The organism is Ochrobactrum chromiisoli (assembly GCF_026241335.1).
GTDB lineage: Bacteria > Pseudomonadota > Alphaproteobacteria > Rhizobiales > Rhizobiaceae > Brucella > Brucella chromiisoli.
The window spans coordinates 1-115,343 of sequence record NZ_JAPHAV010000011.1; the positions used below are offsets into that span (position 1 = coordinate 1).

Sequence of the window (115,343 nt, forward strand, 5' to 3'; positions counted from 1 at the left end):
CAACAAGATTAGTTCAAAATCGTACGTTTAGGTCGAACGAATAAGGAACGCGCTATTCTGCTGACTTCAAACGTTGCCGCCACATATGATCACCCAAAGCCTGCGATACTGCCTCGGAAGTTCACCTTCAGAAATTGCAGCTAACGCCAACGCGCCGCTTGGCTCCGCCTTTATGCCTGTTTCACGGGCCATAAGCGCTTGCGCTTCGATGACGCCTGCGTCCGATGCTGCAAGTGTACGGACCCCGATTTTCTGAAGAATGCTAAAAGCAAGCGAGCCTATTTCGGTAACTCTCAGAGCATCACAAATCGTCTGCTCTTGAGCAACGATCTCAACGGGATGCGACACGTTAAGAGCTGCATACAGGCGTGGAAAATGCTCAGGCTCAGCTACATAAATATCATTTTCGAGTCCACTGATCCGTAGTCCCAGGGAGGTTCCTGCCGCTAAACCACCGCCGCCGCAAGCAACGACAATGGCATCGTCGGGTGAACCTTCAACTTTCATTGCGCGGGCGAGTTCCACACCAAGGGAACAGCCACCGACAAGCATCGAAGCATCCCTAAACGGATGAAGCAATGGTAATCCCCGCGCTTTTGCTTCCAGTTCCGCACAGTCAACAAAGTCAGATCGTGGTACGAGTAGGACTTCCGAACCAGAATTCAGGGCCATTTCTCGTTTTGCAGCAGGTGCGTCGTCAGGCATTACCACCGTCGCAGGAATGCTAAGCTTTGATGCAGCCAGCCCCACAGCTATTGGGAAGTTTCCGGAACCGCAAGCAACAACGCCTTCCGGATGTTTGCTAACTCCGAGTATGGCTCCCCTATATTTGAAGGATCCTGCATGTTGTCGGGATTCATCTACCAGCCGGACTTCCTTGGAGTTCTTTGCTACGGGAGTCAGATCGGCAAACTGGACGGGCGCGCTGTGGCTTAGAACAAACTCGATATCGGTTTCCAAGTTTTCCGAGAGCTTTTGTGCGCTTAGCGAGAAGTGATCCATTTGCTGCTAACTCTAATGTTTGTGGAAGATAAATCAATGATCGGCGAGATGGCCCAAAAATTAGGTTTTTGACCTTTCCATTTCGAAAAAGGTGCACAATTCATCTCGGTCACGAGCAGGCGCAAAGACAAGCTGCTCGCCAGTCCTGTGCATTCCCAGTTTCATCAGGAGATTATGAGAAACGGTATTTTCGGTTTGGGCGCCTGCTCGCATAGAGTGAGTTTTCAATTCTTCAAAACAGACCGCAATCAGGCCTTGGGCGGCTTCATACCCCAATCCCATGCCGTGAACTTCCTCAGAAAGCCAGTAGCCGATTTCGCCAGTTCGTTTTCCGTCACATTCTTCAAAATCGACCTTGATCCAACCTATAACCTGATTATCGGCTTGGTTCACGATTACCAGTGGAAGCGTGCGTTGTTCTGTATGTCCAACAAGCGCTTTATCAATAATCCTGTCTGCTGCTTGTTGCGTAAGCGGGAATGGCCAAACTGCTACCCATCGGCTGATCGCAGGTGTCATTAATTTTCGAAGTGCAGCGCTATCTGACATCTTTACCAGACGCAGTTCTAAGCGCTCGGTTAGCATTTTGAACGATTCCAACGGTTCACCTGTCATTCATTTTGAGGGCGTCGCGCTGCTTTCCCGCCAAACAACGCTATGGGTGAACAAATCGAGACTTCTGAAGCAACTCGCCCTGAATTTTGACTTTGACGTGAAGTTTGGACCCGCTTAAGTTCAGGCGTGCGCAACTGGCGATTTGAGGTGGAAGACCACCGGGGAGCGCGCGAAACATGCGCCGTTCGCCTGGGCCTCGGATAATCCGATCACTTTCTTAAGAGAGAGCCCACATGCGCGCGAAAATCATTGATGGAACAGCCTACGCTGACGACCTGGCATACCGAATAACTGCTGCTGTCCCAGCTTTTACGGAAAAGACCGGACGCGTGCCGGGTCTGGCGGTGATACTTGTTGGTAGTGATCCGGCCAGCGAGATTTATGTCCGAAGCAAGGGTCGGAAGACCCAGGAGCTTGGCATGGCCAGCTTCCAGCACATTCTCAGCGCCGAGACAGGCCAGGACGAGCTTTTGGGCCTCATCCAAGAATTAAATGCCGATGATAAAGTCGACGGCATACTCGTACAGTTGCCGCTTCCTGCTCACATTGATGAGCTGGCGGTTATTCAGGCAATCGATCCGAATAAAGATGTTGATGGTCTCCACCCCGAAAGCGCCGGTCGTCTGGTCTCCGGGCTACCTGGCCTGGTCTCCTGTACACCGCTCGGGTGCCTGATGCTTCTTCGCGATCAACTGGGTGATCTGACCGGCCTCGATGCGATCGTCATCGGTCGCTCTATTCTGGTCGGCAAGCCGATGGGACAATTATTGTTGGGAGCGAACTGCACGGTAACGATGGCGCATTCTCGAACGCGAAACTTGGCTGACAAAGTGCGTCAGGCGGATATCGTGGTAGCAGCAGCGGGCCAAGCTGGAATGATCAAGGGCGATTGGATCAAGCCGGGAGCAACTGTGATCGATGTGGGAACCACGAAAGCAGTTTTGGATGGCAAAAAGCGGCTGCTGGGCGATGTAGATTTCCCAGCCGCTCTCGAGCGCGCCAGTGCCATTACACCAGTACCCGGAGGCGTTGGGCCGATGACGATCATGGTTCTAATGCACAACACTGTCTTGGCAGCATACAATCGCGAAGGACTGCCGCCTTTGCAACTCTGGTAGAGCGAAAGACATATCGTTTTACGACGGAGACGGATAGAAACGACGTTTATGCAGGGCGACTAAGACCTAGTCGGCGCATTTCCCTGTATACAGTTGATCGCCCGAGCCCGAGTTGCCGTGCAGCTTCTGTTGGCGATGTTCTTGCTTCGATGAGTTTAATGGCAGCTTCGACTTTCTTCAGGTCCAGTGGTTGGCGGCCGGGCTTCTTTCCCTTAGCCCTTGCTGCGGCGATACCGTCCTTAGTCCTTTCCGAGATCAGCCGTCGCTCAAAATGAGCGATGGCGCCGAATACGTGGAAGATAAGCTCGCCCGCCGCCGATGAAGTATCAATCTTCTCCTCAAGGCTCAGCAGGTCGATTTGGCGCTCTCGTAGCATCTTCACGGTTTCGAGCAATTCGGCCAGTGACCGGCCGAGACGGTCGAGCCGAACAATCGCGAGCGTATCGCCAGCACGAGCATAGGCAATCAGGGGTTACGCATGAAAATTCCCCGTTAGGATTTGAAGCATGTAGGCGTTGTTCCAGCCCGCCTTTTTACGCCGTGCCTTGATGCTGATGCGCGTATTTTGATGCCGTGTAACGAGATTGATGGCGATTTTGCGCAGGAGTGCAAAATTGCGAACAGCTACCTTGTCGCGAATTCGGCAATCATCCTCCCGGAAAGCAACATCGAGCACCCAGTGCAAACTGTTCTCAATGGCCCAATGCTGGCGGACTGCTTTTGCCAGAACCTCTGGAGGAGCGCTGCAACTCGACAGAAAGTAGCGGATTTCGCATTTGGTTTCAGCGACGCCGTTAATGCTGCGAATGCTTTCGACCGCCACAACCGTCTGTAATCCAGGCCATTCGCGTAAGGGCTCCAGTTGCGTGGCCTGGTGGCAAACAAAAACCCTGCGGCGGACCAGACGGCCATGACTTTCATCAAAAGCATCGCAGGCCGGTCGGTTGGTTGCTCCGCGCTCAAAGCACGTCTCGGCACAATACTCCTGCACGGCCTTAAACATGCGGCCCTGATTGGCCTTGAGGGTGATGAGATAGTCGGCACCCTTTTGCAGTATCTTGCTGACAATCGTTTTCTGACAGCCCATCGCATCCAGCGTTACAATGGTATCCTTGATGTCGAGCGTATCGAGTAATTCTGGAATGGCAGTGATTTCATTCGACTTTTCAGCAACTTGCCGCTGCCCAAGTACCAATCGTCGATCACAGGACCAAGCGCTGACGATATGCAGTGGGCCCTGATTGCGGCTGCGATCAAAGGAACGGCGAACGGTCTTGCCATCAATCGCAACCACCTCTTGATTGCCTTGTGCAGCAGAAAAATCTTGTGCCCAGGCCGTGAAGCGCTGCTCGAAAGTCTCCGGATCGATCAGCATGAATACACGCCGGAAAGTGTCATGAGAGGGAATGCCATTTGGCAACCCTAGAAAACGCGATAGCCAATCTGATTTATCCTGGCCGTAAAGCTCCATATCTTGCCAACTCTCGGCGCCGGCGATGACGGCACAGACGGCTATCACCATGATGTCGATCAGATGGTGTTCAATTTTGCCCAAACAACGTGGGTCTTCAAGATCAGAGAAATGCCCGACCAAGCTTTCTGCTGTCATAAACGCCTCCAAAAATTGTGGAGACCCCTTGAATCACATAAAATTCCTAAACGTCAAAGAACTTCTCAAATTTCATGCGTAACCCCTGGGTGGTTCTGCGGCTTGATCGGCTCGGCCGTTCCACACGCGACGTTCTCAATCTCGTTCATGAGCTTGACGAAAAGGGCGCGTCACTCCGCATTCTTGAGCCCGAAGTCACGACAGCCGGAAGCATGGGTCGAATGGTCATCACCATCCTCGGCATGGTCGCCGACATGGAACTCAAGTTCATCAAAGACAGGCAACGAGCGGGCATCGAAGCGGCAAAAGCTGACGGCATCTACACGGGCAGGAAGAAGAATGTCGATGACGCGGAAATCCGCAGGCGGATCGCGGCTGGCGCAACGAAAGCCGCCGTTGCTCGTGAGCTGAACATTTCCAGGATGACTGTCTACCGCGCTTTGCAGGGCCAAGGTTCACCGTTAGACTCTATGTGATCACGAGTTCTCTACCTGTTCTTTGAGTTGGCCAAAATCGCAGCTTCGGGCCGACTGGGCCAAACCCGCCGCAACACCAAGGCAGCAAAGCGTTTGCTGGTTCGGCTTTTGAAGAAACAAGGTTGTGCGCCTAAACGTATCGTCACCGATAAGCTGCGATCCTATGGTGCTGCTAAGCGTCAGCTCATGACTAACGTCGAGCATAGCTCGCATAAGGGACTGAACAATCGAGCTGAGAATTCGCACTTGCCGTTTCGGAAGAGAGAGCGGACCCGACAGGGCTTTCGATCAATTGGATCATTGCAGCATTTCGTATCTATCTTTTCAGCCACCCGAAACCATTTTGTTCAATCTGCCTGCAACCTTTCAGCATGCTTAACTCGAGCGCATCGCATAAACGCGATCATTGAATGGAACGCCGTCGCGCATCAGCTTGCATAACCCCCCTGGCCCGCTTCAGCACGCGCATACTGTGAACAATGTGACAGCACCCGCGGAGCCACAGGAAAAAAGGGGACGCTGACGATGGTTGCTTGGGACGTTCCCGTGCCGACCTCACAACCAAAATCCACGCGATTGTTGATGCAGACGGCCTTCCGATCAATATTTGCCTGACAGGTGGACAGGTCGCTGGCTTCTTCGGGATATTGATTAGCTGACACTTGGTGATCTAGATATTGCCTTTATTTGCAATCGGCTCAATAACACGCCGCGAAAATGTTTAGAGTACAAAACGCCTGCAGAAGTCTTTGATAACAGAGATCGTTATGCATAAACTCAAATCGCAAAAGCCGCGCTTCAGCATGACCTCAAAGAGCGTTTCCGGTTTTGATTGAATCATACAAAACGCTTAAATCTCTGCTCTTATGCACATCCCGAAAACCGTTTCACACTTTTCGGGATGTGCTTTAACTTGCGTCCCGTAATATTAAATCAGCACCTTTTTCCGCGACCATCATTGTCGGCGCGTTAATGTTGCCTGCCGTGATGTTGGGAAAAATAGATGCGTCAACGACACGCAAACCCTTGATGCGATGCACCTTGAGTGAAGCGTCAACCACTGTATCTTCTTTCTGCGGCCCCATCGCGCATGTTCCGCAAAGGTGATAGATAGATCCTGAATTTTCACGGAAATAATCGATCAGAGCTTCGTCAGTTTCGAACTGGCTACCGGGGGATACTTCCTCTGCGGTAACGCTGGAGATAGCGGATGCAGCGGCAATCCGGCGTACCAGTCGGCTTCCCTGAAGAACTTCTTCGACATCTTTTTGCGCCGACAGATAGTTTGGCCGAATAGCGGGTGCCGCCAGCGGGTCGGACGAGGAAAGCGTAACACTTCCACGGCTTGCAGGCCGACACGAATTAAAGCAGATCAGGTAGCCGGGATATGGTTCCGGCTTCAGCCCGGCGTTCGGGTTGTTTGGAATCCGATAGGATAGCGGGTTGAAATAAAGCTGTATGTTCGGCTTTTCTTCGCTCACATCTCCACGGAAAAATCCGCCAGCCTGATTGACGCTCATGGCGAACGGGCCCTTGCCGGTGAGCAGATATTGTAGGCCAAGCCTTGCTTGGCCGAAAAGACTACCAAATGCTCCGTTGAGCGTTGGTATGGTTGCACGATAGTAGTAGCTGGCGCAGAGATGATCCTGCATATTGCGGCCGACAGCAGGCAAATGGTGTCGCACGTCGATGCCGACGGCCTTCAACGCCTCGCCATCACCGATACCTGAAAGCTGGAGAATTTTTGGGCTTCCAATCGCGCCCGCCGCAAGGATGACTTCTCTCTTGGCGGTAAAAACCCGGCTCTCACCATTCAGAAGTGCCGATACACCGGTGACATGCCCGTCTTCGGAGAAGATAAGGCGTTCAACCTGAGTATTTCTTTCTATAGAGAGATTTGGCCGGTTGAGCGCACGGCGCAGATATTCAGCGCTGGAATGCGAACGTTGTCCGCGTCTGGTATTGACGTCATAGACGCCCGCGCCTTCAATACCCGCGCCGTTGAAATCTTCGTTCATCGGCAGTCCGAGTGAGCGGCAGCTTTCCAGAAATGCGTCAGTGATACGATGTGTCATCCCACGCATCGGCGTGACATGGATCGGTCCGTCACCGCCGTGCCATTGCGACGCGCCGTTCGCATGCGTTTCAAGCTTGCGAAAATAAGGCAGGACATCGGCATAGCCCCAGCCCGGATTACCCGCACGTGCCCAATCATTAAAGTCGGTGCGAGCACCACGCACGAATATCATTGCGTTGATCGAACCCGATCCACCCTGCACCTTGCCACGGGGAACGTATATATTGCGGTCATGCAGCGCCGCTTCGGGTTCGCTATAATACATCCAGTTGACGTCTGGATTATAATAGCTTCGCGAATAGCCGACCGGAATTTTGAACCAGAAGGAGTTGTCATTTCCGCCTGCCTCAATAAGAAGCACATTATGCTTCCTGCTTTCGCTCAGTCGGTTGGCAAGAATGCAGCCTGCTGAGCCTGCACCGACGATAATATAGTCGTAGGACATTGTGTTTCCTTCAACCGCGTGCCGGAGCAAACGCCTTTACATCGGCGGGCTGGCTGTCCATCTGAAGATGCAGACGCTTGCCCGTATATGGAGAATGTTGCTCGATAACGTCGAGGTTAAGTTCGATACCAAGTCCGGGTTCACGCGAAGGAATGATGTAGCCGTCTTCAACGCGCAGTTTGGTCTTAAGCACATCCGCATGGAAACCAGAGAAGTTGATGATGGCTTCGTGAATGAGGAAGTTCGGAGTAGCCGCCGAAAGCTGAATACTGGCTGCGGCACCAACCGGACCGTTATAAAGATGCGGCGCGATCTGCGCATAATACGCTTCGGCCATTCCAGTGATTTTCTTGGCTTCGAGAAGCCCACCAACACGCGCAACGTTCATCTGTAGAATAGATGCAGCCTTAGATTCCAGCACCCTCTGGAATTCGTATTTCGTCGTTAGCCGCTCTCCCGTGGAAATGGGAATGGAGGTGGAGCGGGCGACATCTGCCATGGCAGCTTCCTGACCTGGAGGAACCGGCTCTTCGAACCACAGCGGATCATATTTTTCAAGACGCTTAGCGAGCCGGATTGCTGAAGCCGGGACCATCTGTCCATGCGTGCCGAACAGAAGATCGGCGCTTGAGCCGACTGCCTCACGGATTTTTCGGCAAAATTCATCGCAACGATCCATCACACCAAGAGAGAGATGATGGCCTGAATAGTTGGTGTATGGTCCGGCGGGATCGAATTTGACGGCAGTAAAGCCCATATCGATCATCTTCACAGCGCATTTAGCGGCAAGGTCTGGATCGTTATAATCGTATTCACCAGCCGCATTAACAGGATAGAGATAGGTATATGCACGCAATTTCTCATGCACTGTTCCGCCCAGAAGATCACTGACTGGCCTGTCTGCTGCCTTGCCGATGATATCCCAACAAGCGATTTCAAGCCCGGAAACTATACCCATCATGGTTGGATCGGGGCGCTGCGTGAAACCACTTGAGTAGGCGGAACGCCAGAAGCGTTCGATCTGATGTGGATCATGTCCCATCAGATGTCGTTCGAAAACATCATCGATCAGCGCCGTCATCGCGCTTGGATGAAACGAAGTCGCGTAGATTTCGCCCACACCTTCTATGCCGCACTCTGTCTGGAGGCGAACAAAAATCCAATACATTCCGCCGAGATGCGGCGGAGGGACGGCAACCACATGGGTCTTGAGAGAAGCAATTTTCATGAGATTTATCCCTTCTTTTTGAGGCGGGCAAACAGGACAGCGGTCATACCAGCACCAATCAGGCAGATGATCGCGATGTAGCCGAAATAAAACTGGAAGCCAGGTAGCCCCGGATAATGATCCGAGAGATAGCCATTCACCAACGGCAAATATGTATCCGGTGCGTAGCCGACGAGTGAGATCACGCCAATTGCAAGACCAGTGATCTCTGGCGGCACATTACAATCATCAAGGATCGCCCAATAAAGCCCCCGGATCGCGTAAGTCAGAAGTCCAACGAGCAGGATGATAACGATCAGCGCGAATGTCGAGCCGATACCCGGTAGCAGCACGATTCCTGCAAGACCGGCAGCAGTGAGTAGGAATGTGGCGAACAGAACTCCGCTTTTGGAATAGCGATCGCCGAGAAAACCACCGCCAATACCGCCAATTGGCCTCAGCCATAATTTTAACATGACGATGAAACCGGCCATGGATGCCGAGATACCGAAGCCACTCTCCTCCAGATAAGCCGAAAAACTGTAGGTAGCGAGAAACACAGGATAGCCGCAGAAAATAATAGCTGAAACAAGCCATACTTCAGGAATTGAAATCAGTGTTTTCAAATCTCTGAGCAGATTTGTCTCACGCTGCTTGGATTCGCGTGTCAGCGACGCCGGTTTGGAAACTGCGAAATAGGCAATTCCGACGACAATGCAGGTTATGGCGTAGAAGAGAACGACGTTGCGAAAACCAGCGGCATGACCTGCGCCGCGTGTTTCCGAAACGAAGACGAAAAGGGCGATTGCGGCGCTGGCTAGCAATGCTTCGACAAGACCACGTCCACCGTCAAGAAAGCCAAAAAAGCGCCCCTGTTCGTCTGCATGCGCAATGTGATTTACCTGTTTTAAAATAGCAGCCCAAAAAGTCAGGCCCGTGGTGATGCCGAAGCCGCAATAAATCGCCAACAGAGCATTATATCCTGGAAGCGTCGCGTACCAAAGACCTAGCACCCCGGTGCCGATCAGCGAAAACAGGATCAGCAGACGTGGCTGTACACGGTCAGCCAACCAGCCACTGGGCAGATAACTCAACAGGAAGGTTGTTCCCAGAATAGAATAAAGAATGCCCAGCTCGATATTGGTCAGATGCAGCACTTCCAGCATTGTTGTCTGGTAAGACTGACGCAAATAAAGAATGGGGTAGATTGCGCCGGCGGCAATAACGATCAGGGCAAGCTGCAGATAGCGTCCGCGCTCACCTGCTGCCGAGACTGCCGCAGGGTTTATGGTCGTGGTCAAGATTTTCCTCCTCCGGTGTGACTTATAGCCTATTCAGTGCTTGAGAATGACGAGCCTGGTCTGGGTAAATTCCAGCATGCCGTGCTTTCCGTCATCGCCGCCAAGACCGGACTTCTTCCAGCCTGAGTGGAAGCCTTGATAGGGATCAGCCGGGAAGCGATTGACGTAAAGTTCGCCGGCTTCAATAGTGGCAGCAGCACGCATCGCTTTTCTGTAATTTTCTGTAAACAGCACGGAGCTGAGACCAAATTGGTGATCGCTTGCGAGAGCGAGTGCCTCTTCAAAATCGGAGTAGGTGAGGACTGCGAGAACCGGTCCAAAGACTTCTTCACGCACGATCTCCATATCCTGACGGCAGCCCGAAAGAAGCGTTGGAGGATAGAAGAAGCCGTCACCTTCCGGCAAATATCCGCCAGCCTCAACAGTCGCTCCCTGCGTGCGGGCAAGTTCCACCATTGCATGAATACGCTGTTGAGCTGCTTTGTTGGCAAGCGGTCCCATGAGGACTGCATCTTTTGAGCGATCACCGAATGCGCGTACGACGAATGCGCTTTTTAGCGCCAGCAGCAGACGATCATGCACGCTTTCATGCACGTAGACGCGCTCAGCGCTCGTGCATACCTGGCCACAATGGGTTGTCTTTGCCGAAACAATCGCTTGAGCAACGGCTTCGATATCAGCATCGGGCTCGACGATAACCGGCGTCTTACCGCCAAGTTCAAGCGATGGTTTGGCGATATTCGCCTTGCAATAGTCAAGCACAATCTGGCCTGCACCAACGCTCCCGGTCAAAGTGATCATGCTGATGGCAGGATGTGTGCACAGGGTGCCAGCGGTTGAATGGCTCATCGTCAGGATATTGACGAGACCTGCAGGCAGTTGTGCCGCTTCCACGGCTTGTGCGAAGACAAGCGCGGAAGTGGGCGTATTATTGCTGGGACGAACGACAACCGCGTTGCCCGCAATAAGCGCAGGCGCAATCTTGCGAATTAACGTGTAAATTGGATAATTAAAAGGGATCAGACAGGCGACCACGCCAATTGGCTCGCGACGCAGAATAAGCATTTCATCTGCGTTGTCGCTTTCGATGACCTCGCCTTCGATGCGGCGTGCCCATTCGGCGTGATAACGCACCAGTTCGACGCCGTACACGACTTCACTCGTGGCATCATCAAGGCTCTTGCCCGATTCAAGAGCAAGTGCTTTGCCGATATCGGTGGCGCGTGCGATCAGCGCGTCTGCCAAACGACGCAAGGCATCGCCGCGTTGAATGGCGGGAAGAGCGCGCCAGTCTTTCTGCGCAATTTTGGCGGCATCCACAGCGGCGCGGGCATCAGCCTCGCTTGCCGCTGGTACAGTCGTGAAAACCATTCCAGTCGCAGGATTGCATACGTCGATCCGCTGTAAAGATGTCGCTTCAACGAAACGGCCCGCGTAAAAATTGCGATACTCGCTCATGGTCTCTCACCTCTCTGATCACCTTGCCGTGAAAGCAAGTCGACCGATGGAGAGATTATGACTGTGCTAGAGACCGCCTCTCTCCCTAGCCGCGTCCACTAGCGCTCCTCAATGCGCTTCTGGTTGACGAACCGCAAATGACGATTTTTCGGGAAGGCCATTCCATGGAGGAATACTTATTAGCTCTTCGTCATGATCTCGGACAGGAGCCAGTTGCGAAACGCCTGCACTGTCGGAGTGAGCGAGGCGTGCGGCCGGGTCACGAACCAATACGACTCGTGCCCCTCTATCTGGATGTCGAACAGTTGCTGCAAAGTGCCGTTACGAAGATCGTCCTGCACCATGGATCTGTCGGCGATCGTCACCCCAAGTCCGCAGCGTGCGGCCTCAATGGCGAGATCCAGAACGTCGAATTCCAGGCCCCGGCTGATATCCAAATCAGGATAACCTGCGGCGTCAAGCCAGTGGCGCCAGGTGCGGTAACGCTGTTCTGGCGAAGCGAGAATATGCAGAAAAGTGAACTGTGAAAGATCGGTCGGCGTCGCAAGCGACTTTCCGTTGATAAGAGAAGGCGCGGCAACGACGATGTGTTTTTCGCTGATAAGCAAACTTGAATCGAGTGTCGGCCATTCGCCGTTGCCGAAGCGAATTGCGCAATCGAGATATCCGCGGTCGGCTAGACTATCTGATAGCTCCGTGCTGATGCTTATATCGATGTTTGGAAGGCTTTCTCGCAAGCTGCCTAGCCTCGGCACAAGCCAACGTTTGGCGAATGTAGGTGGAACATTGATGCGAATTCGGTTGAGGTTATGCTTGGCGCTGATGTCGCGCAGCGACATCTCGATATTGTGAAAAGCCTGTTGGACGGTTTCGAGCAGGGAAACCCCAGCCGGTGTCAATTCGAGACGATGATGGTGGCGAACGATCAGCGTTTCGTTGATTTCGTCTTCAAGGTTCCTGATCTGCTTGCTGACGGCGCTTTGAGTGAGGTTCAGCCGCGCGGCGGCCCGCGTAAAGCTTCGGGTTTGTCCTACGGCCTCAAACACCTTCATTGCAGATAAACCAGGAAGCCTGCGCATATTTTTCTCAAACCATCACGGTGCTGCCGTCGTAAGACGAAGATATCAGTCTCATATATGGCAATTTGCATTCGATGTTGTCAAACACGACAGCCTCTGAAGCCGATAAAGCGCACTGTAGAAAGCGGACTTTATCGCTACCAAGACAAAAGACTATGAGATTTATGAATGACCCCTGCGCGATTGTCGTTTGTCTAGGCGCAGCAAATGTCGAATTATTTCCTCGGTGAGGAGAAAAGCAATGAACCAGGATCGTTATGCGACCCGGCAGGAAATTGACGCTATTGGTGCGCATGACGTGCCAGAAGCGGCTTTGTTCGGCATTCAGACGCAACGAGCGGTCGAACTCTATCCGCTCGCAGGCGCAGCCCGTTTTTCCGATTACAGCCCTCTTTTGATTGCGATGTTGCATATAAAAAAGGCTGCCGCGCGCACAAATATCGAAACTGGCGCTATTGATCGCGACCTTGGTGAGGCAATCATCAGAGCCGTTGATGATCTTCTTGAAAGCCCGCGCGCAGAAGCCTTCCCTGTCCATGCATTTCATGGCGGCGGCGGCATTTCTTTCAATATGAATTTGAACGAGGTTCTGGCCAATCTGGCCAATGCCAATAGCTTTGGTGCTGCCTATGGCACCTACACGCCAATTCATCCCAACGACCACGTCAACCTTAATCATTCCACGGCTGATTGCTTTTCCAGCGGATGCCATATCGCTGCGCTAACCGCACTTGGCGGTTTTTGTGATGAGCTTGAAGGGCTTTCATGCGATCTGGACAGGTTGGGCACAGAATGGGCACCGCTGCGCAAGCTCGCACGCACCTGTCTGCAAGATGCGGTGGACATCGGCTTTGAGGATTATTTCGGCGGCGTCTCATCATCACTGCGTTTTAATCTCGCCCGTGTTGAACGCGACGGATATGCTCTGCACCAGATCAGCATCGGCGGGAACATCATTGGCCGCTCTACGGATTGTGAACCGGCATTCTTCGCCCGAATTATCGACGTTCTCAATCAGCAGTTGGCGCAGGCGGGTCTCCCAGCCGGTTTGTCCCGGACCGACAATCTTTTCGCCGCGTCACAGGCCCATGATCCGTTGCTGGCTCTGGCGGGGTCACTCGAGCAGACGGCACGCGCTCTGATCCGTTTTGCGAAGGATTTAAGGTTGATGTCGTCCGGGCCACACGGCGGTCTGGGTGAAGTTCAACTGCCCGCGGTTCAGCCCGGCTCGTCGGCTATTCCGGGTAAGGTCAATCCGACAATTCCAGAATTTATGGTTCAGTGCGGCATGAAGGCTTGTGGACATGCCGCAGCGATAGCGATGACAGCTGATCATGGCGAAATGGATTATAGTCCGTGGGAAGCTGTTGTGATCGTTGGCCTTCTGGACATGATCGCAGTGCTCAATTGCGGAGTTTCCACGCTGCGGCGTAATTGCATTCAGGGAATGCGCCCGAATGTGGAGCGCAATATCGATAACGCCACCAGTCTTTTGCCGTCGCTGGTTCGTCTCAAACAGCTCAAGGGCTACAGCTACGCCTCCGCCGTTGCCAAGGCCGCAGCGGGTGACGTCGCTTTAGTTCGCCAAAAGGTCGCCGAAGCGGAATCCGGTTAGACGACCTCCATGCAAATTCAGATTTAACTTCTATCAAATCAAGGCATGACGCATGTTACAGGAAACCGAACTCGTCTGGGCTCAGCGCTGGCTCGCATCGGAAAAGAAGCAGTATATCGACGGACAGTGGGTACGTGGTTCCGGTGCGGACTGGAACGTTATCAACCCGGCAACGGGCGAAACATTGTGTAAAATCGCACTTGCCGATAAAGCGCAAGTTGAAACGGCCGCTGTCGCAGCCAATCGCTGCCATCGCAGCGAAGTCTGGAGCCGCAACACGTCCCGTAAGGCGCGCGCTGACGTGCTGAACGCCATTGCGCGACTGATCCGCGACAATGTCGAAAAACTCTCACTGCTTGAATCGCTTGCCAACGGAAAAACCTACGCCGAGGCTCTGGTGGATGACATTCCCACCTGTGCTGATATCTTCGAATATTATGCTGGCTGGACAGACAAATATTACGGTGAGGTTTCCCCGGTCGAAGACGGTTTCCTGAACTTCACGTCGAAAGATCCGGTCGGTGTTTGCGGTTTGATCGCGCCATGGAATTTTCCGCTGTATCAAGCCAGCCTTAAAATCGCACCGGCGCTTGCAATGGGCAACACGGTCATCATGAAGCCTTCGGAATTCACTCCGCTCGCAACACTGTATCTGTTCGAACTGATTGACCAGCATCTTGATCTGCCGAAGGGGCTTCTCAACATTGTCCTAACGGATGGCGAAGCTGCCAACCAGCTAAGCTTGTCCAGCAATGTGCACAAGGTATCCTTCACCGGTTCGACGGTCGTTGGGCGCAAGATCGTGCAGAATTCAGGTGTTTCCAATCTCAAGGCAGTGACACTGGAACTTGGTGGAAAATCGCCGTGCATTTTCTTTGACGACACACCGAACCTTGATGCAGCAATCGACCGTGCCTTTACGGTTATGTTCTCTCACAAGGGAGAGAAATGCTCGGAGCCGACGCGTTTTCTGATCCAGAAAGGTATTTATGATTACGTTCTGAAACGTCTGATCGCCAAGGCTGAGGCAGTGCGTTGTGGTGATCCGCTGTCGGCGGGCACCCATCAGGGCCCACAGTGTAATGCTGCGCAGTTCCGCCGAATTATGGACTATATCGAGATTGGCAAGACCGAGGCAGAGCTTGTAGCAGGCGGACAAGATGACCGCAGCGGTGAGAATGCCAACGGCTTTTTCATCCGCCCGACGATCTTCTCTAATGTGCCGCCGAAAGCCCGCATCGCACAGGAAGAAATTTTTGGCCCTGTTCTGTCATGCACGCCATTTTCAACGGCTGAAGAAGCAGTAACGCTCGCTAATGATAGCGCTTATGGGCTGGCAGCCGGTGTTTATACCGGAGATGTCACGCGGGCGCACCGGATGGCGGAGCGGCTCGACGCTGGCATGGTCTTTGTTAATCGTTATGGCTGCTATGGGCTTTCGAGCCCATTTGGTGGGTTCAAGGAAAGCGGATGGGGTAAGGAAATGGCCATCCACTCTTTGTCCTCCTATACCCGCACCAAGGGTATCTGGGTCTATTTCGGCGATTAAAGCGGTTCCATTTGTTCCGGGGAAAGTCCCGGTCGTGCATCCTCGTAATGCTCAATTTGAGAGTTTGAACAATGCAATATATCCGTCTTGGCCAATCTGGCCTCAAAGTTTCCCGGCTTTGCCTCGGTACCATGAACATGGGCTCCAAGAACTGGAAACCATGGATTTTTGAGGAGAGCGAAAGTGAACCTATTATCGGCCACGCGCTGGATAATGGCGTTAACTTTATCGACCTGGCCGATTTCTATTCGGCGGGCGAGGGTGAAGAAGTTGTATGTAACGTTCTCCGCCGTCTGGCGCGCCGTGATGATCTTATCATCACCACCAAACTTGGCTACCCGATTGGTACAGGTGTCAACAACGCCGGGCTTTCACGCAAACACGTATTCGATGCCATAAATGGCTCGCTTAGTCGCATGAAAAGTGACTATGTCGATATCTACATGCTGCATTACTTCGATACCGAAACTCCTATCGAAGAAACAATGGAAGCGATGAACGATCTCGTGCGGACTGGCAAAGCGCGTTATATCGGTGTTTCGACGATGTTTACGTGGCAATTCGCGAAAATTCTGAAGGTTTGTGAAAAGAACGGCTGGTCACGTCCGATCAACATGCAGCTGCAGCTCAACTGCGCCTATCGTGAAGAAGAACGTGAAATGATCCCCTTCTGTGTGGATCAGGGTGTTGGCGTTTCTGTGTTCAGCCCATTGGCGCGCGGAATTTTGACGAACGACATGAATTCGATCCGCAACAAAACGGATTTCTTCACGGCTGAAATGTATAGCGATGGGGCTTCGCGCGATATTGCAACATCAGTTGCCCGCGTGGCCGAGGCGCGTGGCTTCTCCCCGGCTCAGATTGCGCAGGCCTGGGTGCTTCGCAAACCGGAAATTTCCTCCATGCTGGTCGGTGCCGACACAAAAGCCCAATTTGACAGCGCTTTAGCCGCCTTGTCGACGGAGCTTGACGCAGACGAAATTTTTGAGATCGAGCGTAACTACACGCCGTGCGACCTGATAAATGACTATACGTCTGGCAAGCGCGTTCCGCGTGATCCGCGTCCGGCAAGTGGTCGTTTTGCAGATCAAATGTCAGCGGTTGCCTGAGGTCTGACGGAGGACGGCTGGATTTATAACAATCCAGCTTAGAAGATATAATGGGGAGAGGACTAATGACAAAATACAAGACACTGAGCGGTGCACCGCTTCATCCTGAAGTAAAAGCATTGGAAAAGCGCTTTGCCGCTCACGAAATCGATCGCCGCGGATTCCTGCGCGCGATGGCATGGCTCGGCGTTGCCGTGGGCAGTATAAGCGTGCTTGGCGACAAAGCCTTTGCGCAGGAAACACCTAAGGATGGTGGCAAGCTGCGGTTCTCCTGCCAAATACAGGAAATCACCGATCCAATGATGACGAACTGGATCGAAGCCTCGAACCTGTTTCGAAACAGTCTCGAATTCCTGACCTATGTAGATGAACACAATATCACGCACCCATATCTGGCAAAAAGCTGGACACCGTCCGCAGATCTGACTGTATGGGATTTCGAGCTTGACGAACGCGCTAAGTGGTCGAACGGCGACGCTTTCCTGCCAGAAGATGTGATATTCAATATTGAGCGCTGGATCGCACCGGATTCGCAAAGTTCCAACAAGACAGCCTTTGGTGCGATTTCGAAAGTCGAAAAAACCGGCGATCATAATGTGCGTATTACGCTGTCGCGACCTATGGCATCTCTGCCTGAGCAACTGTATTCCTACACCTGCCCCATCGTCCACCGCGATTTTAAGGGCAACTGGCCAGCTGATCCGGTCGGAACGGGACCATTCTCTCTCGTAAGCCATGAAGTCGGTCGTCAGTCAATCTTCCACAAGCGCCCGGATTACTGGGGCACCCCAGCGCATCTGGACGAAATCCAGTATATCGACCTTGGTCCCGATGTGACGACCCATCTCGCAGCGCTTTCCAGCGGACAGGTGGATATTATTTATCGTGCCACCATTGCTGAATACGATCTGATGAAATCACTCCCTAACATTCAGATTCTATCGGTTAAGGGCGCTAACACCATTGTCATGCGCATGCAGGTAGACCAGAAACCGTTCGACGACATTCGGGTTCGTAAGGCTGTTCTTCTTGCAGCAAATAACCAGCAAATGTTGGATGTTGCTTATCGTGGACAAGGCGATGTCGGTGGAAACTTTCACGTTTCGCCCACGCAGGCAGATTTTTTCGATTTGCCGCCAACGCCGCGCGACGTCGAAAAAGCGAAGGCTCTGCTGGCCGAAGCGGGTCATGCCGACGGTCTGGACCTTGAACTCACTCTTGGCAACACGCAAGGTAAATGGGAGCAGGACACTGCTCAGGTATTGCAGCAGAATCTCGCGGAAGCTGGCATTCGTTTGAAGCTCAATGTACTCCCGGCTTCTCAATACTGGCCGATCTGGAACAAGGTGCCTTTTGGCCTGACTTTCTGGGCGCATCGTCCGCTTGGAACGATGACATTGGACCTTGCCTATCGTTCCGGAGGTTCATGGAACGAGAGCCATTTTACCAGCGCCGAATTTGATACAGCACTCGACAAGGCTATGGCACAGGTCGATCCCGCAACACGCAAGGCGTCCATGCAAAGTGTCGAAAAGATCCTTCAGGATAACGCCGTGATAGTGCAGGCCTACTGGGCCGATCGTATGAGCGCTGCGTCTGAGAAGGTGCATGGCTTCGTCCTGCATCCGTCCGACTATTTCCGTATGGACGGCGTCTGGATCGCTTAACAAAAGCATTGGATCGTTGTGTTGCACTTTGACGATTAACGGGTGAGCGGACTGCTCACCTCGTCCGCGATACAATGCCGTGAAAAGCCGGGCGCCCAACGCCCGGCCTCCTACCCGGGTGGGAAACAACAAGTCCAAAACCCATCTGCAAGAAAAGGGGAGACACCGTGTTTCTGGGAATATTCCTGTTGAGAAAGGTCGCTGTCGCGATAGCAACGATGCTAGCTGTCTCGTTTCTGATCTTTCTGGCACTAGAGGTCAATGTCGCAGATGTGGCAGTCAAAGTTCTGGGACAATATTCTACCGCGGAACAGCGCACAGCATGGTTGGCACAGAACGGCTATGATGATCCGTTTTTATTGCGTTATGTGCGCTGGCTCGGCCATTTTATTACCGGAGACTGGGGCATATCCACGTTTTTCCGCGCACCCGTCATAGACATGGTCCTGCCACGTCTCGCAGCATCGGCAATCCTTGCCGGCTGTGCTCTGTTGGTCATCATTATTTTCGGCCTGGGTTTTGGCATACTTGCGGGCATGAAACCGGGATCGCTTCTTGATCGGATCATATCGGTTTTCTCTGTAATAACGACATCCATCCCGGACTTCGCTTCCGCCGTTTTTCTGTCGGGCATTTTCGTATTCTGGCTCGGACTTCTCCCCGGCGCGAGCACCATGATTTCAGGATTATCTTTGTCTGAATTGATTTTGCCGGTCACTGTTCTTGGTCTTTACTCAATGGGATATCTGGCACGTGTCACACGCGCTTCCATGGTTGACGTCATGAACACGCATTATATCCGTACCGCTCGCCTGAAAGGCGCGAGCATGCGTGTGATCGTCCTGCGCCATGCTTTGCGCAACGCTCTCATCACGCCCGTTACGGTGATCATGCTTCAATTGCCTTGGCTTTTGTCCGGTGTCATCGTTGTCGAGGTTTTCTATGCTTACAAAGGTTTTGGAACACTTCTCTACGATGCTGCACTTAATCAGGATATCTATCTCATTGAGGCCTGCGCGATGATTTCTGTTCTCGTCGTGGTCCTAAGTCAGATTTTGTCAGACGTGATATACGATCGGCTCAATCCACGTATTTCATCAGGAGCAAAGGCATGAATGCTCTTGTTCCCTATCTAAAAAAGCCTCTCGTTCTAATCGGCGGTACGCTGACAATAGGCTGGCTGCTTGTCGCTATTTTCGCACCGTGGATAGCACCCTATGACCCTCTTCAGACGCTACAGCCTTTGGCAAAGCCGCTGACCTATGGATCGAATGGACAATTCTTCCTGCTCGGGACAGACATGCTGGGTCGAGATATTTTCTCACGGCTTATTTGGGGTGCGCGGACTGTCGTCATCTACTCAACGCTTGCGACATTAACGGCTTATTTCTTCGGACTGCTTCTGGGCCTGATTGCCGGTTACACCGGCGGTAAAACTGATGCGATCCTTTCATTCCTAGCCAATGTCGTGCTCAGTTTTCCGGTTCTGGTACTCTACATCGTCATTATCGTGGTGATTGGTGCATCGCCGATCAACATCGTGATTGCAGTGACATTTAGCAGTGCGCCTGCGATTTTTCGGATCGTGCGAGGCATTACCATCGATGTCGCGAGCCGCGATTTCGTCAAAGCGGCAATTACGCAGGGTGAAAGCACATGGCGCATCCTGCTCGTGGAAATCCTGCCCAATACGACCGGGCCGCTTTCTGTCGATTTATGCTTACGTCTTGGATATACAGCGATCACTATTGGTACGCTCGGGTTTCTAGGCCTCGGACTGCCACCGCCAACGCCGGATTGGGGTGGTATGGTCAATGACGGCCGTGCAATGGCCATCGTGTTTCCTCACCTCGTCATCTTCCCTTGTATCGCAATATCGTCTCTGACACTTGGGCTCAGCCTGCTTGCAGACGGTCTTCGCGAAGTCAACGATGTGAAGGAGCGTCAAGCTTGACCCAACCACTTTTGCAAATACGAAACTTTTCGGTTGCATTACCAAAAGGGGCCGACCGGCCCTTTGCGGTGCACAACATCACGCTCGATGTAAAGCCAGCAGAGATTCTGTGCGTCGTTGGTGAATCCGGTTCGGGCAAATCCGTTCTGACCTCAGCGTTGATGGGAGCTGCGCCACAGGGCTTACGTGTCAGCGGTGGTGAAGTTTTTATGGGTGATCGCAATCTGCTGACGCTCTCAGAGCGTCAGTGGCGCAGCATTCGTGGCAAAGACATAGGCATGATTTTTCAAGAGCCTATGGCCTCGCTCAATCCAGCGCTTACGGCTGGGCAGCAAATTGAGGAGGTTTTCGAACTGCATTCTGATCTGAAGCGAGCGGAGCGTGTTGAAAAAACGCGTAAACTCGTGGAGGAAATGCATCTTCCCGAGCCAGACCGCATTCTTCGCAGTTATCCGCACCAGCTTTCCGGTGGTCAATGTCAGCGTGTGGTCATCGCGATGGCGCTTGCCATGAATCCCAAGCTGCTTATCGCAGACGAGCCGACCACTGCTCTCGACGTGACGACACAGGCGCAGGTTTTAAAACTCATCCGCGAGCTTCGTGACGGACATGGCCACGGAATCATATTCATCACGCACGATCTTGGTGTCGTGGCTGATATTGCCGACCGCATCGCGGTTATGCGTCACGGCGAACTTGTCGAAATAGGGGCTGCGGAACAAATCCTGAAAACGCCACAACATGATTACACGAAATCACTGATTGCGGCGGTTCCTAGCCTGAAGCCAGCCGAGCGTCCGCAGATGACAAAAGATCTGAGCCCAGTCTTGTCGGTTGATGTACTGAACCACAGTTACGGCAACAAGCAGGTGCTGTACGATATTTCACTTTCAGTCGCACCGGGTCAGGTCTTGTCGATTGTCGGTGAATCCGGTTCAGGAAAATCGACAGTTGCTCGTAATCTCATCCGTCTTATCGACCCGACATCGGGCAGAATAGCCATTGCCGGGCAAAACATTCTCGAACTGGATAAAACCTCGCTGCGTGGTATGCGTCGGCATATTCAGATGATCTTTCAGGATCCGTTTGGTTCTTTAAACCCACGGCGAAAGGTAGGATCGGTTATTGCGAGAGCCGCAATTCTGTCGGGATGCAGTCGCACCGAAGCGGTGGCGCGCGCCAAGGAACTCCTCGAACTCGTCGGGCTTCCGCGCAGCGCATATAATCGACGTCCGGTCGCCTTTTCAGGTGGGCAGCGTCAGCGCATTGGTATTGCGAGAGCTCTGGCGATGCGGCCAGACGTTCTCATTGCCGACGAGAGCGTGTCTGCACTTGACGTATCGGTGCAAGCGCAGGTTCTGGAATTGTTGGCGAGTCTTCAGAAACGCTTTTCGCTTGCGGTGGTCTTCATCACGCACGATCTTCGCGTGGCGGCGCAAATTAGTGATGAAATCGTGGTCATGAGTAAAGGACGGATCGTCGAACGAGGCCCCGCCTGCCAGGTCTTGACGCAACCACAACATCATTATACGCGTGAACTTATTGAAGCGGCGCCCGGGCGAGGAGCGTTTTAAGGTGATTGACGGGCGGAGCTCGTAATCCCGGTGGCTCCGCTTATTTTTATGCCTCATGCTATTGATCCGGGTCTGCCACCATGACAGTTTCGCCGTCGCTTACCTCATTGCGGGCATTCGCCGTAGTCGGCCAGTGTCTCAGCTTCACTCAGGCCGCGCGAAGGCTTGGTGTGACCCAAAGTGCTGTCAGCCGTCAGGTTCGACAATTGGAACTCACTATTGATGTGATGCTGTTGCGGCGTGTCGGTAATAGCGTCACGCTTACGAGTGCAGGGGCCGTTCTGCATGAACGTTTGATGATATCCTTTAATCTGATCGATGAAGCTGTGCGCGAGGTTTGTTCCACAGTTCCGCGACAGACACTCAAAGTATTGGCACCGCCTACCTTCGCTGCGCGCTGGCTTGCCCGCAGGCTCGGACTTTTCCGTGACCGCTTTCCAGACCTGGATTTGTCATTGCATATGAGAGCGGATGACAATGTTCGCTTTGATTGCGTTATCCGGTTCGGTGAAGGACCAAAAGAGCGATGGTCGAGCGTTCTTCTCATGAACGAACAGCACATTGCTGTTTGTGCACCTCGGATACACGCGAACCCGGAATTATTTAAGCGCGGATGCCTTTTATATGTGCTGGATCAATCGCTGCGTTTGCCAACATGGGAAAACTGGTTTTCAGCGACACTTCGTGATCGCAGTGAGCTTCCGGACACCGCTATGGAGTTCGCCACGCTTGATATGGTGATACAGGCTGCCGTTGCTGGTGCAGGTTTAGCGGTCGTGGATCGTAACATGATCGAAGATGAATTACGGGTTGGAACCCTTATCCAGTTTGATCCAGTCGTGGTAACGGGGCCGATTGGTTACTGGCTTGATTTTTCTGGAGAAAACCTTTCGAGATCGCGTGTTGTACATTTTACGCGATGGCTTCAGCAGATGGCAGGCGGCAATGATGAATTACTTCTGTCGCGGATCAGCTCTCTTGATACAAAACTGGTCTAATTTAGAAACGAGGATTGCCCGCTTGATTGACGGTAATCGCAATCATGTGCAGCACATCCTCTGCGCTGCTTCCAGGGGTCGCAACAAGATTAGTTCAAAATCGTACGTTTAGGTCGAACGAATAAGGAACGCGCTATTCTGCTGACTTCAAACGTTGCCGCCACATATGATCACCCAAAGCCTGCGATACTGCCTCGGAAGTTCACCTTCAGAAATTGCAGCTAACGCCAACGCGCCGCTTGGCTCCGCCTTTATGCCTGTTTCACGGGCCATAAGCGCTTGCGCTTCGATGACGCCTGCGTCCGATGCTGCAAGTGTACGGACCCCGATTTTCTGAAGAATGCTAAAAGCAAGCGAGCCTATTTCGGTAACTCTCAGAGCATCACAAATCGTCTGCTCTTGAGCAACGATCTCAACGGGATGCGACACGTTAAGAGCTGCATACAGGCGTGGAAAATGCTCAGGCTCAGCTACATAAATATCATTTTCGAGTCCACTGATCCGTAGTCCCAGGGAGGTTCCTGCCGCTAAACCACCGCCGCCGCAAGCAACGACAATGGCATCGTCGGGTGAACCTTCAACTTTCATTGCGCGGGCGAGTTCCACACCAAGGGAACAGCCACCGACAAGCATCGAAGCATCCCTAAACGGATGAAGCAATGGTAATCCCCGCGCTTTTGCTTCCAGTTCCGCACAGTCAACAAAGTCAGATCGTGGTACGAGTAGGACTTCCGAACCAGAATTCAGGGCCATTTCTCGTTTTGCAGCAGGTGCGTCGTCAGGCATTACCACCGTCGCAGGAATGCTAAGCTTTGATGCAGCCAGCCCCACAGCTATTGGGAAGTTTCCGGAACCGCAAGCAACAACGCCTTCCGGATGTTTGCTAACTCCGAGTATGGCTCCCCTATATTTGAAGGATCCTGCATGTTGTCGGGATTCATCTACCAGCCGGACTTCCTTGGAGTTCTTTGCTACGGGAGTCAGATCGGCAAACTGGACGGGCGCGCTGTGGCTTAGAACAAACTCGATATCGGTTTCCAAGTTTTCCGAGAGCTTTTGTGCGCTTAGCGAGAAGTGATCCATTTGCTGCTAACTCTAATGTTTGTGGAAGATAAATCAATGATCGGCGAGATGGCCCAAAAATTAGGTTTTTGACCTTTCCATTTCGAAAAAGGTGCACAATTCATCTCGGTCACGAGCAGGCGCAAAGACAAGCTGCTCGCCAGTCCTGTGCATTCCCAGTTTCATCAGGAGATTATGAGAAACGGTATTTTCGGTTTGGGCGCCTGCTCGCATAGAGTGAGTTTTCAATTCTTCAAAACAGACCGCAATCAGGCCTTGGGCGGCTTCATACCCCAATCCCATGCCGTGAACTTCCTCAGAAAGCCAGTAGCCGATTTCGCCAGTTCGTTTTCCGTCACATTCTTCAAAATCGACCTTGATCCAACCTATAACCTGATTATCGGCTTGGTTCACGATTACCAGTGGAAGCGTGCGTTGTTCTGTATGTCCAACAAGCGCTTTATCAATAATCCTGTCTGCTGCTTGTTGCGTAAGCGGGAATGGCCAAACTGCTACCCATCGGCTGATCGCAGGTGTCATTAATTTTCGAAGTGCAGCGCTATCTGACATCTTTACCAGACGCAGTTCTAAGCGCTCGGTTAGCATTTTGAACGATTCCAACGGTTCACCTGTCATTCATTTTCCCAACGTTTTTGGCAGCCTGATCCCGAATGCGCATGATCGTTTGCCGACTGGTGGCAAATTTTCGAGCAATAGCTGAAATACTTATTCCTGCTACCAGCTCGGCGTGCACGTCCAATTTTTGTTTATCGCTAAGTGTCGATGGGCGCCCCAGAGATTTCCCCTCTGACTTGGCTCGCTTGAGGCCAGACTGCGTGCGCTCAATCAGCAGATCGCGCTCGAATTGCGCCACAGCATTCAGCACATTCATGGTCATCGTACCGGCTGAACTGGTTAGATCAGCGCCGCCCAATGCGAGGCAGTAAACCCTGACGCCCATTTCTGCGAGCGCTTTGACAGTGCTGCTGACATCGATAGCATCACGACCGAGGCGGTCGAGCTTGGTAACGATCAAAATGTCACCGGCCTCCATCTTATCCAACAGCTTTGAGAAGCCACGGCGCTGCGCAATGGCCGTACTGCCGGAAACCGTCTCGGTGACGATCCGGCGGGGCTCCACATGAAAGCCGGCGGCTTTTATTTCCTGAATCTGGTTTTCAGTTGTCTGTCCGGTCGTCGAGACGCGGACATAGGCAAAGGTGCGTGGCATGAGCTCGATTTCGTCCGAATAGGATGTCCGAAATATCTCTGCTGTTCGAAACTGTGTCAAGATAATTTGTGGACAGGGTGTTTTGCCCCTGTACGCAATCGGACGATTCCGTACAGGGGTGAGCAAGTAGTGCAGAGTTGCGAGAGTAAAGAATGGCCAAGCGGACGCTTCTAAAAATCCAGGATCGACATGAGCTTTTCGACATTCCTACCGATGAAGATAGTTTGATCAGACATTATTCGCTTTCACCGGCGGATCGCCTGGAAATAGAGCTTCGTCGGCGCAAGCAAAATCAGCTTGGCTTTGCGGTGCAACTTTGTCTGATGCGTTACCCTGGAAGAGCGCTTCTGCCGAACGAAGTTCCCCCACCGATGCTGCTCAACTATATTGCCGAGCAGATCAACGTCGATCCACGGTTATTTAATTTATATGCAACGCGTGAGGAAACCCGACGCGAACATATCGGACACTTGCAGCGTTATCTCGAGCTGCGGAGTGCAACCGCTGAAGACCGTCGCGCCGCTTTGCGTGCGGGCATTGAAGCAGCCTCCCAAACAGATAAAGGCTTGCCGATAGCAAAAGCGATTATCGCCACATTCCGCGAACGATGCGTTCTCCTACCGGTAGTGAATATGATCGAGCGTATGGGGCTGGCAGCACGTTCCATCGCTCGCCGTCGCGCAGAGGGTGTGCTCATTGCTGATCTCAGTGATAAAAAACTGGAAACCCTGGATAGCCTATTGGACGTTGACCCGGCGATCCGTCAGACGCGGTTCAATTGGTTGCGGTCCGCTCCTGACGCCCCGGGAGCAGGAAATCTGATTGGAATGACGGAGCGCATAGCGTTCCTACGCCATCTTGAGATCGATCCCCAGCTGCAACTTCGCATTCCCGCCGGTCGGTGGGATCAGATGATCCGCGAGGGCGATGCCACTCCGGCCTGGCTTGCCAGTGACTTCAGTTCCAGTCGTCGTCGCGCTACAATTGTGGCTCAGCTTATCAAGCTCGGCCAGAAGCTCACCGACGATGCTGTAACAATGTTCATCAAGCTGATCGGTCGGCTGTTCTCAAAAGCCAATAACAGGAAAAAGCAGCGGCATATGAATGCTCGGATGGAAACATCCAGAGCGCTCAAATTATTCCTCGACACAATTGTCGCCTTGCAGAACGCCAACGATGCCGATGAAGATGTTATGAGCGTAGTGAATAGGCAAGTCGGCTGGCATAAGCTGCTCCAGATCAAGCCTAACCTTGAAGCTATGGTCGAGAACGCGGACACATCGCCTTTGGTGATGGCGGCAGAACAGTACGCCAATGTTCGAAAGTTTGCGGGCGGTTTCATCCAGACATTCATGTTTCACTCACATCGAAGGTATGATCCGCTGCTGGCAGCGATCTCAACCCTGAAAGGGCTTTATGCGGAAGGGAAGCGCATTCTGCCTGATCGTGTGCCGGTCGGTCATCTCGGATCGTCGGAGAAAAAGCTCATCTTTGATGGCGGAAAGCCGGATCGGCGACTTTATGAGATTGCAACCCTGGCCCATTTGCGCGATCGGCTACGCTCGGGGGATGTCTGGGTTGATGGCAGCCGATCATTCCGACCGATTGACGAACATCTCTTACCTAAGCCTGCTTTCGTCGCCATGAAAGATGAAGGCAAACTCGGTCTTGGAGTTCATGGCGATGGGGCTGCATGGCTCGCGGAAGTCCGGCAGATGATGGACTTTAATCTCAAGCGCCTGGCTTATCGCGCTCGCAATAGAAAGCTCGATCACGTCAGGCTGGAAGCCGGAACCCTGATTGTGACGCCGCGTGCGAGCGATATTCCCGCAGCAGCGGATGGACTGAACGTCGAAATCAGCGAAATGTATCCGTTGATCGAAGTGCCGGACCTTCTCAGGGAAGTGCATGACTGGACCAGATTTGCCGATCAGTTCACGCATGTCCGAACAGGAGATGCGCCGCAAAACATCTCCGCTATGCTCGCCGGCGTTCTGGCGGACGGTACAAATCTCGGACCAAAGCGTATGGCAGGAGCGTCAAAGGGGATCAGCGCCCACCAGATCGGATGGATGCGCACCTTTCACGCCCGATCCGAAACCTACAGGGCGGCGCAAGCTTGTGTAACAGACGCTCATACGCGCCATCCACATTCGCTGCTGTGGGGAGATGGATCGACCGCATCATCCGATGGGCAATTCTTCCGTGCCAGCGACCGGGCCGCCAAGCGCGGTGACATCAATCTGCATTATGGCAGTGAACCCGGTTCGAAATTCTACAGCCATCTCTCCGATCAGTACGGATACTTTGGCATATTGCCAATCAGCCCGACTGAAAGCGAGGCCGTCTATGTCCTCGACGGTCTGTTCGATCACGACACGAGTCTGGAGATCGAGGAGCATTTTACCGATACCGGTGGCGCGAGCGATCATGTCTTTGCGCTCTTCGCCCTGATCGGCAAGCGTTTTGCGCCGCGACTTCGAAACATCAAGGACCGGAAATTCCACACATTCGAGAAAGCCGACGCCTATCCGGCGCTGGACAGCCAATTCGGCGCACAGATCAACACCGCGCTCATTCTCGAACATTGGGATGACCTTCTACGTCTGGCAGCATCGATCACAACAGGCACAGTTGCGCCATCAACAATCCTGAAAAGGTTCTCTGCTTCCTCGAAATCCAGCGAACTCGCAAAAGCTTTGCGTGAACTTGGCCGTATCGAGCGCACACTGTTCATGATCGAGTGGTATTCCAGCTCGGCGCTGCGCCGACGTTGTCAGGCTGGTCTCAACAAGGGCGAAGCCGCCCACAAGCTGAAACGCGCCGTCTTCTTCCACGAGCGCGGTGAAATCCGTGATCGCTCCTACGACAGCCAGGCATTCCGGGCTTCCGGCCTCAATCTGGTCGTCAGTGCTATTGTTTACTGGAATACCGTCTATCTCAGTCGCGCCACTGCACATTTGCGGCAACAAGGCCGGAATATTCCAGACGAGTTATTGAAACATGTCTCGCCACTCAGTTGGGAACACATAAACCTCACCGGGATCTATTCCTGGGATGCAGAACAGCAAATGACAGACGGCTTCAGGCCGTTGCGGCGCACCGGTCGATTGTTGCATGCTGCATGATTTTGGAGTTAACTCCGGCTAGGGGGGAATGACAACGTAAGTGATCAGGGTCGTGCCCGTGCGGATGTTGCCGTAGTATCGGACAGGCAGTAAGAAGTGTGCAAACTCCTGTTTGCACGAAGGGGTGCAGTTTGAAGGCTTTATCAATTGTCGCGCCAAGCGGATCGAAAATCGTAAGCGGTCTCAAAACGCTTGAGGTGAGGCGGTGGTCTCCAAGCCTTCGGCCCGACGAAGATCTACTAATCGTTGAGAATGATCGTTTCCTACGAGCAGATGGCGAAGAGGATCAAGACGGTAGAGCTGTTGCCATCGTGAGGATCGCATCTGTCAGGCCGTTTCTGCATTCGGATATGGCCGCAGCTTGCGCGAACTATTTTGAAGAGGGATGGTTAGCGTGGGAACTTACGAACATACGGCAGATTACTTATTCAAAGCCGGTGCTCGCTGCACGAGGCATTTATGAATTCTCTATAGATATTTAGTATCCATCATAACCCGCGTGGTCAGCGCACCTGCAAAGCAAGCCATGAGGGTCAATTCGGACAGTGTAAGTAGCCTTATTGTGTCGTTTCAATCCGAACCGGAACTGACCGCAAGTTCATCGTTTGTTCGCGCTTAGCGTACGATTTTTGACTGCTCTTGTTCTGACCCCTTTTACTAAGGTCGGAAAAGAGCAAAGCACTAAGGTCGGTAAGACTATCCGTATGGAAGTCGGAGAACTGTTTGACCTATGGACGCATAAACAGTTTCTCGGGCGTTCCAAGACATGGCTGATCAATGCTAATGATAAGATCGTGCTGACAGCTCCGGGTGGAAAGATTGAAATCAATCAGCGTGGTATCCTAATCAAGGGGCTGCGGGTTGATATACAGGGCAACCAGATCAACTTCTCGCGCGGTGGACCTGGAAAGAAGACCAACAAGGGCTTTGCGGAAGATTGTTCTGCATCGTCAAAGAAGGGCTGAAATCCATGCATGACAAGCTCAAGCAGACTGCGCTCATGATGATTGATCAAGCAGTGGAAGAAGCGCGTGAGATGAAGTCCGGTGCAAGGCTTTTCATTGTCTTTGATCCATCCCGCGATACGAAGATCGAAACAATCGTGCAAGGTTTGGCCGCTAGGGCCGAATGCCTCTATGTAGGGCATGCGCGCGTAGAATTCGGCGAGGATGCCCCTTGGCTTGCTGAAGCCGCCGACCATGATGGGCTAAAAGAATTCTTTATCAACGAAGGGCTGGGTGCGCGCTGGGGAATTATGGCAGTCAGCGATGCTTCCTTCGAGGAGGTGTACCGGCACTTCAAGAAACTGGTCAAAGTGAGGCGCGTTAACGGTGAAGCATTATTTTTCCGTTTCTTCGATCCAGATGTTTTGGGGTCTACGCTTCCTTTTATGACCGGGGAGCAGAGAGAATTCGTATTTGGTCCGCTGCAAGCACTTCTCATGGAAATTGCCGCCGGTTCCAAGCTCGGGTTCGGGCGTATGGACAAGCCGCAAACGCAGGACATACCGGTTCGTGTGGCGATGGAAAGTCCCGACGATAGTGCAATCGTGCATGAAGATCAGGCGTCCATCGGCGATGCGGCGACCTCCGTCTCGGCCTTGATGGATTTTGATCTTTCCGGCGCTGCCACCAAGCCGGGATTGACCTTGACCCAGGCGCAGATGGATGCTCCGATCCTGTTCAACCGGGCAAAGCTCATTGCTTCGACAGTGGAACATCTTGAGCAAGATTTTAGTTCCGCGATGAAAGTTATGCCGCCAGCACTCTTGGCGCAGAATATCAACCACGGCATCGATCTTGCCATGTCCTACCGGATATTCGACGTCGCTTATATCCACCTCTTCGTTGAGTTGATGATGCGGATCTCGCCAGGTTGGCATAGGGAGCCGAGGCTTGCAAGCGTGCTTACCATGGATGCGTCAGCTGACGTACGGTTCGAGAAAATCATCGGACCAGAGTACGATGCGGCTTGGGAAAACGCCGTCTCCTATAATGATGTCGATGAGTGGATTGAGGATCGCGAAGAGGAGAAAAAGCGTGTCCACTGAATATAATTCCGCTCTGCGCGACGAAATGTGGAGTTCGCTACAGAAGCAGGCGAAGGAAATTGATCCGCAGTTGGTTCTCGATATTGCCGGTATTTTTGATCCCACGCCAATATCAGATGGTGCAAGCGTTGCGGTGTCGCTTTGGAAGGGCGAATTTGTCGATGCCCTACTTGGCGGCGCATCGATGATTCCGTATCTGGGCGATGCGGCAGCGAAACCGATTAAAATCGCGCGCCGTTACGGCGACGAGGCGATGCAGGTTCTCGATGGGCTGAATACGTTGCGGCGTGCAAAAACTGAGGAGATGATGGATGCCCTGCAGGCGGTGGATCCCACGGCAGTGCACCGTGCGCGGGAAAAGGCGGCGGAAGCGGTGCGCAACGCCCAGCAGCGTAAGCGCCTCGGCTGTAACACCGAGGAGTGCAAGAAACTCCGTCGATCCAATATGCCGAAGAATGGTGGGACGTGGGATCCGCCGAATGCGCGCGAAACCGGAAACGGCAAGTGGACTTTTACGGATGAAGATGGTGTCCAACGTTCTGTTGACTTCGTCGATGGCTACCCAAATTTCAAGCCATTTGTGAAGGGAGGCGGCCCTTATCATCTCGATAACGTGACTGGAAACGTATCAACCGATACCAACGCACTGTTCCGTCAATACCCTGATGCGTTTCCGGGTGGGGTTCAGCCTCCCAATACCACGCTTCACCATCTCGAAGATGGTTCAGTGGCTTTTGTCGATTCCGACATTCATGACAATGTCTCTCATACGGGTTTCAGATCCGTGCAAAACACTGACTTGTTCTAGGAGATAATATATGGACCTGAAAGAGTTAAACCCTAAACTTTACGAAGCGTGGGTTGCCCAGAAAAAACTCGGTCCCGATTTTTTTCAGGAGAGTACTGATGAGGACATCGAAGCGATCGAAGCTGAGGTGAAGGCTGAGCTGCCGCAAGACTACAAGAAGTTCCTGCGGAAATACTCCTCCATCCTAACAAATCGTCAAATTGGTGCCAATTACTTTACGATGAAATTTCAAGACGCTGATGTCATCGCGATGGATTCGACGCTGATCCCGTGGGCACAGTTGACCCTGAAGGCAACGCGTCGATTGGGTCGGACGATGACGACTGACCCGGATATTGGTCCGCGCGTTCCGGCGGGCGTGGTCCCACTGACCATAGATAACCAGTCAACCCTGTTGATCGACGTGCGATCGGACCATTTCGGCACGATCTGGTATCTGCCTGAAATCAAGCGACAGACATTTGGAACCGATACCTACAATTGGAAGGATATTGGCTTCGTGGCTTCCTCATTTACCGAATTTCTGCGTGAGCTAGACACCGAAGAAGCTTTGAAAGCAAAACATCCGACGTTTAAGGTCCTGAATTAGTAGGTTTGCAACAGTTCGATGAACCAATTCGCCCGTATCGAACCGTGGTCGGCAGATATCGTAGGATCGTCTTTCGAGAACTGGCCGGAAGAATTGCAAACACTTGCGCTTGCAAGGCCAATCTCGTCATTGCAATTATCCGGTCTGATGCTGGGGGCTGTCCTTAGCCAGAACGGAGCCTACCGCGCGCATAGGCGTTTGCCGAAGCCAGTAGAGTTGCCCGGTCTGAGAACTAGTACAAAGATGTGTGCTGGGGATGTCTTCCTCAAGCTGGGGCCAGTAAGCTGGAAGGAGCATGCTGGCTTTGTACGTGTATCATCGGAGCTTTTGGATACAATGCTGCCTATAATGCTGCGATCGATAACAGAGCGAATGGCGACGGTTGCCTATGCGTTTCAAGTCGAGCAGGCGCCAATTTCGATTCATGTCTTCCCATATATTGACCTGAGCAACGCCTGGGAAGCCCGCTTCACCATTGAGGATGGCGCACTTGTTTCGGCGCGCTGGACTGTGCCTGCGCAGAATGGAAAGCCACCAGCAGGCATGGGAAGCAAGCTCTCGGGTGCTGCAGCTAGGATTGCTTCTGCATCAGGTCTGGAGAATGCCTTGCTCGACCTCGCTTATCAGTCCGACACCGAGGATGGAAAAATCCGGGTCGTTGAGATCAATCCGCTCGTGCTTGATGCTGGTTACAAGCGCCTGCTACGTTTTTGAGTGTGGTGATTAAATGGTTGCGATGCCCGTTATAATGAAAGGCCACATGCATGTCTGCCCAAAGGTGGAACCCGGCCCGAAACCTCATATTGGGGGACCGGTCATCTCCACCCAGCAGAATTTCGTCTGTGTTGATGGTATTCCCATCGCCACTGTAGGCGATACCTGCCTATGCACTGGAGTACCTACGACGGATAAAATTACCGGGGGGTCATCTATTGCGACAATCAATGGTAAAAAAGTAGCGCGGCTAGGCGATAGCTGTGCTCACGGTGGCAAGCTAGTGCAAGGTAAAAGCTGGCTGACATTTGATTAATTTTTCTGGTAGCTGAAGCATGCAGATCAGAGTAATTTCTCGTTTTTCAAGCACCTTTGTATCATACTTTTGACCGGTTCGTTGCAAAAAACTCCTTGCGGACGGAGCCGGACGTGGCTGGATGAGATGAAGGTTGATACTCTCACGCGTCCGGAAATTGTCGCAGGCGCGGTGATCATCCGTCTGGAAGCTGGCGCTTCGGCAGATCGGATCGCGTCGGTCGTGCGCGCTTTGGCTGCCTGCCCATGATGTTTCCTTCCAACTGGGTGCGGATCATGGGTGCGACGAAGCCCATAGACTTCCGCAATTATGTGGAGCGTCGGATTATGCAGAGTCCGCAGCGGCAATCCCTTGTCGCTTGCGGTATTTGGGAGGCGATCACTCGACATAATTTCCCGATTGGCTGACGGACTTCAGCATGGCCAGCAGCTTATCGGGAGCATGGAAGCGGCCCGGCTTGAGTGTTGGCGGCACCTTCGCGGCGAGCGCCTCGGAGGCTAAGCTACGCAGAGCTACGTTCCGTAGCCGACTATCTTTTTTCTTGCGGGTTCCATGGTCTAACTTGAAATGGTGTGTTCCAGTTTCAAGAAACGGGAGCTGCGGGCAAATCCGTTATCTTGAGCGTTTCTAGAACAACGTCAATCTGGACGACGGAGCTGGGAGATGCGTTGCCAGCCTGAACGTTATAACGCTCGCCGATCGTTGAATTATAGCTGCCTTTGATCTCCACCTTGTTATATTCAGCATCATCCGTGTAATCAGCATCGTCTGGCGCGGTTTGTTGTAACTGGGACGGGTCGCCTTTGAATTCATCAATCGTGTGGTGGAGATTGTCGCGCAACGTCGCGAGTTGCTCCGGCGACATCGCGTTGATCCAGTCAATAACAGCTGTTCTGTGATCGGCATTTGCCATATCGTAGCCCTTCGCCTCGGCATATTCGAGGAGGATCGGTACCGGGCTATAACCTTCGCCGCTCTGATCGACGAGCGCGTCGGCGGCTTCCGCATCCAGACCGGAACGTTCCAGGAAATTCTGGGAGAGTTCATTGTCGTATTTGTTGCTCTCCTGAACATCGGTAACCATCATGGTTGCGATCGTGCCGATGATAACCACGCCGACGCCGATCGGTCCCAGTATTGTTCCGGGCGCGAGCGCGGCCGTGACGCCGCCTACCGCAGTCAATCCATGGGTAATGCCCAGTTCCGGATTGCCGTCGGCAAAGGCCTGATAGGAATTGACGCCATCGAATACGGCGCCAATCACACCAAGGATTTTTGTGCCGGGCTTCAGGCTGCCGTCAAAATTCTGAACCGCAAAAGAATCCGCATCCATCATGCCTAGGCCGTTGCGAATTTCGACGGAGCGTTGCCAGAGGCCCGCAGCATCGTAGCTCGTTTTCAGGATGTTTTCGATATTGGGTTCGTTACCGGCTGTCCGCGCCGAATTATAGAGGGTCATGGCGGCGCCTGTCGCACCGATCATGCGCAGGACTTGGCCCGGCACAGTGGACGTCGAGAAGGTTCGGATGCCGCTTTGCTTGCCGCTGTCCAGTTTACTGAGTGACTTGTCGAGTTTGGCCATCTTGCCTTCGATGGCCGCTGGGCTGTCAGTGTCCAGCGGGATCGCCTCTTCGATGGCATCAATGGCCTTGTTCATATCCTTATCGGTGACGCCGAGCAGAGCCGCATATTTGCTGTCGCGGAATTCAGCCAGGCTATCGCGGATTTCACCCATTTTTTCAGGACTTGCGCCCTTGAAGTCCTCGAACTCAGGGAGCACGTTGCGCTGGACAACCTGTGTGAAAACTTCCTCCGCCAGTTTGCGTCCGCGATCCGTCAAACGACCTTCCTGACCGAGGAAATTCAGCACTTCCGGCTTGTCGATGAGTTCGGGATTGTTGCGCAATGCCGATTGGATCGCCAGATAGGAGCGATCATCATTGAGGATGTTTTCTATTTCCTTGTTGATCAGATCTTTTTGTTCTTTGGGTTCATCCGGGAACTCTCCCAGTTGCGTAATCTGATCGAGCAGGATTTCGCCATTTTCGTTGACCGCAGCTTCAAGGCGCTCGTTTTCCGCGTTCCATTCGTCGCCCTTTTCAGCCTTATAGTCTATGATGGCCTGTTCCAGCTGTTCTGGCGTCATCGTGTCGCCGTGATTGTCGATCAGCCAGCGCAACTCTTCCATATGAACCGAATAGTCTTCCACGGCGCTGTTGGTCACACTTTGATTTTGCCGAACACCCGGCAGGATATCCTGTTCCAGCATAGCCGTGCTTGAATCGTGTGTTTCGGCAAGTTCAAGCGGATATTGCAGGCTGCCGCCATTGCCGATTGATTGGGTGATCTGGTCACGCTGATAAAAGCCCATTTCCGCCCATTGCTCAATAACGTGGTCGCCCTGCGGCGTGCCCTCGATGCGTTCCGCGACCTTGAGCATCGATTCCACGCCGCCATAACCAAGCATCGGATAACCGGACTGTTCCTGATAAAGCGTGTTGACGCGGTCGATTTCTGGCATCGCGGTCGTTACGAGATCAGCGGCCACTTCCGGTGGTGTGTTTTCCGTCATCGCTTCGAGGCGCAGGAAGGTTTGATACGGCTTTTGCTGTTCACTGGTGGCAGGATCGTAATCATGCATCGGTTCGGTCGCATAATCCGCCATCGATGTCATGAATTCATCAGCATAACCCTGGCGCAAAAGCGCATTTTGAACTTCGGGGCTGGCCTTGTTATAGCCGTCGACAAATGTTGAAAACTGCGCTTCGGCTTCGCCGGTTTCGGCGGTAGCGTTGTCGACGACCGCGCGCACTTCGCTTTCAATTTCAGGACCATTATGGCCCGTTGGTGAAAGCTTGATGCCGGTGGAGCGCGCCGTTTCTTCAATTGCGATCTGGGCTGGACCTGCATCGGTCCAGCTGCGATCATAAAGGTTCTGCAGCGCTTCCCTACGCTCGCCTTCAGGCAAGCTGTTCAGAAAGCCTTCGATATCTTCCGACAGCGCAGTGGTTTCAAGGCTATGATCCACATCTGCCGATGGATCGGCATATTCGAGGGCGTTGCCACGTTGGTAAAGCTCGTCTGCGAAAGCGTTGACAGGATCTTCGTGCAAGCCTGCTGCGGTGACGACATCTTCAACCGCTATGCCTGCCGGTCCGGCATCGGTCCAGTCCTTCTGCGAAAGGCGGATGGCTGCATCCTGTCGGGCTTCGGGAGGAAGCGCGTCGAGATAGGCTGCCACATCATCACGTAATGCCTGTGTCTCCGCTTCATGATCGATGCCATCTTCTGGCTTGGCATATTCGATCTGGTTGCCGCGATCATAAAGCGATTGGATAAAGGCGTCTTCAGCCGATGGTTCGCCCTCAACATCCGGTTTTGATGCCGCGACCTGTTCGGGTTCTGGCGCGGGCAGGATGACGATGTCGTCCGGATGAATGAGATCGCCATTATGATTGGATTCATTGGCGTTGATAGCCATGGTCTCGGCGATGTCTGCCTGATTTTCCCTTGCGATGCCTTCCAGTGTATCACCGGATTCGACAACAAAAACGCGCTCGCCCGTATCAGGCTTGCCGTTATTGTTTCCGCCTTCTCTTTCGCGGCTTACGATTTCAATATCGCGGCGAAAGTTTTCCGCTTGCGCAGCCGGTATCGGAGTTGCTTTTTCACCGGATTCGTCAAAACGATTGCGGGCGTTTCCGTCAATCCGATAGGCCATGCTACGCTCTCCTCTGTTGGGTCAGGAAAAATCGTCAACTGCTAATAGGACAAATTAGACTTTAGGAAATTACCTTTGCTTCCCGATGACAGTTTCATGAAATTTATAGGTTTTGGTCAGAAAACCCGCACCTTTGCACCAATCTGGGCGCGCCGATAAAGATCAACGACATCGCTGTTAGTCATGCGAAAACACCCTGACGATGCAGCCGTTCCGATGGTTTCCGGCTCATTGGAGCCGTGGATGCGGTAAAGCGTCTGGCCAAGGTACAAAGCCCTGGCGCCCAGCGGATTGTCAGGGCCGCCAGCCATATGCGCAGGCAGGTCGGGCCGCCGCGCGCGCATCGATGCGGGCGGGCGCCAGTCCGGCCATTCGCGCTTTGCGCTGATGCGTTCTGTGCCATACCAACCGAACCCTTCGCGACCGACACCCACCGCATAGCTTTGCGCCATTCCGCTTGCTTCGATGAAATAGAGACGGCGCGCGGTCGTGTCGATCAGGATCGTTCCAGGTGCTTCGTCGCTTGCATAGCGGACATGCTGGCGAGTGTTGCGGTCTCCTGTTTTGCCCCAGCCCGGAGCAGGGGCAGGGGCTGGCGCGGGCGGGAATTCCGTGCCGGGCCGGGTCGGCGAGAACAGGAAATCGACATAGGCATCATCGAAAGACGGCGAGGCATCTAAAGATTGCGCATAAGCGGGAAGGGCGCAGAAGATTGCAAAGATTAAAGCGAGAGCGTGAAGATAGCTTCTGTGCATAGGGGCGGTCTCGTTCATGATGATCAGATAAGCCTTGCTGCGACCAGAAGATCGGCAACGCGCTGGAAACTCGTTTCGGGCACCGGCTCGCCGGTGCGTGCCGTGCGGGCAATGGTTGCGGCAAGGGCTTTGTCGCGGATCACCGGAATATCGGTCAGAAGCGCTTCGGTGATCATGGTGCGCGACTGTTCGGGACTGGCGCGGCAAACGATCATCGGCACGGGAGTTTCTCCGCGTATATAGCGGATACCAACCGTCCAGCCATCCGGCACTCCAACGAGAAGCGACGCGTTGAGAAGCCCGGTCTTGGTTGCAAAAGTCTGCATTTCACGGCGCTGTTTCTGACGCTGCTGAATAATGGCCGGATCGCCCTCAGAATCTTTTCTTTCCCGTTTCTGCTCGCTTTTGGTCATTTTCATATCGCGCTTGAACAGCCATTGCTGCACCAGAACATCGACGAGACCGACAATAAAGAAGGCGATGACGGCGGTTATGATGAGCGGTTGCAGCATGCCGAAAAACGTATTGGCGATGCAGGATGCACCGCAGGCCGACGATTGCAGCAAGGACTGGATGCCGCCACGGAACACGATGAAAAAGGCGGTCGCCAGCGCAATGATCTTGACGAGCGACTTCAGGAACTCGACCACGCTGCGCATCGAAAAGAGACGTTTTGCGCCGGAAACCGGATTGATATGCTCTAAGTTCGGCGTGATGGGTTCTGTGGAAAACAGGAAACCGCGCATGACCACAAGATTGGTCAAAACGATTGCCGCGACCGTGACGGCGAGCAGCGGAACCGCGAGGCCGGTCATGATGGAGCCTGCAAGCGTCAACGCATCGCGCCACACTTCTGCGAAGGGCTCGACATGCATGCGTCGGGCGATCACGTCTATCAGGGCCTCGACCTTGTTCTTCTGCTCTGGAAGGACAAAGGCGAGATAGCCGGTGGAGGCGATCATCACCGTACCGGCAACGAGATCCTGGCTTTTGGCAACCTGGCCTTTGTCACGGGCATCGCGGATTTTTTTGTCGGAGGCCGGAAGACTTTTCTCTTCGCTTGTTTCGCTCATGTTTTTTCGCCCGTGACGTTACGGTAAAAAAACTGAGACAAAACCAGGTTACAGAATGATGACGGTCTTGAATTGCTGGCTTGCGATTCGGAACTTACGAATAAGCGCGTTTTTAGTGAGGTATCATGCGACACCATTCCACCAGTGCCCTGATTGTAACCTGTATGGCTCTGGCAGCTTGCACGACCGCTTCTGAAAACGCGCAAAACCATGGCCCGAAGGGCGACGAGGCGCGCCTCATTGCCCTTGCGCAGGATATCGACCAACGCGGTGACAAGGCGACGGCTGCCTCGCTCTATGAGCGGGCGGCGAACGTTTCCAGCGATACGGTTGGCGCGCATAACCGTCTTGGGGACGCGCAGCTTAAATCCGGACAACCCGAATCTGCGGCCAAATCCTTCCGCACGGCGCTGGCAAAAGACCCCAATAATGGTCGTGCACTGCTCGGATTGGGAACCGCACAATTGCAGTCGAGCGAGGTTGAAAGTGCTGCCAGAACGCTTGCCGTGGCGGCCCCCATCGTCAAATCCTCGACCGCCTATAACCGGCTTGGAACGGCATTGATTCTGACCGGCGATGGAAATGGTGCCGAGGCGGCTTTTGCCAAGGCGAGACAGCATGATCCTGCAAGCCTCGATACGCAGTCCAATCTCGCTCTCGCGCAGGCTTTGTCGGGCAAGACCGATGCCGCGGTCACGACGATGCGCGCTGCCACCCAGTCGCCGCGTGCCGAGGCGCGCCATTTCCGCAATCTGATGCTGGTGCTGGTGCTGGGCGGACGCGACAGGGACGCAGCCGAAGTGGCCGTGCCGGACTATCCGGCTGCAGAAAAGCAGGCGTTCCTTGCCGAGGCGAGAAAGGTGCGCGCGATCAAATCGCCATCGGCGCGTGCGCGGGCCATCGGTCTGCTTGCTTCCGGCGCGCGGTGATGTCGTTTGGCTGATTGGCATCGCCCCCATGGTCTTTCAGCGCCCAGCCATTAATCCAAAGACCCTGTTGTATTGAGGCTTTCCTTGGCCGATGAATCGTCCTTCGGCGGCTCGCCGTCGATGACGCGCCGTGCGGCTCGCACGACAGGTGCGGCCATCGCTGGGCCTGTTGTGCGTCCGTGAACCAGATCGCTCTGGCGCTCCACCATCATCTGAAGATTGAGATTATTGGCGCAGCCAGGTGGCAGATAAAGCGGGTCCTCCACGACATCGGGTGTAACACAGGCGTCGGGGACGAGACGGCCTTGAGCTGTGGCCTGCTTGTCATATCCCTTGCGCACGACATTGCCGCCTTGGCCGGCCGACATATGGTAATTGGGCGAATAGGGCAGGGGATCGCGGTCGGGTGTGTTCTGGCAACCGGCAAGCGCAAAAACGGCAACGGCGAGAACAGGAAGCTGGGTGATCGGCTGGAATTTAATCGACATAGAAACCGAACCCTTTGTTGGTTTTTGTACGCTTGCTGGCAACGGGGCCGGAGAGGGCGCCCGCCGGGCTGTCGAGCGGCGTTTTAAGGCTGCGCTCGCGCACCGGCTCTACAAGGTAAGGGGTGATGAGGATCACAAGCTCGGTTTCATTGCGTTGGAACCGTTTTGATTTGAAGAGGTTGCCAAGCACCGGCATGTCGCCGACAACCGGCACCTTTTCGATGTCTTTCGAGACGTTGCGCTGAAAAAGACCCGCTATGGCAAAGGTCTGACCGCTGCCCACTTCAACTGTCGTATCGGCGCGGCGGACCTGAAGGGCGGGGACTTGAAGATTGGCGATATTGACCATGCCAGTGGCTGAAAGGCTGCTGACCTCGGGGCGCACCCGCATGGAAATGCGGCCATTGGGCAGTAATGTCGGCGTGAAGAGAAGCGACACACCATATTGCTTGTATTCGATGCCGACTTGTTCACTAGTAACGGGTACCGGAATAGGGATTTCACCGCCCGCAAGGAAGCTTGCCGTCTCACCGGTCACGGCGGTGATGTTTGGCTCGGCCAGAACCGTCAGGATACCATTGGCCTGCAAAGCTTCAAGAAGCACATCCACCCGGTTGCCATTCCATGCAGCACCCGCACTCAGCGCATTCGATGCGCCAGACGCCACGTCACCCGCCATCGCGCCACCCGACACGAAGCCGAAGGAGAAGGAGCCGGCATTGACGAAAGCATCCCACGTGACGCCATAGCGCAGCAACTGGTTGCGTGAGACTTCAGCGAAGCGAACACGAATATTGACCTGATTGGCACCGTTGATCGTCGTATTGTTGATCGCGGGGCGCGACGGTGGCGCATAGGCCTGTATGGTTGCTTGCGTGTCTGCCGCTTCCTGCATGGAACGGGCGCGCCCTTTTGCGGCTGGAACATCACCGAACAGCGATACATCAATGGTGCTGTCGGGCTGGGCGGCGCGCTGAGCTTCCTGCATGGGGCGCGGGTCGGACACAACCCAGAAGTCAACACTTGCCTTTGCGCCGCCCTCGGGGCTCAGCGCAATCAGATTGGTGCGACCGGCTTTAAGCGCATAGACATAGACGACACCCGGCGAGACAACACGCACATCGGCGATCTTGGCATCGGCCATGAAAACCGATTCAACCGGCTGGTCGAAGCGGATGATCCGCCCCTGACCCAGCGGAAGCGTCAGAGATTCACCCGATTGCGCATCCACCTTGAAAGAACGCGCATGGCCAAGGGATGTTGCGCAAAAGATTGAGAGAAAGAACAGGAGAATCCCCACTCGCGCCATGGTCCTGTCCGGCCCCGCCATTATTTGATATTCCCTCACGCAGTCACCCTGTTTCAAATCTTGCGGGTTCAATTGCCTTGCATGGCTTGAACCTCGTTGCATTTTTAGTTGAGACTGGCCGCCGTGCTGCCAGCCAGTTCTTCCATTTTCGGTGGAGATTTGATCGCCCGCTGACGGTGCTGCGGATTAAGCGTGACCGACATCAGGGATTGAACGGAATATTCGGGTGCAATCTCCTGATAGGAGAGGACCGGAATGTCGATCTCGTTGCGCAGCAGAAAATTACGGATCACGCGGCGGATATCCATGGAGGTCAGGACAACCGCATTGGGCCATTCCGTGTTGTCGTCAAGGTCGCGACGCAACTGCGACAGGATTGCGCGCGATGCATCTTCAGGCAAAGCCAGCATTTTGCCAACGCCTGTCGTCTGGATGGCCTCGCGCACCATTTCCTCTGTGCCACGCGCCATGACATAGGCAGGCACGACACGGTTGAACTGGGCATGGCGGTGACAAATCTGGCGCGCCAGCGCTCCACGCACCCGCTCGGTCAACAAAAGCGGATCGGTTTCGCGGCCACCCCATTCAACCAACGCTTCCAGAACGGCACGCATATTGGCGACGGGTACGTTTTCTTCGACCAAACGACGCAGGATATCGGATAGCTTGTTCAGTGGCACAACCCGCGTGGCTTCCTTGACGAGTTCGCCATATTCCCCTTCCATGCGGGTCAGCAATTCACGCGTTTCCTGAATGCCGATGAAATGTGCCGCATAGCGCCGTAGTAGTTGCGAAAGGGCGCGGGCGAGCACGGCTGCGGGATCGAGAAAACCAATACCCGCTTCTTCAAGCGTGTTGGCGTGTTCTTCACTGACCCACAGGCTGCGCCGTCCACCGGGTAGCGGTGGCCCGTCCTGATAGGTGATCTGGAGCAGATCGAGATGCATCGGATCATCATCGAGCATCAGGTTTGCCGGCGGCAGTTCATATTCGATGATGGGCACGCCTTCGAGATCGACACGGAAGCGTTTAGGCGCGAGTTCAGGCGCAATGCGCAACTCGACCGCCGGTATTTCGAGACCGAGATCATCTTTCAGCGCTTCGCGCAGCCTGTCCGTTTCCAGCCGGAAGCGTTCCGGCCAGATGGCTTGCGCAAGGTTGATACCGACATGCGCGACCACGCGGTAGCGCGTTGGACCGCTTGAAATCACGATGCCATTTTCAGCTTCTGCCTCTGGCGCATCGACGGCCTGAAGCGCGGTTGCGTCCGGTTGGATTTCCGGCTTGCGGTTTCTGCGATGGATCATGAAGGCGATGCCTGCGAAAAGCCCGCCGACGGCCAGAAAGATCAGCGTCGGAAAGCCCGGCACGAACGCCGCCGCGAGAAGAATGACGGCGGCAAGCGCTAGCGCGCGGTCGCTCGATCCGAGCTGGCGAAAAATCTCCGTTCCCAGATCGCTTTCGGTCTCGGAGGCGACGCGGGTGACCACCGTACCGGCACCGATGGAAATCAGCAGCGCCGGTATCTGCGCAATCAACCCGTCGCCCACGGTCAAAAGCGAATAGGTGTGCGAGGCATCGGCAAAGCTCATGCCGCGGCTCATCATGCCGATCAGAAGCCCGCCGACGAGATTGACGAAAACGATGATCAGCCCGGTTATGGCGTCACCTTTTACGAACTTCATGGCGCCGTCCATGGCACCGTAAAGCTGGCTTTCGCGCTCCAGCCGCGAACGGCGTGCGCGCGCTTCCGTCTGATCGATATCGCCGTTGCGAAGATCATTGTCGATTGCCATCTGCTTGCCGGGCATGGCGTCAAGCGTAAAGCGGGCTGCCACTTCCGCGACGCGTTCCGCACCCTTGGTGATGACGATGAACTGTGCTGCAGTGATGATCAGAAAGACGACAAGCCCAACCACCACCTCGCCGCCGATCACGAAGCGACCGAACGTCGCCACGATGTTGCCCGCGTCGGCATGGAGCAAAATGAGCCTTGTCGTGGTGATCGACAGCGCCAGCCTGAAAAGCGTTGCCAGCAATATGATCGGTGGCAGCGCGGAAAAATCGCCCGGCCTTCCGATGTAGAAGGCAACGATGAGCACCAGCAGACTGAGCGCAATATTGATGGCGATCAGCGCATCGACGAGAAGGGTCGGAAGCGGGATCACGATCATCACGACGGCGAGCATCATGAAGCTCGCGACCACCACATCGGAGCGATAGGAGGCTGCGCGGGCGAGCGCGTTCATCTTGCCAAGAAGGCCACTCATGCTGCCGCCTTCCGTAATTCGATATAGGTGCGGAAACAGCGACGTGCTTCGCTCTTCTCGTTGAGAATCCAGAAGGCGCGGGCGCGCAGGAGATGCGCGGCTGGTTCGTCTTCAAGCTCGCTTAACCGATCAAGCGCGCCGAGCGCCCTTTCGCCTGCGCCATTCTCAATGAGCGCGGCAATCAGCGTGCGCAGGATGCCCGCATCCTCCGGGGCGATGCGATTGGCGATGAGGAGAAAAACCAGTGCCCGGCTCTGCTGACCGCTCCGCATATAGAGATAGCCGAGCGAATGCATCAGCTCGGCCGAATCGGCGTCGTCGCGTTTCATGCGGGGTCTCCCTCAGCCATCAGACGCTCTTCGAGATCGCGCCGACGGTCGATCTCTTCTTTCAGCATGGCCTTGGCGATGGAGGCGACATCCTCGCTGGTATCGAGCGAGGGCAGAATGGCGTCGATAACGTGATCGAGCAGCGCCATGGTCCGCGGCGCGTTGAATATGCCGGGATCGGAAATTTCCGGCATGGTCAGTTCGTCGATTTCGCGGCGCAGCGATGCGCCTTGTGCCATGCTGCCGCGCCGGCGTATCCGTAACGCAGTCTCGAAGGCTTCGATCTGGGCCCGACTGACGGCATCGGCACGCCGACCGGCTTCCGCCAGCGCCCGATCAAGGCGTTGACGCTCGCCAGGCCGGTCCACCGGCAATGGGCGTATCACCTCGCTCACGCGGGCCATCCTGAATTCGAATTACACATCATAACGTCAGTTTGAATTCTTCATTGCCGCGAACCACGCGGATGGCACCGGGCTCGATCGCCTTGAGCATCCAGCCATCCTGAAGTGCGGCACCCGGATAGCGGCGCTCGCCGCGCGCATCGATGACATAGGGATTCTTGCCGAACCAGACCGCCTGAAACGTAAAACTCGGCGCATTGGCGATGGCAGCGGCGGTCACCATGCTGGTGAGCACATAGCGCCCGCCATGGGTGCGGTCGAAATTGCGCTGGACCTTGCCCCAGTCAGCCATGCGCTGGGCGGGTATTTCGCCGGAGACTTCGATCCTGCGCCCATCCGTGTTGAGCTTGAGCATGCCGAGACCGGCGTTTTCAAGCTCCTGCCGAAGTGCAGTTGTTACCACTTTGTTAGAGAGGGCTGGGGTAACGGGTTCGGCCGGTTTGATATTGGCAGCCGTTGCAAGGGCAGGAGCCTGTTCGCCATGCGCCATGGCCTGACGCGGCATGAGTTCAGAAAACCCTGCCTGCATGGCAAGCAACGGGAGGGCGACAAGCGCCAAAAGACCGGCGGCATAGGGTGCCCATTTCGGCAAGGCGCGCACGGGACCATTCTCGCGCCTGATGCGTAGGCGGGTTTCACCGACGCCAAGTGTCACCGGGAGAGTGATCCGGCAACCAAAGCCCTGATCGAGCGCGGCGCGGCCTTCGATGGTCACGGTGCCGCCCACCGCGTCGATTGCCACCAGCCGACCGTAAAAGCGCAGACGCAGATGTTCGGGCGCAATATTCTTGTCTGCCAGCACCACGTCACAGCCGGTTGCCGATCCGATAGCCAGTGCCGATCCGTCAATCGACGTGCGAACACCGCTGTGGATGCCCGAAAGGACCTCAAGCGCCAGCGCGCCCGGCGCGGCTGCGTTTGGTAACGCGATCACCGGCAAGCGGGGCTTGACGGAGGGTATGGTCAGCTTTGCCAGGGACACGGGCCACCTCTTATCGGATCCGGTTCACGACGAATACGGCAGCCGGAAAGTGCTGCCGTATTCGTGAAATAGTCCGCCATATGGACGGGCTCTTCCGCCCATGACGATAAAATCAGTTTTGCGGACGCTGCTTGGTCGCGTCGAGTTCCGTCTTCTTCTCAGTTGTGATTTCGGTGATCTTGGCCGACTTTTCGATTGCAGCATCGAATGCGGCTTCCATCTTGCTGATTGCGGCGTCAGCGCCGCCGCCGGAGGTTGGTGTAACAGCTGCCATTGATGATCTCCATTTCAATCAAAAATTGTCCAGCGCGAATTGCGCACGTTCGCCGAATGGTTAAATGAGAATTTCCATCAACGAAGGAGAACCATTTATTGACTGCTAAAATAAATCAACGGACAAAATGTGAAACTTTTGTGTCAGTATGCGAATGACTCACGCGGCTGGCTTTACTTATACACTGTCATGAAAATTTCATATTGCTGTTCTTCAAGCGTGTTGGAGGATAAGTTATAAGCGAGATATGAAATACTCGTTCTTATCTTCTCATCTTGGCATTGTTTTCAGGCTGCAAGAGTTGTCGGATCGGGTGTGATGGCGTGGTTTTGTTCTCAAACAGGGGTGGTCGGGTCTGCCCGTCGGGCGCTGGCGCGAGCGGCTCCTCTTACTGCGGCGTGCGCGTTGTTCTGTTTTGTGCAAACGGCACAGGCTGAGCCGGGCTGGTTTGCCGATCCTTACGACTATGTCGTGCTGGATCAAGATCTGCGCGACACGTTAACGGAGTTTGGGCGCAATCTCGGTGTCCCGGTCGTGCTTTCCGATGCCGTGAAGGGCCGAGTTCGCGGTCGTGTCGAATCGAAGCTTGCCGGTGAGTTTCTGCAACGTCTGGCAAGCAGCAACGGCCTGACATGGTATTTCGACGGGTCGGTTCTGCACGTCAGCGCCGATACGGAATTTGTGACACGCGTTTTTGATGCGGGCAAGCTCAATGGCGCGATGGTGAGCGCGCGGATGCGCGAACTTGGTCTGGAGGATGCGCGATTTTCGGTGCGCAGTTCTCGTGACGGACGTGTCATCACGGCGTCAGGTCCGCCTGCTTATGTGGCGGCCGTCGATCAGCTGGTGCAGCGCATGCAGCCGGAACCGGTCGTTGCCGGTGATGATCCGCGGGTTCGTGTCTTTCGCGGCGGCATCGCGCCGGAAATCGTTTTTGCCCCCGGTGCTCATTCGGATGCATCGGGTGCTGATGAAGAAGTTTCCCGCCCGAACCGGGCGGCAAAACCAAAACCTTGAAAGGCAGGCTTAGCCTGCCGGTAAACCAAAGGAGATACCGATGGCCATACCTCCCGTTTCCGGTGCGGATTCTTCCGCCTTCGTGACGAATTCAAGCGAAGCAGCCTTTGAAGGCGCTGTCGAAAAGGCGCAGCAGGGTGAAATGACGCCTGAACTGGAGCAGATGATGGTCGAGGGTGCTGTGACCGTCGGCGGTCAGATGATCATCATGCCGCGCGCCAATGATATTCTCAATGAGGCCATGTCCGACGAATAATCGCAGCAAGGCTTAATTGTTTTGGAGCAAGGCTCATGACGACAGCAATTGCAACTGCGAGCGTCTCGCCGGTATCGTCCGTTCAGGATGTGGTGCCGCAGGCAACGCAGAACCTGTTCGAGCATGTGGCGGGGCAGGCGAAGACGCTTCCTGCGGGCGCAAGCCCGGCCCAGCTCGGGGAAGAAGTCCTGCAAAATCTCAAGGGTTTCTTCGGGCGGGTCGGAAATTTTTCCGAACGCGCAAGCAGCCTCACCCAGAGAACGCCGCAGGCGACCGGCGGCGAACTGGTCAGTGTCGGCCCCAACGGTGCGGGGCCCACAGACTTGTCAAAAACGCGCAATTCGGCAACGCCGGTCGATCAGACCCAGATGGACAAGGTCATCCAGTCGCTGGGTATGATGTTCGACCAGTCGATAGAAACCCAGCTTGTGGTGCGCGGCACCACGCAGGTTTCGGGCGCCGCCAATACATTGCTGCGCGGCCAATAGGCCACGCAGATCACCGTTGATTGCTTGTTTTGAGAATGAGGGTGCCCGTATTGCGTAGATGTCTCAATATCGGCGTAATGCTGGTTGCGCTTTTTCTGGCCGGTTGTGAAGTCGATCTTTATACCGATCTCGCCGAACGCGAGGCCAATTCCATGGTAGCTGTGCTGGAGAGAAACGGCGTTCCAGCAGGGCGCGCGCTTCAGGAAGACGGCCGCATGAAGGTGACGGTGGATCGCGACCGTTTCGCAGAAGCGGTGCGGGTTCTGGAGGATGCTGGGCTTCCCAAGCAGAAATTCGCCTCCATGGGCGAGGTGTTCCAGCGCGATGGACTGGTGGCGTCGCCGGTGCAGGAGCGCGCGCAGATGCTTTATGCTCTTTCGGAAGAACTGTCGAAGACCGTTTCGGAAATCGACGGCGTGCTTTCGGCGCGCGTTCATATCGTTTTACCGGATAACGATCCGCTGCGCCGTGAGGCGGCCTCGTCGTCTGCCTCCGTCTTCATCCGTCACGAGGCGGGACTTGCGATCGATCCACTGATCCCGCAGATCAAGACGCTGGTCGCCAATGGCATTGCCGGTCTGTCCTATGACAAGGTGTCGGTGGTGCCGGTGGCAGCGCCAGCACTGCGTGCGCATGCGTCTGAACAGCCGATGACCAGTTTCCTCGGCCTGTGGATGCTGGAAAGCAGCGTATCGCGCGCGAAGTGGATTTTCGGTGGACTGGCATTTCTGGTGGTTGTTCTCGGCGGCGTGCTTGGAATACTGGTCTGGCGTCAGCGCGGACGGCGGACTTATGAGCTGGAACCCTTGTAATGGGCGGGGTTGCAAATAGCGTTCATCCCCAACGGGTTGCGGCCTGTTTCGGGGCCGGTGGCTCGGGAATCTTCGTAAAAAAGCTGATGCAAGAGTCGCGTTTTACTGGGCGGCTGGAAGCACTTCTGCGCCAGCATTATCACCTTGAGGAAACCGACGGTGCCGGTGATCCGGTGGACCGGGCGCTTGCCGCGTTAAGCTTGAGCGAACTTGAAGCCTTGGCTTTCCGTGCTGGTATTATCTTTCGCGCCCGCGTCTTCATTCAGGAAATCCGCGGTCCCGTGCTGGCTGCTTTCGCCGCGCGTTTCGGCGACGAAGCCTTGGAGGATGCGCGCCTTCATCACGATCTCGCAGGCGAGCGGGCGCTGATCCATGATCTCGATGCTTTGGAAAAGGCCATTCGGGACGAAGGGCGGGCCTGTCTTGCTGCGTGGATCGCTACCTTGCCGGAACCGCTTTCAAAAGAGCTTTGCCTCAAATGGCCCGACGATGCTTCCATACCTTCCACGAGCGATCCCGATATTCTTGAACATGGACCAGCCATAGTGCGTCGCCTCGGTGAAAAGATGGGGCAGGCATCATGACGGTCGATGTCGTGCCAAACCGCCCGCTTGCCCGTATCATCCGGGCGGAAGATGCGCAGAGCTGGATTGACGGCTATGCTTTTCTCGAACGCGCCAAGGCGGAAGCCGCAGCAATCCGCGCCACGGCCCATGAGGAAATAGAGAAGGCGCGTGAAGCCGGGCGCATCGAAGGCCGCAAGGACGGAGAAGCGCAGGCGGCTGAACTGCTGATGCGCACGCAGGCTGATGTCGGGCGCTATCTTGGTGAAGCGGAACCACGCCTCATAGCGCTAGCCATGGAGATTGTGCAGCAGGTACTGGGCACGTTCAGCAATGGTGAACTGGTCGCCCACGCCGCACGTCAGGCGATCCAGACTTTTAGCGATGAAAACAGCATCACCATCAATGTCGCGCCGGAAATCGTTGACGAGGTTAAAGAGCATTTTGCGACACTGGACCTCAAGAACATGGCGATCCGCGTGGTTGCCGACCGACATCTTTCCGCGACCCAGTGCACGGTGACGACGCCGTCGGCAAGTATTGATGTCGGGATCGAAACGCAGCTTGCAGCCATTCGCGCCATGATGCTGGTTTCAAGCCGGGGTGGCGCATGATGAGCACGACGCATCCCGATATTGACGGCCTTTTTTCGCGTCTGTCGCGCGCGGCGTCCGAGGCCGAACCGCGGCCCGTACGCGGGCGCGTTCGCGAAATTAGGGGCGTTATCGTCCATGCAAGCCTGCCCACGGCGCGCATCGGCGAATTATGCAATCTGCGCGATCCGGTGACCGGGCGTCTGGTGCCTGCCGAAGTGATCGGCTTTCAGGATGAGCGCGCCGTGCTCTCGCCCATTGGCGATCTTGAGGGCATGTCACCGCGCGCCGAAGTCATCCCCACGGGGCAGGCCTTGCGGGTTCCGGTCAGCGAAACCCTGCTTGGTCGCGTGATCGATCCGCTGGGCCGCGCGCTGGATCTGGGAACGCCGGTTAAAACATTAGAGACCTATCCGGTTCATGCCGAGCCGCCGCATCCGCTTGAACGTGACATCATCGAATATCCGCTGCGCCTCGGCGTGCGCGCTATTGACGGGTTGATGACGGTGGCACGCGGCCAGCGCGTCGGCATTTTTGGCGAACCGGGCGTCGGCAAGTCGTCGCTGCTTGCCTCCATCGTGGCGGGTACGGAAGCCGACGTCATCGTCATCGGGCTGATCGGCGAACGTGGACGCGAGGTGCGCGAGTTCGTCGAGATGCAGTTGAGTGCCGAGGCACGCCGCAAATCCGTGACCGTGGTCGCGACCTCGGACCGTCCGGCAATCGAGCGCGTCAAGGCGGCACATGTCGCAACGGCAATCGCCGAATATTTCCGCGATGCCGGCCATAATGTGCTGCTTTTGATGGATTCGATGACCCGCTTTGCGCGCGCGCAACGCGAGATCGGTCTTGCGGCGGGCGAACCGCCGACACGGCGCGGTTTTCCGCCGTCGTTTTTTGCAGCACTCCCGCGTCTTCTGGAGAGGGCAGGACCGGGAAAGGGTGGCTCGATCACCGCCCTTTACACGGTTTTGACCGAAGGCGATGGCGCACTTGATCCGGTCGCCGAAGAAGCGAAGTCAATCCTCGACGGGCATATCGTGCTGTCGGCCGATCTTGCGGAGCGCAATCATTTCCCGGCCATCGATGTCCTCAAAAGCCGCAGCCGCCTGATGAATACGGTGGTTTCATCCGATCATCGCGACATGGCGGGTATGATCCGCGAAGACATGGCAGCCTATCGCGATATTGAGCTTCTCCTGCGTGTGGGCGAATACAGGCCGGGCAGCGATGCCCGCGCCGACAGGGCGGTGGCGCGTCGTGATGCGATCGAAGCGTTTTTGCGTCAACCTTCTGATGAAATATCCGATTTGCATACAATGCTGCGACGCATGAAGGAAATCGTTGAATGAAGCAGGCCGATGACATTGCCCGGCTTGTTGCTCTGCGTACATTGCGCGAGGAGCGTGCACGGGCTGCAATCGCTCTTCAAAGCGCGCGCCTGAAGCAAAAGCAGCGTGAACTCGATGCCGCCGATGCAGCCATTGTATCCCATGATGCCGAAATGGACGACCGTGAGCGGAAATTTCTCGATGCCATGAATATCAGCCCCGTTTCCGAACGAGAACTGGGACGTGCGCGCGACAGGCTTTTCCTGTCCGATCAGCGCCGAGAGGATTTAGAGGAAGAGCGCTACCTCATCGCAAGATCAGTCGATGAAAGCGAAGCGACCTTGAATGAATTGCATGCCGAATGGCGTCGGCGACTTTTCGCGCGCGACAAGCTTGCCGATATGCACAAGCAACTCGCCGCGGCTGGACGGATCGGTATTGAGGCACGGTCCGAACTGGAAATCGAGGACCTGACCGTGGTTCGGACGGAGGCACCATGCTGAGCGAACCTAAAGGCAATGCGGCAGGTTTTTTGCGCCTTCTTGCACCGGACAGGGCATCGCCGCCATCGGACTTGCTGGAAAGACTGTTGCAGAAGCGGGCACCGATTACGCTGACGCTTGGCGAGCGGCCTGTTGCCTTCATCCTTGAAGAAGCGCCTGCAAAAAGCGATATGCTTTCCTTCTCCGTTCAGATCGGGGATGCAATCTGCGAGCTTCATATCTCGGACGAATTTGCTTTATGGCTGCAACAGCCATTGCATCTTTCCGGCAGACTTGCCGATGAAGAACCATTGCAACGCGCGCTTCTGCTGGAGCTTGCCTGCCTTGATCTTTGTGAGAAGGTCGAGACCCAACTTGGTGAAGCCGTTCGGTTTGGTGAGGGCAAAGCCGGTCAGTTGCCCTTTGCCATCGGTGTTCGCATCCTTGCGGGAGACGAAAGCTTTCTCTGTCGCCTTGCCATACCCAAAGAGCTCGCGGAAATGCTGGCCGAGGCGCTCGATCGCCTTCAGGCACCCGAACCACCTGATCTGTCGGGACATCGCATCGAGGTTGTGGTCATGGCGGGCAGTCAGGAGTTGTTTCTGAACGAAATCGACAGCCTGCGGCCGGGCGATATCGTCATGCTGGAAGGCAATCAGCCAGCAATCGTGATCGATGACAAGCTGGGCGCTACCATAGAGCTCAACAGGAGTGGTGCCGCGCTTATTGCACCACTCGCTCCCTTCCCGGAACGTGCGCCGCTTGAGTCCGCGAAGGGCAGAGGCAGGAAAAAGCAAGCGACACCAATTTGTCTCACGTTTGAGTTCGGTCGTCTCGCAATGGCTTTGGCCGATGTTGAAGCGCTTGCGCCGGGCAGCCGGCTGCCATGCTCGGTGATCGATATTGATTGCGTCGATATCATCCGTGACGGCAAGCGGGTCGGTCGGGGTGAAATTATCAAGATCGGCGAGGGCACCGGCATTCGCATCACCCATCTTCCCAATGCCGCAAGCGCTACGCACGAACAGGTATCATGAACGAATTTCAGCCCAACCTCATCGCCATTATCATTGTCGTTTCGACCATCGGCCTTTTGCCTCTGGCCATCGTCACGATGACGGGCTTCCTTAAAATCTCGGTGGTGCTGTTCCTGATCCGCAATGCGCTCGGCATCCAGCAATCCCCGCCCAATCTGGTGCTTTACGGCATTGCGCTGATACTGACCGTGTATGTCACCACGCCGCTCGTCGGCAATATGTATCGGGCACTGGAAAACCGGCCCATCGATATTGAAAGCGTCGAAGGTCTGCGTTCGGCAGCTGAGGCGCTGAGCGTGCCCTTGCGCGATTATCTGGAGCGCTTTGCCAATGAGCGCGAACGCGCCTTCTTCATCGAGGCCACCGAAAGCGTCTGGTCGCCCGAGGCGCGCGCCAATCTTAACGAAAAAGACCTCGTCGTTCTGATTCCGGCCTTTGTTTCTTCTGAATTGACGCGGGCTTTTGAAATCGGCTTTCTCCTTTATATCCCGTTTCTGGTCATCGATCTGATCGTGGCCAATGTGCTGATGGCCATGGGCATGATGATGGTGTCGCCGACACTGATCTCCATTCCCTTGAAGATTTTTTTGTTCGTTGCCGTTGAAGGCTGGTCGCGGCTGATGCACGGGCTGATCCTGAGCTATGGTGGCGGATAGCGATGGGGCAGGAGGTCTTTCTCAACGAGATGAATCAGGCGCTGGTGACGGTACTTCTTGTCTCTGCCCCCGCACTTGGTATCGCGATCATCATCGGTGTCAGTGTCGGTCTTATACAGGCGCTGACGCAGATTCAGGACCAGACGCTGCCGCAGGCGGTCAAGCTCGTCGCCGTGATGCTGGTACTCATCTTCGCAGGCCCGCTTCTTGCAGCGCAGGTCGGTACGCTTGCCAGCCATTCGCTCGACACCTTCCCGTCGCTGACGCGATAGGTGCGTGATGAATCTCGCGGCAATCACAGCGGCAATTACCGAATTCGCCTATCCGTTGCTGGCCGCATCCGCCGTTGCGGTTGCGCGCGCGCTCGGCATGATCATGCTGACGCCCGCCTTCATGCGACTTGGCCTCACCGGCATGATACGAGCCGCCGTCGCCTTTGCGATTTCCCTGCCGATGATCCCGCAGGTCTTCACCATGCTGTCCATGACCGGCCAGCCGACGAGTTTTGACCTCACCGGCCTCATCATAAAGGAAATGGTGGTCGGAGCACTCATCGGCCTTGCCTTCGGCATTCCCTTCTGGGCGGCGGAAGTCGCGGGCGATCTCATCGATCTGCAACGTGGTTCCACCATGTCGCAATTGCTCGATCCGTTGGCCGCAGGCGAGTCTTCGGTCACGGCCACGCTTCTCACCGTCTGTCTGATCGCGCTGTTCTTCATGTCGGGCGGGTTCATGTTTCTGCTCGACGGCTTTTATCGCAGCTATGAATTATGGCCGGCGGCAAGTTTCACACCCGTTCTTGATCCGGGCGCCTTTGTCTCGATCCTGCACGTGCTGGATCGTATCATGCAGATCGGCGTTATCCTGATTGCGCCGCTGGTCATTGCCATCCTGATTGCCGATATCATGCTGGCCTTTCTGTCACGCATGGCACCGCAGCTGCATGTTTTCGATCTTTCATTGGCGGTTAAAAATCTTCTCTTTTCATTGCTGATCGTACTCTACCTCGTTTTCCTGATGCCGTTGCTCTTTGGCCAGATCGCTGATCTCGGCGGCACGTTTGAAACCTTGCGCGCTTTCGTGACAAAGGGAGGCCATGCGCCATGAGTGATTTCGTTCCGCGCATATTCGATGGGTTGACGGCGCTAACCCGCGAACTCCTCGATAATGCCACGCAGCAGAACTGGCTGCAGATCGAAAATCCCGATAATGGGCGCGAGCCGCCGGAGGCACGTCCGAGAACAGACCGGCCATCGCCCCACAATACGCAACCGCAAACGGGTGGCGCTTCGAACCGGCCGTCCGCCTCGCCCTCCGGGTCGCATAGTGACAAGGCATCCGTGCTGACGGATAGAGGTGGGGCAGGTGCCTTGCGCCAGACAGGCAATGTTGCGGTCTCGGTTCAACCCTATCCCGTATCTGCGTCGCCGGTTGCCGATGCGCTCAGGGAAACCCGGAAATCGGAGCAGCCTCGTAACGCTCAGTCTCCGTTAAATGCGCCCGCAAATCGCCCGACGCAACCCATGGAAGGATACGGCAAAACGGCTCCGGTGGCAGCGAAGACCATCGCTTTGGCACCCTCCAATGCACGAGAGCCATTGGCGAAGACGCAAGTGCCGCCTGCACAGAATGCCGCTATCGATGCGGCCCAGCCGTCCGGGGCGAGACTTGCCGGAAGCGATCCGACGATAACGCGGATCGAGCGTATTATGGTCTCGGCGGGGTCGCAGATGGCGTCGCAGGAATTGCATGCCGCCGTCCGTGCGCTTTCTGCCAGCGAGGTGTCTGCGTTTCTCGACCGGTCCAGCGCACTGATTGCCACGGTTTTCGAAAAGGCCTGCGCCGATCCGTCAATGGCCAAGACGGAGGACAAGCAGCGCGCCGTGCGCACCGCACTTGCGCTTGCGCATCTTGCCGCTGCCATCGACAAGGACCCGCGTAGTCCTTCAACAATGCGTCTCATGCAGGACATCAGTGCGGTCGTTCTCAACTCTGCGACGGCAAACGACAATACGGTCTTTACCGGGCTCGCGCAGGCAATCGGCGTTGGAGCGGGTATCAAACTGGCATTGATGGTCGCCGCAGCACTGGCGCATGAGGAAGAAGACCGGCGTTCCCGCGCGCCATCGTTGCGCGCTCTGATGGTTGCCGGATTCATGAGGCTTGGAGAACGCATCGATGGCGCGCATCGCGATGTATTGCAATCTCTCGGGCCTTTGCTGATGGATTGGGCGACGTGGCGAACCGGACCGGCGGACGCAGCGCTGCTTGGGCTTGCCGATTTTGTCGGGTCGCAGCCTGTCCTGCTTGAAAACCTCGCACCGCGGCTTGACCGGATCGAGCAAGTTGGTGTGGAGGCGTTCAGGGCGCTGCGCGATCTGATGTCTCCGTCGCTCGATAACGAACTGCGTCGTGTGCAGCAGCGTTTTATTGCCAGTGACAGCGTTTTCGGTTGCATCGCCGGTAGCCGTGCAGCAATGCGCGAGATCAAACAAATGGCCGCACAGCGTAGTTCGGTTGAAAACGGCAATGTCGAGCTTGAAGCAATAAAGCTTGTCCTCACCGAAATCGGTTTCGATGCGCCGCGTGCGGCCTTTCTCGCTGAACGCAGTCGAATCGATCAGGGGGGAATGCTTGGCCACAACTGGACATTACTTGAAAGCTTTGCCCACATGGAGGCGCAGGGACGAGTGTTTCAACGGCTGCTGGCTTTTCTAAACGGACAATATATCGTTGAACAAATACCAACTATCATTGGATTTGATGATTTGAATAAGCAACCAAATTTAACGGAAGTTTAGTTGCCTATTACAATGATAAATATATATTTAATTCAAATTTTGAATTAAATATATACATGATTTTATATCATTTAAATTAATTTAAATTGTATAAATTTGTTATACAAAATATTCATATGTACTAACGATCTATTTGTAGCAAATCTGTATTAATATTTTCATTGAAACGTCACTTAAGTTTTTAAGAATGTATTTATATATTGCTGGTGCCGGAGACTTCTGAGGCTCTGCGGTTTAGAGCGCGCTTGCGCGATATTTTAACTTTGCTCAACAATGGAGACACAACGATGTCGAGCGTTACTCCTGCATCCGGTGGCGGTGCTGATGCCGCGATCTCGAAGATGGAAGCTGCTTTCGATGCTGCTATCGAAAAGTCGGCCAAGATCACCGAGATCACGACTGAAAAGAAGACCGAACTCGACGCTACTAAGCAGCGTCCGCAGAACTAATTGAGTTGGCTCGGACGCTTTGTCGTCCGAGCTGCTTCCTTGCGCTCATTGGAGCCCTTTTGCTCGATATCGGCGACTTCATGGTCGTGGATCGCCGGTGCGCATTGCAGGCATTCGTATCCTTATGAAGGAGTGCGCAATGAAAGTGGGATCGCAGCTTTCAGGCTGGGAAGGATTTTACGCAGACCGGGCGGAGCGGCGCGATGCCGCCACCGATCCGGCTTTGCGCGAGCATTTCGAAAATGAACTCGAGCAGGCCCGCATAACCATGCAGGCTATGGGTATTGAGGTGCCGCAGGAGAGTGCAGCGGGAAAACCCGGAACACCCGGCGATACAAAACCCTATGCCGAGACGGAACCCGGTCTGGAGCCGGGCAATGACGTGAAATTTGTCGATAAAGACGGTGCGCCGGTATCCCATGCGCCCGACAAGACAACTCAGTCAGGTCCGTCGGGATCGCTTAGCGCCGGGCTGAATGAAAGTCTTCAGCCCTATCGCCAGGATATTCTGGACGCTTCGCAAGCAACGGGTGTACCCGCCAATCTGCTGGCCGCTGTGATCTGGGATGAATCCAAGGGTGTGGCTTCGGCGGGAACCATCAATGGCGAGAACGGGCAGACCGATACCGGTCTCATGCAGATCAATCCTGAAACCTTCGCTACCTTGAAGGCTCAACATCCCGACCTGATAACCGGCGATGCTTTCGACCCGAAGAACAACATCATGGCCGGTGCGCTCTATCTGAAAGAACAATACGACCAGTTTGGCGACTGGGACCTGGCGCTGCGCGCCTATAATTCGGGGCCACTCTCTGTCGATCCATCCGATCACACCATATCGACGACCGGCTTCGGCACCAAGAACTACGTTGAGAAAGTCAATTTCTATGAGGACCTTCTCAATCAGGGGAGTTCCATGCCCGACGGTTATCCGGGCGGCAATGAACTTTACTGAGCTTTCGCAAGGGGCTCAGACGCAAGCAACGCATCATCTCAGTCAACGGAAATGGAAGGAAGGGGTCCAATGTCCATCACCTTATCGCCTACAAATCTCAGTCAGGTTAACCAGAATACATCAGCGCTGAGCTTTGACGAGAAGCTCAACATCTCGAAATCGAGCCAGATCATGGTCGATTACATGAAGGAAAAGGGCAAATCCGCCATCAATGCGGATGAGCTTGCAGCACTTGCCAGCAATTCTTCCGGTGATGTGCCTGCGGAGGTTTCCGCGGCTGCCGCCTATATGCAGCGTCATCCTGATGTGTTCACGGCAATCGAAACCCATGATGTTGCCGGTGCCGACGGTCTTTCCGGTTCGTGGAATTTCGAATGGGCGGCAGAAGGCGGTCTCGCCGGTACTTCGACCGAGGCGATTGCCAATATGGAAGAAAGCTTCAACCGCGCAATCGAGAAGTCGGCCAAGATCACCGAGCTGACCACCGAGAGCAAGACCGAGCTCGACGCTACCAAGCAGCGCGCCCAGAACTGATTTTTCTGGATGGCTCCTGCCGTTGATGGCGGGAGCCCTTCGCCCGGTTGCCCGGGCAGCGCACCAGAACGTCATTATCCTGATTGAAATTAAAAAATTGTGACGAGATTTTCCATGGCCAAGGTCAGTTCGTCAGCTTCGAGCCCGGTAGATCCGAAATCGGTTGATCCGAATAATGCCGAGGCATGGAAACAGGCTGAAAAAGACGCCAAGGATGCGGGCATTCCCTGGGAACGTCCAGCCGATGACAAGCGCTCCGCGCAGGAGATCATCGATGATACACCGCTTCTGAAAAACCTTGGCAATCAGAGCGGCGTGAAGGATTCGCTGGAGCAGCGGGTTGGTGGTGACATCGAAAAGGACGCCGATGCTGCCTATCGTGCAGCGCAGGTTCTTGAACATGTCGAAAAATATGACGCCGAGGGAAATCGTCTCGCCAGCAACGACATTAACAATGGCGAAATCAACGGCTTCACCAAGGGGAAGGAAGCCAAGCCGAATACGGAAGCAGGCCGCCTTCAGGATTTTGGCAAATATGGTTTTTCCAATCTCAAGGGTAAGTTGAACAATCTTTCTGCTGCTGATGACCCGAAAGCCCGCAAGCAGGCAGAGGATCTGGGCATTAAATGGGAGCGCCCGAAAGGCGATGATCGCTCCGCCAAGGACATTATAGATGACAATCCTCTGCTCAAGGGCCTTGGCAACCAGAGCGACGTCAAGGAGATGCTCAAGGAGCAGGTTGGCGATTTCGAAAAAGATGCCGATGCGGCCTATCGCGGGACCCAAGTTCTCGATCATATCGAGAAATTCGACAAGAACGGCGAGCGTCAGGTCGGCGGCGATGTTGGTGATCAAAAGATCAACGGTTTCACCAACAGCAACCAGGCAAAGCCCAATACGGAAGCCGGTCGTCTTCAGGATTTTGGTAAGGATGGTTTCTCTTCATTGAAGGGCAAGCTCAACGATTATAAAGACGCCGGCAATGACAAGGAAGAGCGCAAGAAGGCCGAAGCGCTCGGTATCGAATGGGAACGTCCGAAAGACGACAAGCGCTCTGCCAAGGAAATCGTTGAAGGTGATCCGTTGTTGCAGGATCTTGGCAACCACAGCGGTGTCGGCGATATGCTGAAGGAGCGCGTCGGAGATTATACCACTGACGCGGACGCGGCCTATCGCGCTGCACAGGTTCTCAGGCACGTCGAACAGTTTGATAGTAAGGGCAAGGAAATCAAGACCGAAACCGTAGAACTGGAAAATGGTGTTTCTATCGAGGTAAAGCCAGAGACCGTCGGTGACGGTAAGATTAATGGTTTCACATCGTCACGCGAGGCGCAGCCCGACACGGAAGCTGGTCGTCTTCAGGATTTAGGTAAGTACGGTTTCGACGCTCTGAAGGGGGACCTTGGTGAGGTTTCCTCCGTCAAGGGCAAGGGTGAAGATACCAAGAGCTATAAAGATTATATAGCGGCGAACAAGGACGCAGATGAAGGCTCGAAGCAGGTTGTAAAATATGCGGGCCTCCTTGAAGAAAACTACGACCTGATCCGTCAGAAAGCCGGAGCGGGTGGCAATCTTGATGCCGATGCCTTGAAGCGCTACAAGGACACCGCCAAAGGGCTAAGCGACGAGACCAAGGAAGCGCTCGATTTCTGGTCGCAGCCCGGTGCTTTCAATATCATCGATAACGCCAAGCATTCACTGGCGCAACGGCCGGATGGTGATCTCAGCAAGGGTGATTTACAGTCCTGGTTGAGCAAATCTGCCCCTAAGGATGCTTCTTCATTGATGACATTCCTTTCGGATGCAGCGCAACGCAGCGCGCTTTCGGATATCGACACCAGCAAGCTTGGCAAGGATGTCTTTGAAAACCCCGGAAAATACTCGAATGAGGAAAAAGCCGCCGTTCTTCAGGACTTGCAACAGGCCCAGCAATTGATGGTGGATGGCGCTTCCGCAGGCATGTGGAAGGATGATTATTCCAAGGTTTCCATCGCCAATCGTGCGCATGTCCACCCGGACAAGGAAAAGGTTTTCGATGACCTTAACAAACACATCAAGATTCTCCAGGACGACAAGGCAGTTACCAAGACCCTGAGCGAGAAGACCGCGGGCGCGCTGAAAGACCTTGTGGCGGATAACAAGGGCCTCAAGGACGCCGTTCAGAAAACCTACGATGATGACGTCAAGAGCGGGAAGGCTCTTAACAGTTCGTGGGATACCAATATGAAGGATGGCAAGGTCGGGCAGCAGGCCGTGCTTGCCGAATTCCTCGGGACGGCACAGTCCTATCAGGGTGCCCTTGATATCAAAAAACCTGAAGATATCAGGGAAGCGATCAAGAAATCCGACCATGAAGGCGACTTCAAGGACTTTTATGAAAACAAGCTCGTTTCCGGTGACCGCTTGAAGGACCTGCTGAAGGATAATTCCTTCGAGGCAGCGGCAAGCGTCTATAACATGGAAGTTGGCCTCTACAACTCGGCTCTTGATCCTGAATTTACCGGAAAACTTGACGATAAGCTGGAAGAGAATTTCTCCAAGATCGGCAATGAGCATGTTCTCAAGGACGCATCCTTCGATGATATGAAGAAGGCTTTCGGCGTCAATGGTGGCGATGAACTCGATGAAAAGAAAGTAAAGGAGTATATCGCGGAAGTTGCCAAGGAAAATCCGGAACTTTTCGTCAATGAGAACGGAAAGGCTGCGACGCCAGACCAGATTCTTGGCGGCTTCCGGGCAACCTGGGATGTCTATCGCCAAGGTACGAAAACGCTGGACAAAACAGGGTCACTTGCAGACCTCGATCCGAACAAGAACGCCAAAGGCGCCTATGATAGGGGCGTTCTGCACGGCGTGAGCGGTCTTTTCCTGGCGGGCATGACCATTGCCAGAGGCGTCGGAACCAATGGAAACCTGCAAAAGAAGGATTATGTGAACATAATCGCCGGTTCTGTCCAGACGGCGACGGTGCTGACCGAAGGAGGAATGAAGGGATACACGCAATATCTGAAAGGCTTGAAGGACAAACTTGACGATGATCTCATGAATAGCGTGGGATCCCTGTTGGATGATGTTTCCCCTGAAAATCTTTCCGCACAGGATGCCAAGGCGACCAAGCCCGCTTTGTATGACAAGAGGGCAAGTCTTGCGAAGAAGTTCGAGGAAGGCGCCAAGGGCCTTGGCGGTGCCGCAGGGGCAGCCATGGGAGCCTATGGCATATTTGATGGTGTCCAGGCCATCAGAAATGGCGATACGGTTACCGGTGCATTGAGCATCACCTCCGGCTCGATCGGTGCAATGGCCGGTCTGGCGTCCATGGTCGAGGGTGCATGGGGGCTGGGCAATGCCTTGCTGCCGAACCTTATCAGCAAGGTGCCGAATATCGTTCCAGTCTTCGCTGGTGCTCTGGGGTGGGCTGCGGCCGGTGTCGGAGTGATCGTTTCCTTCCTGCCGAGCCTCATCGAAGAAGGCAAGCACCAGAAGCGCTCCGACGATTTCGGCCATACGCTCGGCAGCTTCCTGACAAAGTACGAAATTGATGGCGTGGAAGGCGGCAGCTACAGGGATATTCCGGATAATGAGTGGCCGGGTTACGATGATGGACCAACAATAGGTTCATGATTTTTATGGGAATCGCTGAGTCGCTGTTCGGCTCTGTCATCAAGATGGCACCTAAGGCGCATCCGTCGATCCAGCCCGATGGGGACATCAACGATTACTGGCGCGAGCAGCGTCTTGTCGAACGGTGCCTCTTCTTGGCCGTAAGAACCTTCGCTGTACTCTGCATGAAGAATGCATACGCCGTCATGAAACTTTCATGCGATCGAAACAGATGCACTCGCTTCTGTTGATAGGAAACACCGCAGTAACAACTCAGAAAGGCCCCGGCGATGAATGTGAAGATCAAGGATTTGAAAGGCGGAATTGCGGATGTCGCAGGAACTTTATCCTCTTTGAACTTCAATTCCCTAATCGACGCTGCCAAGAAGACCGAAACAAACAAGCGAGAACAGGCTGAAAAACTTGGGATCATCTGGGAACGTCCCGACGGCGATAACCGTTCGGCGCAATATATCATCGACAATAATCCCGTATTGCGCGATCTTGGCAATCAGGAAAATCTCCGCGATGATCTGAAGAAGCAGGTCGGCGATTTTGAGAACGACCCTGATGCCGCCTTCCGCGCGGTTCAGGTTCTCGAGCATATCGAGAAGTTCGACGGCAATGGCGAGTTGATCGTCGGCAACAGTGTCGGTGACGGGCGCATCAACGGTGTCACTTCTGGTGGCGACGTACGCCATGGTACCGAGGCAGGCCGACTGAAGGACTTTAACAAGTTCGGCTTCGAAAATCTGAAGGGTGATCTGGGCAACCGTACGCGGACTTCCGAAAAGTCAGAGACCCGCGAGAAAGCCGAGGCCCTCGGCCTTAAATGGAACAGACCTGGGAACGATGGTCGCTCGGTTCAGGAAATCCTCAACGACACGCCTGCCTTGAAGAACCTTGAGAACAAGAGCGGCGTCAAGGACATGCTCAAGGATCAGGTCGGCGATTACGAAACCGATGCCGATGCCGCTTACCGTGCCGCGCAGGTGATCGAGCATATCCAGCGCTTCGACGGCGATGGCAATCCTATTGTCGGTGCGGATGCTGGAAATGACAAGATCGACGGCTTCACTTCCAGCGACGAAGCACGGCATGGAACCGAGGCAGGACGGCTGCAGGATTTTGGTCGAGACGGCTTCGACAGCCTGAAGGGCAAGATGGTTGATCGCGAAAAGCTTGGCGACGACACTGCTGCTCGCGATGACGCAGAAAGGCTGGGCATTCGTTGGGAACGTCCCGAGGGGGATGACCGCTCGGCGCGCGATATTCTTGACGACGATCCGCTGCTCGCCAATCTCGGCAATCAGTCAGGTGTCAAGGATATGCTGAAGGATCGCGTCGGGGACTACGAGCGCGACGCGGATGCCGCCTATCGTGCAAGCCAGGTCCTTGAGCATATCGAGCGCTTCTATGGAGACGGAAAATCTATCGTCGGCAAGGATGTCGGCAACGATAAGATCGACGGGTTTGGCGGGGAAGAAGCAGAAAATGGCACTGAGGCAGGTCGTCTTCAGGATTTCGGTAAATACGGATTCGAAAATCTCAAGGGCCAACTGAACAATGTCGGTTCGGCTGGCGACGATAAGATGTCCCGCGAGAAAGCCGAAGAACTCGGCATCCAATGGGAGCGCCCTGAAGGCGACGATCGTTCCGCGCGCGACATCATCGACGACAGCCGCGTGCTGAAGGGCCTCGGTAATCAGTCGGGTGTCAAAGACATGCTGAAAGAACAGGTCGGCGACTTCGAAACGGATGCTGACGCCGCCTATCGCGCCGTGCAGGTTCTGGATCATATCGAGCGGCTGGACGGCGAGGGTAAGACAATCGCCGGCAAGAGTGTCGACAATGGAGTGATCGATGGTTTTACCTCCAGCGACGAGGCGCGGCCCGACACCGAAGCCGGGCGATTGCAGGATTTCGGCAAACTCGGGTTCGACAGCCTCAAGGGAAAGCTGACAGATCGAACCGATGCTACCACCAACGATGAGGCGCGCAAGCAGGCCGAGGATTTGGGAATTGTCTGGGAGCGACGCGACGGTGACGAGCGTAGCGCGCGCGAAATTATTCAGGACACACCGATCCTGCGTGATCTGGGCAATCAGTCGGGTGCCAAGGATATGTTGAAGGATCGCGTCGGCGATTATGAGAATGATGCCGATGCCGCCTTCCGCGCCGCGCAGGTGCTGGAACATATCGAACGCTTCGACGGTAATGGCAAGGAGTTGAGCGGCAGCGATGTCGGCAACGGCAGAGTGGACGGGTTCACTTCCAGCCGCGAGGCGCGTCCCGGTACGGAAGCTGGTCGATTGCAGGATTTCGGCAAATTTGGCTTTGGCAATCTCAAGGGCAAGCTGAAGGATCGCTCCAAGGGCGACGACACTCCTGTTGCCAATGAAGAGGAGGCCCGCGCCGAGGCTGAAAAGCTGGGCATCGAATGGAAGCGTCCCGATAGTGATTATCGTCTGGCCGAGGAGATCATCGGCGAAAACCCGATCCTGAAAGGGCTTGGCGATGACGAAAACCTCAAGGAAATGATGAAGGAGCGGGTCGGTGACTATGAAAAGGATGCCGACGCCGCTTATCGCGCTGTGCAGGTGATCGAACACGTCGAACGCTTCGATGGTGATGGAAACCGGATTGTCGGCAAGGATGTCGGCAACGACACGCTGGACGGAATGACCGGCAGTGGCGAGGCAAGGCACGGGACCGAAGCCGGGCGATTGAAGGATTTCGGCAAATATGGCTTTTCCAGCCTGAAAGGCGATCTATCCGCCAGCGCAACGGTCAACGACAACAGCCAGTCCCGTGAAAAGGCCGAGAAGCTGGGCATTCACTGGGAACGCACAGAAGGCGATACACGCACGGCCTCCGAGATCATCAATGAGGCGCCAAGCCTGAAGAATCTCGACAATACCAGTGGTACCAAGGACCTGCTCAAGGAGCAGGTGGGTGATTTCGAGAAGGATGCCGATGCGGCCTATCGCGCCGCACAGGTGCTGGAACATATTCAGCGTTTCGATGAGAACGGTGAAACCGTTCTCGGCAAGTCGGTGGGAGACGGGGAAATCGAGGGCTTCACGTCGTCAGGCGAAGCAAAACATGGGACCGAGGCTGGCCGTCTTCAGGACTTCGGAAAATACGGCTTTGACAGCTTGAAGGGTGTGATCCCTGACCGATCCGCGCCGGCCACGGATGAAAGTGCTCGCGCCGAGGCCGAGAAACTCGGGATCGAATGGGAGAGGCCGGAAGGCGACGACCGTTCTGCTGCGGAAATCATGGGCGGTTCCGAGCTTCTGCGCAATCTGGGGAATGAAAGTGGCACGCGTGACATGCTGAAGGACCGCGTCGGCGATTTCGAGAACGATGCCGATGCCGCCTACCGCGCCGTCCAGGTGCTTGACTATATTGAGACCTATTCGAACGGCGGCGTCTACAACGAGAGCGGCAACGGCAAGATCGACGGCTTCACCTCCAGCGGCGAGGCCGAGCACGGCAGCGAGGCGGGCCGGCTCCAGGATTTCGGCAAATACGGTTTCTCCGCACTCGATCATACGTCCAACCGATTTGAGGAATATCTGAAGGATCATCCCGATGCCGACGCGACATCGCAGAAGATCACCGAATATGCCTCGATCCTCTACGATAATTTCGGTGCCATTCAGGATGCAACGGATACCGGCCAGTTCATCGAAGTCTCGGATCTCGAAAAATTCAAAGCCGCCAATCCTGACCTGCCAGACAAGACCCGCGAGGCGATTGATTTCTGGATGAGCCCCGGTGCGTTTGAACGTCTGGAAACAAGCGTCGACACGTTGCGCTACCCTATAGACGGGCTGTTGACCAAGGAAGATATAGGCGCGTGGATCAAGAACTCGGCCCCGACGGATGTTAGCGGTGCGATGCAGTTTCTGAACCAGGCGGCGCAAGGCGGATCAGTTGCAGGCTTTGATGTGGACAAATACGGGCCCGAGATCTTCGAAAAGCCGGAACGTTATTCCGGCCAAGAGAAGGCGGCGGTCGTGCAAGATCTGCAACGCGCCTACATGATCGTATCGATGGGTAAGTCTTCGGGCGTGTGGAAGGATGCGCAATCCAGCGGCAAACTCGACAAATTCGGCGACGATCCCGACAAGTTGCTTGAAGACATCGAGTCCAAACTGGACATCCTGATGAATGATAACGACGTCGTTAAGTATTTCGAGGAGAACGGCAACAAAGCCATGACCTCGATGCTGGGCGGCGCAAAAGGGCTTCAGGACGAACTGAAGCAAAGCTATGAGGATGAGATTCTCAGTGGCAAGGCGCTGGACGCCATCTGGGAAAAAAACAAGGACAAGGAAGGCGCGACCAAACTCGATGCGCTGAACGAGTTCTATACGGTGGCCTCCTCGATGCAGACCACAATGGGTGTCGACGACACCAAGGCTATCCAAGATGCCGTCGCGAAAAGCGATGTCGGCAAGGAAATGCAGACCTATTTCACTGAGGAGGTGGTGACAGGCAAGCGTCTGGACGCTTTGCTCAAGGACAATGATCCGCAAAAGGCGCTTAGCACCTTCAGCCTTGAGGTTGCGTTGCTGAATACGACGCTGCCGGCGGAACTTACCGAAAAGCATTCCGATACCATCGATAAGCTAATCATCGACAAAACCGTGGAATCGTTGGAAAACGAGCTGACCTTTGATGATTTGAAAACGGCCTATGGCGTCAATGGCACTGACAAGCTCGATGAAGCCAAGATTTCGGAAATGTTCGACCATGTGGTCAAAGAAAGCCCCGAACTTGTTACCAACGAAGACGGAAAGGTTGTCACCCGCGATGAGTTCCTGACCGGTTTCCGTGGCGCCTGGGACACGATGCGCCAGGGCGTCAAGGTCGGAGACAAGATGGGATGGATCACCGACGGTGCGCTGAAGGGTATCAGCGACAGGGGCGTGATGCATGGCGTCAGCGGTTTGTTCCTTGCGGGACTGACGATTTCGCGCGGTATTGCCGGTGGTCAGGACATGACGCCACGTGCCGCCGGCAATATCGCTCTGAGTTCGATACAGACCACGGCGATTCTGGGCGAAGGTGGTATGAAGGGCTGGCAGACATATCTGAAAAACAGCATGCCTGCCACTTATGATGTCCCGACGCAGGGGCAGGCCGCCTCCAATCTGGCGAAGGAACAGACGATCAAGAATTTGAAGGTTGGCGAGAATGCTTTCAAGATTGCCGGGGGCGTGACCGGTATTGTTACCGGTGTTCTGAGCATCGTCGATGGCGTCAAGGCCCTGCGTAATGGCGACAAGGTTGGAGGCGGGATGAGCATCGCTTCTGGCGGCCTTGGTGCAATCTCGGGACTTGCGGCGGCGGCTGAAGGCGTGATCGGCTTGGCCAGCGCATCCAAGGTCATCGGCACGATTGCCGGAGTAACGGCAGGGGTGGCAGGGGCAACGGCTGCCGTCGCCGGTGTCGCCGCGCTGGTCATGGCGGTTGTGCTTGTCATTATCCAGGAAGTCGAGAAGGATAAGCGGACAAGTGACTTTGCGAGCCTGCTGGATGGCCATCTGGATAAGTACGGGATCACTGGCAAGGGCTGAACTTTTGGCACTTGGGCTTGTCATGTTTGATATTCGCCAAGCGAGAAATGTCACGGCATTGCATGCATCTGTGCAATGCTGTTTGGGTCAGATGCAGGATCGGCGGCTGTAGCGCATATGCACGTTGGGCACGGCGCTTTTCGATAATCGACCGTAAGGGATCGATTATGCTTTACGCAGTAGCATGGAATAGGTCTTTGCGATCGCCAGCAGGAAGAGATCGCAGTCGATTATAGTGCAGTTGTGATGATCGCAAGTAAAGATGAAATCCCGCCCCCGCAACCACTTCAAGCATAAATCGCTGGAAATTGAGGTGTAATAACAGGTTACACCGAAATTGCGCGATCACACAAAGCCCCGGACGCACAAGCGCCGGGGTTTTCATCGTTTTATTAGGACCGATTCGAATTCTCTTTCCTTCCGGCAATCGTTACCCATGTGCCGGGCCACGACCGATAGTGATGATCACTACGTTTACGTTATAGCCCTCTAAAACGCCACGATCTCTTCGGCGTCACAAAGCGGAGAAAGCCAGAAGTCACAGTTGATTCCGGTTGCGATCACGAGAGGTAAGTGAGACGGCCCGCTCCTACCGTCTTATTATCCAACCCCCAATTGATATAGGGGAATAGAGGGCGCTTGTGTGTGGGCTGCCAACAGCCATTTGGGTAAAGCGGAGCGCCAGAGTTAGTATACCTCACTGTTGATTGTCGCTGAGAAGTGACCCGGTTGTCATTAAGCATGGAATAAGGAACCCATTTGAGGGGTTATCGGCATCCAAACGGGGGTCTGACTCATATTTGATGATTTCGCGGTCGAAACTGACGCAGTTATCAGAAAGGAGTCAGCATCATGGCGACCAAGTTTCGTCTGTCGTCCCTGATCCCGGTCGGATTGATTGTTGAGCGTTCCGACGAGGACAACGGGGTAATCATTGTTTCAGCGCGGGCAGCCGCTGATCAACGTTCCTGCCCTTTATGCAACCAAATGTCAGATCGTGTTCATAGCCGCTACGTTCGGATAGTTGCTGATTTGCCTTGTGGTGGCACCAAGGTCCAGCTACGATTAACAGCAAGGCGCTTTATTTGTGAGATAACACTTTGTCGTCGCCGGATATTCGTCGAAAGGTTTGGAGAGCTTATCGTTCCGGAGCGCAGCCGTCGAACCGCTCGGCTTGATACCATCGTACATCATCTCGGGTTGGCTCTGGGAGGGCGGCCTGCAGCCATTGCCAAACGCTTGATGATCCCGGTTAGCAATGACACACTCATCCGTGCGGTGAGAAGAAAATCCATGGTGCCGGATGATGCTCTAAACGCCGTCGGAATTGACGATTGGGCTTTCCGCCGCAATCACCGCTATGGCACCGTCGTATGTGATCTTGAGAAGCGAAGGATTGTCAAACTTCTGCCTGATCGGGAGATCGCGACAGTTTCGACGTTCCTTGCTCAGCACCCCGAAATAGCGATTGTTTCACGCGATAGAGGCGGCGGCTATCGTGAAGCTGCTGCCAAGGCTTTACCCCATGCCATGCAGGTCGCAGATCGTTGGCATTTGATGGAGAACGCCAGCGCAGCGTTCCTTGACGTCGTGCGGAAATCCATGCGGGCGATCCGTACCGCAATTGGTGCTACGACGATCAATCCTGCGCTACTCACTTGCGCTGAACGACTGCAATATGAGAGCTATCTACGGCGTGAGGACGTGAATTCGACAATCACCAAGCTGGCTTCCGATGGCGTGCCAATAAAGGAAATCGTGCGACAGACCGGCTATAGCCGCGGAACAGTTCGCCAGATCGTCCGCGGCCACAGAACTGATGTGTTCCGTGTCAGACAAAGTTCCCTTGAGGCCTATCTGCCGCTGTTGGATCAACTCTGGGGGTCTGGGCAGCACAACGGCGCTGAACTCTGGCGACAGCTAAAGTGCAAAGGCTTCCGTGGTTGTTCTCGTGTCGTTGGGGAGTGGGCCGCAAGGCGACGGCGGTCTGAGCGGGTCTGCGAACAGCAACTTCAAAAAGTGCCATCCGCCAGAAGGATTGCCCGATTGATGACAACTGCTCGCGATCAACTGAGTAAGGCTGACACAATCACTATTGCGGCCATAGAAGCCGGCGTTCCCGCCTTGATCCAAGCTCGCAACCTAATTGATCGTTTCCAGACAATGATCCGAAGGAAGGCCAAGACAGAACTCGACCCGTGGATCGCTGATGCACGCGATAGTCTGTTTGCTCCCTTCGCCAACGGGATACTGAAAGACAAGGCAGCGGTGTCTGCCGCCATCACCGAACCTTGGTCGAACGGCCAGGTCGAAGGACAGATCAACAAGCTAAAGCTCGTTAAAAGGCAAATGTATGGGCGTGCCAAGCTGGATCTTCTTCAGGCACGGTTGATCGGCGCAATGTGAAAGAAATCGTCATCAAAAATGCGTCAGATCCCTTTTTGGACGCCGATAAGGGGTCCCGTTTAGGCTCTGACGCAATCTCGCTGACATCAGGTCGCTCCGATGACACGTGCTTCCAGCAGATCGAGCTTCCCACGTCTATACATTTGCCTCCTGATGAGTTTTAGCTTGGTGATTTGTCCCTCTGTCTGGCCGTTAGACCACTGTGAGGTTATCGCATTTTGGACGGCTGCCCTGTCGCGGATGATACCGTTCGCGAATGGGGCGACCAAGCTTGCTGCTGCGCGGTCGATCCACGTGTCCAGATCATCTTTGGACTTGCGCCGCAGCATTTCGTGGAAGCTTTCCACAACATCTCTGGCCTCGACTAGGTCTGGTAGTTGCTCCTCGATCGCAGCGACCGTCATCGTCTGCGCGTTGGTCAAGTTGTTGCGTTCAAGTGTCATTAGGCGAACGATGGTGCGTGCCGCCGGCGCGTGGCCGAGCCCGTTTTCGGCTTTTTCCGCCCGCCTTCGTCGTGTTGCCCATTCAGTGACAACGCGGAGACCTCCGCCAAAACCAGCCAGCCGAAGCTGCCGCCACAGTTCAGCGCCGTTTCGTGATCCGGCGTCCCATTGCGCTTCAAGCCACGGTAGGTGTGGTTCGAGCGAAGTTTGCCGGACTCGGAAGATGTCGGTCCTTTGACCACGAACAATGCTGCGAACCAGCTTTCGGCTATGCCCGGTTCTGCGTACGATTGCCTTGATGGACAGGCCTTCGCCGACGAGTCCACGAATGACAGAGTTTGTCTCTTCACATCGCAGATATCCGTCATATTGCAAGCGCTCGGCGGCAGTCAGAAGCTTAGAGTTTACGGTTGCTGTCCCGACTGCAATGCGGACCTGCCGCATCGACTTGCGGACGGCATCAAGAAAAGCGTGGCTAGCGTTTTCCATGAGATGCCAGCGGTCGGCGACCTGTTCGGCCTGTGGCAGGGCTTGCGCAGCGGCCCGCGCATACGCGCCGCCGCGGTCTCTTGCCACGATTTTGATTTGCGGCTGCTCGACCAGCCAGGCCTTTGCGGTCGAGGGTTCCCGGTCGGGCAACAACGCGATCGTCTTTCGCCGTTCCAGATCGCAGATGATCGTGCCATATCGATGATTTCGACGCCACGCCCAGTCATCAATGCCGATTGTCCGTCGTCGAATGATTTGAGACTATTTGTGCTTTTGAAGATTGGAATTTCCGGCTCGGTTTGGGGTTTGATTTAAGCGGCTTTGGCTTGGTGGTTCAAGCGGCGTTTTTTGATCGTGTCTCGTTTGATCCTTTCGCGTTCGAGCAGGATGGTCTGTCCGCGTCCGAAGTAGACGTCGGCGGGAGTGAGATTGTCGAGGCTCTCATGGTAACGGCGATGATTGTAATGCTCAACGAAGGCTGCAATCTGGGCTTCGAGGTCCTCCTTGAAGAAGTAGTTTTCAAGCAGGATGCGGTTCTTCAGCGTCTGGTGCCAGCGTTCGATTTTCCCTTGCGTCTGCGGGTGGCCGGGAGCGCCGTGAACCTGGTCGATCTTGTATTTCTCCAGCCATTCGCCGAGATCGGAGGCGACGTAACACGAACCGTTGTCCGACAGCAGACGCGGCCGGTGCTCAACCTTGACCTTGTCACAGCCTGAGGCGGCCAATGCAAGATCGAGTGTATCGGTGACGTCATCCACCTTCATGCTGGTGCACAGCTTCCAGGCGATGATGTAGCGGGAGTAGTCATCGAGGACGGTCGATAGATAGAACCATCCCCAGCCGATGACCTTCAGGTAGGTGAAGTCGGTTTGCCACATCTCGTTCGGCCTCGTGGTATAGCGCGACAATCAGGATGAGACGCTTGCGACAATCTGGATGAGATTCTTAGGTCGCGGTCGGGATCAAATTATCATGCTGATTGCCGGTGACAAGTTCTTCTTCGTTTTCTGATTGCCGCTGCGCGACAGACAGCGTTGAGGTCCTGATTGTCGCAAACGAGGCCGGTCGGCCCCGCTGGCGTTTTTCCTCAAGCGCGGTTCTGCGGCGATAACTTTCGACATTCATCTCGAAGATCGTGGCATGGTGCACAAGCCGGTCGACTGCTGCGAGTGTCATGGCAGGATCTGGAAAGACCCGGTTCCACTCTCCGAACGGCTGGTTGGCAGTGATCAAGATCGACCGGTGCTCGTATCGTGCCGAGATCAGCTCGAATAGCACGCTTGTTTCCGCCTGGTCCTTGGTGACGTAGGCGAGGTCATCGAGGATGAGCAAGTCGTACTTGTTGAGTTTATCGATGGCAGACTCAAGCTGCAGTTCCCTGCGGGCGACCTGAAGCTTCTGCACAAGATCGGTAGTCCGGGTGAACAGGACCCGCCATCCGTTCTCGATCAGCGCAAGGCCGATAGCCGCAGCAAGATGGCTCTTTCCTCCGCCGGGCGGACCGAACATGAGGATGTTGGCTCCCTTGGCGAGCCAACTGTCGCCGGCGGTAATTGCCATGACCTGCGCCTTCGAGATCATGGGTACTGCGTCAAAGGCGAAGCTGTCCAAGGTCTTTCCGGGCGGCAGGTGCGCTTCGGCGAGATGCCGTTCAATCCTGCGATTGGCACGCTCTGCCAGCTCGTGCTCGGCAATAGCCGACAGGAAGCGAGCGGCTGGCCATCCTTCCCGGTCCGCCTGCTCGGCAAATTGCGGCCACAGCGTTTTGATGGTCGGTAGCCGAAGTTCGTTGAGCATGATGGCGAGCCGTGCTTCGTCGATCACGTGGGCGTTCTTCATGCGGCTTCTCCTGTCCCGATCAGGGCCTCATAACCGTTGAGCGATGCGAGCTGCACATGAACGGTAGGCAGCTTGGCTGGATCCGGGCCGAAGAGCGTTCGCATGGCGGCCAGGTCCGGTAAATCGCCCGCATCCAGGGTCCTGGCCAATTCTTTGGCAAGTTCGCGCTCGCAACCGCGGTCATGCGCCAATGCCAAAAGCTCAACGGTGATCTTGCAAGCCTGCTTGTCGGGAAGATGCTCGATGAGGGCTTCGAAGGCCTTGCGATATTCTGGACGCGGGAAGAGTTTGTCGCGATAAACGAGGCCGCGGAGCGCCATCGGCTTCTTGCGCAGGGAATGGATGACGTGGTGGTAGTTGACGACCTGATCGTGCCGCCCGTCGGGGTGGCCGCGTCCGCGGCGCAACGTCATCAGATGCGTACCTCCGATGAAGACATCCAGCCGATCATCGAACAGGCGAACTCGTAGCCTGTGGCCGATCAGGCGGGATGGCACGGTGTAGAAGACCTTGCGCAAGGTGAAGCCGCCCGTCCGGGACACCGTGACGACAATCTCTTCGAAGTCCGTGGTCCTGCGCTCGGGCAGCGCCTGCAGATGGGATCGCTCAGCATCGATACGCTTGCCATGGGCAGCATTGCGACGGCTGACGATCTCGTCGACAAAGGCGCGGTAAGAACCGAGATCGTCGAACTCCTTAGTCCCCCGCATCAGCAGGGCATCATGAACGGCGTTCTTGAGATGGCCATGGGAGCTTTCTATCGAGCCGTTCTCATGCGCGACGCCTTTGTTGTTGCGCGTCGGCGTCATTCGATAATGGGAGCAAAGCTGGTCGTATCGGCGCGTGAGATCGACCTTGGCATCGGCGTCGAGGTTGCGGAATGCCGCCGAAAGGCTGTCGCTTCGATGATAAAGCGGCGTACCACCCACGGACCACAGAGCATTTTGAAGCCCTTCGGCCAGCGCGACAAAGCTTTCTCCGCCGAGAATGACATGGGCATGTTCGAAGCCCGACCAGACAAGCCGGAAGTGATAGAACAGGTGATCAAGCGGCTGGCCGGCGATGGTCACGCCAAGACCGCTGGCATCGGTAAAGTCCGAAAGGCCCAACCGGCCTGGCTCGTGCGTCTGGCGGAAGATAACCTCCTGCGCTTCGCCATGGACAGCACGCCACGACCGAATGCGTCGTTCAAGCGTGCGGCGGATACCTTCAGACAGTTCTGGATGTCGGCGCAGCATCTCGTTGTAGACAGCGACGGCACGGATGCCGGGTGCGGCCTTCAAGAGCGGGACGACTTCAGTCTCGAATATTGGCTCCAAGGGATCAGGGCGGCGGCGTCCACGCGGCGCTTTGCTCTGAGATGGTAGTTGCACCTCCTTGTCGAGGCGGTACGCCGTGGCTCGGCTGATCGACGCTTTTGCTGCGGCGACCTCTACACAATGCGTTTGTCGGTACTTCATGAAGAGTCTCATCTGATGATCGGTTACATGGCAACCCGGCACAAACTGGTTCTCCAATCCAGAAAACCGCAAATGTACCGGACCGACCGCGATCTTGAGACGCCAAATTCTGCGCCGCGCCGGGGTATGACTACGATCGGGCTACGCCCTCACTCCGTCACACCCCGGCGCGAGTCTCATCCTGATTGACGCTGAATCTCACCTAGATTGCCGCTATGCACTCGTGGTCTTGTCCTTGAACTCGTCATTGGCCTTGATGACGATATAGGCTGGCGACGTGATCAGGTCGTGAGCCTTGAGTAAGCGATAGACCGAAGCCTCTGATACAAAATAACTTTCCGTATCAGTGAACTTCACCGCCAGTTCACGCGGTGACAGGTCGGCATGATCGAGCGCCAGTGCGATGATGCGATCCCGGATATCGTCAGGGATACGATTCCACACCCGCGAAGGTGCGGACGTCCGGTCTTCCAGCCCCTCGACACCGTAGGTCTGGAAGCGATCATACCATCGATAGAAGGTCGGCCTTGGAATGCCCAGCTTGTCGAGAGTTTGCCTGGCTGACAAATGCGACTGCTCCACAAGCCGGATGATCTCAAGCTTTTCGGTGGCGGGATATCTCATTCGTCGTCGCCCCCATCCCCGATCATGCTTTTTTTGAGCAGGCGGTTTTCCAGGGTGACGTCGGCTAATGCCTCCTTCAGGTCACGGCTTTCACGACGCAGCGCTTTTACTTCGTCGCTGGTGGCAGAACGGGCGGTGTCGCCTGCAAGGCGCTTCTTGCCAGCTTCAAGGAATTCCTTCGACCAGCTATAATACAGGCTCTCTGCAATCCCTTCGCGGCGGCAGATCGCAGCAATGCTGTCTTCCCCGCGCAGACCTTCCAGAACAATACGGATTTTATCCTCGGCCGAATAATGTTTACGCGTGGCACGACGGATATCTTTGATCGTCCTCTCCGCAGAAGACGTTTGGGGAACGGGTTTCTGTCTCATCTTTGCGTCCTTTGATAAAGCTATGATGAGCCAAAAATCCTCTCTTCTTAATTAAACCAGTTTTGTCTCAAAGGCGCTGATGTCGGACAGATGGTGTGCTCGACCCATCTCGTACGGTGCAGATTGGTATTCGGGGCGCATCTGAATATTTATGGGAGTTTTCCTATGAGTCGGGCATGACCGTAGTTCACGCCGAGGAAGTGAGCAGGTTGGGTATTCCCGCCATCATTGAGAAAGCACGCAGCATCATCGGAGACGGTCCAACCTATTTGTCATTCGACATTGATAGCCTTGACCCAAGTTTTGCGCCGGGGACTGGTACTCCAGAGATAGGAGGGTTGACAACGCGGGAGGTATTGGAACTCATTCGTGGCTTGAAAGGTATGAACATCGTGGGTGGTGATGTGGTGGAAGTCGCCCCTCAGTACGATGCCACGACCAATACTGCTCAAGCTGGTGCACAAATGTTGTTCGAGATTCTTAGCTTGGTGGCATTAAATCCGTCTGTTTTTAGGTAGCCATATCCCTCAAGTAGACGTGCCGAATGTAACTCGACGGCTCATAGCTGTCGAGTGACAGCCCGCTTCTTAGTTGACGCGGTCGGATGGTTAGGATCGCGCACCCGGTGCGCCTGCAGTCTGTTGACACACAAACAATCAGAGGCGCGGGAAACTCAGTCTCAAGCGAAACAGGCTGCCCAGCCATGGCGCGATTGAAGTAGTCGGCCGCGATGTGAAAGTTCTCCGGCCCGTCGAGGGATCAATATCGGATAGTTCCATAATAGAAGTTATGCGATTTATGCTAAGATATTGTTTTCTATGGCATAATTCAGGAAGTTGATGTCTCCATTGTCATGCACCCCCATCTCCGACGAGGCCTTCCCACATCTTAGTTTGGTGCCCACTATGAACCGCTGCAATATCGTTGAAGGACGTACAATTGCGCGCTAGCGACCGCGCGCCGCTTGAAATTTATCCTGCCACGATGTATATACTAGTGTATATACAAAGGAGACCAATATGCCACAGCTCCGACACTCCGAACCTACACCAGCCCGCGAAGCAAAACTCTTCCGTAACAATAAGAGTCAGGCTGTTCGCATTCCAGCTGACTTCGAACTTCCCGGCGACCGGGTGATGATCCATCGCGATGGAGATCGACTTATCATAGAGCCGGTGCGTCGCCTGAACCTGCTGGAAGTGCTTGCCGGATTGGAACCGCTTGGGCCGGAAGATCAGTTCCCGAATGTTGACGATACCCTGCTACCGTTGAAAGAGATCGACCTGTGAGCGCGCTCTACATGCTTGACACCAATGTCGTGTCCGAGCTTGCACGAAACCCCAAAGGTGCTGTCGCCAGACGCATCGCCGAGGTTGGGCCAGAAGCAGTTTGTGTCAGTATCATCACGGCAGCAGAGTTGCGTTATGGATGTGCCAAAAAGGGGTCGCCGAAGCTACTGGCGCACATCGAGGCCATTCTTGGAAGTATGCAAGTGCTCGCACTTGATACGCCTGCCGACGCCGAATATGGGCGAATCCGAGCCGAATTGGAAGCCGTTGGTAAGCCCATCGGTCCGAATGACCTCTTCATCGCTGCCCATGCTTATGCGCTCGGGGTGGTGTTAGTCACGGCCAATACCGGAGAATTCTCACGCATCCGTGCTCTGAGGGTCGAAAACTGGCTACGCGACTGAGCCGTGCTGTTGTTCGTTCAAAGAGAATCTGACGCTGAATGGACAGATCACTAAAAAGTGCATTTATGATCGGTAGATTGTCCCTTGGTCTGCTCATGCCTGGGATAAAGACTGCTTGAAATCCGCGACACGTCCTGGCGGTATAATGTATAATCGCTGGCATCGTTTCTTGCGATGAACGACTGATTTTCCGCTGACGCCTGCTATGAATGTAGATGCCGAATCTGAACAACGAATGATGCTTTAACTGCTGATGATGACCGACCCGCTCCACATTCTCAAAACCATTTATGGATACGATGCCTTCCGTGGGCGGCAAGCGGAAATCGTATCGCACGCGATAGCAGGCAATAATGCATTCGTCCTGATGCCGACAGGCGGCGGCAAATCGCTATGCTATCAGATTCCCGCCCTTGCGCGACCGGGCATGGGGATCGTGGTTTCACCGCTTCTCGCGTTGATGGCCGATCAGGTCTCCGCGCTCCGGCAGGCGGGTGTGAAGGCTGCGGCGCTCAATTCCGACCTTGCTGGCGATGACAGGCTAGCCTTGTGGCGTGATATCCATGCCGGGGCACTTGATCTGCTCTATGTCGCGCCTGAAACCCTGCTCAGACCGGATACATTGCAACGCCTGAGCGACGTGCCTCTCTCGCTAATCGCTATCGATGAAGCGCATTGCCTGTCGCAATGGGGGCATGATTTCAGACCATCCTATCGACAGCTTGATGTGTTGATGACGCAGTTTCCCGACACGCCACGCATGGCGTTGACCGCAACTGCCGACGAGCCGACACGTGCGGAAATCCTGTCGCATCTGCAGATTGACAAGCGCGATGCCTTCATCGCCGGTTTCGACCGTCCCAATATTCGCTACGCGATCATGGAGAAGGACAATCCTCGTGCGCAGTTGAAACGCTTTCTACAGGATCACCAGGGCGAAAGCGGCATCGTTTACTGTCTTTCGAAACGGAAGACGGAAGAAACAGCCGGATGGCTCCGCAGTCTTGGCTACGACGCCCTCTCCTATCATGGCGGCATGGAAAAGTCCGCGCGCGAGGCGAACCAGGCACGATTCCAGCACGACGAGGCGGTCATCATGGTGGCGACGATTGCCTTTGGGATGGGGATCGACAAGCCGGATGTTCGCTTCGTCGCCCATATCGATCTGCCGGGAAGCATCGAAGCCTATTATCAGGAGACAGGGCGTGCAGGGCGCGACGGACTTCCAGCCGAAGCGATGATGCTCTACGGTTATGACGATATCGTCCTGCGCAGCCGCTTCATCGAGGAATCCGACGCGCCCGATCAGCGTAAGCGGATGGAGCGGCAGAAACTCGATACCCTCCTCGGGCTGGCCGAAACGGCGAACTGTCGCAGACAGGTGCTGCTGTCTTATTTCGGTGATCGATGCGAACCATGCAGCAATTGCGATACCTGCGCCGAACCACCAACCCTCTTCGATGGGACAATAGCCGCGCAGAAAATATTGTCCTGCATTCACAGAACCGGGGAGCGGTTCGGGCAAGCCTATATTGTCGATGTCCTTCTTGGCGTCGACGATGAGCGCATCAGCCGCTTCGGCCACGACCAGATTTCGACTTTCGGAATCGGCCGCGAGCATGACAATCACACCTGGCGTGCGATCATACGGCAGTTGGTCGCGCAGAGGTTAATCGATGTCGACTTTGCCGGACACGGCAGTTTGTCGATCTCGGAGACAGGCAGGCAGTTTTTGCGCGCAAAGCATACGCTCATGTTGCGTGTCCCGCCGAAATCGAAGCCATCGCGTGGTGCTGTTTCGCCTGGAAAATCGGTAACATCCGCCCTTTCGGAGCGTGATGAAGCGCTGTTTCAGGCGCTACGTGAGAAGCGGCTAGAGATCGCGCGCGCCCAAAATGTGCCACCTTATGTGATCTTCCACGATCGCACACTGATCGAACTGGCCACAGCCAGGCCAGCCTCACACGCCCAGATGGCCGATGTGCCCGGTGTGGGCGATACAAAGCTCGAACGCTACGGCCCGGCCTTTTTGGCCGTCATCAACGCACACGATTAGTCCCGCCGAGATCATCGCCCCTGCGGTGTGGCTCTATTATCGGTTCCCGTTGAGCCTGCGCGACGTGGAAGACTTCTTGGCGGAGCGCGGCATCATCGTCACGTTTCAGACCGTCGCAGAATGGGCGGCGAAATTCGGCTTGAAATTCGCTCATCAACTCCGCTGCCGCTCACGAGGCCACTTTGCCGATAAGTGGCAGCTTGATGAGATGGCGGTCCTCGACAAAGAAACCCGCCAGTAACAAGCGGGCTTCTCTGCCGAGATTGGCGGACTATGCCAAGAGTTTCGTGAAGGATTGGGAGCGGCTTTCCCGTTCTGACTGCTACAACATGCACCAGCTCAAGGAGGCCATGTTGCTCCTGATAGCGAACGACGAGCCGCTACTAGGCTCGGAATGGCTTGACCACGCCCTGAAAGGGGATTGGACCGACCATCGGGAATGCCATATCGGCGGCGATTTCCTCTTGGTGTATCAGGTCGAGGATGGAGTGCTCCCTATTTCACCGGACAAGTCGGCTAGTTTGATTTAGCCCTGATGAACAGCCGCGGGGAAGCCATCTTGAGCGCGGAATGTGGATGGATTTCGTTGTAGTCTTCGATCCATCCGTGGATGAGCCGGAGCGCAGTTTCGGCGTCCGGTAGAGCTGATATGCGGATATAATCCCGCTTCAGGGTTTTAACGAAGGCTTCCGACATACCGTTCGACTGCGGGCTAGCCACTGGCGTAAAGCAAGGCGTCAAATTGAGGGCTTGGGCAAACAGTCTCGTGTCTCTTGCTGTGTAGGCCGAACCATTGTCGGAGAGATGCTCGATAGCATGCGGAGCTCGGGTTGCTCCGAAGCGTTTCTCGACCGCCTCCAGCATCATGTCGCGCACGTCCGAGCCGGAGATGCCAGCATTTGCGACCGCTGTCCAGGCAATGATCTCGCGGTCGAAAGCGTCGATGATGAAGGCGAGACGGATGATCTCACCGTTCCAGCAGGTAAATTCCAGACCGTCCGAGCACCAGCGCAGGTTCGAGCGCATGACCATGACCTTGCCGTCGTGGACACGTCCCTTGCGAACAGCCGTATGCTTCTCCAAGAGCATCGCATGATTGCCCATGATGCGATGAACCCGCTTGGCGTTGACGGCGGGCTTATCGGCGGCTCGTCTTTCGCGATTGAGGAGCGCGGCGATCCGCCTATAGCCATAGGTGGGCCTTTGATCCACCAGCCTGCGAATGATCGGCAGAAGCACTGCATCCTCAACCTTGTTGTAGGGCCCGCGCGGCTTTGATCTGCCTTTCAACCGCTCAACGAGATTTGAACGGGACACGCCCAGCGTATTTGCGACGGTCTTCATCGGGAACCGTCCTTCGGCAACAAGATTGGCCGCGATATCCGTTTTTTTGAGTCCGCTTTGGAAAGGGCTTCGCGGAGGATTTCGACCTCCATCGTTTTGCGGCCGAGCATGCGCTCCAACTCACGGACGCGCTCTTCCAGCTTCTTTACTTCCGAATTGCCGACAACTGGCTCGTCAGAATCCACCGCTGCAGCACCTCCCTCGCTCAAAAGTCTGCGCCACCGGTAAAGCAAATTGGGCGCAACGCCATGGCGGCGAGCGGTCGAAGATACCGTCTCGCCTGGCTCAAAACTTTGCTCAATGATTGTCAGTTTCTGCTCAGTTGTCCACCTCCTGCGGCGGACATCACCAGTTAGCAATTCAACGTGTCTGAAGTCGTTAGACATAAGCCTATACTCAACTCTGTGCTTGAGCCTTTCTGCTTATGCCGACTGCCCGGTTGAAATGGGGTGCAGTTCAGAGGACAACAGCGTGATTTTCGTGCGCGCTGGCACCCCACACCGAACTGTTTGAGTGATTAAGGCTTCCTCTAATACTCAAAGCCTCATCGCCTCAAGCCTGCCCCCGGCCGTCCCTTTGGCCACCTGTGACAAGAGCGGGACGTCCGGAGGCTAGCTGTTGTTCACTGTGCAGGCGCTGACACGGTAATCGTACACCTCTGATCTTTCTTTGCGTTGACAGCTGACCGGGAGCACACATCAAGCGCCTGCCGGTTGGCTTGTACAAGTTCACTCGCTTCGACAATGCTACGCCACCCCCCGGGACTTCCCGATTCCATGAGGGCTATCCCGGCTTTCCAACGGTCATTGTTCATGACCACGGAGGCAACGGCCATATCAACCGTTCCAGGCAGTAAACGTGGCACAAATAACATTGCCAGGACACCGGTGATGATACCGAACCCCACCGCGCCAAAGACCCACTTGTTTTGATTATCGCGCACGCGCGCGCCCGAGACGCGTGTTGAAAGATTACGACTCGCGCGTTCAAGGTCGGAAGCCTGTCGTTCGAGCTGCTGCGCGGCGTTCCTTACCAGAGCCTCGCCACTGCGCTCGAGAACCCCTGCATAGTGCTGCGCGCCCTGTCGAAGAATGGGTGACTGCTCGACGCCGTGCAAACGCTCTGCAACATTGTCGAGCGCCTGTACAAGTTGTGCGAGCTGGGGCTTGTAATCGGCTTGAGGCTCGATCTTCTCGAGCTGGTCGAAAGCAGCTTCGATGCCGCGCCGCATCACGGTCATTTCCGCGCCGATCTGCGTGCCCTGCGTCTCGACGGTGCGCCGGAGCGCATCAAAGGCTGCCGCCGGATCACCTGAATCTTCTTCACGCGTTGCGAGCCCAATGCCGTCTGTGTGGTCGTCGAGTTCCGTCATGTTCTCCCTGCCTTACATTTCTATACCAAAGCCCCGATCAATCCGCTGGCCGCGTGTTACCTGCTTCTGCAGCACACGGGCGATGCTTTGATCGCGATCAAGCTCCTGCCCGATTCCAAGCTCCTTGCTGCGATGACGCACGATAGATTCTGCCTTTGGATCGCGTTCGAGGCGCTTGGCAAGGCCCTGCATCTGGCTTTCGATCTTGCCCCGCGCCTCGTCGTGTTGCCAGCCGCGAAGCTTCTGGCGCTGACCGCCCAGCTCCTGCCAGCGATTCACGAACCGCTCGGCCCTGACATTGGGGTCTTGCAGGGCGGCGTTTTCACGCTTCATGCCTGTGATGACATGGGCGACACGCTCCCGACCGGTAAGCTCGGTCATGGCGCGCGCCGTCTGTGGATCATGCCGCAGTGTCGAAACCATCAATTCTTCTGTCCCCGCGCGCACCTGGTCGAGTTGCTGGCCGGCCGCGTGCATCTCCTGCCGCTGCATGTCAAGAACCGGCAGGCCATCACGTTGGTGCTGATCGAGCGACTGATAGGCCCGCACATAGCGGTCAATGGCTGCCTCAAGCGGCGACTGACGTCGTGATCGCTCGGCCAATCTGTCAGTATCGGGGCGGTCTTGTACTGGCACCGACTGCAAGCTCGTCTCCCTTCCCGGCAGTTCTTCCCGCTGCTTGGACGACCCAGAACGCGCATTGAGCCTGAGGTCAGAGAACATACCACCGCGCTGTTTCTGGGCTTGCTGCGGCCGTTTCTGCTCGACCGGCGATCCACTCTCACCGGTGCTGTCCTGCTGCAGCCGCTCGGCCGCCGCGCCGCGCCCGAGTTTCAGGCCCTCGAACGAATTGCGGCGCTGTTGTCGATCACCGACGTTATCCGCGGCCGTTGATTCCCGCTCCGCACGTAGCCCGGCGCGCTCCGCCGGGATCTCGATCTCGCTTACGATCCCCATTTGCTCTGCGATCCCCCGCCGCTCGGCAAATTGGCGCGCGGCAAAGTCGCGGGTATAGTCGAGTGTCGTTTCCTTCACGCCCGACCGTGACAGCTGATTTTTAAGCTGCTCATAAGCAAGATCGCCCGCATCTTGAACCTTCCAAGCGTTCCGGTGCGTCTCCGTTCCGTCTGGAAGGCGAACCGGCTCCGAACCGACATGTTGCAGGCCGATCCTGTCCCCAATCTGCAGTGCCTGTTTCGAAGCCTTCATGGCGCGCTCAAGATCTACGCCCCATAACGTGCGCTGCTCACCTTGATCGTTTTCAAGCGTCACGAAATAGCTCTGACTATTGCCTTCCTTGTGGTTGAACGGTGCGGCCCCATGTTCGACCAGACGACCCACAGCCAACGTTTGACCTACCTGCCGGCCAAGTTCCGATTTGCTGAACTCGTCCTGGCTCCCATAGAGCTGCACTCCGTCGCGATGCCGGGTCATAGCGACGTAGGTTAGATGCCGGTCCATCGTTCTCGACGCCAGCACATAGGCACGATCCACGGTTGCGCCCTGATTTTTGTGAATTGTCGTCGCATAGCCGTGGTCGACCGCCTGATAGTCGTCCATCGGCACGCTGACGCTGCGCCCTTCCTTACCGCTCGCCCCGTCGAGCTGCGCGACGATCCTGGGGCCAGCACCTGGTCGGCCGACCTCAACATGCTCGACGGTACCCAACATCCCGTTTTTTACGCCAAGGTCGCGATTGTTCTCAAGGAACACGATGCGGTCGCCCGGGGCGAACTCGCGTTTGCCGTCGTTGGTCTGGAAGACCAGCCCCTCCCCGAGGGCGCCACGCGCCAGCTCGCCCTCGGACAGCCCCCGGCTATCGCCGGGCACGTTGTCCCGGGCCCGTAGCTCAGCTCTGATCGCGTCATTGATGGCGCGAACATCGGCCCGGCGATACGCCATCGCAATCCGGGTGCCGTCCGGACGCACTTGCGCGTCGGCAAGGTAATCACGCACGATCTGACCGCGCGCATCCTCGCCCGTCTCGGCAAAGCTGATATTGCCGCGATCCCGATAGGCGCTCAGACCCTCAGCCGTTCGGTGCGTGGCGAAGGCAACCGACGCGTCCCGCTGCCAGTCAATACGCTGCCTGCGTATCTGGGAAAGCTCGGCATGACCGATTTCCTCGGTGATCGCCCGGAATGGTGCGCCGGCCCCGATTGCCTGTAGCTGCTCATGATCGCCGACAAGGACGATCTTCGCACCGCGTGCCTCGGCCTCGCCAATGAACCGGGCGAGCTGCCGGCTTCCCACCATGCCTGCTTCGTCGATCACAAACACATCACCGCGATTGAGCGTGCGACGGTCGTTCTGCCAACTCATGTCCCACGACGCCAGGGTGCGGCTCTGAACTCCAGAACTCTCCTCCAGACCCTCGGCTGCCTTGCCCGACAAGGCCGCACCGTGAACCCTGTAGCCTTCTGCCTCCCATGCCTCACGCGCCGCCGCCAGCATCGTGCTCTTGCCAGCACCCGCATAACCGACAACCGCAGCAATGCGCTCCGGCCCAGTGACATGCTCAATCGCCCGCCGCTGCTCATCGGAGAGACGTGCAGCGTCGATAAGCCGATCGCGCTCACCGCGATCTAACTCACCCCGCTCGACCTTGTCAGCGGTATCGCTCGAAACGCTTGTCCGGATCGCAGCATCCTGACGCCCGATCGCTTGTTCGACATGCTTGCGATCGACACCATGATGATCGCTCAGCCTGTGGCTGTGCGACGCGTGCATCCGCTGCGCGCATTCGATCATACCGGATTCGATCTCGACCATTCCGCGCGTCGAATAACGCGCTAACTCGAATTCACCCGTCACCGGATCATGGCTTTCCGCCTGTAGTTCAACAAGGGCCGATGACGCCATCACCTTGGCAAAGGCGCTCTGGAACTCTCCAATGTTATCGTTGATGTAGCGATGCAGCGCTCGCGCAACATCACGCCGATCAAAGACGCTTTTCTCTCCCGTGATGATTTCAAGAACCTGTTCCGGCTTCTCGCGGATCAGCTCCGAATTGCGCCGCGCGGCATCTTCATCCAGCCGCGACCGCGACACGACGAGACCACGCCGCTCCATCTGCGTCGCATGAACCCCCATATGCTCCGTCGGCGCAATCTCAAGACCCCGCTCCAGATGCGAACGGTGATCAATGCGAATATCATGTCCGGCCCGAGCAAGGCTTTCATTCGCAATCCCTTCCCATCGCATGCGGAGATCACGAAGCTGCATATCCGTGGTTGGCAGATCCGCTGACAGAAGCCATTTGTTTTCACGCTCGAGAAGGTTCTTGTCAGCGAGACCATCCCCCCTCACCTGCCGTGTTGTCATCATTATATGCGCATGGTGGTTTCGAATGTCGCTGTCGTCTTGCGGCGCATGAATGGCGAAGTCGATTGCCGCGCCAAAACGATCGGCAAGCTCATGGGCGAAAATCCGCGTTGCCTCAAGCCGTTGATCCGCAGTCAGCTCATGCGGCAATGCAATTTCAAACTCGCGTGCGACACGTGCATCCTTGCGCTTTTCGCAAAGCTCGGCTGCATTCCATAAGGCTGAACGATCCCGCGCCCATTCCGCATCGACACCTTCCGGTAAGACGATCTCGGCATGTTCCACGCCGCTTTTGTTGGTGTAATCATGGGTGATGCCATCACGCTCATTCGTCAGCTTTGACGCCGAGCGGTAGGCGATGGCAGCAACAGCACTTCGTCCCCTGGATCGGGAAATCGGCTTCATGCTTAAATGATAAATAGCCACGCCAATATTCTCTGACTAAATCAAGATCGTTGTTAGCGCATGTAGCGTAAACCGCATTGAGTTGCGAAGCAACTCGTAAGTGCGCCCTTAAATTTTCGTTTCGCTTTGCTCTCTCAATCTTCGGTGTTAACCTGCAGCAGTGTCGATGCTTTAAAACTGAAGCCAGTCCTGGCTGCAATGACCGAAGTTTTGGATTGGCGATGAAGCAGGGTGAACGTCGCTGCTCAGATCAAAACCTCGCAACAATGAGGGCGGTTTTAAATGACCGAATACACCAATGAGAGATCCGCATTCAAACGGCTGAGGGACGTGTATCTGTGAGCTCGGATATCCCAGCTGGATGCACGCAGGCGGTTGACAACGTTATGGCGACAGTTTTCAAAGTAATAATGAGATTCTCAGGATCATCTTTCCGGCGACCAGTACACGGCATGAAATGCCGCCACAGCCGATGATCCACACTTTCTGCCGTAAGTTCGTAGCCATTGCCGCTACATGAAGTTGGCGAAAGCCGTAGTAAGGGAAACTATTCCAAGCTCAATGAGATTCTAAGGGAGTAGAAGTGTGGCACGCAAATCCATCGAAGAACGTCTGGCCCAGCTGAATGCGCAGCGTTCCGCTTTGAAAGCCAGACTATCGAAACAGGAGCGCGCCAACGATACACGCCGAAAGGTGCTGCTTGGCGCGCTAGTGCTGCATCGCGTTGAAAGCGGAAACGATGAGGAACTTTCCCAACGCCTGAAAGAATGGCTGAAGAATGAGCTGCCCGTGTTTCTGACGCGCGAAGCCGACAGGATACTGTTTGCTGATCTGATCGGGAAAACGTCCAACCGTGCAAGCAACGAAGGAGCGGGTTAATGAATCAGGCGACACTTGCATGCGCAGCGTTCAGGAACATGCTGCGTGCTGCTGCGCGAGATCCGCTGTGGGCATTGGTTTCCCTTCTTTCTGTTCCATTCCGTTTTGGAAGAACGATCTTTCAGGTAGGCATCTTCTATTTCGTTGTCGTTTTTGTGTTCGCTTTCATCCTGGAATATGCGATGCGTTCTCTCAATATCGACCGCGGTGATACGCTCTGGTATGTGGGAAATACTGCCTTTACAGCATTCGTACTTCTCCTCTTGTTCCGCCTCATCACCAATCCGCTAATTAATCATTTCGGGGATCCTGACGGCGAAACCCACGGGTCTGCCCGCTTCGCCACCGATAAGGAAACCGCTGCCCGCACCCGCACCGATTCCGGTCTGCTCATCGGCCGCGACCCGAAGTCCGCAAAACTGCTTCGCTATGAAGGCCCGGCCCATCTGCTCACAATGGCACCGACGCGTACCGGTAAGGGCGTGGGAACAATTATCCCGAACCTGCTCATCACCGATCGATCTGTAATCTGTATCGATCCAAAGGGCGAAAACGCCAAGGTCACCGTCCGCGCCCGACAGCAATTTGGCCCCGTTCATGTCCTCGATCCCTTCGGTGTTACCGGTCAGCCCTCCGCTGCCTTCAATCCACTCGACAATCTCGATCCCACAGGGCTCGATGTCGCAGAAGATGCAACCACGCTAGCCGACGCCCTCGTATTCGATGAACCGGGCATGAGTGGGGATGCGCACTGGAATGAGGAAGCGAAAGCACTCATTGCCGGTTTGATCCTTCATATTGTCGCCAGCGAGCCGCGCGACAGGCGAAACCTCGCCACCCTGCGAGACTATCTCACCCTCCCCCCTGAAGCTTTCGTAGCCCTCCTGAAAGAAATGCAGGCCTCAACAGCGTCAGCTGGTTTGATTGCCCGCGCCGCAAACCGCCATTTTGGTAAATCCGATCGGGAAGGTGCTGGCGTACTTTCCGCCGCGCAGCGTCATACCCATTTTCTCGACAGTCCACGCATGGCTACGATCCTCGCCAGATCTGATTTTCGCTTTGCTGATCTCAAGCACCGCAATATCTCGGTGTTTCTCGTCCTTCCCCCCGATCGGCTCGCCACCTACTCTCGCTGGCTGCGCTTGCTCGTCGCGCAAAGCCTGACCGACATGGCCCGGGATCAAGCCAAACCGGTTACCCCGGTTCTCTATCTGTTGGATGAGTTCGCAGCCCTTGGCCACCTGGCACCGGTGGAACGCGCAATGGGGCTTATGGCAGGCTACGGTGTCCAGCTCTGGCCCATCCTGCAGGACATTCACCAGCTTCGCGCCACCTACGGAAAGCGCGCTGGCACCTTTCTATCGAATGCTGGCGTCCTGCAAGTCTTCGGTGTCAACGATCACGACAGCGCCCAATTCGTCTCCGATTTGCTCGGACAGGAAACCGTGGTTTTCCAGACCATGAGCCGGGCACTCGATTCACAACAGTCTGGTATTTCTCACGCCCAACACCATACAGCGCGTGCCTTGCTCACCCCCGATGAGGTCCGCAATCTTCAGCCACATCTCGAACTGCTCTTCCTCGCAGGCCAACGGCCGATCGTCGCCAACAAGATCGCATATTATGCCGATGCTGAATTCAGAGGACTGTATGACGGTCACTGAGCGGTTCACGACCCCTTGGACGAGAGGCGCGCAGCGAGAGTTAAAAGCATGATTATTTTGACTAAATCATTATCGGCAAAAAGGTCGATCCATTTAACGCTGTGATAACAGGAGGAACATATGTTTCGCTATTTAGCACGCAGACATGATCGCAAGCACATTATAAAATCATTACAACGTCAAAAGCTCATCGAACACAGGTCTATAAAGTTTAAGTATGATAGCTCATTGACATTCGCAGTTCACAAGAAAGAAGCAAAAAGCGTCGACAGCATAGAGTTAGAGCTCGATGAAAATTTCAACGCGCAGGCATTTTTCTCTCCTATTTTGCCGCCTGAACCACTAAGCGAAAGCACAGACCAGGTTGTTTTCCAATCTGACATCACGACTGAAGAGGAAGAGAATAATATATTTGAATGCGAGATAACTGACAGCGGAACGAAAGAACACGCTATCGTTGTCTTTCATCATTGGTACGCACGCAATCGTTATTCCGCATTCGCAAAATTTTTCGCAGCTAGGGGTATCACCGTTGTCGAGGCTACCCTTCCGTATCACTTCAGGCGTGGTTCTGACGACTTCTCCGAAGAAAAGCTTTTGAATGCCGATATAAACCTTACCATCCGTTCGATGCGCCAGGCGGTTCTGGATGGCCGCAAACTTGTACGTTGGCTCGGTAAGCAGGGATACTATAAAATCTCCGTGGTAGGGATGTGTATAGGTGGCTTGGTTGCAGGTCTCATCGCTGCGCACGAAGAAAAAGTGCGTAAGGCAGTCCTGATGGTATCGCCAGCTAAACCCGCCGAACTGGTATGGACTGCGTAAACTTTAAGAGGGCTGCGTAGCCGTATCGAGCCAGCAATGTCTTTAGACGAATTGAAAAGCGCTTGGGGTCTAATCGATCTTGAAAATCATCTTTCAAGGCTAACACGACCTCACCTGAATATAATGTTTGTGTTAGGAAAAGACGATACGATCGTATGTCCAAATCTTTCGGATCGGGTAGTTGATGTGTTAGAAAAAGGTGCTCGTAGACCTGAAGTTTTACGTCTGAATTGCGGCCATTCGTCCGTCGGAATCTTTCCTTTTAATTTAATCGCGGCCCATAGGGTACTGCGATTTTTGAAAGATTGGCCAACTTTAGCTGAGTTGTGGGATGTTCGGAACTTCCGCTACGACTTTAGCGAATTGCCTAGCCGTCGTCAGCGCACCAAGATACGAAGATTCATGAACTTCTCGCAATAATATGGACACGGTGTCCAGCCCAATCTGCTTGAAAAATGTAGGCTTCGCTCACGCGGGTCAGCGAACCGCAGAATATCACGATTGTCGGGTGGTTTGGATGGAACTTGCACACGACGGTAAACGTCAGTTTGAACACTGAACCGTCTACACCTGTTTTCGCATTAGAGGCGGAAAAGACGTCGCTCCCGGCCATGAAGATTGATATGAAAAGAAGAATAAATCACTTTTCTGAAATGCTATTATAACGGAGCATCTCTTAGCGATCACCGTGATGGCGCTGAAAACGAGGGAGTTGAAAGTGAAAAGTGAGTCACTAGATTACTCAAACGAGCATTCCTTGGAAAAAACCAATGATCCTGAAATCGATAAGCCAATCTTTAGGCGTCCTGGTTTTAACGGGATAAGTACGTTTGAAGAAATCGATCATCGGCTTGCGAAGTACCTCCGCGAAGCGCGTGAACAGGCGCGCCTCAAACAAGCCGACTTTGCCCCTCTAATAGGGCTTTCGACACCGGTTTATGGCCGATATGAACGGGCATTTTCAAAGCTTCATGTCACTCGCATGATTCATATCTGCGAAGTGCTCGGCGTTATACCCATCGATATGCTTTATGAAGCAGCGCCTCATTTGTGGGGCAATAGTGAGGAGGAAGCCAAAGAACGCGTGGAACTTGCGAAACTCTTGGCAAATCTTCCGCATAGCTTGCTGCGTGATCTGCTCCCCGTGGTTAGAACACTCTCCAACCTGCAGAGCCAGGTCGATGCCAAACTCATAACCTGAATTCAACGCCATCGCAGTCGAGATTGCCCGTTCCATGGAACAACGTAACAGCCGTCACAACTTCATGTATTTTATTCGAACCAACTACCGCTGACGGCAGCATAGCCGCTTACCACTTCAGTTTTCAGAATTGCGGGGGACGGCAACTGCCTAAATCGCTGGGGCGTCTGGCCGGTTTGAATGTCGGATGTTATGGTTCTACGATTAAAGTGACGAACAACTTCTCAAAAATATCGGTCAAGCTTGATAACCTCGTCAAGTTTAAGGCTGGGGCGTCGGTCTCGAGATTGAGGTGGACTGCCCTGTCGTAAACAGCGACGCATTCCTTGTTTGTAATGCGAGACATATAAATGATGCCGTCGAATTCGGTTTGGTCGTAGATTTCCTGACTTAATCGTCTACCTGCGGCTTGAGCCTTTGCGCGTACGGTATCGGTCGATATTCCAAGCAGGCTGGCGCCCTCATAGCGCAAGTCGAGCAAAAATAGCGGCTTCGGATTACGGATCACAGCAATTGAATAGCGGCAATCTTTCGACCAGCACCGACGCCATTTTATGCCGTCTTCCTCAATTGACCGCTCGATCAATGGACTGCTTTTGCAGGTAAAAGATATCCGACCGCCCGCATTAGTGGGGTCAACTGCACCGATCAAAGCCGAACTGGACCAGATGACCACTGGCAGCATCAATCGCACACAACCAACTCGTCAGGAAACTTCATCGACTTATGTTCCAACCGCCGACGACATGGCACCCGCGATAGAAATGCCAAGAGGCGTTGATTCCAAAGAACAGATTGCAGCCTATCAGATCATGTTGAACAGGGCTGGCGCGTCGCCCGGCGCAATCGATGGGCGTTCCGGCAGCAATGTCGACAAGGCTGCTGCGGCTTTTGGCGAAATCACGGGTAGATTTATCAATCCAGCCGATCCCGCAGCGGTTCAGACCGAACTGGAGAATACCGGCGGACCAGCTTTCAAGGATTACCTCATCACAAATGAAGATGTTGGCAGGCAGTTTGTTGCAGAAATCCCCGCTGACTACGCTTTGAAAGCCCAATTGCCAGCAATGGCTTATACCTCAGTCACGGAAATGCTTGCCGAGCGGTTTCAAATCGATGAGGGTTTCCTCAAAGAGATCAATCCAGGGGTGAATTTCAATCAACCAGGCTCGATCATCAAAGTTCCCAATCTCGGCAAAGCCAAACGCACGCCGATTGCCCATATCATAGCAGATAAAGGTCGCAAACAGGTTCGGGGCTATGGTTCAGATGGAAAGCTGAAGGTAGCCTACCCGTCAACGATCGGCTCTTCGGACACTCCTTCTCCTTCGGGCACGGTTCAGGTCAAACGAATAGCGATCAATCCCAATTATACATACAATCCCAGGATCAACTTCAAACAGGGAGCCAATGAAGGCGTTCTGACCATTCCGCCTGGGCCAAACGGTCCCGTCGGTACGGTATGGATTGCGCTTTCCAAACCCACTTACGGTATTCATGGCACGCCTGACCCTTCACGCATCGGCAAAACATCGAGCCATGGCTGCGTGCGTCTTACAAACTGGGATGCAGAAGAACTCGCAAGAATCGTCAAAACCGGCGTCCTGGTGGTGTTCACGGAATAAACGATCATAAATTGGCCCGCCCGTCTGATTGCTTTTTCGCAATCAGGCAATCGCTTCTAGCCCTTTTTTCTGAACAACCGTCAATAACCGTAGTGCCGGCCCTCCGGGCTTCTTCACTCCACGCTCCCAATCTGACACCAGACCCTTGCTCACATTGAGATAACGAGCAAAGACGGGCTGCGATATATGTTCACGCTCCCGGATGGAGCGGATCTCTTCCGGGGTAAGCGGCTCAATCGCGGTCAGGCAGACATCATCAAATTCTCGCATAGTCTGCTTGTCGATCGCGCCGACTTCAAACAGGCCCTCCATAGTTTCGTGGATGGCCGCCATTGCTTCGCTCTTATATTTCTTCACCATCGTCAACCTCCGAAAAACGTCCTCTCTCGATCAGCAGCTCCATTTGCTCTTTTGATAACGCAAGAAGTTCCTTTGCCATCTTCTTGAATTGAACTTCTTCATCGTCATCAATGTTGGCCTGCTCATTCTTTGCAAAGCCGAACACGAAAAATGCCCGCCGCTCCTACCTATATGGAATGATCGTGCGAAACCCACCCGACTTTCCCTGTCCTGCCCGGGCGACTCGTTGCTTAATGACACCGCCACCAAGATCGGCGTCTATCTGACCGCGCTCGGCACGACGCACCGCTTCTATCAAGGCGACGTCCGTAATCCTCTGCTTTCGAGCAAACCGCTCGAACCAGGCGTTCTTCAGAATCTGCACCGTCATCTACCCTGACTATATATATAACACCAAGCGTGACACTTCAAGGATTGTTGTTGTTCAATGACTGTCCCTGTGTGTCGGAATTCATTGCGATCCTGCCGATGCCAGACTTCCATTACCTTTCATCCCAGAAAACAAAAGCTGGCTGATGGAGAAGCCCCCTGCCCTCGCCTTTTGGGCAAGAGATCGCAAATAACCGCCTGGTGAACTGATGGTCGCCAGCTTCTGCAGGATCCAGGCAATGGCCGTCGATGCCGCTTCTACTCCCATGAAGCTTAGTGCTTCGCGATAGGCAGACTTGCTAATGCCAAGGAAGCCGGAAACGATCTGTGAAGCATCTTGAAGCTCTCGCCATGTGCTGATGCCGTGCGCTCCATATTCGCGAATATCCGGACATGTTCGCAGCACTTGATCGAGCGAAATGGAAGGTGAAACCCGAATGCGGTTCTCGTCTTCGAGGCTCTCAGGAACCGTCGTTTCCGAAGAAGACGCCTTCAAATCAATCTTTTTGTTATTTTGAGATTTAAAAAGGGATTCTGGCAGGGATTCATTATGCTGCCGCTCAAATTGAGCGACGCTGCCGCTCATTTCTGGAACAATTGCCATGTTTTTCAAAGCGATAACCAATTCATCGTATATGGCTGTCAGATTGGCTTTGATAATCATCAGCTCATCGAGGGATGCTCGGCGAGGAATAGCGTCTACAACGTCACGGAAGCGAACAAATAGCCCTTCAAGACCCTCAATAAAGTCACCGGACCCATCCGCGTTTTCTGAAAAAGCCGAAGCGATCTCTCTGCGCATGACGGACACTTCATCGCGAAGCCGTTTCAAGGCTTTTTGCTCCGCAAGGATTTTATCTGCGATACCGGCAATCTCAGATGCGCGATCAAGCAAGGGCGCAAAGGAAAAGCCGAAGGCAAGTTCAACGCCCCCTTCCCTGTCCTTATGCGCATAACGCTTGCGGGTTGGGCTATCTTTGCGCGCAATGATCCCGGCCTCAACCAATGAAGCCAGGTGACGGCGTAGCGTTGATTCAGGCATGCCGTGGGCACGCAGCGATAGTTGGCGATTGGATGGAAAAACGACGAGGCCGGTTTTCTCATTCATGTCGTCGTCAGGGAGAAATGACAAAAGCGAACTGAGCACAGCAAGGCAGCGATCATTGAGATCGAGTGCTGACTTGGCCACACAGAGCTGTTTGTAAATCACCCATCTGTTTACCCCCCTGCCCTGCTTATTCTGCAGTTCAGGATTTTGGGCGAAACTATTCCTTCGCCCGCGAAACACGGACGTGACAGTTCCCAGAATTTGCATTCCCTCTCACCTTTCAAAAGGCAAAAGAAATCCACCCGCCAAAATGACGCTTATGACTCTTGACACCGATTCGGGGAAATGCGATTCTCAGTCTGCTAAAACATCGAGAAGGGCTTCCACGACGGCAACGTTTGGGGGCCTTTTTCTTTTGCGGCTCAATCTCCATTCTTGGTTTCTGATTGCTTGAATTCCTCAAAGAGGATTTCAAGTCGCTCGGATAACCAATCGCCGAACGGTCTAGCTTTCTCGCTTTTGAAAGAGAAATCGACCTGTTTCGGCTTTTGACTCATCGTAATGGCAAATTCGCTAGATCCCCACGACTTTGCCGTTGGTGTGGTTCGTTCCTTTTTGACCGGCTTGCCTTTGGCATTCGCCGCAGTGAAGACCCGATTGAAACGCTCGTCGCTATCTATTGAACCAAAATCGTCTGAAGTTACGATTTCGGAAATTGCAGCGGCCTTACGTTCGACTAGAAGGCTTAGTTCAAGCCAGCGTTCGCGCCCTACCCCAGGAGCTGATCCTATAATGTTGACGAGTTGCGGCGAAATACGGGACGTTACGGAAATCATCTTGGAAACCGCTGCCGCATTAGCTGCTAGTGCGGAGGAGATTGTTTCACGGTCATATCCGAGTGTCTCAAGATTTTTTGCGAAAAGAGCTTTCTCAATGAAACTGAGATTTGCTCGAGCCGAATTCTCTTGTCCTTGCGCGATAATATGTGTTTTGTCGTCAAGTGCCTTTACAACTGCTCGAACATTGCGTCCGAGCTCGCGGGCTACCTTTACACGACGATGACCAAAGACGATCATAAAACGACCATCTATGCTTGGATGAGGACGAACGAGTATAGGACTGTCCTGTCCCCGTTCCTGGATAGCTTGAAGAAGCTGCTGATATTCTTCACCATCAGTACCAAGACGATCAGATACAAAAGAACTGTCTATAACATTTGGATCGAGGTCGACGACTTGCTCGCCTTCAAGGAAAGCGTCAGCTTGACGTGCAAGCTCATTAACAGAACGGATCATGGATTTGGATGCGCCACCGATCCGATAATTGGACGTCACTGGCTCTTCGGTTGACTCCGTAAGTCCCGCCAGAAGATTTTTCCTAGCCATTTCAATCTCCGTAATCGCTTATCTCACTGAATTTGCAATCATAAATGCTGAATTTGTCAGCAGACAAACTCATCTGCCCCAAGATTCGTGGATAAGGCCTTCAATTTCGCCATTGACGGCATCTAATGATTCAATTGCACGTTCATAGGTGGAACGTGTCATCGTGCTTTTTTCGACCTCATAGAGCGTTTGCTTTGTGATCCCTGCATCTGAGACAGCGGTTGATTTGACCATCTGGTTCTTGAGGATAAACTCGCCAAACAATGTCTGCAAAAAAGCCACCATCTGAGCCTGTGGCTGATCTGTTGGCTCGTATCTTGTTACAAGGTAGCGATACCATTCCAGATTTACCTCTGCGCCGGCAGCGCGGATAGGCTCGAGAATATTGCCAAGCATCAGGAGGAACTGGCCCATCGACATCACATCCAGCATCTGGGGATGTATCGTGATAAGAACTGCCGTGGCTGACGTGAGCGCCGTTATAGTCAGGTAGCCAAGCTGTGGAGGGCAATCAATGACGACGATGTCGTATTGATCGTCAACTTCTTCGAGGGCTTTCGAGATGCGGGTAAAGAATGATTTACCAGCATTCGAATTGCGGTCACTCATTGCGAGGGGGGTATCATATTCGAATTCCTGCAATTCCAAATTTGCAGGAACGATGTCCAGTCCAGGAAAGTTGGTGTTCTGAATAATTTCAGAGAGCGGCTTTTGCTCCTCATCATATCGGATCGCGTCATAGATTGAAGGGACCTGATCCAACTCCGGTTGAAACCCGTGCAGTGACGAAAGCGAGGCTTGAGGATCGAGGTCGATTGCCAAGACGCGATGACCAGTAAGAGCCAGATGTTGGGCCAGATGGGCGGTAGTTGTAGTTTTCCCAGAGCCGCCTTTGAAGTTAACGACCGCTATGACCTGAAGATGTTCGCCTGGCTTTCTGTGCGGGACGTAATTACGTGTTTCCGATCGACCGTTTTGATCAAGATACTGGCGAATGTCATGCATCTGCTCAGCGGTGTACGATCGCCGACCCGACGGCGAAGTTTCAGGAGCGGGGCCTTTGCCTTCCAAATGAAGTTTCTTAAGGTGACTCTGGCTTACACCTATATATTGTGATGCTTCTGCAAGAGAGAATGAACGAAGTGTCTTTTTTCCAGAATCTGGGAAGTTCTGAACGCTGAGCAAATGCAACTTCTTCGAAATTTGATCCCCTTGATCGAGGATGTGTTTTTCGAATTTAAGCGTGGCTTTCGGCTTTTTGAGCGAGATCTCGTTCATTACCCATTGATTTCCATAAAAACGATTTTTGGACAGAATGGCCAAACTAACCGTTATTATGTCCGATTCTTAGGGATCTGCAACAAATTTAAAGTTAATAATAAGTTAACGCCTTCGCGGGGTCTATAGCTCACGCTCCGGTCCGTTATCATATTGATTTAAAGTAATATTTTCCTACTTTTGTCGGCGGACAAAAATTACTGAGATTGGTTTTGTCTGGGAGCGAAACGTCACAAAGTTAAATGCAGACGAATAGTCAAGAACAGCAACAGCTAACGCCATGGATCATGATCCGTCGTTTTTTAAGGTGCGCTTCGGCAAAGCAAGCAACGTCACGGATCTCGGCGCGATGCCATCGCGCAATGTGCATCGGATCTGGAAAGCCTTGACATCCGCTCAGCGAAAAAAAGCTCAAGAACTCGGCCACAACGCGCTTGCAAATAGCGTGCTGCTTGATAGCGACACTGCGAGCTTCAATGTAATGCAGACTAAGCAAGCGATTTTGCTTGAAATAAACTACGTGAGTGGCGCACATTGCATGCAACTTCGGGGGGGATATGACGGTCGATCGAATTCAACTTTTGCGCAATGTCGGGCAGTTTGACAATGTCGCCACGGGAACGCAGCTGCCGTTCGGCAAGCTGACGCTCATATACGCGGAGAATGGCCGAGGCAAGACGACGCTGGCAACCATCCTTCGGTCGCTCAGCTCGGGTGATGCGGATCTAGTCAGCGAGCGAAAGCGCCTCGGAGCGCAACATCCGCCACATATCATCGTGGCCCGGCAGGGCATGGCACCTCACATGTTTCAAAACGGTGCCTGGAGCCAGCCGCTTCCGCATATTGCGGTCTTCGACGATGCCTTTGTGGCGCAAAATGTCTGCTCCGGCATCGAGATCGAAACGGCCCATCGCCAGAACCTGCATGAACTAATCCTCGGCGGGCAGGGGGTACAGCTCAATGCGACGGTGCTTCAGCATATCGCCGCGATAGAACAGCATAACCGGACGCTGAAGGAACGGACCGACGCCATTCCTGCAGCCATGCGCGGGGCGCTGACGGCCGATGCGTTCTGTGCACTCCAGGCCGATGCGCGGGTGGACGGCAAGATTGAAGAGGCGGAACGTCAATTGGCTGCTGCGCGGGCTGCCGACGCGGTCCAGCGCCAGGACGCGTTCCAGCTCGTGAGCCTGCCGGCATTCGACGCGGTTGCGATCAACAGCCTGCTCGCGCGGAATCTGCCCGCTCTGGAAGCCGCTGCCGCCGCCCAGGTTCAGGCGCATTTCGGCGTGCTCGGCCAGGGCGGCGAAGCTTGGGTCAACCAGGGGATGAGCCGCATCGGACCGGCTTCGGCCGGTGAAGATCACGAGGTCTGTCCGTTTTGTGCCCAAGATCTAAGAGGTTCGCCGCTCATTGCACATTACCAGGCGTATTTCAGCGCCGAATATCAGACGCTAAAGACGGACATCGCTACCGCGATATCGGGCGTCAACACCGCCCATGCCGGCGACATCCCGGCCGCATTCGAGCGCGGTATCCGCACCGCCGCGCAGACCAGCGAGTTCTGGACGCGCTTTACACAGGACGTCCCTGCGATCGGGGTTGATACAGCGGCAATTGCCCGCGTCTGGAACGCGGCGCGCACCGCTGTTGTGGCTGCGCTGCGGAGCAAGCAGGCTTCCCCGCTTGAGCCGTCGGCGCTTTCGGCTGAGGCGCAGGCTGCGATCGATGCCTATGAAGCCGCGCGTCGCGATATCGAGGCGCTCTCCGGAGGCCTGCAGGCCGCCAACGCAAATATCGCCATCGTCAAGGAGCGTGCGGCGGGCGCCAACCTTGCAGCCCTCACGGCCGACTTGCAGCGGCTTGTTCTAGTGCGAACACGCCATACACAACCTGCGACGGATCTCTGCACGGCCTATCTGGCCGAAAAGCAGGCTAAAACCGCAACAGAGACGCTGCGCGACAATGCCCGTGATGCGCTCGACCAGTATCGCCAGAGAGTCTTTCCGGCCTACCAGACGGCCATCAACGTCTACCTCCAACGATTCAATGCGGGGTTCCGCATCGGCGCTGTTGCTTCGGTCAACAGCCGTAGTGGTTCGTCGGCCAATTATAACGTTGTGATAAACAACGCCTCGGTCGCACTGACGGGAACCGGCCCGTCTTTCCACAACACCCTGAGTGCCGGCGATCGTAACACGCTGGCGCTCGCGTTCTTCTTTGCTTCGCTCGATCGCGACCCGTCGCTCGCCGACAAGATCGTCGTGATCGACGACCCCATGACGAGCCTCGATGAGCACCGCTCCTTGACCACCGTCCACGAAATGCGGGCGCTCCACGATCGCGTCAGCCAGATGATCGTGCTTTCGCACTCCAAGCCGTTCCTTCTTGGTGTCTGGAATGGCGCCGACCGGGCTGCAAGCCGTACTGCCATCCGGATCGCCCGGCAGGGTGCCGGATCAACCCTGTCCGCCTGGGACGTGACGCAGGACGCGGTCACCGAACATGACCGTAGGCATGCCCTCGTCAGCGACTATATTGCAAACGGCAGCCCGCAGACCGAACGCGAGGCGGCGCAAGCACTACGCCCGATCCTGGAGGCTTTCATGCGTGTCGCCTTCCCAGCGCACTATCCCCCGGAGACTTTGCTCGGTCCCTTCCTGGGACTTTGCCGGCAGCGCGTTGGAACTGCAGATGAGATTTTATCACAGGCCGACATCACAGAACTGGAAGCGCTTAAAGACTACGGTAATCGTTTCCACCACGATAGCAACGCGGCTTGGCAAACAGCCGTCATCAACGATCAGGAGCTTACTGGCTTTTGCAGACGCACCCTGGCGTTTGCACGCCGGTAACACGGACCCCCCAAGGGGAGGGGACCACAGGTTGCGGCAAAAGCCCATGCCTCGAGATAGGCCAGGTCCGAAGTCAGGGCACGCAGGGTGTTTTTCCCCTGCCTTCATTGACCAGATGGCGAAGCGTCTCGACATCTTGGTCGGTCAGAACGTCTGCGAGCCTATGGCAGCAAAACGTCGCACAGGATATCGGTCCCTTGGCTATCTGCTTGAATAGATCAGGGTCGTTACCTTTCGACCTGGAATGTGGAGCGGCCCTGCGCTTCCACGCATTACGATTTTCACGGATTGTGTGCGGATTCAGAGACTATGCAAGAAGTTGCGTGGTTTACATGGCGCTTGAAATCGCACCACGATGGTATTACCTTATCAAAATCTGGTATTACATAGGTGCGGCAATGACAACGACAGTGACATCGAAGGGCCAGGTCACGATCCCAAAAGCAGTTCGTGAATTGCTTGGGATCAGGCCTGGGACCAGAGTGGATTTTCATCGAACTTCTGATGGAGACGTATTTCTTGTTAAGGCTGATGCGCCAAAAACATTAAATCGCTTCCAGAAGCTGCGTGGTCACGCTGGCAAGGGGCTCGATACAGATGCAATTATGGCGCTGACACGCGGTGAAAAGTGACGCTCGTTGACACAAATGTTCTTCTGGATCTTGTGACAGATGATCCACAGTGGGCGGAATGGTCGATTGGACAACTCGAAACCGCAAGTTTGACGGGGCCATTGCTTATTAATGATGTGATCTACGCAGAACTTTCAGTTCGTTACGAGCGAATAGAGGAACTGGACCAATTTATTGAAACGGCCGGTCTTCAAATTACATCTTTTCCCAGAGAGGCACTTTTTCTGGCAGGCAAAGTCTTTACCCGATATCGAAGGGCAGGCGGCTCGCGAACTGGTGTGCTGCCCGATTTTTTCATTGGTGCACATGCTGCAGTACAAAAAATTCCACTTTTGACACGAGATGTCGGACGTTACCGGACATACTTTCCAACCGTCGTGCTGGTTACTCCCAACCTGCCGTGAATGGTGCAAGGATCGATGACTTTTATTCTACGACCGCAAGGGAAGGTCAAAGGTGGCTCTGGATCATGGGCAACGAGATCCTCTGACAGGTTGGCGCTAAGGCCAAACGAAATAAATATGCATGAAATCATCTGCCCGCATTGCAACAAGGCATTCAAGATTGATGAAGCAGGTTATGCAGATATCCTGAAACAGGTTCGCGATAGTGATTTCGACAAGCAACTGCATGAGCGTCTGGAGTTGGCTGAACAGAACAAGCGGAACGCGGTCGAGCTTGCACAGGCCAAGGTTAGCAGTGAACTGCAGAAAGCTGCTGCAGCCAGGGATACTGAAATTCAGAAACTGAAGGCGAGGCTCGAATCTAGCGAAGTCGCACAAACTCGCGGTAGCCGAGGCCTTAAGTGTCGTGGAAAAAGAACGTGATACCCTTCTGCACGACCTGGAAACTGCCAGACGAGAGCAGGAGGCTGCGTCAAAACTCGCCGAGGCGAAGCTTAATGCCGAACTACATAAAGCAGCTTCTATTAAGGACGCTGAGATTGAGCGTCTTAAGGCCAGGCTAGATGCGGGTGAGCTTTCACAGAAGATCGCCGTGACCGAAGGTGTCCTCGTAGTTGAGAAAGAGCGAGACGAGTTGAGAACGGTCTTGATCGTGTCGCACTTGAAAAGCAACTTGCTGAAACTGCCCTCAAGGACAAGTACGAAACGCAGCTTAAGGATCGCGACGAGGCTATTGAGCGTCTGAGTGATATGAAGGCGAAGCTATCGACAAAAATGATCGGTGAGACGCTGGAACAGCATTGCGCAACTGAGTTCGACCGCATTCGCGCCACTGCATTTCCCCGCGCTTATCTTGAGAAGAATAACGACGCGCGCAACGGCAGTAAGGGCGATTTATCTTTCGTGACGTGGACGATGCAGGTTCTGAAATTGTTTTGATCATGTTCGAGATGAAGAACGAGAACGAGGACACGGTCACAAAGAAGAGGAATGAAGACTTTTTCAAAGAGCTAGACAAGGATCGTAGCGCTAAGGGCTGTGAGTATGCGGTGTTGGTTTCACTGCTGGAGCCTGAGAGCAAACTTTATAATACAGGGATTGTAGACGTATCCCATCGTTTTCCGAAAATGTATGTTGTCAGACCACAATTCTTTATCCCAATAATTACGCTGCTGCGTGATGCGGCGATAAATTCGCTTAAATACAAGACAGAGCTGGCGCTGGTGAGAGCGCAAACGTAGACATCACCAACTTTGAAGCCCAACTTGAAGATTTTAAAACAGCATTTGGGAGAAACTGGCGTCTGGCTTCGGACGGTTTTGAGGAAGCAGTCAGACGCATCGATGAAGCGATCAAGGATCTGGAAAAAACGAAAGAAGCGCTTCACAAATCAGCCAACAATTTGCGGCTTGCAAATAATAAAGCCGAGGACCTGTCGGTCAATTCTTCACGTCGCTTGACACGCGGGAATCCGACAATGGCTGCAAAATTCTCTGAATTGAAGCAGAATATGTCTGATCCTGAATGATATGGGCAAACTTAATTGATGTATGGGTTCCAATGCCCTTGGTCGGCACATGCCTCACAGCAGCCGTGACGCTCGTCCACTGCGCCGTTTGGCATTGTTGTAATAGTCTGATGCCTGTTGCACGGAGCGATGACGGGATTGCTCCATGGCTTCGGGGAGGGGAATGCCACGATTGGCGGCTTCGGTGAGATAGCCGGAGCGCAGACCATGGGCAGAAAATTCCGCAGGGTCGAGACCCGCCATTTGCGCGCGCCGCTTGACGATGGCGTTGACGGCACTGGGTTCCAGTGCCCGCGTGGAAACATTGCCCCATCGATCGACTTTTCGAAACACGTTGCCTTTGTCGATCCTGGCTGCCTTCAGCCATCGGGTGAGGGCATCGACGGGACGTCCGGTCAGATAAACAATTTCATCCTGTTCGACGCCACTGGTTTTGGTACGGCCAAGATGGATGCCAAGCGAGGGGAGGGGAGAGCCTTCTTCATCGGTGACAGGTGCCTGTTTGACGAGTTGCTCTGTGCGCAGGCCTGCTATTTCGCTGCGTCGGCGGCCACCGGAGGCAAAGGCCACCATCAGGATGGCCCGATCACGCAAGGCGGTGAGATCCTCGCCGGAACAGGTTGCCAGCAGCTTGCCCAGAATATCGCCGGTAATCGCATTGGCACTCTTGCGGCTGCGCGGCCGGTTCAGGGCGCGCACCGCAAGCCGGATTGCCGATTTGACGGAAGGCGATGAAAACGCACCCTCCAGGCCGCGCCAGCGGGTCAGCGTCGACCAGTTGGCAAGACGGCGGCGCACGGTTGCCGGTGCATGCGGTCCCGACACGCGCAGAAAGCCTTGTCGGCGCAATTCCTCTTCCACGTCGGCTGGCATGCCGTGATCGGGTTCAATCTCGCGTTGCTGCGGCCGCCAGAGATGATGGGCAACGAATTTCAGGAGCAGGGCTTCCGGCGCCGGAAAGGGGAGGGGGCTGCCGGTTGCGGCCATTGACCATGCTTCGAGATAGGCCAGATCCGAGGTCAGCGCACGCAGCGTGTTTTCGCCCATGCCTTCATTGACCAGATGGCGCAGCGTCTCGACATCCTCATTCGTCAAAATCTCGGCCAGCATGTCGCGCCGGTTCATCGGCAAAACGGCGGCAATCGTATCGAGTGTTTCGGCACGCCGTTCGACGGCGGTGACGGACGTTGATGGCAAGGTCAAGACTCCCTGATGGGCCGGAAAGCGGGCTTTCTGTGGCGCGGCCTTGCCCCAATATTTATTGATTTGCGGCTTCAAATCAATCACATCCGATAACCTATACTTATCGGATGTTAGACCCTCAACCCACCGCCATCACCAGTGCCGGACATTAAATCCCCACTGGATTCCGTTTGAGACTTTGTTTACTATAAATTCAATGCGTTACGATCCCGACCCATTGCCTCTGAAGACCTTGATGCCGCCGCTGGCGCGAGCCAGTGAAGCTTTGGCGCGGCTCGACGAACGACTTGCTCATTCCCCGGTCGGCACCGGACTGATCGAACGGTTGCATTTCGCCGATGCCTGTGCCTCGTTGTGGCTCGACGGCGAACTCGTCGAAATGGAAGACCTCGTCCTTCATGAGGCGGCGCGCGATATTCGCTCACCCAGCCACCAACTCACCATTGCCCGCGACGTGTTGCAGACAAGGCGGCGCATTGCAGCGCAGGCGCCGGACTGGGCGCTGAGCCCAAACGGCTTGCGCAGTCTCCGGGTTGGCGGGCAGGCGGGGCCCGGATCCGCTCCTGGGAATGGTGGCATCATCGCGGAGAGCGAAAACGTCGCGGTGTCCGATGCGGCAGTCGATCGGCAGGAACGCGACGGGGAGGGGAGAAAACATCGTCTGGATGGCGGGCTCGACCTGCCCGGCATCGATCTTGACGCCATTGATGCGGTGCTGGCCCGTTCCGAAGGCGTTCTCGCCAGCGCAAAAGAACCGCGCCGATCTGTGCAGCGCGAGACGGACCCGCTGATCCGCGACCCTGACTGGGATGAGGACGAACGGCTCGACGAATGGCGAACCGTGTTGCGTTCGGTCCGCGATTTGCCGCCGGTGCTGCAGGCCATCCTGGCGCTTGATGCCTGGAGCGAACTCGCGGTTTTGCAGCGGGCGCCGTGGCTGGGCCGCTTGCTGGCAGCCTCATTGCTGCGGCGCGACGGGCTGACCACACAGGCGCATTTGTTAGCCTTCAATATGGGCCTGAAAACCGTCCGCGTCGAACGGCGGCGTCATCACCATTTCGAAACCCGGCTATTCGCCAGTCTCGAGGGCCTGATGGCCGCGATTGAGCTTGGGTTCAAGGAACATGACCGGCTGCTGCTGGCGCGCCAGATGCTGGAGCGGCGGCTGACCGGCCGTCGCGCCTCGTCCAAACTGCCCGGTCTGATCGAGCTGGTGCTGGCGAGGCCCCTGGTTTCGGCCGGCATGATTGCCGCGGAACTCGACATCACGCCCCGCGCCGCGCTTCGTCTGGTCGAAGAGCTCAATCTGCGCGAAATGACGGGGAGGGGGCGGTTTCGGGCGTGGGGTGTGATGTAGTTGCGGCTATGAACTTGTTGATCGAATGCAGCCAACTTCTTCTCAATGTACAATCTTAGAACTGCAAAAGGCAGAGTCCTATCCGAAATTCGAGCGGAAACTGGAAGGACGGCGAACATCCTCAAAACTGCCGGAGCTGGTTGAGCTGGTGATGGCGAAACCGTTGGTGTCGGCCGGGATGGTGGCGAAAACGCTCGAGGTCACGCCGCAGGCGGCGCGGCGGATCGTTTTGGAGCCGGGTCTGCGGGAGATGACGGGGAGGGGGAGGTTTCGGGCGTGGGGGATTGTCTAGTCGCGAGACGATCGGCGCGCTTCGCTCGTTTTCGGGCTATCAACCAACGCCTGAGGTGTCCTCGACCTATTTCGCCACGAGGGAGTTTCTGTCCCACGCCGGGTTCGCGACGCCATGCGATCTGCCCCACGCTAAGAAGGAACTTAGCTCAACCGTGAGGAGCGCCTCTTCATGTCGCAGGTTTCGATCGTTTGCGACGAAGCGGGTTGGTGAAGACGTGAAAGGTGTGCGTCTCGGTCCCGAGGCCACAGAACGGTCTCCTGCCCTTCGAAGTTGGAAGGTCCGTTCGCGCGCCCATTCCGGACGAAAAGCGTGAGTGACTGTGCAGTTTTCGTAAGGTTGGCGGAAATCTATATACAATCATTGATATACATGATTCTGATATCAGCCTGGCCACGTCGGAATCAACTCGGGGGAATGCGTGGGGCTCTACGAACGATGGTGCGATGCCACCAGAGAAAAGGATAAGCGCAAGCGTTACTGGACCTATATCGAGAAGGATGGAGGCCGAGACGATATTCGAGACGACCTCGCCGAGACCATCCGCTCGCACTACGACCGCCTCGAACGCATCGCCGATGACGTAAAGCGGCTCGGCTACAATGTTGCTGCCACAATCCTTAGCGAGGCAATGCCTCAAACGCCAAAGGGCCGTTCTGGCGATCTTGGTGAAATTCTTGCGACGGAGTTGGTGGAAGAAGAGATCGGCCTGCGCGTTCCTGTACGCCGTCTTCGCTACAAGGATGGCCGCAACATGGCCATGCGCGGCGATGACTTTATAGGCGCTGGCTACGACGGGGCTGGCGAAAAGCTCTGGCTCCTGAAAGGCGAGGCCAAGAGCAATGAGAGGCTTGGGAAGGCTACCGTCACGAGCGCCCGCAAGGTGCTCGACCGTGACAACGGGCGCTGTACACCCGATTCTCTGCTGTTCGTCGCCAATCGCCTGCTCGACAGCAACGACCTGGACGACAATGCATTGGGCCGAAGCCTCCGCGACGAGGTGGGATTGAAGTCTCTCCGCGCCGATCGCATCGACCACATGCTCTTCACTGTCTCGGGCAATGGTCCGCATGCTTCGCTGAAGGACGACCTCCAAGCTACGGGAACCAACCGAGACCACTACGTGGTGAATATTCACGTCGAAGATCACCAAGGCTTCATCAAGGCGATGTATCAGGAGGCGGAAGATCTTGGAGACGATTGACGAGCTGACCACTTTTCTGGAGGCCGCAACTGTCGACGGCATTCTTGGGCGTCTCCTCTATCGCGGCGCCGCCTGGTCACTGATGCGCGAGGAAGGTGTCCTGCCGGCCAATGCTCCACCGCTCGGCGTGACAATCGAGACCGATCTTGCAGAGCACGCCTTTGCCCTGCTTCGAGGTGCGATGGCGCTACGCGCTCAAGCTGGCCCCTCGGAATTGACTAGCAAGGCGTTTGAACGTGCCGCCAACGCCTTCGAAGCCCTTGTACGCAACGGCGATCCGGGGGCGGCCGATCGCGGTTTCCGCCGGATGCTGGCTGCCGCAACCTATCACCTTGCCGGTTTCTCGGCCGTCGCCTATTCGCTCTTCAACGAGACCGCGGAGGACCTCAACTTATCGCCGGGCGAGGCGGCAATCAGGCACCTAATCCTGCGCGATCTCGGCGAAATGCGTGCTTTCGTCCGTGATTGGCTGAATGATGCCGCCCATGGAGATGAGCAGATTGCCGAGGTGCTTCGCGGCGAAGAACCCGACATCGATGAGGTTCTGTCGACCATACTCAACACGACAATCTGTCGCGCTCTCGCACATTTTGATTTCGCGCTCGAGACAGGTGAACCCGAGCCGATCGAGGATGCACGTGCATTGCTGCGGACCGCAGTCAGTCTTGCGGACAACGCCGAGAATGTCCCCCTGTGGTGGATTTCGAACCTCTGTCTCCACCTGATCGATGACCTCTGGCAACACTCGCTACACCAGATCCTACCGACCGAGCCTCCGGACGGAACGGAGGAAAGATACCCGGATCTGCGGCGGCTGTTCATCTCGTCGCTCTACGCCCGCAAGACATCCGAGGTAGAGCTGTGGCCATCGCAACGCGAAGCGGCCCGGCGTTCCACTGACGTTACCGACGATCTCGTCGTCGCCTTACCGACTAGTGCCGGCAAGACGCGTGTGGCGGAGATAGCAGCACTGATGACCTTGTCGTCGGCCCGCCGGGTGCTGATCGTCACACCGCTACGCGCCCTCTCCGCGCAGACCGAACGCTCTTTCAGAAAGACTTTCGCGCCGCTCGGGTTAAGCGTCTCTTCGCTCTATGGCGCGAGCGGTGTTTCGGCTGGTGACGAGGATGCCTTGCGAACCCGCGAGATCATCATCGCCACGCCCGAGAAGCTCGACTTTGCGCTGAGAAGCGACCCTTCGCTCATCGATGACGTCGGCCTGATCGTCCTGGATGAGGGACATATGATCGGCCCGAGCGAGCGCGAAATCCGATACGAGACGTTGGTACAGCGTCTGCTTCGACGTGCGGACGCGGGCGACCGCCGAATTGTATGTCTTTCCGCTATATTGCCGAGTGGCGACGAACTCCACGATTTGACAGCGTGGATCCGCTCGGACGAACCGGGCGGGCCGGTACGGTCCGACTGGCGCCCCACGCGTCAGCGGTTCGGCGCACTAACCTGGCGGGGTAAGGACGCGATGCTTCGGCTAGACCTTGATGAGAACGGTCCCTTTCTCGACAAATTTGTTGCCGAAAAGCCCCCACTAGGGAGGGAGAAAAATTCTTATCCCCGCCAGAACTCGCATCTCACTCTGTTTGCAGCGTGGGAGTTCGCAGGCCAAGGCAAGCGGACTTTGATCTTTTCCACCCAAGCGAATTGGGTCGAGAGCTACGGCAAACAGGTCGTCGACCTCTGCAAGCGCGGCTATCTTCAGTCCCTTCTGGACGATGAAGGGTCGATCGCCCGCGCCCTGGAGATCGGAAAGGAATGGCTCGGCGAGGAACATCCCGCAGTTGCCTGCCTGAAAGTGGGCGTTGCCATTCACCACGGTCGGCTTCCAAGTCCATTCCTGCGTGAGCTGGAATCGTTGCTTTCCGAGGGAACGCTAAAGGTGATCATCGCATCACCGACGTTGTCGCAAGGCCTTAACCTGAACGCCGCTGTGCTACTGGTGCCCACGTTGTATCGGGCGTCAGAAAAGATCCAGGGAGAGGAGTTTGCGAATGTCGCCGGCCGCGCGGGCCGCGCCTTCGTGGATGTCGAAGGGCTCATTGTCCACGTAATGTTCGACAGGGTCGATTGGCGAAAGAGGGAGTGGCGAAAGCTCGTTGCTTCAGCCAAAGCCCGTACGCTCAAGAGCGGTCTCATCCAAATCGTCGCCGAGATTCTGGAGCGACTTTCGCGGGAAGGAATTCTCGATCGCGAAGATGCCTGGGAATATCTCGCCAACGCCCGTGAAGCCTGGAGATCGCCTGGGGAGGAAGCTTCTTTGGCAGAGCGCTTGGCAGCGTCGAGACAAAATGATGCTGATGTGACTGACATCGATAGTGACGACGATGATGCCGAGCGGGAGGAGTCTATTGAAGAAGAGCCGCTTTCTCAGATCGTCGAACGTCTCGATGCGACCGTATTTGGCCTGATAGAAGCGCTTGACTCAGATAGCGCCGACCTGTCGAAACTCCTGGATGATGCTCTCAAAGGATCGCTCTGGGCCCGGCAGATCGCCCGCGAGGAAGAGGACGTCGCTCCGCTCCATAAAATGGTGTTGGAGGCGCGTGCCAGCCTAATCTGGAAGACCACGACGGCGCCTGCAAGGCGGGGGCATTTTGCCATGGGTGTTGGACTTGAGGCCGGTCTTGCAATCGATGCAATGGCTGACGTGCTGGCCGAGCTCCTTGACCGGGCCGATGGCGCAGCGCTGGCCGGCGATATCGACGTGCTTGTCGATGCCCTCAGCGGCCTCGGCGAGCGTCTGCTTTTCATGCGGCCCTTCATTCCGAGCAAGGCGAATGCGCTTCCTGCGAACTGGACGGTGATCCTGCGCAGTTGGGTGGCTGGCGAGGATGTTTCCACGATAGGGCCACAGAATATGCGCGCCGTGGAGGAGGCGTTCATCTATCGATTGGTCTGGGCACTCGAGGCTGTGCGTACCCGCCGCATGTCGCTCGGGTGGTCGCCGGAAACGGTAGCCGGGGGCGCTGCAGCATCCGTTGAAACTGGCGTTCCGCAACTCATGATGTCGATGCTTATCCGCGCGGGACTCCCATCGCGGCGCGCGGCGATGGAGGCGATCGAGGATGCGAAGCCGGCCTTTGTTAGTCCGGCCGAGATGCGAGCCTGGCTCGAATCCGACGAGATCACCGCCTATACCGACGCCGGCAACTGGCCGACTCCTGACACGGCCGCTCTTTGGGCGCGTTTTCGAACGGAAGCACTCAGTGGCGGCATCCAAAAGTGGTCGGTCGAACACTACAGTCGTCTGCTTGATATCGAGGTAGCCCCGCCTGCTGACCTCTATCGGATAGTTACCGACGAGGGTGACGGGCGGACCTGGTTGGCCACACCTGACTATCGGCATATCGCTGCCTTTAGGAAGCCAGCCGTCGATCCCAAGCCCAGTCTTTTTTCAGGCCGGTTGTCGGGGAACACGAGGCTGGTGGAGGCCCTGCGTATCGGTCGAGGCAAATTACGCTGGCCGAAGGCGGATACCTGATGAGGTCGGTCATCAGGTCGTACATTCGGTGCGGTGATCACCAAAGCGTGCACTCGGCAAAGATCGAGTGCCTGGCTCGATGCGACGGTTGCACGGCCGTCTTTGCTTTGCCTAAGGGGACAGGACATGGCGGGTGACATTCGAACCCTACTTATGAGTCTGCTGCAGGGGATGACCCACACCCAGTTGAGCGAGGAGCCGTCGCGAATTGCCGGACTGGTGGTGCCCAGCGAGGATGGACTGTCGAAGCGGCAGCGTATCGATATGGCCCTTTCGCCCCTTTCAGAGGCACAACTGGCGCAGTTTGCACTAAAATTTGCTGCCCACCACGGCGACGTCGATCTCGACGAAGCCGGCCGAAAGGTTCTCGAGGCGGGCGAGCCGCTTCTCTCGCAGATCACACGGCGAGATGTCGCCCGCGCTTTCGGGGACGATCTCGCGGGCGAGCGTAGCACGGTGGAGATGGTCGGACGCTACTTCCCTCTCTCCTCCCCCATCGATGATTTCCTTGGCAGCAACGGTCGAAGCTTGCGTGACCGTGTTGATCGCCACATGGATCAAAACCCCGGTGACTGGTCGGTGGAGCATCTCTTTGGTGAAATCGGTGCGTTTGATTGCTCCATAGCACGCTTCGCCGCTTTGCTGGAGGAGGCCGTCCACCCTCTTTCAAGGTCGGGTGACGATCAGCTTCAGATGATCGGCGCTATCAACAAGATCCTTGAACGCGACGGTTACGAGCTGGCACAAAAAAGCGAACTCTCAGGCCATCCGATCTTCGGGTTCCGTGCTATCGTGAGAGGGGTGGGTGGTCGACCCAAAAACTTGATCTTTGCCTCCCGGGGAAAGAAGCCAGAGATCGGCTTTGCCGACGCCATCAACAATGACATCGTCATTCTATCTGGTGAGGAGAGCTGTTTGGTCTATGAACGACCGATCGGTTCGAACGGCCTTCGTTGGTCCGAGCTCGTCGACTGGTGGAGCGATGTCACACCAGGCGGGAACGCAGCGAGTCTCGGAGCGCGTTTGCAGGAATCTTTAGCCTCGGAAGCTGAACGGAGGCTTTTCGCCGGCTACTTCAAGGCGTACCGATCGGACCTGGGTGAGGCGCTACCGGCGCTCCTCCCACAAGTTTATCTTCATTATGACCCTGCTGTTGTGAAGACCCTGCGTCACCGCCTTCCACTTCCACGTCAACGCATGGATTTTTTGCTGCTTCTTCCCGGAAGGCAGCGCGTCGTGGTCGAAGTTGATGGCCAGCACCATTTCGCGGAAAACGATCGTCCATCATTGAAGATCTATGCTGAAATGGTGTCAGCAGATCGCGAGCTGCGCCTTGCTGGATATGAAGTCTATCGTTTCGGAGCGAACGAACTCGTCGGGGCCGGCGCTGAAGTGAGGGTGACCGACTTCTTCGAAAAGCTCTTCCGATTGCATCGAGTTCGACAGTAACAGATGTGTGGGGCATTGGGAAATTCGAGCTTTCAGCAGCCCTATCGGCTCCGAACATAATCAATGAGACGGTCCACGAACCCTCCCCTCGCGCAATCGGCCTGGGGCAGGTCTGCCGTTGGATCGAAGAATGCTTTCAGCATATAGCTTCCGATCTCTAGCGCTTCACTTTCGTCGGTCAAGCCGGAGAACTGTTCGAAAGCCTGACCCAGTCGTTGCGCAGCGTGCGGATGGGTTGTGCCGCCGCGGCGTACATCGTCGATAAGGCCGATCCATATGAAGGCTACGCAGATCGCAAGCGTCCGGAACTCGCGTTCCTTTGCATCCATGACCTTTGCGAGGATCCAATCCACGGCCCAGGCGTCAGCCTCGAATTCTTGTTGGTGAGCTTGGGGAGAGTCTGGCAAGTGCTTTTGCACGATATGACCGCACTCGTGCAGCAGCACGACGCTGGCCGCCGCCAGGAATAGATTGGTAACGAGTCCATCCGGCGTAGAAAGCGGGGCCGCGTGATATGGAGCAGGCAAATCCTCGCTCCAGGATGCCGCCGAATCCCTGATGAGGGCGACGGCAGCGTGCTTGAATTCCACCACTTCGGAGCCCGGTCCACCCGGCTCGATGACGATCGTTGATTTGTCCGCCGCAGCGGCAGCCCTCACGAGGTTCATCATCGCGAGCACCGCGGCGGCTACCGCCCATATGCTCAGCATCGCCGCGTAGGTCCCCGTGATTTTCTTTTCCAACGGATAAGCGGTAAAGTTTGCCCGTCCCGCGTTGATGTCCAGCGGCCACGGCTCTCCCTGCATTTCCCTGACCAGCTCGTCAACACGCTCCGGTGCGATCCGAAACGGACTTTGAGCAAGCAAGTGGACAAAGCCTTGCATCAGTCGTTCAGCATCAGTCATTCGAGCCACCTCCCAGATCGCGTGCGGGGAAAACTATCTAGACATCTCACCAATCCGGCTCCCCCTTCATCGAAGAAAGCCGTATCTGCCGAGCAGAAGCCGAATGTATGTGGGGGTTATTGAATAAACCTGCCTTGAGACGAGCGCCCCGTCAGGATGGGCTTGAATGTGCTCCCCGCTTTCGACGTCGTAGTAATTGAGAGCGATTTCTGCGGGCCATGGGAAGTTTGGGTCAAACGGCACCTCTGCATACGGATTAAAATAGACCTGAAGCCCATCCAGATGGGTTTCACGATGAAACGATGAGTGCTGAATGAGCACATCTGCGCCGCCGATCTGTTGCTCGCTCTCTCGTCGTTGCGTGAGAAGGTAGTTCAGCGCGGCGAGCTGAAACCGGTGCGTCCCGACCTGCCAAAGCACGGAACCCGGCGCAATTTTGTGCTTGTCGATTACCCTGTAGCGGGTTGCCCGGACTAGCGTATTAATCTTACTTTCAACGACTGCTTTTCCAAAGGTTCCGACCGTCGAGAAGAAGACGGCGCTGATCTCCTTGAACGAATCGTTCGTGAAGATCCCCATCTCCACCGGAGCACCGGAAGGCTTCAAGAGCGAGGTTATCTTGCCTTGCTTCCCATAGTCTGGCCCTTCGAGCACCGGCGGCGCCAAGCCAAAAAGGACCATGTTGATAAGTTCGTTATTTTGAGTGAGCGATAGTTCGCTATCGAAGGGGGCGATCGCAATGATGAACGGCCGACCTTGCACGTGGCTCATCGAGGAATACGGGTGCTTCTTTCCATTCCTTCCGCGGAAAAGATCCAGCTTGTCCCTGATCTTCCCGGCAAGTTTAAGCGCACCGCGAGTCTTGAAATCTTGCGCGTCAAAGGTCTTCCGCTGCTTCGCAGTTGGAGGCTGATCAGAGACGACAGCTTCTATGTTGAACTCGTAGTTTCCGGGTCCTCGGACAAAGAAATCCGGCGCCGACTTTGAAAAGTCCACACTGCATTTCAAATCAATGAGCGCTCTATTCAGATATAGCTCCCACATCGAGGAATTGAACGTCGTTTGAAATTCCTTGATGAACTTCTGGCTCTCTCCCCTACGATTCAGCAGGCCAGTCGCCCAGTTTTGAATGATGGGCTGCACCTTTGTGTAGTCTGGATCGGCCGAGATAAGACGGAAATGATCGTTGAGTTTTTCTTCCGGGAATCGCGGAGTGAACAAGTCTAACATTCATGTACCGTTCGCGTGTTACAGTTGCGCATCGCGCTGATCACGCGGCACAAAGGTTTCCTATGGGGCCGCTTAATATGGGCCACGATCCAAGCGCCGCAAAAATAGTCTCGCGGTAACTAAATTTATCTGGAGCCTGAATGTCGCGTCTTCTTCCTCGGACAGCCCGGGATGCCCACCGTGGGGATGCATCCGGCTCATAAGTGTCTGGACAAATGGAGATTTTTTCCCATCAGGGCTCCATTCATTGTAATCTGCCAAGAGAAACGGCGGTGTGACGCTGCCACCCAAAAAGTCTCGCTTCTGCCGACTGTCCAAAGTATGATCGCAACCCGCCAGGACCGCAATCTCGTTAAAGTAGCTCTCAAGGAAGTTCCGAAGCTCGCCATTTGCACCTGACCACTCGCCTCGCTGGAACGCGGACATCGCTCGAGACAAATGGCCTTCGGCTGTGGTCAGTCGGTGTTTCCTAAGAAGTTGAATGACTTCGTTCTCAGCCTCTCTCATGTCCAGCTCGGGCGCATCGGCTGGCAACATTCTTATAAGCGTTGCGGATGCTTTGGCGGCTCGTCTTCCCCACACGTCGTCTTCCTCATCAGGTTCAACGATTTCAAAACCGTCGAACCTAAGACCTGCTTTCAGCTTTTGCCACGACGCCGTGTCCTTTTTAGTTGGCCAGTTCGTGAGGGCCTTCTCGACCATGGCACGCTCCAAGCTGATTTGGCCGGATTCCGTATAGACTAACAGACCACCTTCGATAGCAGCCTTGGAGAGACTGACAACTCTTGCCGACTTGCTGCCTCCTCCGCCCCGATCCTCAATTCCCCATTGCACTTCGAGAACATCAATGTCGCTATGGGAGTAGCTATCCGAAATAACTTCAGCAGCGGCGACCACTGTCATCCTGTTGAATTCACGCATTGTCCTTCAACTCCCTGGTCTGAATTATGTAGCAAGATCATTGAACTTGCGCACAAACGCAGCTTGCAGATCAAGGCCGGTGAGTAGATCACGGCCGTAGCCATCGATATAGTTTTCGATGAGCGTTTGAAACGTGTTTCGATAGACGATCTTCCGCGAGCAATCGACGCCGGTCTGCCCTGACGCGTGAATGGTCCAGCCGCCCTTGGTCCTTGCCTCATGCAATAACGCGCAACGAACCTTCCGATAGAATTCAAGAGCATCGTCACGCGTGAAAAGCGCTTTGAACGGCACGGTTTCCGCCAGAAAAGATGCAAATAGGTCTCCGCTCGCGCTGTACTCAAAAGGCGGCTGGGGGTTTCTGTGGCGATAGATCAGACCACCACGACATGCCGCGAGAAATTCCAACATGGCACACTGAATGGAGACTATGCTGAAACCCTCACCCTCCCAGCTTCCCTTGTTCTGGAGAAGACGGATAGGCTTGAGATATCGGCTTTCCAGCCGCTCAAAGAAAAACTCTTGAAAAGCGTCTGCCCACGGTGACGCATCACCGCCGATTATCAGCTGACTTGACAATCGTCGCCAGTCTTCGTCGCTTCGACGCGGCGCCAAGAATATTTGCTTATCATTTCCTATGTCCGCTCCGGTCATACGTCTCTGCTCCCAAAATAAGACTCTACCTTAGAGAGAAGTTGACATGTCAGATAAAAAATATCAAGCTACCTGACATCAGGAGATTCGAATGAGCGACGGTCCGCATAAAAGCTTGCCTCTGCGCCACGGATACCAGCGTGTTGCCGCTTGGGCCTACAAGCCTGCCTTTACCGTGAATCAGATTGGCGAGGCGGCCGAGGCCGCGTTGTTGCGCGATGTCGCCATCGAAGTTGCCCCTTCAATCAAATCGATCCTCGCCATTGTCGACGGCCAAGACCTTCTGAGTTTGGCCTCCACTACGCATGACCAGCTTGATCGTCTGCGGGTGGATCCGGCAGTTGATACGTTGGCTGCCAATGCTGTCGAGGGGGCTCAGATGGCACTCCAAGAAGGATATGGCGGGCTTGTCGCTTTCGAAAAAGGATTGGCTTCTGCTTTGGCTGAACGCCTTGCAGCTGGAGGCCGGGCTATGGAGGAGCACTATCTCGTCAAAGCTGGGTCTGGGGCATGTCAGCAGATGCGCCGGCGAATGAACGAGACGATCATGCACATGACGAACAGCGGCACTTTCGATCGTATGGCCAAATCCATCCTAGGTGATCGCTCTGTCAGCGTCGCTCGAAACCCAACTGTTCATGACGGTGTCGATCAGGGGGTTCCGTTTTGAGCACGATACCGACTGATGTTCCCGCAATTCGGGTCGCTGTGATCGAGCCAGGGCGTAAGCCCGGCGACGGCTGGCACTCAGCAGAAATCGGCAAGGCTATCGTTTTCAAGACGGAGGATCTGGATGATTATCGGACGAAGAATTGGGACAGCCGCGTTTACGACGCCATGCTCCTGATCGCCGCTGTCGAATATTGCGACAAGGCACTAAAGCGGTCCGGCCTTCGTTGGGCGCGGCGATTTGAGCTTATGCTACCGGTACATGATGTCGCGTACTGGCAGAATCTCGATGTTGCCGGCGCAATCGTTGGCGCATTGAAGTTTTTGACCGGCGACGAGTGGAACATCAACTTTATCGCTGCATCGGTGGATGTCGAACATGATTATGGACGGCAAAGTTTGCTGGAGTGGGGGGATCTTGGCCGGACGATAACGCCCTTCAGTGATGGTCTCGATTCGCGAGCCGTATCGGCCATCCTTGGGGCGAAGGGGCGGACTGATAGGTTGATACGGGTCCGGGTCGGCTCGAAGGCCGATGACCGCCCACTCCGTGATCGCAAGAAGGTTCCGTTTTTGAATATTCCCTTCTCCGTCAAGATGCGGCATGTCGGCGGAATCAAAGAATCTTCCGTCAGGAGCCGTGGGTTCAAATTTACCCTGCTAAGCGCGATTGCAGCATATCTGGTTGGGACGCATGACGTCGCAATGCCGGAAAGCGGGCAGGGCGCTCTTGGTCCTACGCTTGTCCCAACGAGCCACGGCTATGAAGACTATCGCAACCACCCGCGGTTCCTACGCAAAATGGAGGAAGTCGTCCAGGCGATATTTCATCATCCTGTCTGCTTCCGGCTTCCGCAGCTGTGGAGCACGAAAGGACAAACGCTTGCTGCCTTCGCTGAGATCGAGAGTAACCCGGATGAGTGGAACAAGACCCGATCGTGTTGGCAGCAGAGCCGAAATTCCTCGTTTGATGGCGAACGCCGGCATTGTGGAATTTGTGCAGCATGCATGTTGCGCAGGCTGAGCTTTCATTCTGCCGGTGTCAGTGAGCCGAAGGAAAACTATATCTGGGAAGACCTGAGGGCCGGCGAATTCGCCGGTGGCGCCGTCGGCGGATTCACCAAGGTGACGCGAGCGATGCAACGCTACGGCATTGCCGGGGCATTGCATCTTGATCATCTGGCCGAAATGCGCTTTTCCCCGTTGCATCAGCCGCGCGTGAAGCGAAGCGCCTGGCAGCTTGCAGATCATCTGCAGATATCGACGGGTGAAGCCGAGGAGCGTCTCTTCGGCTTACTCGAACAGCATGAAAGAGAATGGAAGGCATTCATGAAGGATCTCGGGCCAAAATCATTCATCGCCCAATGGCTTGCGTGACCGTTATGAATGAACGTCATGAGCAGCTTAATCCGGAGCAACTGGGCGAGCGGCTCCGCATTGCCCGCGAGACCGCCTCGAAAACGCAAGCGGATGCCGCCGCGCTGATCGGTGTGGGGCGCACCACACTCGTTGCCATGGAAAAAGGTGTGCGTCGGGTCAAGATCGGCGAGCTCCAGCAGCTAGCCCGTTACTACGGCACCAGTGCCAATTCGATCCTGCGCAACGAAGCTGTGCATGTCGAGCTCATCCCCAAA

At 55.1% G+C, this 115,343-nt stretch carries 96 protein-coding genes, 14 pseudogenes and 1 riboswitch (1 of these 111 running past the window's edge); of the genes and pseudogenes, 68 read left to right on the forward strand and 42 right to left on the reverse strand.

Annotated elements, in window-relative coordinates; translation table 11 throughout:
* Positions 1-66: 66 nt before the first annotated feature.
* Together OPR82_RS16915 and OPR82_RS16920 are read right to left on the reverse strand one after the other, a co-directional pair.
* Positions 67-960 (reverse strand): pyridoxal-phosphate dependent enzyme, encoded by an 894-nt coding sequence (locus OPR82_RS16915; protein ID WP_265986156.1) that lies wholly within the window; start codon positions 958-960, stop codon positions 67-69.
* A 102-nt stretch (positions 961-1,062) separates the two neighbouring features.
* The gene (locus tag OPR82_RS16920) at positions 1,063-1,617 is read right to left on the reverse strand and encodes a GNAT family N-acetyltransferase (protein WP_247997880.1); all 555 of its coding nucleotides are present in this window, start codon (positions 1,615-1,617) and stop codon (positions 1,063-1,065) included.
* Positions 1,618-1,737: 120 nt separating this feature from the next.
* Positions 1,738-1,819: riboswitch (ZMP/ZTP riboswitch) on the forward strand.
* Between the two features lie 31 nt (positions 1,820-1,850).
* Here OPR82_RS16920 and folD point away from each other — a divergent pair.
* A complete protein-coding gene (gene folD / locus OPR82_RS16925; RefSeq protein WP_247997866.1) occupies positions 1,851-2,735 on the forward strand; it encodes a bifunctional methylenetetrahydrofolate dehydrogenase/methenyltetrahydrofolate cyclohydrolase FolD in 885 nt (294 codons plus the stop codon).
* A 46-nt stretch (positions 2,736-2,781) separates the two neighbouring features.
* Here the strand turns inward: folD and OPR82_RS16930 are convergent, their stop codons facing one another.
* On the reverse strand, positions 2,782-3,204 hold the full coding sequence (locus tag OPR82_RS16930; protein WP_282188669.1) for a recombinase family protein: 423 nt from the start codon (positions 3,202-3,204) through the stop codon (positions 2,782-2,784).
* Positions 3,205-3,207: 3 nt separating this feature from the next.
* Positions 3,208-4,356: an ISAs1 family transposase gene (locus tag OPR82_RS16935; protein WP_265986158.1), complete on the reverse strand. Its 1,149-nt coding sequence runs from the start codon at positions 4,354-4,356 to the stop codon at positions 3,208-3,210.
* A 77-nt stretch (positions 4,357-4,433) separates the two neighbouring features.
* On the opposite strand from OPR82_RS16935, the pseudogene OPR82_RS16940 reads away from it, so the two are divergent.
* The 4 pseudogenes from OPR82_RS16940 to OPR82_RS22885 form a co-directional block, all read left to right on the forward strand.
* Positions 4,434-4,820, forward strand: a pseudogene (locus tag OPR82_RS16940) (recombinase family protein); the annotation flags it as partial.
* A gap of 60 nt (positions 4,821-4,880) precedes the next feature.
* Positions 4,881-5,261 (forward strand): annotated as a pseudogene (locus OPR82_RS16945) (DDE-type integrase/transposase/recombinase); the annotation flags it as partial.
* A gap of 65 nt (positions 5,262-5,326) precedes the next feature.
* Positions 5,327-5,446, forward strand: a pseudogene (locus tag OPR82_RS16950) (IS5/IS1182 family transposase); the annotation flags it as partial.
* Positions 5,434-5,595: pseudogene (locus tag OPR82_RS22885) on the forward strand (IS30 family transposase); the annotation flags it as partial. The pseudogenes OPR82_RS16950 and OPR82_RS22885, both read left to right, overlap by 13 nt.
* A gap of 133 nt (positions 5,596-5,728) precedes the next feature.
* Here the strand turns inward: OPR82_RS22885 and OPR82_RS16960 are convergent.
* The 5 genes from OPR82_RS16960 to OPR82_RS16980 form a co-directional block, all read right to left on the reverse strand.
* Complete coding sequence (locus OPR82_RS16960; RefSeq protein ID WP_247997868.1) at positions 5,729-7,342, reverse strand: GMC family oxidoreductase; 1,614 nt, start codon at positions 7,340-7,342, stop codon at positions 5,729-5,731.
* 10 nt (positions 7,343-7,352) lie between these two features.
* Positions 7,353-8,570 (reverse strand): mandelate racemase/muconate lactonizing enzyme family protein, encoded by a 1,218-nt coding sequence (locus OPR82_RS16965; RefSeq protein WP_247997869.1) that lies wholly within the window; start codon positions 8,568-8,570, stop codon positions 7,353-7,355.
* A 5-nt stretch (positions 8,571-8,575) separates the two neighbouring features.
* Entirely contained in the window at positions 8,576-9,850 is a 1,275-nt protein-coding gene (locus tag OPR82_RS16970; RefSeq protein ID WP_247997870.1) for an MFS transporter, read from the reverse strand.
* 33 nt (positions 9,851-9,883) lie between these two features.
* A complete protein-coding gene (aldA, locus tag OPR82_RS16975) occupies positions 9,884-11,308 on the reverse strand; it encodes an aldehyde dehydrogenase (protein ID WP_247997871.1) in 1,425 nt (474 codons plus the stop codon).
* A gap of 179 nt (positions 11,309-11,487) precedes the next feature.
* Positions 11,488-12,387 carry a LysR substrate-binding domain-containing protein gene (locus tag OPR82_RS16980; RefSeq protein WP_247997872.1) on the reverse strand — a complete coding sequence of 300 codons (900 nt, stop codon included), beginning with the start codon at positions 12,385-12,387 and terminating at the stop codon, positions 11,488-11,490.
* 241 nt (positions 12,388-12,628) lie between these two features.
* Here OPR82_RS16980 and OPR82_RS16985 point away from each other — a divergent pair, with 241 nt between their 5' ends.
* From OPR82_RS16985 to OPR82_RS17020, 8 genes are all read left to right on the forward strand, one after another.
* Positions 12,629-14,002, forward strand: coding sequence for a lyase family protein (locus OPR82_RS16985; RefSeq protein ID WP_247997873.1), 1,374 nt, complete (start codon positions 12,629-12,631; stop codon positions 14,000-14,002).
* A gap of 52 nt (positions 14,003-14,054) precedes the next feature.
* On the forward strand, positions 14,055-15,551 hold the full coding sequence (locus OPR82_RS16990; RefSeq protein WP_247997874.1) for an aldehyde dehydrogenase family protein: 1,497 nt from the start codon (positions 14,055-14,057) through the stop codon (positions 15,549-15,551).
* Positions 15,552-15,622: 71 nt separating this feature from the next.
* Positions 15,623-16,660, forward strand: coding sequence for an aldo/keto reductase (locus OPR82_RS16995; RefSeq protein WP_247997875.1), 1,038 nt, complete (start codon positions 15,623-15,625; stop codon positions 16,658-16,660).
* A 65-nt stretch (positions 16,661-16,725) separates the two neighbouring features.
* The gene (locus tag OPR82_RS17000; RefSeq protein ID WP_247997876.1) at positions 16,726-18,327 is read left to right on the forward strand and encodes an ABC transporter substrate-binding protein; all 1,602 of its coding nucleotides are present in this window, start codon (positions 16,726-16,728) and stop codon (positions 18,325-18,327) included.
* 167 nt (positions 18,328-18,494) lie between these two features.
* Positions 18,495-19,442 (forward strand): ABC transporter permease, encoded by a 948-nt coding sequence (locus OPR82_RS17005; RefSeq protein WP_247997877.1) that lies wholly within the window; start codon positions 18,495-18,497, stop codon positions 19,440-19,442.
* Positions 19,439-20,281, forward strand: coding sequence for an ABC transporter permease (locus OPR82_RS17010; RefSeq protein ID WP_247997878.1), 843 nt, complete (start codon positions 19,439-19,441; stop codon positions 20,279-20,281). Before OPR82_RS17005 ends, OPR82_RS17010 begins: the two co-directional genes overlap by 4 nt.
* Complete coding sequence (locus OPR82_RS17015) at positions 20,278-21,855, forward strand: dipeptide ABC transporter ATP-binding protein (protein ID WP_265986159.1); 1,578 nt, start codon at positions 20,278-20,280, stop codon at positions 21,853-21,855. The genes OPR82_RS17010 and OPR82_RS17015 overlap by 4 nt, the downstream gene beginning before the upstream one ends.
* A gap of 80 nt (positions 21,856-21,935) precedes the next feature.
* Complete coding sequence (locus tag OPR82_RS17020) at positions 21,936-22,853, forward strand: LysR family transcriptional regulator (RefSeq protein WP_247997879.1); 918 nt, start codon at positions 21,936-21,938, stop codon at positions 22,851-22,853.
* A gap of 147 nt (positions 22,854-23,000) precedes the next feature.
* Here OPR82_RS17020 and OPR82_RS17025 read toward each other — a convergent pair whose 3' ends face one another.
* The 3 genes from OPR82_RS17025 to OPR82_RS17035 form a co-directional block, all read right to left on the reverse strand.
* Positions 23,001-23,894 (reverse strand): pyridoxal-phosphate dependent enzyme, encoded by an 894-nt coding sequence (locus OPR82_RS17025; RefSeq protein ID WP_265986156.1) that lies wholly within the window; start codon positions 23,892-23,894, stop codon positions 23,001-23,003.
* Between the two features lie 102 nt (positions 23,895-23,996).
* A complete protein-coding gene (locus OPR82_RS17030) occupies positions 23,997-24,551 on the reverse strand; it encodes a GNAT family N-acetyltransferase (RefSeq protein ID WP_247997880.1) in 555 nt (184 codons plus the stop codon).
* A complete protein-coding gene (locus OPR82_RS17035; protein ID WP_247997881.1) occupies positions 24,541-25,146 on the reverse strand; it encodes a recombinase family protein in 606 nt (201 codons plus the stop codon). Before OPR82_RS17035 ends, OPR82_RS17030 begins: the two co-directional genes overlap by 11 nt.
* A gap of 152 nt (positions 25,147-25,298) precedes the next feature.
* Here OPR82_RS17035 and OPR82_RS17040 point away from each other — a divergent pair, with 152 nt between their 5' ends.
* The 9 genes from OPR82_RS17040 (at position 25,299) to OPR82_RS17080 (ending at position 33,000) form a co-directional block, all read left to right on the forward strand.
* Positions 25,299-28,274: a Tn3 family transposase gene (locus OPR82_RS17040; protein WP_265986160.1), complete on the forward strand. Its 2,976-nt coding sequence runs from the start codon at positions 25,299-25,301 to the stop codon at positions 28,272-28,274.
* 98 nt (positions 28,275-28,372) lie between these two features.
* Positions 28,373-28,756, forward strand: coding sequence for an ASCH domain-containing protein (locus tag OPR82_RS17045; protein ID WP_265986161.1), 384 nt, complete (start codon positions 28,373-28,375; stop codon positions 28,754-28,756).
* A gap of 147 nt (positions 28,757-28,903) precedes the next feature.
* Positions 28,904-29,239 (forward strand): hypothetical protein, encoded by a 336-nt coding sequence (locus tag OPR82_RS17050; RefSeq protein WP_265986162.1) that lies wholly within the window; start codon positions 28,904-28,906, stop codon positions 29,237-29,239.
* Positions 29,240-29,244: 5 nt separating this feature from the next.
* A complete protein-coding gene (locus OPR82_RS17055) occupies positions 29,245-30,324 on the forward strand; it encodes a DUF4123 domain-containing protein (protein WP_265986163.1) in 1,080 nt (359 codons plus the stop codon).
* Positions 30,314-31,132, forward strand: coding sequence for a hypothetical protein (locus tag OPR82_RS17060; RefSeq protein WP_265986164.1), 819 nt, complete (start codon positions 30,314-30,316; stop codon positions 31,130-31,132). The genes OPR82_RS17055 and OPR82_RS17060 overlap by 11 nt, the downstream gene beginning before the upstream one ends.
* A 10-nt stretch (positions 31,133-31,142) precedes the next feature.
* The gene (locus OPR82_RS17065) at positions 31,143-31,721 is read left to right on the forward strand and encodes an SMI1/KNR4 family protein (RefSeq protein ID WP_265986165.1); all 579 of its coding nucleotides are present in this window, start codon (positions 31,143-31,145) and stop codon (positions 31,719-31,721) included.
* An 18-nt stretch (positions 31,722-31,739) separates the two neighbouring features.
* Positions 31,740-32,435, forward strand: a complete 696-nt coding sequence (locus tag OPR82_RS17070) for a hypothetical protein (protein WP_265986166.1) — start codon at positions 31,740-31,742, stop codon at positions 32,433-32,435.
* Between the two features lie 13 nt (positions 32,436-32,448).
* Positions 32,449-32,751 (forward strand): PAAR domain-containing protein, encoded by a 303-nt coding sequence (locus tag OPR82_RS17075; RefSeq protein WP_265986167.1) that lies wholly within the window; start codon positions 32,449-32,451, stop codon positions 32,749-32,751.
* A gap of 126 nt (positions 32,752-32,877) precedes the next feature.
* The gene (locus OPR82_RS17080) at positions 32,878-33,000 is read left to right on the forward strand and encodes a hypothetical protein (protein ID WP_265986168.1); all 123 of its coding nucleotides are present in this window, start codon (positions 32,878-32,880) and stop codon (positions 32,998-33,000) included.
* Positions 33,001-33,334: 334 nt separating this feature from the next.
* On the opposite strand, the gene OPR82_RS17085 is transcribed toward OPR82_RS17080, so the two are convergent.
* From OPR82_RS17085 to OPR82_RS17095, 3 genes are all read right to left on the reverse strand, one after another.
* The gene (locus OPR82_RS17085) at positions 33,335-36,472 is read right to left on the reverse strand and encodes a LysM peptidoglycan-binding domain-containing protein (RefSeq protein WP_265986169.1); all 3,138 of its coding nucleotides are present in this window, start codon (positions 36,470-36,472) and stop codon (positions 33,335-33,337) included.
* 116 nt (positions 36,473-36,588) lie between these two features.
* On the reverse strand, positions 36,589-37,245 hold the full coding sequence (locus tag OPR82_RS17090) for a L,D-transpeptidase (protein ID WP_265986170.1): 657 nt from the start codon (positions 37,243-37,245) through the stop codon (positions 36,589-36,591).
* 5 nt (positions 37,246-37,250) lie between these two features.
* On the reverse strand, positions 37,251-38,300 hold the full coding sequence (locus OPR82_RS17095) for an EscU/YscU/HrcU family type III secretion system export apparatus switch protein (protein WP_265986171.1): 1,050 nt from the start codon (positions 38,298-38,300) through the stop codon (positions 37,251-37,253).
* Positions 38,301-38,425: 125 nt separating this feature from the next.
* On the opposite strand from OPR82_RS17095, the gene OPR82_RS17100 reads away from it, so the two are divergent.
* Positions 38,426-39,229: a tetratricopeptide repeat protein gene (locus tag OPR82_RS17100; protein ID WP_265986172.1), complete on the forward strand. Its 804-nt coding sequence runs from the start codon at positions 38,426-38,428 to the stop codon at positions 39,227-39,229.
* Positions 39,230-39,279: 50 nt separating this feature from the next.
* Here the strand turns inward: OPR82_RS17100 and OPR82_RS17105 are convergent, their stop codons facing one another.
* The 7 genes from OPR82_RS17105 to OPR82_RS17135 form a co-directional block, all read right to left on the reverse strand.
* The gene (locus OPR82_RS17105; RefSeq protein ID WP_265986173.1) at positions 39,280-39,717 is read right to left on the reverse strand and encodes a hypothetical protein; all 438 of its coding nucleotides are present in this window, start codon (positions 39,715-39,717) and stop codon (positions 39,280-39,282) included.
* A complete protein-coding gene (locus OPR82_RS17110) occupies positions 39,707-41,026 on the reverse strand; it encodes a type II and III secretion system protein family protein (RefSeq protein WP_265986174.1) in 1,320 nt (439 codons plus the stop codon). The genes OPR82_RS17105 and OPR82_RS17110 overlap by 11 nt, the downstream gene beginning before the upstream one ends.
* 104 nt (positions 41,027-41,130) lie before the next feature.
* Positions 41,131-43,296 (reverse strand): type III secretion system export apparatus subunit SctV, encoded by a 2,166-nt coding sequence (gene sctV / locus OPR82_RS17115; protein ID WP_265986175.1) that lies wholly within the window; start codon positions 43,294-43,296, stop codon positions 41,131-41,133.
* Complete coding sequence (gene sctY, locus OPR82_RS17120) at positions 43,293-43,625, reverse strand: type III secretion apparatus assembly chaperone SctY (protein ID WP_167873982.1); 333 nt, start codon at positions 43,623-43,625, stop codon at positions 43,293-43,295. Before sctY ends, sctV begins: the two co-directional genes overlap by 4 nt.
* On the reverse strand, positions 43,622-44,020 hold the full coding sequence (locus tag OPR82_RS17125; RefSeq protein WP_265986176.1) for a hypothetical protein: 399 nt from the start codon (positions 44,018-44,020) through the stop codon (positions 43,622-43,624). Before OPR82_RS17125 ends, sctY begins: the two co-directional genes overlap by 4 nt.
* Before the next feature lie 28 nt (positions 44,021-44,048).
* A complete protein-coding gene (locus OPR82_RS17130) occupies positions 44,049-45,011 on the reverse strand; it encodes a SctD/MshK family protein (RefSeq protein ID WP_265986177.1) in 963 nt (320 codons plus the stop codon).
* 112 nt (positions 45,012-45,123) lie between these two features.
* Positions 45,124-45,285: a hypothetical protein gene (locus OPR82_RS17135; protein ID WP_162995411.1), complete on the reverse strand. Its 162-nt coding sequence runs from the start codon at positions 45,283-45,285 to the stop codon at positions 45,124-45,126.
* Positions 45,286-45,690: 405 nt separating this feature from the next.
* On the opposite strand from OPR82_RS17135, the gene OPR82_RS17140 reads away from it, so the two are divergent.
* The 19 genes from OPR82_RS17140 to OPR82_RS17230 all read left to right on the forward strand — a co-directional run bounded on the left by OPR82_RS17140 (position 45,691) and on the right by OPR82_RS17230 (position 68,856).
* Positions 45,691-46,302, forward strand: a complete 612-nt coding sequence (locus OPR82_RS17140) for a type III secretion protein (protein ID WP_265986178.1) — start codon at positions 45,691-45,693, stop codon at positions 46,300-46,302.
* A gap of 40 nt (positions 46,303-46,342) precedes the next feature.
* Positions 46,343-46,558, forward strand: coding sequence for a hypothetical protein (locus OPR82_RS17145; protein ID WP_105545452.1), 216 nt, complete (start codon positions 46,343-46,345; stop codon positions 46,556-46,558).
* A gap of 35 nt (positions 46,559-46,593) precedes the next feature.
* The gene (locus tag OPR82_RS17150) at positions 46,594-47,046 is read left to right on the forward strand and encodes a hypothetical protein (RefSeq protein ID WP_265986179.1); all 453 of its coding nucleotides are present in this window, start codon (positions 46,594-46,596) and stop codon (positions 47,044-47,046) included.
* A gap of 41 nt (positions 47,047-47,087) precedes the next feature.
* Complete coding sequence (gene sctJ, locus OPR82_RS17155; protein ID WP_265986180.1) at positions 47,088-47,858, forward strand: type III secretion system inner membrane ring lipoprotein SctJ; 771 nt, start codon at positions 47,088-47,090, stop codon at positions 47,856-47,858.
* Entirely contained in the window at positions 47,858-48,442 is a 585-nt protein-coding gene (locus tag OPR82_RS17160; protein WP_265986181.1) for a hypothetical protein, read from the forward strand. The genes sctJ and OPR82_RS17160 overlap by 1 nt, the downstream gene beginning before the upstream one ends.
* Positions 48,439-49,035, forward strand: a complete 597-nt coding sequence (gene sctL, locus OPR82_RS17165; RefSeq protein ID WP_105545449.1) for a type III secretion system stator protein SctL — start codon at positions 48,439-48,441, stop codon at positions 49,033-49,035. Before OPR82_RS17160 ends, sctL begins: the two co-directional genes overlap by 4 nt.
* Positions 49,032-50,366, forward strand: coding sequence for a type III secretion system ATPase SctN (gene sctN / locus OPR82_RS17170; protein WP_265986182.1), 1,335 nt, complete (start codon positions 49,032-49,034; stop codon positions 50,364-50,366). Before sctL ends, sctN begins: the two co-directional genes overlap by 4 nt.
* Entirely contained in the window at positions 50,363-50,848 is a 486-nt protein-coding gene (locus OPR82_RS17175) for a hypothetical protein (RefSeq protein ID WP_265986183.1), read from the forward strand. The genes sctN and OPR82_RS17175 overlap by 4 nt, the downstream gene beginning before the upstream one ends.
* Entirely contained in the window at positions 50,842-51,864 is a 1,023-nt protein-coding gene (locus tag OPR82_RS17180; RefSeq protein ID WP_105545446.1) for a FliM/FliN family flagellar motor switch protein, read from the forward strand. Before OPR82_RS17175 ends, OPR82_RS17180 begins: the two co-directional genes overlap by 7 nt.
* On the forward strand, positions 51,861-52,520 hold the full coding sequence (gene sctR, locus OPR82_RS17185) for a type III secretion system export apparatus subunit SctR (protein ID WP_265986184.1): 660 nt from the start codon (positions 51,861-51,863) through the stop codon (positions 52,518-52,520). The genes OPR82_RS17180 and sctR overlap by 4 nt, the downstream gene beginning before the upstream one ends.
* A 2-nt stretch (positions 52,521-52,522) precedes the next feature.
* Positions 52,523-52,792: an EscS/YscS/HrcS family type III secretion system export apparatus protein gene (locus tag OPR82_RS17190; RefSeq protein ID WP_121987100.1), complete on the forward strand. Its 270-nt coding sequence runs from the start codon at positions 52,523-52,525 to the stop codon at positions 52,790-52,792.
* 7 nt (positions 52,793-52,799) lie between these two features.
* Entirely contained in the window at positions 52,800-53,627 is an 828-nt protein-coding gene (sctT, locus tag OPR82_RS17195; RefSeq protein WP_105545443.1) for a type III secretion system export apparatus subunit SctT, read from the forward strand.
* The gene (locus OPR82_RS17200) at positions 53,624-55,321 is read left to right on the forward strand and encodes a ribosomal eL19 family protein (RefSeq protein ID WP_265986185.1); all 1,698 of its coding nucleotides are present in this window, start codon (positions 53,624-53,626) and stop codon (positions 55,319-55,321) included. Before sctT ends, OPR82_RS17200 begins: the two co-directional genes overlap by 4 nt.
* Before the next feature lie 287 nt (positions 55,322-55,608).
* Positions 55,609-55,770, forward strand: coding sequence for a hypothetical protein (locus tag OPR82_RS17205; RefSeq protein ID WP_167873995.1), 162 nt, complete (start codon positions 55,609-55,611; stop codon positions 55,768-55,770).
* Positions 55,771-55,909: 139 nt separating this feature from the next.
* The gene (locus tag OPR82_RS17210) at positions 55,910-56,725 is read left to right on the forward strand and encodes a transglycosylase SLT domain-containing protein (RefSeq protein ID WP_167873996.1); all 816 of its coding nucleotides are present in this window, start codon (positions 55,910-55,912) and stop codon (positions 56,723-56,725) included.
* Between the two features lie 69 nt (positions 56,726-56,794).
* The gene (locus OPR82_RS17215) at positions 56,795-57,259 is read left to right on the forward strand and encodes a hypothetical protein (RefSeq protein ID WP_265986186.1); all 465 of its coding nucleotides are present in this window, start codon (positions 56,795-56,797) and stop codon (positions 57,257-57,259) included.
* A 114-nt stretch (positions 57,260-57,373) separates the two neighbouring features.
* A complete protein-coding gene (locus OPR82_RS17220; protein ID WP_265986187.1) occupies positions 57,374-60,880 on the forward strand; it encodes a type III effector HrpK domain-containing protein in 3,507 nt (1,168 codons plus the stop codon).
* A gap of 269 nt (positions 60,881-61,149) precedes the next feature.
* A complete protein-coding gene (locus tag OPR82_RS17225; RefSeq protein ID WP_265986188.1) occupies positions 61,150-66,450 on the forward strand; it encodes a type III effector HrpK domain-containing protein in 5,301 nt (1,766 codons plus the stop codon).
* An 852-nt stretch (positions 66,451-67,302) separates the two neighbouring features.
* A complete protein-coding gene (locus tag OPR82_RS17230) occupies positions 67,303-68,856 on the forward strand; it encodes an ISL3 family transposase (protein WP_265986189.1) in 1,554 nt (517 codons plus the stop codon).
* An 86-nt stretch (positions 68,857-68,942) separates the two neighbouring features.
* Here OPR82_RS17230 and OPR82_RS17235 read toward each other — a convergent pair.
* From OPR82_RS17235 to OPR82_RS17255, 5 genes and pseudogenes are all read right to left on the reverse strand, one after another.
* Positions 68,943-70,046 (reverse strand): annotated as a pseudogene (locus tag OPR82_RS17235) (ISL3 family transposase); the annotation flags it as partial.
* A 53-nt stretch (positions 70,047-70,099) separates the two neighbouring features.
* Positions 70,100-70,684: pseudogene (locus tag OPR82_RS17240) on the reverse strand (IS3 family transposase); the annotation flags it as partial.
* Between the two features lie 49 nt (positions 70,685-70,733).
* Positions 70,734-71,627: an IS21-like element ISRel5 family helper ATPase IstB gene (gene istB / locus OPR82_RS17245; RefSeq protein WP_071634643.1), complete on the reverse strand. Its 894-nt coding sequence runs from the start codon at positions 71,625-71,627 to the stop codon at positions 70,734-70,736.
* Positions 71,624-73,129, reverse strand: a complete 1,506-nt coding sequence (istA, locus tag OPR82_RS17250) for an IS21 family transposase (RefSeq protein WP_456094078.1) — start codon at positions 73,127-73,129, stop codon at positions 71,624-71,626. Before istA ends, istB begins: the two co-directional genes overlap by 4 nt.
* Before the next feature lie 177 nt (positions 73,130-73,306).
* A pseudogene (locus OPR82_RS17255) lies at positions 73,307-74,082 on the reverse strand (helix-turn-helix domain-containing protein); the annotation flags it as partial.
* Positions 74,083-74,171: 89 nt separating this feature from the next.
* On the opposite strand from OPR82_RS17255, the pseudogene OPR82_RS17260 reads away from it, so the two are divergent.
* The 6 genes and pseudogenes from OPR82_RS17260 to OPR82_RS17285 all read left to right on the forward strand — a co-directional run.
* Positions 74,172-74,600: pseudogene (locus OPR82_RS17260) on the forward strand (arginase family protein); the annotation flags it as partial.
* Positions 74,601-75,101: 501 nt separating this feature from the next.
* On the forward strand, positions 75,102-75,371 hold the full coding sequence (locus OPR82_RS17265; RefSeq protein WP_094544322.1) for an antitoxin: 270 nt from the start codon (positions 75,102-75,104) through the stop codon (positions 75,369-75,371).
* Positions 75,368-75,775, forward strand: a complete 408-nt coding sequence (locus tag OPR82_RS17270) for a type II toxin-antitoxin system VapC family toxin (RefSeq protein ID WP_094544323.1) — start codon at positions 75,368-75,370, stop codon at positions 75,773-75,775. Before OPR82_RS17265 ends, OPR82_RS17270 begins: the two co-directional genes overlap by 4 nt.
* A 253-nt stretch (positions 75,776-76,028) precedes the next feature.
* A complete protein-coding gene (gene recQ / locus OPR82_RS17275; protein ID WP_094544324.1) occupies positions 76,029-77,831 on the forward strand; it encodes a DNA helicase RecQ in 1,803 nt (600 codons plus the stop codon).
* Positions 77,827-78,048: pseudogene (locus OPR82_RS17280) on the forward strand (IS6 family transposase); the annotation flags it as partial. The gene recQ and the pseudogene OPR82_RS17280, both read left to right, overlap by 5 nt.
* A 46-nt stretch (positions 78,049-78,094) precedes the next feature.
* Positions 78,095-78,361: a type II toxin-antitoxin system YafQ family toxin gene (locus tag OPR82_RS17285; RefSeq protein ID WP_265986191.1), complete on the forward strand. Its 267-nt coding sequence runs from the start codon at positions 78,095-78,097 to the stop codon at positions 78,359-78,361.
* Here OPR82_RS17285 and OPR82_RS17290 read toward each other — a convergent pair.
* The 3 genes from OPR82_RS17290 to traA all read right to left on the reverse strand — a co-directional run bounded on the left by OPR82_RS17290 (position 78,348) and on the right by traA (position 84,297).
* Positions 78,348-79,561 (reverse strand): IS3 family transposase gene (locus OPR82_RS17290; protein ID WP_094544326.1). Its coding sequence is split into 2 segments (ribosomal slippage): positions 78,348-79,225 and positions 79,225-79,561, totalling 1,215 coding nucleotides; the frame shifts between segments, so codons are not numbered across the junction. The genes OPR82_RS17285 and OPR82_RS17290 overlap by 14 nt on opposite strands.
* Before the next feature lie 236 nt (positions 79,562-79,797).
* A complete protein-coding gene (locus tag OPR82_RS17295; RefSeq protein ID WP_265986192.1) occupies positions 79,798-80,547 on the reverse strand; it encodes a DUF6118 family protein in 750 nt (249 codons plus the stop codon).
* Positions 80,548-80,559: 12 nt separating this feature from the next.
* Positions 80,560-84,297: a Ti-type conjugative transfer relaxase TraA gene (traA, locus tag OPR82_RS17300; RefSeq protein WP_265986194.1), complete on the reverse strand. Its 3,738-nt coding sequence runs from the start codon at positions 84,295-84,297 to the stop codon at positions 80,560-80,562.
* 564 nt (positions 84,298-84,861) lie between these two features.
* Between traA and OPR82_RS17305 the strand changes: the two genes are divergently transcribed.
* The 4 genes from OPR82_RS17305 to OPR82_RS17320 all read left to right on the forward strand — a co-directional run bounded on the left by OPR82_RS17305 (position 84,862) and on the right by OPR82_RS17320 (position 88,845).
* The gene (locus OPR82_RS17305) at positions 84,862-85,155 is read left to right on the forward strand and encodes a mobilization protein (RefSeq protein ID WP_265986195.1); all 294 of its coding nucleotides are present in this window, start codon (positions 84,862-84,864) and stop codon (positions 85,153-85,155) included.
* The gene (locus tag OPR82_RS17310) at positions 85,155-86,819 is read left to right on the forward strand and encodes a type IV secretory system conjugative DNA transfer family protein (RefSeq protein ID WP_094544330.1); all 1,665 of its coding nucleotides are present in this window, start codon (positions 85,155-85,157) and stop codon (positions 86,817-86,819) included. The genes OPR82_RS17305 and OPR82_RS17310 overlap by 1 nt, the downstream gene beginning before the upstream one ends.
* A 120-nt stretch (positions 86,820-86,939) precedes the next feature.
* A complete protein-coding gene (locus OPR82_RS17315) occupies positions 86,940-87,644 on the forward strand; it encodes an RcgR family putative quorum lactone hydrolase (RefSeq protein ID WP_265986196.1) in 705 nt (234 codons plus the stop codon).
* A 691-nt stretch (positions 87,645-88,335) separates the two neighbouring features.
* Positions 88,336-88,845 (forward strand): helix-turn-helix domain-containing protein, encoded by a 510-nt coding sequence (locus OPR82_RS17320; RefSeq protein WP_094515344.1) that lies wholly within the window; start codon positions 88,336-88,338, stop codon positions 88,843-88,845.
* A 190-nt stretch (positions 88,846-89,035) separates the two neighbouring features.
* Here the strand turns inward: OPR82_RS17320 and OPR82_RS17325 are convergent, their stop codons facing one another.
* Complete coding sequence (locus OPR82_RS17325; protein WP_235819121.1) at positions 89,036-89,530, reverse strand: hypothetical protein; 495 nt, start codon at positions 89,528-89,530, stop codon at positions 89,036-89,038.
* A gap of 43 nt (positions 89,531-89,573) precedes the next feature.
* Here OPR82_RS17325 and OPR82_RS17330 point away from each other — a divergent pair.
* Positions 89,574-90,470: pseudogene (locus OPR82_RS17330) on the forward strand (L,D-transpeptidase); the annotation flags it as partial.
* 42 nt (positions 90,471-90,512) lie between these two features.
* Here the strand turns inward: OPR82_RS17330 and OPR82_RS17335 are convergent.
* The 5 genes and pseudogenes from OPR82_RS17335 to repA all read right to left on the reverse strand — a co-directional run bounded on the left by OPR82_RS17335 (position 90,513) and on the right by repA (position 94,910).
* Complete coding sequence (locus OPR82_RS17335) at positions 90,513-90,830, reverse strand: helix-turn-helix domain-containing protein (RefSeq protein WP_094515339.1); 318 nt, start codon at positions 90,828-90,830, stop codon at positions 90,513-90,515.
* A pseudogene (locus OPR82_RS17340) lies at positions 90,814-91,200 on the reverse strand (type II toxin-antitoxin system RelE/ParE family toxin). Before OPR82_RS17340 ends, OPR82_RS17335 begins: the two are co-directional and overlap by 17 nt.
* A gap of 81 nt (positions 91,201-91,281) precedes the next feature.
* Positions 91,282-92,514, reverse strand: coding sequence for a plasmid replication protein RepC (gene repC / locus OPR82_RS17345; protein WP_094544331.1), 1,233 nt, complete (start codon positions 92,512-92,514; stop codon positions 91,282-91,284).
* A gap of 155 nt (positions 92,515-92,669) precedes the next feature.
* Positions 92,670-93,632 (reverse strand): plasmid partitioning protein RepB, encoded by a 963-nt coding sequence (repB, locus tag OPR82_RS17350; protein WP_094515337.1) that lies wholly within the window; start codon positions 93,630-93,632, stop codon positions 92,670-92,672.
* Between the two features lie 69 nt (positions 93,633-93,701).
* Positions 93,702-94,910, reverse strand: a complete 1,209-nt coding sequence (gene repA, locus OPR82_RS17355; RefSeq protein WP_094515336.1) for a plasmid partitioning protein RepA — start codon at positions 94,908-94,910, stop codon at positions 93,702-93,704.
* 280 nt (positions 94,911-95,190) lie between these two features.
* Between repA and OPR82_RS17360 the strand changes: the two genes are divergently transcribed.
* Positions 95,191-95,514, forward strand: coding sequence for a hypothetical protein (locus OPR82_RS17360; RefSeq protein WP_094544332.1), 324 nt, complete (start codon positions 95,191-95,193; stop codon positions 95,512-95,514).
* Positions 95,468-97,765 (forward strand): AAA family ATPase, encoded by a 2,298-nt coding sequence (locus OPR82_RS17365; RefSeq protein WP_265986203.1) that lies wholly within the window; start codon positions 95,468-95,470, stop codon positions 97,763-97,765. Before OPR82_RS17360 ends, OPR82_RS17365 begins: the two co-directional genes overlap by 47 nt.
* A gap of 2 nt (positions 97,766-97,767) precedes the next feature.
* On the opposite strand, the pseudogene OPR82_RS17370 reads toward OPR82_RS17365, so the two are convergent.
* Positions 97,768-97,928: pseudogene (locus OPR82_RS17370) on the reverse strand (integrase); the annotation flags it as partial.
* Between the two features lie 235 nt (positions 97,929-98,163).
* Between OPR82_RS17370 and OPR82_RS17375 the strand changes: the two are divergent.
* The 5 genes and pseudogenes from OPR82_RS17375 to OPR82_RS22735 all read left to right on the forward strand — a co-directional run bounded on the left by OPR82_RS17375 (position 98,164) and on the right by OPR82_RS22735 (position 100,329).
* On the forward strand, positions 98,164-98,397 hold the full coding sequence (locus OPR82_RS17375; protein WP_265986224.1) for an AbrB/MazE/SpoVT family DNA-binding domain-containing protein: 234 nt from the start codon (positions 98,164-98,166) through the stop codon (positions 98,395-98,397).
* Positions 98,394-98,801, forward strand: a complete 408-nt coding sequence (locus OPR82_RS17380; protein ID WP_094515334.1) for a type II toxin-antitoxin system VapC family toxin — start codon at positions 98,394-98,396, stop codon at positions 98,799-98,801. Before OPR82_RS17375 ends, OPR82_RS17380 begins: the two co-directional genes overlap by 4 nt.
* 117 nt (positions 98,802-98,918) lie before the next feature.
* Positions 98,919-99,224 (forward strand): hypothetical protein, encoded by a 306-nt coding sequence (locus OPR82_RS22725; protein WP_235819122.1) that lies wholly within the window; start codon positions 98,919-98,921, stop codon positions 99,222-99,224.
* The gene (locus OPR82_RS22730) at positions 99,208-99,546 is read left to right on the forward strand and encodes a hypothetical protein (RefSeq protein WP_235819123.1); all 339 of its coding nucleotides are present in this window, start codon (positions 99,208-99,210) and stop codon (positions 99,544-99,546) included. The genes OPR82_RS22725 and OPR82_RS22730 overlap by 17 nt, the downstream gene beginning before the upstream one ends.
* A pseudogene (locus OPR82_RS22735) lies at positions 99,543-100,329 on the forward strand (DUF2130 domain-containing protein). The gene OPR82_RS22730 and the pseudogene OPR82_RS22735 overlap by 4 nt, the downstream one beginning before the upstream one ends.
* 54 nt (positions 100,330-100,383) lie before the next feature.
* Here the strand turns inward: OPR82_RS22735 and OPR82_RS17390 are convergent.
* Positions 100,384-101,454, reverse strand: a complete 1,071-nt coding sequence (locus OPR82_RS17390; RefSeq protein ID WP_094574561.1) for a site-specific integrase — start codon at positions 101,452-101,454, stop codon at positions 100,384-100,386.
* Between the two features lie 265 nt (positions 101,455-101,719).
* On the opposite strand from OPR82_RS17390, the gene OPR82_RS17395 reads away from it, so the two are divergent.
* The 5 genes and pseudogenes from OPR82_RS17395 to OPR82_RS17415 all read left to right on the forward strand — a co-directional run bounded on the left by OPR82_RS17395 (position 101,720) and on the right by OPR82_RS17415 (position 109,330).
* Positions 101,720-102,889: an RHE_PE00001 family protein gene (locus OPR82_RS17395; RefSeq protein ID WP_265986225.1), complete on the forward strand. Its 1,170-nt coding sequence runs from the start codon at positions 101,720-101,722 to the stop codon at positions 102,887-102,889.
* A gap of 88 nt (positions 102,890-102,977) precedes the next feature.
* Positions 102,978-103,181, forward strand: a pseudogene (locus OPR82_RS17400) (helix-turn-helix domain-containing protein); the annotation flags it as partial.
* A gap of 421 nt (positions 103,182-103,602) precedes the next feature.
* Positions 103,603-104,385 carry a HamA C-terminal domain-containing protein gene (locus OPR82_RS17405; protein WP_151592406.1) on the forward strand — a complete coding sequence of 261 codons (783 nt, stop codon included), beginning with the start codon at positions 103,603-103,605 and terminating at the stop codon, positions 104,383-104,385.
* Positions 104,372-107,881: a DEAD/DEAH box helicase gene (locus OPR82_RS17410; RefSeq protein ID WP_151592408.1), complete on the forward strand. Its 3,510-nt coding sequence runs from the start codon at positions 104,372-104,374 to the stop codon at positions 107,879-107,881. Before OPR82_RS17405 ends, OPR82_RS17410 begins: the two co-directional genes overlap by 14 nt.
* A gap of 126 nt (positions 107,882-108,007) precedes the next feature.
* Positions 108,008-109,330, forward strand: a complete 1,323-nt coding sequence (locus tag OPR82_RS17415) for an AbiJ-related protein (protein WP_151592410.1) — start codon at positions 108,008-108,010, stop codon at positions 109,328-109,330.
* A gap of 41 nt (positions 109,331-109,371) precedes the next feature.
* Here the strand turns inward: OPR82_RS17415 and OPR82_RS17420 are convergent, their stop codons facing one another.
* The 4 genes from OPR82_RS17420 to OPR82_RS17435 all read right to left on the reverse strand — a co-directional run bounded on the left by OPR82_RS17420 (position 109,372) and on the right by OPR82_RS17435 (position 113,001).
* Positions 109,372-110,235, reverse strand: a complete 864-nt coding sequence (locus OPR82_RS17420; protein ID WP_151592412.1) for a phage exclusion protein Lit family protein — start codon at positions 110,233-110,235, stop codon at positions 109,372-109,374.
* A gap of 66 nt (positions 110,236-110,301) precedes the next feature.
* Positions 110,302-111,465, reverse strand: a complete 1,164-nt coding sequence (locus OPR82_RS17425; protein WP_151592413.1) for a hypothetical protein — start codon at positions 111,463-111,465, stop codon at positions 110,302-110,304.
* 72 nt (positions 111,466-111,537) lie between these two features.
* Positions 111,538-112,386, reverse strand: a complete 849-nt coding sequence (locus tag OPR82_RS17430; RefSeq protein WP_265986205.1) for a hypothetical protein — start codon at positions 112,384-112,386, stop codon at positions 111,538-111,540.
* Between the two features lie 24 nt (positions 112,387-112,410).
* The gene (locus OPR82_RS17435; protein ID WP_265986206.1) at positions 112,411-113,001 is read right to left on the reverse strand and encodes a hypothetical protein; all 591 of its coding nucleotides are present in this window, start codon (positions 112,999-113,001) and stop codon (positions 112,411-112,413) included.
* Positions 113,002-113,131: 130 nt separating this feature from the next.
* On the opposite strand from OPR82_RS17435, the gene OPR82_RS17440 reads away from it, so the two are divergent.
* The 3 genes in view from OPR82_RS17440 to OPR82_RS17450 are tightly spaced (at most 5 nt apart) and all read left to right on the forward strand, a layout consistent with a single transcriptional unit that may run on beyond the window.
* A complete protein-coding gene (locus tag OPR82_RS17440) occupies positions 113,132-113,710 on the forward strand; it encodes a hypothetical protein (protein ID WP_151592419.1) in 579 nt (192 codons plus the stop codon).
* Positions 113,707-115,086, forward strand: a complete 1,380-nt coding sequence (locus OPR82_RS17445) for a 7-cyano-7-deazaguanine synthase (RefSeq protein ID WP_265986207.1) — start codon at positions 113,707-113,709, stop codon at positions 115,084-115,086. Before OPR82_RS17440 ends, OPR82_RS17445 begins: the two co-directional genes overlap by 4 nt.
* Positions 115,087-115,091: 5 nt before the next feature.
* Positions 115,092-115,343, forward strand: partial view of an XRE family transcriptional regulator gene (locus tag OPR82_RS17450; RefSeq protein WP_151592423.1) — the 5' end (the start) only. Its footprint extends 933 nt past the window's final position; only the first 252 of its 1,185 coding nucleotides appear in the window; its start codon is at positions 115,092-115,094; its stop codon lies off the right edge, out of view.

Excerpts from the sequence above, each read along its gene's own strand:
- OPR82_RS16920 (WP_247997880.1), bottom strand. The coding sequence starts at position 1,617 with ATGACAGGTGAACCGTTGGAATCGTTCAAAATGCTAACCGAGCGCTTA.
- folD (WP_247997866.1), top strand. The coding sequence starts at position 1,851 with ATGCGCGCGAAAATCATTGATGGAACAGCCTACGCTGACGACCTGGCA.
- OPR82_RS16960 (WP_247997868.1), bottom strand. The coding sequence starts at position 7,342 with ATGTCCTACGACTATATTATCGTCGGTGCAGGCTCAGCAGGCTGCATT.
- OPR82_RS16965 (WP_247997869.1), bottom strand. The coding sequence starts at position 8,570 with ATGAAAATTGCTTCTCTCAAGACCCATGTGGTTGCCGTCCCTCCGCCG.
- aldA (WP_247997871.1), bottom strand. The coding sequence starts at position 11,308 with ATGAGCGAGTATCGCAATTTTTACGCGGGCCGTTTCGTTGAAGCGACA.
- OPR82_RS16980 (WP_247997872.1), bottom strand. The coding sequence starts at position 12,387 with ATGCGCAGGCTTCCTGGTTTATCTGCAATGAAGGTGTTTGAGGCCGTA.
- OPR82_RS16985 (WP_247997873.1), top strand. The coding sequence starts at position 12,629 with ATGAACCAGGATCGTTATGCGACCCGGCAGGAAATTGACGCTATTGGT.
- OPR82_RS16990 (WP_247997874.1), top strand. The coding sequence starts at position 14,055 with ATGTTACAGGAAACCGAACTCGTCTGGGCTCAGCGCTGGCTCGCATCG.
- OPR82_RS16995 (WP_247997875.1), top strand. The coding sequence starts at position 15,623 with ATGCAATATATCCGTCTTGGCCAATCTGGCCTCAAAGTTTCCCGGCTT.
- OPR82_RS17000 (WP_247997876.1), top strand. The coding sequence starts at position 16,726 with ATGACAAAATACAAGACACTGAGCGGTGCACCGCTTCATCCTGAAGTA.
- OPR82_RS17010 (WP_247997878.1), top strand. The coding sequence starts at position 19,439 with ATGAATGCTCTTGTTCCCTATCTAAAAAAGCCTCTCGTTCTAATCGGC.
- OPR82_RS17020 (WP_247997879.1), top strand. The coding sequence starts at position 21,936 with ATGACAGTTTCGCCGTCGCTTACCTCATTGCGGGCATTCGCCGTAGTC.
- OPR82_RS17030 (WP_247997880.1), bottom strand. The coding sequence starts at position 24,551 with ATGACAGGTGAACCGTTGGAATCGTTCAAAATGCTAACCGAGCGCTTA.
- OPR82_RS17035 (WP_247997881.1), bottom strand. The coding sequence starts at position 25,146 with ATGCCACGCACCTTTGCCTATGTCCGCGTCTCGACGACCGGACAGACA.
- OPR82_RS17040 (WP_265986160.1), top strand. The coding sequence starts at position 25,299 with ATGGCCAAGCGGACGCTTCTAAAAATCCAGGATCGACATGAGCTTTTC.
- OPR82_RS17055 (WP_265986163.1), top strand. The coding sequence starts at position 29,245 with ATGCATGACAAGCTCAAGCAGACTGCGCTCATGATGATTGATCAAGCA.
- OPR82_RS17065 (WP_265986165.1), top strand. The coding sequence starts at position 31,143 with ATGGACCTGAAAGAGTTAAACCCTAAACTTTACGAAGCGTGGGTTGCC.
- OPR82_RS17070 (WP_265986166.1), top strand. The coding sequence starts at position 31,740 with ATGAACCAATTCGCCCGTATCGAACCGTGGTCGGCAGATATCGTAGGA.
- OPR82_RS17075 (WP_265986167.1), top strand. The coding sequence starts at position 32,449 with ATGGTTGCGATGCCCGTTATAATGAAAGGCCACATGCATGTCTGCCCA.
- OPR82_RS17080 (WP_265986168.1), top strand. The coding sequence starts at position 32,878 with ATGAAGGTTGATACTCTCACGCGTCCGGAAATTGTCGCAGGCGCGGTG.
- OPR82_RS17085 (WP_265986169.1), bottom strand. The coding sequence starts at position 36,472 with ATGGCCTATCGGATTGACGGAAACGCCCGCAATCGTTTTGACGAATCC.
- OPR82_RS17090 (WP_265986170.1), bottom strand. The coding sequence starts at position 37,245 with ATGAACGAGACCGCCCCTATGCACAGAAGCTATCTTCACGCTCTCGCT.
- OPR82_RS17095 (WP_265986171.1), bottom strand. The coding sequence starts at position 38,300 with ATGAGCGAAACAAGCGAAGAGAAAAGTCTTCCGGCCTCCGACAAAAAA.
- OPR82_RS17100 (WP_265986172.1), top strand. The coding sequence starts at position 38,426 with ATGCGACACCATTCCACCAGTGCCCTGATTGTAACCTGTATGGCTCTG.
- OPR82_RS17105 (WP_265986173.1), bottom strand. The coding sequence starts at position 39,717 with ATGTCGATTAAATTCCAGCCGATCACCCAGCTTCCTGTTCTCGCCGTT.
- OPR82_RS17110 (WP_265986174.1), bottom strand. The coding sequence starts at position 41,026 with ATGGCGCGAGTGGGGATTCTCCTGTTCTTTCTCTCAATCTTTTGCGCA.
- sctV (WP_265986175.1), bottom strand. The coding sequence starts at position 43,296 with ATGAGTGGCCTTCTTGGCAAGATGAACGCGCTCGCCCGCGCAGCCTCC.
- sctY (WP_167873982.1), bottom strand. The coding sequence starts at position 43,625 with ATGAAACGCGACGACGCCGATTCGGCCGAGCTGATGCATTCGCTCGGC.
- OPR82_RS17135 (WP_162995411.1), bottom strand. The coding sequence starts at position 45,285 with ATGGCAGCTGTTACACCAACCTCCGGCGGCGGCGCTGACGCCGCAATC.
- OPR82_RS17145 (WP_105545452.1), top strand. The coding sequence starts at position 46,343 with ATGGCCATACCTCCCGTTTCCGGTGCGGATTCTTCCGCCTTCGTGACG.
- OPR82_RS17150 (WP_265986179.1), top strand. The coding sequence starts at position 46,594 with ATGACGACAGCAATTGCAACTGCGAGCGTCTCGCCGGTATCGTCCGTT.
- OPR82_RS17160 (WP_265986181.1), top strand. The coding sequence starts at position 47,858 with ATGGGCGGGGTTGCAAATAGCGTTCATCCCCAACGGGTTGCGGCCTGT.
- sctL (WP_105545449.1), top strand. The coding sequence starts at position 48,439 with ATGACGGTCGATGTCGTGCCAAACCGCCCGCTTGCCCGTATCATCCGG.
- sctN (WP_265986182.1), top strand. The coding sequence starts at position 49,032 with ATGATGAGCACGACGCATCCCGATATTGACGGCCTTTTTTCGCGTCTG.
- OPR82_RS17175 (WP_265986183.1), top strand. The coding sequence starts at position 50,363 with ATGAAGCAGGCCGATGACATTGCCCGGCTTGTTGCTCTGCGTACATTG.
- OPR82_RS17180 (WP_105545446.1), top strand. The coding sequence starts at position 50,842 with ATGCTGAGCGAACCTAAAGGCAATGCGGCAGGTTTTTTGCGCCTTCTT.
- sctR (WP_265986184.1), top strand. The coding sequence starts at position 51,861 with ATGAACGAATTTCAGCCCAACCTCATCGCCATTATCATTGTCGTTTCG.
- OPR82_RS17190 (WP_121987100.1), top strand. The coding sequence starts at position 52,523 with ATGGGGCAGGAGGTCTTTCTCAACGAGATGAATCAGGCGCTGGTGACG.
- sctT (WP_105545443.1), top strand. The coding sequence starts at position 52,800 with ATGAATCTCGCGGCAATCACAGCGGCAATTACCGAATTCGCCTATCCG.
- OPR82_RS17200 (WP_265986185.1), top strand. The coding sequence starts at position 53,624 with ATGAGTGATTTCGTTCCGCGCATATTCGATGGGTTGACGGCGCTAACC.
- OPR82_RS17205 (WP_167873995.1), top strand. The coding sequence starts at position 55,609 with ATGTCGAGCGTTACTCCTGCATCCGGTGGCGGTGCTGATGCCGCGATC.
- OPR82_RS17210 (WP_167873996.1), top strand. The coding sequence starts at position 55,910 with ATGAAAGTGGGATCGCAGCTTTCAGGCTGGGAAGGATTTTACGCAGAC.
- OPR82_RS17215 (WP_265986186.1), top strand. The coding sequence starts at position 56,795 with ATGTCCATCACCTTATCGCCTACAAATCTCAGTCAGGTTAACCAGAAT.
- OPR82_RS17220 (WP_265986187.1), top strand. The coding sequence starts at position 57,374 with ATGGCCAAGGTCAGTTCGTCAGCTTCGAGCCCGGTAGATCCGAAATCG.
- OPR82_RS17225 (WP_265986188.1), top strand. The coding sequence starts at position 61,150 with ATGAATGTGAAGATCAAGGATTTGAAAGGCGGAATTGCGGATGTCGCA.
- OPR82_RS17230 (WP_265986189.1), top strand. The coding sequence starts at position 67,303 with ATGGCGACCAAGTTTCGTCTGTCGTCCCTGATCCCGGTCGGATTGATT.
- istB (WP_071634643.1), bottom strand. The coding sequence starts at position 71,627 with ATGAAGAACGCCCACGTGATCGACGAAGCACGGCTCGCCATCATGCTC.
- OPR82_RS17265 (WP_094544322.1), top strand. The coding sequence starts at position 75,102 with ATGCCACAGCTCCGACACTCCGAACCTACACCAGCCCGCGAAGCAAAA.
- recQ (WP_094544324.1), top strand. The coding sequence starts at position 76,029 with ATGATGACCGACCCGCTCCACATTCTCAAAACCATTTATGGATACGAT.
- OPR82_RS17295 (WP_265986192.1), bottom strand. The coding sequence starts at position 80,547 with ATGACGGAACTCGACGACCACACAGACGGCATTGGGCTCGCAACGCGT.
- OPR82_RS17310 (WP_094544330.1), top strand. The coding sequence starts at position 85,155 with ATGAATCAGGCGACACTTGCATGCGCAGCGTTCAGGAACATGCTGCGT.
- OPR82_RS17315 (WP_265986196.1), top strand. The coding sequence starts at position 86,940 with ATGTTTCGCTATTTAGCACGCAGACATGATCGCAAGCACATTATAAAA.
- OPR82_RS17320 (WP_094515344.1), top strand. The coding sequence starts at position 88,336 with ATGGCGCTGAAAACGAGGGAGTTGAAAGTGAAAAGTGAGTCACTAGAT.
- OPR82_RS17325 (WP_235819121.1), bottom strand. The coding sequence starts at position 89,530 with ATGCTGCCAGTGGTCATCTGGTCCAGTTCGGCTTTGATCGGTGCAGTT.
- OPR82_RS17335 (WP_094515339.1), bottom strand. The coding sequence starts at position 90,830 with ATGGTGAAGAAATATAAGAGCGAAGCAATGGCGGCCATCCACGAAACT.
- repC (WP_094544331.1), bottom strand. The coding sequence starts at position 92,514 with ATGCAAATTCTGGGAACTGTCACGTCCGTGTTTCGCGGGCGAAGGAAT.
- repB (WP_094515337.1), bottom strand. The coding sequence starts at position 93,632 with ATGGCTAGGAAAAATCTTCTGGCGGGACTTACGGAGTCAACCGAAGAG.
- repA (WP_094515336.1), bottom strand. The coding sequence starts at position 94,910 with ATGAACGAGATCTCGCTCAAAAAGCCGAAAGCCACGCTTAAATTCGAA.
- OPR82_RS17360 (WP_094544332.1), top strand. The coding sequence starts at position 95,191 with ATGGATCATGATCCGTCGTTTTTTAAGGTGCGCTTCGGCAAAGCAAGC.
- OPR82_RS17365 (WP_265986203.1), top strand. The coding sequence starts at position 95,468 with ATGACGGTCGATCGAATTCAACTTTTGCGCAATGTCGGGCAGTTTGAC.
- OPR82_RS17375 (WP_265986224.1), top strand. The coding sequence starts at position 98,164 with ATGACAACGACAGTGACATCGAAGGGCCAGGTCACGATCCCAAAAGCA.
- OPR82_RS22725 (WP_235819122.1), top strand. The coding sequence starts at position 98,919 with ATGCATGAAATCATCTGCCCGCATTGCAACAAGGCATTCAAGATTGAT.
- OPR82_RS17390 (WP_094574561.1), bottom strand. The coding sequence starts at position 101,454 with ATGAACCGGCGCGACATGCTGGCCGAGATTTTGACGAATGAGGATGTC.
- OPR82_RS17415 (WP_151592410.1), top strand. The coding sequence starts at position 108,008 with ATGGCGGGTGACATTCGAACCCTACTTATGAGTCTGCTGCAGGGGATG.
- OPR82_RS17420 (WP_151592412.1), bottom strand. The coding sequence starts at position 110,235 with ATGACTGATGCTGAACGACTGATGCAAGGCTTTGTCCACTTGCTTGCT.
- OPR82_RS17425 (WP_151592413.1), bottom strand. The coding sequence starts at position 111,465 with ATGTTAGACTTGTTCACTCCGCGATTCCCGGAAGAAAAACTCAACGAT.
- OPR82_RS17430 (WP_265986205.1), bottom strand. The coding sequence starts at position 112,386 with ATGCGTGAATTCAACAGGATGACAGTGGTCGCCGCTGCTGAAGTTATT.
- OPR82_RS17440 (WP_151592419.1), top strand. The coding sequence starts at position 113,132 with ATGAGCGACGGTCCGCATAAAAGCTTGCCTCTGCGCCACGGATACCAG.